The organism is Ectothiorhodospira shaposhnikovii (genome assembly GCF_016584105.1).
GTDB classification, from domain to species: domain Bacteria; phylum Pseudomonadota; class Gammaproteobacteria; order Ectothiorhodospirales; family Ectothiorhodospiraceae; genus Ectothiorhodospira; species Ectothiorhodospira shaposhnikovii.
In genome coordinates this window covers 1-109,980 of sequence record NZ_NRSM01000012.1, presented here as the reverse complement: position 1 = coordinate 109,980, position 109,980 = coordinate 1, and the positions used below count along the sequence as shown (strand labels likewise).

General features: G+C 62.8%; 103 protein-coding genes and 2 tRNA genes. 63 read left to right on the top strand and 42 right to left on the bottom strand.

The genetic code is table 11. The features are described from left to right. Positions 1-656: 656 nt before the first annotated feature. Both CKO35_RS08870 and CKO35_RS08865 read left to right on the top strand, forming a co-directional pair. Positions 657-1,259: a TetR/AcrR family transcriptional regulator gene (locus CKO35_RS08870; protein ID WP_200174851.1), complete on the top strand. Its 603-nt coding sequence runs from the start codon at positions 657-659 to the stop codon at positions 1,257-1,259. Between the two features lie 153 nt (positions 1,260-1,412). Further along, positions 1,413-2,003, top strand: a complete 591-nt coding sequence (locus tag CKO35_RS08865) for an NADPH-dependent FMN reductase (protein ID WP_200174849.1) — start codon at positions 1,413-1,415, stop codon at positions 2,001-2,003. Here CKO35_RS08865 and CKO35_RS08860 read toward each other — a convergent pair. Then, positions 1,990-2,790, bottom strand: a complete 801-nt coding sequence (locus CKO35_RS08860; RefSeq protein ID WP_200174847.1) for an inositol monophosphatase family protein — start codon at positions 2,788-2,790, stop codon at positions 1,990-1,992. The genes CKO35_RS08865 and CKO35_RS08860 overlap by 14 nt on opposite strands. 132 nt (positions 2,791-2,922) lie before the next feature. Here CKO35_RS08860 and CKO35_RS08855 point away from each other — a divergent pair, with 132 nt between their 5' ends. From CKO35_RS08855 to ybaK, 3 genes are read left to right on the top strand one after another with little or no spacing between them, the layout of a single operon-like run. Beyond that, positions 2,923-3,885 carry an ATP-binding cassette domain-containing protein gene (locus tag CKO35_RS08855; protein ID WP_200174845.1) on the top strand — a complete coding sequence of 321 codons (963 nt, stop codon included), beginning with the start codon at positions 2,923-2,925 and terminating at the stop codon, positions 3,883-3,885. Beyond that, positions 3,885-4,661, top strand: a complete 777-nt coding sequence (locus CKO35_RS08850) for an ABC transporter permease (RefSeq protein ID WP_200174843.1) — start codon at positions 3,885-3,887, stop codon at positions 4,659-4,661. The genes CKO35_RS08855 and CKO35_RS08850 overlap by 1 nt, the downstream gene beginning before the upstream one ends. Positions 4,662-4,679: 18 nt before the next feature. Beyond that, a complete protein-coding gene (gene ybaK / locus CKO35_RS08845) occupies positions 4,680-5,147 on the top strand; it encodes a Cys-tRNA(Pro) deacylase (RefSeq protein ID WP_200174841.1) in 468 nt (155 codons plus the stop codon). Between the two features lie 79 nt (positions 5,148-5,226). Here ybaK and CKO35_RS08840 read toward each other — a convergent pair whose 3' ends face one another. Further along, a complete protein-coding gene (locus tag CKO35_RS08840; RefSeq protein ID WP_200174834.1) occupies positions 5,227-5,913 on the bottom strand; it encodes a PAS domain-containing protein in 687 nt (228 codons plus the stop codon). Between the two features lie 416 nt (positions 5,914-6,329). Beyond that, on the bottom strand, positions 6,330-8,219 hold the full coding sequence (locus CKO35_RS08835) for an AMP-dependent synthetase/ligase (protein ID WP_200174832.1): 1,890 nt from the start codon (positions 8,217-8,219) through the stop codon (positions 6,330-6,332). A 261-nt stretch (positions 8,220-8,480) separates the two neighbouring features. Here CKO35_RS08835 and CKO35_RS08830 point away from each other — a divergent pair, with 261 nt between their 5' ends. Continuing rightward, entirely contained in the window at positions 8,481-12,383 is a 3,903-nt protein-coding gene (locus CKO35_RS08830; protein WP_242467109.1) for an EAL domain-containing protein, read from the top strand. 24 nt (positions 12,384-12,407) lie between these two features. Here CKO35_RS08830 and CKO35_RS08825 read toward each other — a convergent pair whose 3' ends face one another. Continuing rightward, positions 12,408-13,796: a pyridoxal phosphate-dependent decarboxylase family protein gene (locus tag CKO35_RS08825; protein WP_200174830.1), complete on the bottom strand. Its 1,389-nt coding sequence runs from the start codon at positions 13,794-13,796 to the stop codon at positions 12,408-12,410. A gap of 62 nt (positions 13,797-13,858) precedes the next feature. Between CKO35_RS08825 and CKO35_RS08820 the strand changes: the two genes are divergently transcribed. Further along, positions 13,859-15,511, top strand: coding sequence for an alpha/beta hydrolase (locus CKO35_RS08820; RefSeq protein WP_200174828.1), 1,653 nt, complete (start codon positions 13,859-13,861; stop codon positions 15,509-15,511). A gap of 10 nt (positions 15,512-15,521) precedes the next feature. On the opposite strand, the gene CKO35_RS08815 is transcribed toward CKO35_RS08820, so the two are convergent. The 6 genes from CKO35_RS08815 to CKO35_RS08790 all read right to left on the bottom strand — a co-directional run bounded on the left by CKO35_RS08815 (position 15,522) and on the right by CKO35_RS08790 (position 20,224). Next, positions 15,522-15,995, bottom strand: a complete 474-nt coding sequence (locus tag CKO35_RS08815; RefSeq protein ID WP_200174827.1) for a YaiI/YqxD family protein — start codon at positions 15,993-15,995, stop codon at positions 15,522-15,524. Between the two features lie 171 nt (positions 15,996-16,166). Next, entirely contained in the window at positions 16,167-17,705 is a 1,539-nt protein-coding gene (locus CKO35_RS08810; RefSeq protein WP_200174825.1) for an MATE family efflux transporter, read from the bottom strand. A gap of 83 nt (positions 17,706-17,788) precedes the next feature. Then, positions 17,789-18,136, bottom strand: a complete 348-nt coding sequence (locus CKO35_RS08805; protein ID WP_200174823.1) for a hypothetical protein — start codon at positions 18,134-18,136, stop codon at positions 17,789-17,791. A gap of 74 nt (positions 18,137-18,210) precedes the next feature. Further along, positions 18,211-19,533 (bottom strand): hypothetical protein, encoded by a 1,323-nt coding sequence (locus tag CKO35_RS08800; RefSeq protein WP_200174821.1) that lies wholly within the window; start codon positions 19,531-19,533, stop codon positions 18,211-18,213. Continuing rightward, complete coding sequence (locus tag CKO35_RS08795; protein WP_200174819.1) at positions 19,530-19,787, bottom strand: DUF2249 domain-containing protein; 258 nt, start codon at positions 19,785-19,787, stop codon at positions 19,530-19,532. Before CKO35_RS08795 ends, CKO35_RS08800 begins: the two co-directional genes overlap by 4 nt. Continuing rightward, positions 19,784-20,224 (bottom strand): hemerythrin domain-containing protein, encoded by a 441-nt coding sequence (locus CKO35_RS08790; protein WP_200174817.1) that lies wholly within the window; start codon positions 20,222-20,224, stop codon positions 19,784-19,786. Before CKO35_RS08790 ends, CKO35_RS08795 begins: the two co-directional genes overlap by 4 nt. Before the next feature lie 173 nt (positions 20,225-20,397). On the opposite strand from CKO35_RS08790, the gene CKO35_RS08785 reads away from it, so the two are divergent. From CKO35_RS08785 to trxA, 3 genes are read left to right on the top strand one after another with little or no spacing between them, the layout of a single operon-like run. After that, entirely contained in the window at positions 20,398-21,027 is a 630-nt protein-coding gene (locus tag CKO35_RS08785; protein WP_200174815.1) for a UbiX family flavin prenyltransferase, read from the top strand. Continuing rightward, complete coding sequence (locus tag CKO35_RS08780; protein ID WP_200174814.1) at positions 21,028-21,615, top strand: LON peptidase substrate-binding domain-containing protein; 588 nt, start codon at positions 21,028-21,030, stop codon at positions 21,613-21,615. 31 nt (positions 21,616-21,646) lie between these two features. Continuing rightward, positions 21,647-22,021 carry a thioredoxin gene (trxA, locus tag CKO35_RS08775; RefSeq protein ID WP_200174807.1) on the top strand — a complete coding sequence of 125 codons (375 nt, stop codon included), beginning with the start codon at positions 21,647-21,649 and terminating at the stop codon, positions 22,019-22,021. Between the two features lie 18 nt (positions 22,022-22,039). Here trxA and CKO35_RS08770 read toward each other — a convergent pair whose 3' ends face one another. The 4 genes from CKO35_RS08770 to thiD all read right to left on the bottom strand — a co-directional run bounded on the left by CKO35_RS08770 (position 22,040) and on the right by thiD (position 25,814). Next, a complete protein-coding gene (locus CKO35_RS08770) occupies positions 22,040-22,828 on the bottom strand; it encodes a sulfite exporter TauE/SafE family protein (RefSeq protein WP_200174805.1) in 789 nt (262 codons plus the stop codon). A 133-nt stretch (positions 22,829-22,961) separates the two neighbouring features. Further along, complete coding sequence (hemL, locus tag CKO35_RS08765) at positions 22,962-24,245, bottom strand: glutamate-1-semialdehyde 2,1-aminomutase (protein ID WP_200174803.1); 1,284 nt, start codon at positions 24,243-24,245, stop codon at positions 22,962-22,964. A 116-nt stretch (positions 24,246-24,361) separates the two neighbouring features. Then, the gene (thiE, locus tag CKO35_RS08760; RefSeq protein WP_200174801.1) at positions 24,362-24,997 is read right to left on the bottom strand and encodes a thiamine phosphate synthase; all 636 of its coding nucleotides are present in this window, start codon (positions 24,995-24,997) and stop codon (positions 24,362-24,364) included. Next, entirely contained in the window at positions 24,975-25,814 is an 840-nt protein-coding gene (gene thiD / locus CKO35_RS08755; RefSeq protein ID WP_200174800.1) for a bifunctional hydroxymethylpyrimidine kinase/phosphomethylpyrimidine kinase, read from the bottom strand. Before thiD ends, thiE begins: the two co-directional genes overlap by 23 nt. A gap of 86 nt (positions 25,815-25,900) precedes the next feature. Here thiD and CKO35_RS08750 point away from each other — a divergent pair, with 86 nt between their 5' ends. Further along, on the top strand, positions 25,901-26,065 hold the full coding sequence (locus CKO35_RS08750) for a rubredoxin (RefSeq protein WP_200174799.1): 165 nt from the start codon (positions 25,901-25,903) through the stop codon (positions 26,063-26,065). 55 nt (positions 26,066-26,120) lie between these two features. Here CKO35_RS08750 and CKO35_RS08745 read toward each other — a convergent pair whose 3' ends face one another. Beyond that, positions 26,121-26,777, bottom strand: coding sequence for a histidinol-phosphatase (locus tag CKO35_RS08745; protein ID WP_200174797.1), 657 nt, complete (start codon positions 26,775-26,777; stop codon positions 26,121-26,123). Positions 26,778-26,937: 160 nt separating this feature from the next. Between CKO35_RS08745 and CKO35_RS08740 the strand changes: the two genes are divergently transcribed. Then, positions 26,938-27,465: an RNA pyrophosphohydrolase gene (locus tag CKO35_RS08740; protein ID WP_200174795.1), complete on the top strand. Its 528-nt coding sequence runs from the start codon at positions 26,938-26,940 to the stop codon at positions 27,463-27,465. 48 nt (positions 27,466-27,513) lie between these two features. Continuing rightward, entirely contained in the window at positions 27,514-29,781 is a 2,268-nt protein-coding gene (gene ptsP / locus CKO35_RS08735) for a phosphoenolpyruvate--protein phosphotransferase (RefSeq protein ID WP_200174794.1), read from the top strand. A gap of 24 nt (positions 29,782-29,805) precedes the next feature. Here the strand turns inward: ptsP and CKO35_RS08730 are convergent, their stop codons facing one another. Further along, positions 29,806-30,297 carry a peroxiredoxin family protein gene (locus CKO35_RS08730; protein WP_242467108.1) on the bottom strand — a complete coding sequence of 164 codons (492 nt, stop codon included), beginning with the start codon at positions 30,295-30,297 and terminating at the stop codon, positions 29,806-29,808. A 164-nt stretch (positions 30,298-30,461) separates the two neighbouring features. Here CKO35_RS08730 and argC point away from each other — a divergent pair, with 164 nt between their 5' ends. The 5 genes from argC to CKO35_RS08705 all read left to right on the top strand — a co-directional run bounded on the left by argC (position 30,462) and on the right by CKO35_RS08705 (position 33,871). Next, complete coding sequence (argC, locus tag CKO35_RS08725) at positions 30,462-31,493, top strand: N-acetyl-gamma-glutamyl-phosphate reductase (RefSeq protein ID WP_200174792.1); 1,032 nt, start codon at positions 30,462-30,464, stop codon at positions 31,491-31,493. Between the two features lie 4 nt (positions 31,494-31,497). Beyond that, positions 31,498-32,256 carry a DUF6776 family protein gene (locus CKO35_RS08720; RefSeq protein WP_200174790.1) on the top strand — a complete coding sequence of 253 codons (759 nt, stop codon included), beginning with the start codon at positions 31,498-31,500 and terminating at the stop codon, positions 32,254-32,256. Next, on the top strand, positions 32,256-32,753 hold the full coding sequence (locus CKO35_RS08715) for a bactofilin family protein (RefSeq protein ID WP_200174788.1): 498 nt from the start codon (positions 32,256-32,258) through the stop codon (positions 32,751-32,753). The genes CKO35_RS08720 and CKO35_RS08715 overlap by 1 nt, the downstream gene beginning before the upstream one ends. A 79-nt stretch (positions 32,754-32,832) precedes the next feature. After that, entirely contained in the window at positions 32,833-33,195 is a 363-nt protein-coding gene (gene erpA / locus CKO35_RS08710) for an iron-sulfur cluster insertion protein ErpA (protein ID WP_200174786.1), read from the top strand. A 13-nt stretch (positions 33,196-33,208) separates the two neighbouring features. After that, positions 33,209-33,871, top strand: a complete 663-nt coding sequence (locus CKO35_RS08705) for a tetratricopeptide repeat protein (protein WP_200174785.1) — start codon at positions 33,209-33,211, stop codon at positions 33,869-33,871. Between the two features lie 10 nt (positions 33,872-33,881). Here CKO35_RS08705 and CKO35_RS08700 read toward each other — a convergent pair whose 3' ends face one another. Continuing rightward, positions 33,882-34,994 (bottom strand): anhydro-N-acetylmuramic acid kinase, encoded by a 1,113-nt coding sequence (locus CKO35_RS08700; protein WP_200174779.1) that lies wholly within the window; start codon positions 34,992-34,994, stop codon positions 33,882-33,884. A gap of 123 nt (positions 34,995-35,117) precedes the next feature. Here CKO35_RS08700 and tyrS point away from each other — a divergent pair, with 123 nt between their 5' ends. Further along, positions 35,118-36,317, top strand: coding sequence for a tyrosine--tRNA ligase (gene tyrS, locus CKO35_RS08695; RefSeq protein ID WP_200174777.1), 1,200 nt, complete (start codon positions 35,118-35,120; stop codon positions 36,315-36,317). A gap of 120 nt (positions 36,318-36,437) precedes the next feature. Here tyrS and znuA read toward each other — a convergent pair whose 3' ends face one another. Next, positions 36,438-37,406 (bottom strand): zinc ABC transporter substrate-binding protein ZnuA, encoded by a 969-nt coding sequence (gene znuA / locus CKO35_RS08690; protein ID WP_200174775.1) that lies wholly within the window; start codon positions 37,404-37,406, stop codon positions 36,438-36,440. A 232-nt stretch (positions 37,407-37,638) separates the two neighbouring features. On the opposite strand from znuA, the gene znuC reads away from it, so the two are divergent. Both znuC and znuB read left to right on the top strand, forming a co-directional pair. Then, complete coding sequence (gene znuC, locus CKO35_RS08685; RefSeq protein WP_200174768.1) at positions 37,639-38,481, top strand: zinc ABC transporter ATP-binding protein ZnuC; 843 nt, start codon at positions 37,639-37,641, stop codon at positions 38,479-38,481. Continuing rightward, complete coding sequence (znuB, locus tag CKO35_RS08680) at positions 38,474-39,286, top strand: zinc ABC transporter permease subunit ZnuB (RefSeq protein ID WP_200174766.1); 813 nt, start codon at positions 38,474-38,476, stop codon at positions 39,284-39,286. The genes znuC and znuB overlap by 8 nt, the downstream gene beginning before the upstream one ends. Positions 39,287-39,290: 4 nt before the next feature. Here znuB and CKO35_RS08675 read toward each other — a convergent pair whose 3' ends face one another. The 5 genes from CKO35_RS08675 to CKO35_RS08655 are packed head-to-tail and all read right to left on the bottom strand — an operon-like array spanning position 39,291 to position 43,185. Next, positions 39,291-39,791 carry a dihydrofolate reductase gene (locus CKO35_RS08675; RefSeq protein WP_200174763.1) on the bottom strand — a complete coding sequence of 167 codons (501 nt, stop codon included), beginning with the start codon at positions 39,789-39,791 and terminating at the stop codon, positions 39,291-39,293. After that, positions 39,788-40,621: a thymidylate synthase gene (locus CKO35_RS08670; protein ID WP_200174759.1), complete on the bottom strand. Its 834-nt coding sequence runs from the start codon at positions 40,619-40,621 to the stop codon at positions 39,788-39,790. Before CKO35_RS08670 ends, CKO35_RS08675 begins: the two co-directional genes overlap by 4 nt. Beyond that, entirely contained in the window at positions 40,614-41,411 is a 798-nt protein-coding gene (gene lgt, locus CKO35_RS08665; RefSeq protein WP_200174758.1) for a prolipoprotein diacylglyceryl transferase, read from the bottom strand. The genes CKO35_RS08670 and lgt overlap by 8 nt, the downstream gene beginning before the upstream one ends. Positions 41,412-41,431: 20 nt before the next feature. Continuing rightward, positions 41,432-42,634, bottom strand: coding sequence for a class I SAM-dependent rRNA methyltransferase (locus tag CKO35_RS08660; protein ID WP_200174757.1), 1,203 nt, complete (start codon positions 42,632-42,634; stop codon positions 41,432-41,434). A gap of 44 nt (positions 42,635-42,678) precedes the next feature. Further along, the gene (locus tag CKO35_RS08655) at positions 42,679-43,185 is read right to left on the bottom strand and encodes a protease complex subunit PrcB family protein (protein WP_200174756.1); all 507 of its coding nucleotides are present in this window, start codon (positions 43,183-43,185) and stop codon (positions 42,679-42,681) included. A 96-nt stretch (positions 43,186-43,281) separates the two neighbouring features. Between CKO35_RS08655 and CKO35_RS08650 the strand changes: the two genes are divergently transcribed. Genes CKO35_RS08650 through CKO35_RS08635 form a run of 4 tightly spaced genes read left to right on the top strand, consistent with a single transcriptional unit; the run spans position 43,282 to position 46,625 of the window. Next, positions 43,282-44,115, top strand: a complete 834-nt coding sequence (locus tag CKO35_RS08650) for a GNAT family N-acetyltransferase (RefSeq protein ID WP_338031776.1) — start codon at positions 43,282-43,284, stop codon at positions 44,113-44,115. Further along, entirely contained in the window at positions 44,090-44,860 is a 771-nt protein-coding gene (locus CKO35_RS08645) for a lysophospholipid acyltransferase family protein (RefSeq protein WP_200174755.1), read from the top strand. The genes CKO35_RS08650 and CKO35_RS08645 overlap by 26 nt, the downstream gene beginning before the upstream one ends. Further along, entirely contained in the window at positions 44,857-46,095 is a 1,239-nt protein-coding gene (locus tag CKO35_RS08640) for a glycosyltransferase family 4 protein (RefSeq protein WP_200174754.1), read from the top strand. Before CKO35_RS08645 ends, CKO35_RS08640 begins: the two co-directional genes overlap by 4 nt. Continuing rightward, complete coding sequence (locus tag CKO35_RS08635) at positions 46,086-46,625, top strand: phosphatase PAP2 family protein (RefSeq protein ID WP_200174753.1); 540 nt, start codon at positions 46,086-46,088, stop codon at positions 46,623-46,625. The genes CKO35_RS08640 and CKO35_RS08635 overlap by 10 nt, the downstream gene beginning before the upstream one ends. 12 nt (positions 46,626-46,637) lie before the next feature. On the opposite strand, the gene CKO35_RS08630 is transcribed toward CKO35_RS08635, so the two are convergent. The 3 genes from CKO35_RS08630 to apaG all read right to left on the bottom strand — a co-directional run bounded on the left by CKO35_RS08630 (position 46,638) and on the right by apaG (position 48,592). Next, positions 46,638-47,477, bottom strand: a complete 840-nt coding sequence (locus tag CKO35_RS08630) for a symmetrical bis(5'-nucleosyl)-tetraphosphatase (RefSeq protein ID WP_200174751.1) — start codon at positions 47,475-47,477, stop codon at positions 46,638-46,640. A gap of 9 nt (positions 47,478-47,486) precedes the next feature. Continuing rightward, positions 47,487-48,086: a class I SAM-dependent methyltransferase gene (locus CKO35_RS08625; RefSeq protein ID WP_200174749.1), complete on the bottom strand. Its 600-nt coding sequence runs from the start codon at positions 48,084-48,086 to the stop codon at positions 47,487-47,489. Between the two features lie 122 nt (positions 48,087-48,208). Further along, positions 48,209-48,592: a Co2+/Mg2+ efflux protein ApaG gene (gene apaG / locus CKO35_RS08620; RefSeq protein ID WP_200174747.1), complete on the bottom strand. Its 384-nt coding sequence runs from the start codon at positions 48,590-48,592 to the stop codon at positions 48,209-48,211. 93 nt (positions 48,593-48,685) lie between these two features. Between apaG and CKO35_RS08615 the strand changes: the two genes are divergently transcribed. Further along, complete coding sequence (locus CKO35_RS08615) at positions 48,686-49,114, top strand: hypothetical protein (RefSeq protein ID WP_200174740.1); 429 nt, start codon at positions 48,686-48,688, stop codon at positions 49,112-49,114. An 18-nt stretch (positions 49,115-49,132) separates the two neighbouring features. Here CKO35_RS08615 and glk read toward each other — a convergent pair whose 3' ends face one another. The 8 genes from glk to CKO35_RS08575 form a co-directional block, all read right to left on the bottom strand. Beyond that, the gene (glk, locus tag CKO35_RS08610) at positions 49,133-50,125 is read right to left on the bottom strand and encodes a glucokinase (protein WP_200174738.1); all 993 of its coding nucleotides are present in this window, start codon (positions 50,123-50,125) and stop codon (positions 49,133-49,135) included. A 135-nt stretch (positions 50,126-50,260) separates the two neighbouring features. Beyond that, positions 50,261-51,385, bottom strand: coding sequence for a transaldolase (tal, locus tag CKO35_RS08605; protein WP_200174732.1), 1,125 nt, complete (start codon positions 51,383-51,385; stop codon positions 50,261-50,263). 55 nt (positions 51,386-51,440) lie between these two features. Then, positions 51,441-52,232: a 16S rRNA (adenine(1518)-N(6)/adenine(1519)-N(6))-dimethyltransferase RsmA gene (gene rsmA / locus CKO35_RS08600; protein ID WP_200174726.1), complete on the bottom strand. Its 792-nt coding sequence runs from the start codon at positions 52,230-52,232 to the stop codon at positions 51,441-51,443. Between the two features lie 26 nt (positions 52,233-52,258). Then, complete coding sequence (locus CKO35_RS08595) at positions 52,259-52,588, bottom strand: DUF4156 domain-containing protein (RefSeq protein ID WP_200174715.1); 330 nt, start codon at positions 52,586-52,588, stop codon at positions 52,259-52,261. A 24-nt stretch (positions 52,589-52,612) separates the two neighbouring features. Further along, positions 52,613-53,614 carry a 4-hydroxythreonine-4-phosphate dehydrogenase PdxA gene (gene pdxA / locus CKO35_RS08590; RefSeq protein ID WP_200174713.1) on the bottom strand — a complete coding sequence of 334 codons (1,002 nt, stop codon included), beginning with the start codon at positions 53,612-53,614 and terminating at the stop codon, positions 52,613-52,615. Continuing rightward, a complete protein-coding gene (locus CKO35_RS08585; RefSeq protein WP_200174712.1) occupies positions 53,611-54,954 on the bottom strand; it encodes a peptidylprolyl isomerase in 1,344 nt (447 codons plus the stop codon). The genes pdxA and CKO35_RS08585 overlap by 4 nt, the downstream gene beginning before the upstream one ends. Then, positions 54,938-57,124 carry an LPS-assembly protein LptD gene (locus tag CKO35_RS08580; protein WP_200174710.1) on the bottom strand — a complete coding sequence of 729 codons (2,187 nt, stop codon included), beginning with the start codon at positions 57,122-57,124 and terminating at the stop codon, positions 54,938-54,940. The genes CKO35_RS08585 and CKO35_RS08580 overlap by 17 nt, the downstream gene beginning before the upstream one ends. A gap of 150 nt (positions 57,125-57,274) precedes the next feature. Then, the gene (locus CKO35_RS08575; RefSeq protein ID WP_200174707.1) at positions 57,275-57,928 is read right to left on the bottom strand and encodes an adenylate kinase; all 654 of its coding nucleotides are present in this window, start codon (positions 57,926-57,928) and stop codon (positions 57,275-57,277) included. Positions 57,929-58,105: 177 nt separating this feature from the next. On the opposite strand from CKO35_RS08575, the gene ppa reads away from it, so the two are divergent. From ppa to lipB, 9 genes are all read left to right on the top strand, one after another. Further along, complete coding sequence (ppa, locus tag CKO35_RS08570; RefSeq protein WP_200174705.1) at positions 58,106-58,639, top strand: inorganic diphosphatase; 534 nt, start codon at positions 58,106-58,108, stop codon at positions 58,637-58,639. Between the two features lie 115 nt (positions 58,640-58,754). Next, positions 58,755-60,608 carry a penicillin-binding protein 2 gene (gene mrdA / locus CKO35_RS08565; RefSeq protein WP_200174697.1) on the top strand — a complete coding sequence of 618 codons (1,854 nt, stop codon included), beginning with the start codon at positions 58,755-58,757 and terminating at the stop codon, positions 60,606-60,608. After that, positions 60,608-61,723, top strand: a complete 1,116-nt coding sequence (gene rodA / locus CKO35_RS08560; RefSeq protein WP_200174689.1) for a rod shape-determining protein RodA — start codon at positions 60,608-60,610, stop codon at positions 61,721-61,723. The genes mrdA and rodA overlap by 1 nt, the downstream gene beginning before the upstream one ends. After that, on the top strand, positions 61,723-62,790 hold the full coding sequence (gene mltB, locus CKO35_RS08555; protein WP_200174687.1) for a lytic murein transglycosylase B: 1,068 nt from the start codon (positions 61,723-61,725) through the stop codon (positions 62,788-62,790). The genes rodA and mltB overlap by 1 nt, the downstream gene beginning before the upstream one ends. A 14-nt stretch (positions 62,791-62,804) precedes the next feature. Then, the gene (locus CKO35_RS08550; RefSeq protein WP_200174866.1) at positions 62,805-63,653 is read left to right on the top strand and encodes a septal ring lytic transglycosylase RlpA family protein; all 849 of its coding nucleotides are present in this window, start codon (positions 62,805-62,807) and stop codon (positions 63,651-63,653) included. An 87-nt stretch (positions 63,654-63,740) separates the two neighbouring features. Then, complete coding sequence (locus CKO35_RS08545) at positions 63,741-64,910, top strand: D-alanyl-D-alanine carboxypeptidase family protein (protein WP_200174686.1); 1,170 nt, start codon at positions 63,741-63,743, stop codon at positions 64,908-64,910. A gap of 135 nt (positions 64,911-65,045) precedes the next feature. Continuing rightward, entirely contained in the window at positions 65,046-65,897 is an 852-nt protein-coding gene (locus CKO35_RS08540) for a D-amino acid aminotransferase (RefSeq protein WP_200174685.1), read from the top strand. After that, positions 65,897-66,166 carry a YbeD family protein gene (locus CKO35_RS08535; protein WP_200174683.1) on the top strand — a complete coding sequence of 90 codons (270 nt, stop codon included), beginning with the start codon at positions 65,897-65,899 and terminating at the stop codon, positions 66,164-66,166. The genes CKO35_RS08540 and CKO35_RS08535 overlap by 1 nt, the downstream gene beginning before the upstream one ends. Before the next feature lie 10 nt (positions 66,167-66,176). Continuing rightward, positions 66,177-66,806 (top strand): lipoyl(octanoyl) transferase LipB, encoded by a 630-nt coding sequence (lipB, locus tag CKO35_RS08530; protein ID WP_200174681.1) that lies wholly within the window; start codon positions 66,177-66,179, stop codon positions 66,804-66,806. Here lipB and prmC read toward each other — a convergent pair. From prmC to hemA, 3 genes are read right to left on the bottom strand one after another with little or no spacing between them, the layout of a single operon-like run. Beyond that, positions 66,793-67,644, bottom strand: coding sequence for a peptide chain release factor N(5)-glutamine methyltransferase (gene prmC, locus CKO35_RS08525; protein WP_242467106.1), 852 nt, complete (start codon positions 67,642-67,644; stop codon positions 66,793-66,795). The two genes, lipB and prmC, sit on opposite strands and share 14 nt — an antisense overlap. Positions 67,645-67,652: 8 nt before the next feature. Further along, complete coding sequence (gene prfA, locus CKO35_RS08520; protein ID WP_200174679.1) at positions 67,653-68,735, bottom strand: peptide chain release factor 1; 1,083 nt, start codon at positions 68,733-68,735, stop codon at positions 67,653-67,655. Beyond that, positions 68,732-70,006 (bottom strand): glutamyl-tRNA reductase, encoded by a 1,275-nt coding sequence (hemA, locus tag CKO35_RS08515; RefSeq protein WP_200174677.1) that lies wholly within the window; start codon positions 70,004-70,006, stop codon positions 68,732-68,734. Before hemA ends, prfA begins: the two co-directional genes overlap by 4 nt. Before the next feature lie 455 nt (positions 70,007-70,461). On the opposite strand from hemA, the gene CKO35_RS08510 reads away from it, so the two are divergent. The 25 genes from CKO35_RS08510 (at position 70,462) to CKO35_RS08395 (ending at position 104,578) form a co-directional block, all read left to right on the top strand. Next, positions 70,462-72,237: a tetratricopeptide repeat protein gene (locus tag CKO35_RS08510; protein WP_207143571.1), complete on the top strand. Its 1,776-nt coding sequence runs from the start codon at positions 70,462-70,464 to the stop codon at positions 72,235-72,237. Then, on the top strand, positions 72,234-72,833 hold the full coding sequence (gene lolB / locus CKO35_RS08505) for a lipoprotein insertase outer membrane protein LolB (RefSeq protein WP_200174675.1): 600 nt from the start codon (positions 72,234-72,236) through the stop codon (positions 72,831-72,833). Before CKO35_RS08510 ends, lolB begins: the two co-directional genes overlap by 4 nt. Further along, complete coding sequence (ispE, locus tag CKO35_RS08500) at positions 72,833-73,711, top strand: 4-(cytidine 5'-diphospho)-2-C-methyl-D-erythritol kinase (RefSeq protein ID WP_420870748.1); 879 nt, start codon at positions 72,833-72,835, stop codon at positions 73,709-73,711. Before lolB ends, ispE begins: the two co-directional genes overlap by 1 nt. A gap of 18 nt (positions 73,712-73,729) precedes the next feature. After that, positions 73,730-73,804, top strand: a tRNA-Gln gene (locus CKO35_RS08495). 228 nt (positions 73,805-74,032) lie between these two features. Beyond that, a complete protein-coding gene (locus tag CKO35_RS08490; protein WP_200174853.1) occupies positions 74,033-74,971 on the top strand; it encodes a ribose-phosphate diphosphokinase in 939 nt (312 codons plus the stop codon). Positions 74,972-75,049: 78 nt separating this feature from the next. Then, positions 75,050-75,673: a 50S ribosomal protein L25/general stress protein Ctc gene (locus CKO35_RS08485; protein ID WP_200174673.1), complete on the top strand. Its 624-nt coding sequence runs from the start codon at positions 75,050-75,052 to the stop codon at positions 75,671-75,673. Between the two features lie 43 nt (positions 75,674-75,716). After that, positions 75,717-76,298 carry an aminoacyl-tRNA hydrolase gene (pth, locus tag CKO35_RS08480; RefSeq protein WP_200174671.1) on the top strand — a complete coding sequence of 194 codons (582 nt, stop codon included), beginning with the start codon at positions 75,717-75,719 and terminating at the stop codon, positions 76,296-76,298. A 61-nt stretch (positions 76,299-76,359) separates the two neighbouring features. Beyond that, positions 76,360-77,451: a redox-regulated ATPase YchF gene (gene ychF, locus CKO35_RS08475; protein WP_200174669.1), complete on the top strand. Its 1,092-nt coding sequence runs from the start codon at positions 76,360-76,362 to the stop codon at positions 77,449-77,451. 324 nt (positions 77,452-77,775) lie between these two features. Next, positions 77,776-78,876 (top strand): Fic family protein, encoded by a 1,101-nt coding sequence (locus tag CKO35_RS08470; protein WP_242467104.1) that lies wholly within the window; start codon positions 77,776-77,778, stop codon positions 78,874-78,876. 9 nt (positions 78,877-78,885) lie between these two features. After that, positions 78,886-84,159: a DEAD/DEAH box helicase gene (locus CKO35_RS08465; RefSeq protein ID WP_200174667.1), complete on the top strand. Its 5,274-nt coding sequence runs from the start codon at positions 78,886-78,888 to the stop codon at positions 84,157-84,159. Between the two features lie 6 nt (positions 84,160-84,165). After that, positions 84,166-86,955 (top strand): helicase-related protein, encoded by a 2,790-nt coding sequence (locus tag CKO35_RS08460; protein WP_200174659.1) that lies wholly within the window; start codon positions 84,166-84,168, stop codon positions 86,953-86,955. A gap of 17 nt (positions 86,956-86,972) precedes the next feature. Next, on the top strand, positions 86,973-88,412 hold the full coding sequence (locus CKO35_RS08455; RefSeq protein WP_200174657.1) for an ATP-binding protein: 1,440 nt from the start codon (positions 86,973-86,975) through the stop codon (positions 88,410-88,412). Between the two features lie 2 nt (positions 88,413-88,414). Then, positions 88,415-92,449: an Eco57I restriction-modification methylase domain-containing protein gene (locus CKO35_RS08450; protein WP_200174655.1), complete on the top strand. Its 4,035-nt coding sequence runs from the start codon at positions 88,415-88,417 to the stop codon at positions 92,447-92,449. After that, on the top strand, positions 92,446-93,897 hold the full coding sequence (locus CKO35_RS08445) for an SMEK domain-containing protein (protein ID WP_200174648.1): 1,452 nt from the start codon (positions 92,446-92,448) through the stop codon (positions 93,895-93,897). Before CKO35_RS08450 ends, CKO35_RS08445 begins: the two co-directional genes overlap by 4 nt. Beyond that, on the top strand, positions 93,894-95,315 hold the full coding sequence (locus CKO35_RS08440) for an argonaute/piwi family protein (RefSeq protein WP_200174646.1): 1,422 nt from the start codon (positions 93,894-93,896) through the stop codon (positions 95,313-95,315). Before CKO35_RS08445 ends, CKO35_RS08440 begins: the two co-directional genes overlap by 4 nt. Positions 95,316-95,330: 15 nt before the next feature. Beyond that, positions 95,331-96,677, top strand: a complete 1,347-nt coding sequence (locus CKO35_RS08435) for an AAA family ATPase (RefSeq protein WP_200174640.1) — start codon at positions 95,331-95,333, stop codon at positions 96,675-96,677. Then, a complete protein-coding gene (locus tag CKO35_RS08430; protein WP_200174638.1) occupies positions 96,658-97,200 on the top strand; it encodes a hypothetical protein in 543 nt (180 codons plus the stop codon). The genes CKO35_RS08435 and CKO35_RS08430 overlap by 20 nt, the downstream gene beginning before the upstream one ends. Continuing rightward, positions 97,197-97,895: an RNA ligase family protein gene (locus CKO35_RS08425; protein ID WP_200174636.1), complete on the top strand. Its 699-nt coding sequence runs from the start codon at positions 97,197-97,199 to the stop codon at positions 97,893-97,895. The genes CKO35_RS08430 and CKO35_RS08425 overlap by 4 nt, the downstream gene beginning before the upstream one ends. Further along, complete coding sequence (locus tag CKO35_RS08420) at positions 97,892-98,659, top strand: HNH endonuclease (RefSeq protein WP_200174634.1); 768 nt, start codon at positions 97,892-97,894, stop codon at positions 98,657-98,659. Before CKO35_RS08425 ends, CKO35_RS08420 begins: the two co-directional genes overlap by 4 nt. Before the next feature lie 13 nt (positions 98,660-98,672). Beyond that, positions 98,673-99,074, top strand: coding sequence for a DUF262 domain-containing protein (locus CKO35_RS08415; RefSeq protein ID WP_242467103.1), 402 nt, complete (start codon positions 98,673-98,675; stop codon positions 99,072-99,074). Positions 99,075-99,395: 321 nt separating this feature from the next. Next, positions 99,396-99,472, top strand: a tRNA-Met gene (locus CKO35_RS08410). A 184-nt stretch (positions 99,473-99,656) separates the two neighbouring features. Then, complete coding sequence (locus tag CKO35_RS18205) at positions 99,657-99,791, top strand: hypothetical protein (RefSeq protein WP_255721711.1); 135 nt, start codon at positions 99,657-99,659, stop codon at positions 99,789-99,791. Then, positions 99,788-102,076, top strand: a complete 2,289-nt coding sequence (locus CKO35_RS08405) for a CheR family methyltransferase (protein WP_200174632.1) — start codon at positions 99,788-99,790, stop codon at positions 102,074-102,076. The genes CKO35_RS18205 and CKO35_RS08405 overlap by 4 nt, the downstream gene beginning before the upstream one ends. Next, positions 102,054-104,288, top strand: a complete 2,235-nt coding sequence (locus CKO35_RS08400; RefSeq protein ID WP_200174630.1) for a putative bifunctional diguanylate cyclase/phosphodiesterase — start codon at positions 102,054-102,056, stop codon at positions 104,286-104,288. Before CKO35_RS08405 ends, CKO35_RS08400 begins: the two co-directional genes overlap by 23 nt. Before the next feature lie 86 nt (positions 104,289-104,374). Continuing rightward, positions 104,375-104,578, top strand: coding sequence for a hypothetical protein (locus CKO35_RS08395; RefSeq protein WP_200174628.1), 204 nt, complete (start codon positions 104,375-104,377; stop codon positions 104,576-104,578). A 124-nt stretch (positions 104,579-104,702) separates the two neighbouring features. Here CKO35_RS08395 and CKO35_RS08390 read toward each other — a convergent pair whose 3' ends face one another. After that, positions 104,703-104,858, bottom strand: coding sequence for a DUF3309 family protein (locus CKO35_RS08390; RefSeq protein WP_200174622.1), 156 nt, complete (start codon positions 104,856-104,858; stop codon positions 104,703-104,705). A gap of 248 nt (positions 104,859-105,106) precedes the next feature. After that, positions 105,107-105,892, bottom strand: coding sequence for a Crp/Fnr family transcriptional regulator (locus CKO35_RS08385; protein ID WP_200174620.1), 786 nt, complete (start codon positions 105,890-105,892; stop codon positions 105,107-105,109). A 319-nt stretch (positions 105,893-106,211) separates the two neighbouring features. Here CKO35_RS08385 and CKO35_RS08380 point away from each other — a divergent pair, with 319 nt between their 5' ends. Together CKO35_RS08380 and CKO35_RS08375 are read left to right on the top strand one after the other, a co-directional pair. Continuing rightward, a complete protein-coding gene (locus CKO35_RS08380) occupies positions 106,212-107,309 on the top strand; it encodes a fatty acid desaturase (RefSeq protein WP_200174618.1) in 1,098 nt (365 codons plus the stop codon). A 104-nt stretch (positions 107,310-107,413) separates the two neighbouring features. Continuing rightward, complete coding sequence (locus tag CKO35_RS08375) at positions 107,414-107,845, top strand: DUF1523 family protein (RefSeq protein WP_200174616.1); 432 nt, start codon at positions 107,414-107,416, stop codon at positions 107,843-107,845. A gap of 89 nt (positions 107,846-107,934) precedes the next feature. On the opposite strand, the gene CKO35_RS18200 is transcribed toward CKO35_RS08375, so the two are convergent. From CKO35_RS18200 to CKO35_RS08365, 3 genes are read right to left on the bottom strand one after another with little or no spacing between them, the layout of a single operon-like run. After that, positions 107,935-108,063, bottom strand: coding sequence for a hypothetical protein (locus CKO35_RS18200; RefSeq protein WP_274600813.1), 129 nt, complete (start codon positions 108,061-108,063; stop codon positions 107,935-107,937). Next, positions 108,064-108,867 (bottom strand): OmpA family protein, encoded by an 804-nt coding sequence (locus CKO35_RS08370; protein WP_200174614.1) that lies wholly within the window; start codon positions 108,865-108,867, stop codon positions 108,064-108,066. Next, positions 108,864-109,277 (bottom strand): DUF4398 domain-containing protein, encoded by a 414-nt coding sequence (locus CKO35_RS08365; RefSeq protein ID WP_200174612.1) that lies wholly within the window; start codon positions 109,275-109,277, stop codon positions 108,864-108,866. Before CKO35_RS08365 ends, CKO35_RS08370 begins: the two co-directional genes overlap by 4 nt. A gap of 237 nt (positions 109,278-109,514) precedes the next feature. Here CKO35_RS08365 and CKO35_RS08360 point away from each other — a divergent pair, with 237 nt between their 5' ends. Continuing rightward, positions 109,515-109,703, top strand: a complete 189-nt coding sequence (locus CKO35_RS08360) for a hypothetical protein (RefSeq protein WP_412852788.1) — start codon at positions 109,515-109,517, stop codon at positions 109,701-109,703. Positions 109,704-109,980 lie beyond the last annotated feature (277 nt).

The following is a 109,980-nucleotide window of genomic DNA, read 5'->3' as shown; positions in this document are numbered from 1 at the left end:
AGTACATCGAGATGGAGTACAACAGCGACCGGCTCCACTCGTCCCTGGGGTACATCACCCCTCAGCAACATTTTTTAGCGGTTGCTGCTTAATCCGTGTCCGCTGCGACTTGACCAGAACAGGCTATTCCGGAATAAACCTCTGCGTGTCCGGCAAGTGACGCGGCGCTTACGTGCCTTTGTGCGTCGAGACTGAGTTGCAAGGCTGTGGTCTGCCTCCATCAAACCAGCGTCTCCCCAGGGTCCTGAAGAGACTCACACCGGCCTGACCGACATCAGCCATATGAACAGGGGTGATCCGTCCCGTCAGCTCTGTCGAAAACAGTTGCGCGCGGGGTATGACGACCATCACCTCCAAGTGGGTCGGTTGCTCAGGGGCAGGCAAGGTGATGTCGGAGCTGGCGCTGTGGCAACCGGCGAGGAATAGCAGCAAGAGCGCCAGCGAACTGACCCGGTGCATGGCGATGTTATCCCGTGTGAACAGTTGGACAGCTGAATCTCTAAAGATACCAATGGTACGCTCTAGAATTTTTTGAATCAATAGAGATTCATTTGATTTTTATTTGATTCGCCTGATTGCCTTGAGGCCCCCTCTTCGGCAGAATTTCTGTCTGATGACGCGGATGAATCGAGATGGACCCAGAATGAGACGGCGCGATGATCGTAAATAGCGTGGACGACAAACTGGCCAGCGCACTAGCGTTGGCCATAGTGCGAAGGCCGAGGGCTACTCTCCAAGAGATTGCCAAGAGCGCCGGGATTAGCAAGGCGACCCTCTACCGGATCGCACCGACACGCAAGGCCGTCATCGAGATGCTGCTCGAACGCGCGACTGGCCATCTGCAGGATGCACTGGCCAAGGCCGAGTTAGATACCTCACCGTCCATCGCCGCCTTGAGTCGCCTTACAGCAAACGTGGTGAAGGGAAGGGCGTTCTACCTGTTTTGGTATCACGCGCAGTGGGTGCGGGTCATGGATGACAAAGGTGATCCGAGCCAGCTGTACCATTCGTTTTTCAGTGATGCGCTCGAAAAATTCTTCTTGCGGGGACAGGAAGCTGGCGTGTTCCGCATCGATCTTCCTGCTCGATGGCTCGCCATGGCATATGACTCATTACTCTTTTCGGCCATCGATTCCGCGGAGGCTGGCAGAGTCGCGCCACTCGGGCTGGAGTCCTTGGTCGAGAAGACCTTGCTGGCGGGGATTGTTGCGCAGTCGCTGCCTGCCGATGTCGAACGCAGTCGAATAGCACCACGATAGCAAGGTGAAATCGTAGTATTACCGCTAGTCGGACTGCTGTGTGATGGGTCCCGCCCGGTTGAATGCCGTGGACGGCAGACTGTCACCTCAAAAGTGTAGAAATCGTCTTTGAACCATTCACTCGAACAGGATGCACGATAACGGAGGATTACCATGTCCAAGCCACGTCTGCTTGCCCTGTCCGGCAGTGCCCGCCGGGACTCCCTGAACCGCAAGGTGCTGGCCGTGATGGCGCGCGGCGCCGAGGTGGCGGGGGCCGAGGTCCGGGTGGTGAGTCTGGGCGATTATCCCTTGCCCCTCTATGACGGCGACCTGGAAGACGGCCAGGGGTTGCCCGACAATGCCGCCCGGCTGCAGCAGTTGTTCGCCGATCATGACGGCCTGCTGCTGGCCTCCCCCGAATACAACGGTTTCTTCACCCCTCTGCTCAAGAATGCCCTGGACTGGGTGTCCCGCCCCTTGCCGGATGGCTCCGGTCGGCCGGGGACGGTCCATGTGCGGGGCAAGCCCGCCGGCATCACTGCGGCATCTCCGGGCGGTCTGGGTGGCATCCGTTCCCTGCAGCATACCCGTCAGTATCTGGCCAACCTCGGGTTTCTCGTGGTCCCCGAGCAGATGGGGGTGAGTCAGGCGGACAAGGCATTCACCGACGCCGGTGAACTCCGGGACGAGGGCGTTCGCAAGGCGGTGGAAGGGGTGGGGGCCGCGGTGGCCCGTCTGGCCATGGCCGTCAGGGGGGGCTGACCAGGCTCAGCCAGGCTTGCCATTCCCGCATCAGATCGGGGCTTGCCGCGCACACCGCGGAGCGGGGGCGCAGGTCCAGGGTGTCGGATGCCGATCCCGTCAGGGTGGCAAGGCAGCCGCCGGCCTCGCTGAGGATGAGCTGTCCGGCGGCGTAGTCCCACAGGTTCTGTCGGCCGTGGACGTAGACGGCAAAGCGTCCCGCGGCCACCCAGCACCACTCCAGGGCGATGGAGCCGATGGAGCGTTGGGAGGCATAGGGTGGGGCATTGGCCAGCCGGGTGGCCAATGCCTTGGGCAGTCGCTTGAAATCCACGCCGGCCAGGGCTTCTCGCAGGGGTGGCGTGTCGTCGGGGTCCAGCTTCAGGGGGACGCCGTTGAGTTGTGCGCCGGCACCTCGCTGGGCGGAAAAGGTCTCGTTGCGGCAGGGGTCATGGATCACGCCGAAGATCGGTTGGCCGCGCTCCAGCAGGGCCAGGCTGGTGGCGTAGGCCGGCAGGCCCATTCTGAAGTTGCTGGTGCCGTCCAGCGGGTCCAGTACCCAGACCGGGCGATCCTCGGCCAGGGCCGCCTGCTGTTGGTCCGGGGACATTTCTTCCCCCAGGAATCCGGTCTCGGGGTAGTGCCGTTCCAGCCAGGACTGCAGGCCGTGCTGAATGTCCAGGTCCACCTGGGTCACCCAGGAACCGTCACTCTTGCGGGTGGCGGCGCGGGTTCGCTCCGCCAGGGTCAGGCTGACCTGGTCGCGCACGGCCTGGATGATGGATTCAGGGTCAATGGTCAGTGGCATGTCGGTAGGGTATCTCCCGGAGCGGTCGGCCTGGGCCTGCCGCTCCCGTGATGAATGCAGGCGTCAGTGTAGCCCAGACGGGTTGACGGGCTGTTAAGATAATGGCGTTTCCACTCCCGGGAGTTGGTCCGGATGCCCGCTGCCATCCAGATTACCGACCTCAGCAAGCGTTTCGGCGCCACCCAGGCCCTGGCCGGTGTGGATTTGAGCGTGCCGGAAGGCACTGTCCTCGGTCTGCTTGGCCCCAATGGCGCCGGCAAGACCACCCTGGTACGCATCCTTGCCACCCTTTTGCAGGCTGATGCCGGCGAGGTCCGGGTAGGGGGCTTTGACGTGCGCACCCAGGCCCATCAGGTGCGGGAACTTATCGGTCTTACCGGGCAGTATGCCTCGGTGGACGAGAAACTCACCGGCCGGGAAAATCTCATCCTTATCGCCCGTCTGCTGGGCTTCTCCCGCGCCGATGCCCGTGACCGCACCCGGAGCCTGCTGGAACAGTTCCATCTGCAGGACGCCGCCCATCGGGCCGCCAAGACCTATTCCGGCGGCATGCGCCGGCGCCTGGACCTGGCTGCCAGTCTGGTGGGACGTCCCCGTATCCTGTTCCTGGACGAGCCCACCACCGGCCTGGACCCCCGTGCCCGTCTGGATCTTTGGCAACTGGTGCGCGGGCTGGTGGGCGAGGGGACCACGGTGCTGCTCACCACCCAGTATCTGGATGAGGCGGATGCCCTTGCCAATGAAATCGCCATTATCGATCAGGGCCGGGTGATCGCCTCGGGCACCGCCCAGTCCCTCAAGGCCCGGGTGGGGCACAGAAACCTGGAAGTGGTGGTGCGGGAGCGGGACGACATAGCCAGGGTGGCGGAATGGGTGAGCCGGATCACCGGTCGTCCGGCGGACATCAAGGGCCATCGGGTCAGCGCGCCCGCCGCCGATCCGGAGCACTTGCCCGCCCTGGTGCGTGCCCTGGACGAGGCCGGCGTCCCGGTGGATGAACTGGCTCTGCGGGGTGCCAGCCTGGACGATGTGTTCCTTTCCCTCACCGGTCGTCGTGCCGGACCGGGCCCGGATGACGCAGAGGAGTCCGCCTGATGCGTGCCTTGCAGCAATGCCTGACCCTGGCCTGGCGCAGTCTGGTCCAGGTGCGCCACAACCCCTGGGAACTGGGTGACTATTCCATTCAGCCCATCCTGTTCCTGGTGCTGTTCCTGTTCGTGTTCGGCGGCGCGGTGGCGGGTTCCACCGAGGATTATCTGTCCTTCATCCTGCCCGGCGTCATCGTGATGAACCTGGTGTTCGTCACCGTCTATGTGGGCCACGGCCTCAATTCCGACCTGACCAAGGGCGTCTTCGATCGTCTGCGGGCCTTGCCCATCCCCCGCTGGGCACCCTTGGCGGGACGCATCCTGGCAGACATGGTCAAGCAGGTGCTGTGCATCCTGCTGCTGCTGGGTGTGGGCTTCCTGCTGGGGTTTCGCATGGAGGCGCCCTGGTGGGGATTGCCGGTGATGATCGTATTGCTGCTGGCCTTCGCCCTGTCCTTTTCCTGGGTGATGGTGCTGGTGGGTGTCATGTCCCGGGATCCGGAGCATGTCCAGCTGTTCGGATTCACGGCCCTGTTTCCCGTCACCTTCGTCAGCAACGCCTTCGTACCCCTTGAGACGCTGCCGTCGTGGTTGCAGACCCTGGTGGCCCTCAACCCGGTGACCATGCTGGTGGACAGTTGCCGGGGCCTGCTCTCCGGCGGCCCGGTACTCGGCCCCGCCCTGGGCGCCCTGGTCTGGGCCGTGATCATTACCGCCATCTTTGCCCCTTTGTCGGTGCGTGCCCTCAACCGGCGTCTGATGGGGCAGGGTGGGGCGGCCTGAGCCCGAGGGGAACGGTCTATGACACCGGGTGTCCAGCAGGTGAAAAAGGCGGGAGTCGTCCATACGGTCCATGCCTATGACCACGATCCGTCCAGCGACGCCTATGGCAAGGAGGCGGCTCAAAAGCTGGGCCTGCCGGAGGATCGGGTCTTCAAGACCCTGGTGGTGAGCCTGGACGGTAACGCACTGGCCGTGGCTGTGGTACCCGTCGCCTCCATGCTCAGCATGAAAGGCATCGCCCGCGCCGCCGGGGCCAGGAAGGCCGCCATGGCGGACAAGACCCTGGTGGAGCGTACCACCGGCTATGTCCTGGGAGGTGTCAGTCCCCTGGGGCAAAGAAAACGCCTGACAACCTATATCGACGACTCGGCCCAGGGCTTTCCCACAATGTTCGTGAGCGCCGGTCGTAGGGGGCTGCAGATCGAGTTGTCTCCCCTGGACCTGGCCCGGCTGACCCAGGCCCGGTTTGTCCCTTTGTGTCAGTAGCTGTTGCCGGTCAGAATCCCGCGGTCCCGGAAAACGAACCCCTGGCCTGTCGAGGTCCCCGCCGTCGCGGAATGGCTGTTCATGCGGTTGCCTTGAGGGTCCGCTGTCTCTTTTCTTGACTTTTGCGCCGGGATTTCTGGGGAATGCCCATCGCCTTGATTCGTGAGGCCAGGGTGGTGGCCGGAATGCCCAGCAGCTGTGCCGCGCCACCTCGGCCAAACACCTTTCCGTGACAGGCCTCCAGGGCCGCGATGATGTTTTGCCGGTCCCGTTCCCGGCGCTCTGCTTCCGTGAGTACGGGATGGGTCTTCTCCGCTTCCCCTGTGGCCCCGATGAGTTTCCCGTCAGATTCGGGCGTTTCACCCAGGGCCACCAGCAGCAGTTTCCGCTTTTGCACCGTCACGGCGCGAATGGAGCAATTCACTTCAAGCAGCACGCCATCGACCCGTCCGATCTCCAATGCTTGCGTCCCTGCCTGGTCTTCAGCCAGGGCTTCCCCCGCCATTCGGTCCAACTGTCCAGACTGGCCGGGGGCCCAGTGTGTCGGCTTCATGCCCACGATGCCCTGAATCGGCCGGCCCAGCAGGGCGCAGGCCCCATGGCTGGCATCCAGCACCCGCATGTCATCGGGTTCCAGCAACAGCATGGCCGCCGGGCTTGCGGTAAACAGCGCACGGTAGGCCGCATCGTCCGGATATCCCTGATCCGCCGGATTTTCCGGATTGGACATGATCATCCCTGGTGCGGCATGGCCAATCGTGTGCATCAGCCTGTCTTCTGATACGGGTTGTTGCTGGTAAATGCTGCTTTTTGTGTGGTTATTCATCGTGTTACGGACTCATTGTCTGATCGGGTCGCCACGGCTCCGGAGTTCCGAACACGGGAAAAGAGGCCGGAAAAGGCTGGAGCGGCTATCGGGATTGCACTGATTCCGTGCGTATCAAGGGCACTTGGGCCTGCAAATACTGGAGACACGATTCTTTCAGCACGATGTGTGCCAAGGGCGTCATTTGCCGGGGCAGGATGGGCCTGGCCGGCAGGCCCAGGCCCGGTCGAAGGGGATGGAATGCGGGGAAACGCCGGCTCTGCCGGCGTGATCAGATGACTGATGGCTGTTCTGTGGTTGCCGGGTGAAGGGCGGCGATCTTGTTTTCCGGATCGGTTTTACTGGGCAAAAAACCTTCAGTTGAGCTGGCGGTTGATGATCTCGCTGTACTTTCTTTCGATCACGTGGCGCTTTTTCTTGAAAGTGTTGGTGATTTCCTCGCCCGGGGTGAAGTCCTTGTTCAGGAAATAGATGCTGTGCAGCTTCTCATAGGGCTTGAAGCCCTTGCGAGGTTGCAGCAGCTTGTTCATTTCCCCGCGCAGGCGATCCAGAAGGTGCTTGTCCCTCAAGGCCTCATCGGTTTCACCCATGATCTGGTTGTATTTTTCCTGGACGAATTCCCTGAGTTTTTCCATGTCGGGCACGATGAGGGCGCCCAGTCCCTTCTTGTCCTGCCCCACCAGTACGGCGTCCTTGACGAAGGGGAACATGGACAGGGTGGCCTCGATGTTGGTCGGATCCACGTTCTCGCCGCTGGCGAGGACGATGATGTCCTTGGCGCGGCCGGTGATGACCAGTTCTCCGGTCAGGGTCATGCGCCCCAGGTCACCGGTGCGCAGGAAGCCGTCGGGGGTGAAGGCCTGGTCGTTGGCTTCCTCATTGTTGTAATAGCCCTTGCTGACCTGGGCGCCCCGCACCTGGATTTCACCCTCGATGCCCGGCGGCAGTGGCTGGTCTGCTTCATCGACGATGCGCAGTTCCGTTTCCCCCACCGCCGGTCCCAGGGTGCCGAAAACATGGCAGTCCAGACCCCGGCCGGCAATTCCCGGTGAACATTCGGTCATGCCGTAGGCGTTGATGATGCGGATGCCGATGGCGTCGATCCATTCGTCCAGATAGGGCGGCAGGCTACCGCCGCCGCTGATGGCGGCCTTGAGACGACCACCGAATTTTACCTGGACCAGACGGAACTTCCTGCGGGCCAGCAGGTTGGGCAGGAATAGCAGGACATTGGTCAGCGCCGCCCGGGTCTTGTCCTTGATCCGCTGCAGGACCGGCGGCCTGGTGAACACCGGCAGCTGATTGTTCAGGATGCGCTGATTGCGCCGGTAGGTGGCGGATACCCGTACCAGCAGATTGAAGATCCGGGCCTTTTTCGGGTCCTTCTTTTTCAGTTCGGTGGTGATGCGGGTGTAGAGGGCCTCCCAGACTCGCGGGACCGTGGCCACCAGGGTGGGCCGGTAGGTTTCCAGGTCCTGGGCAAAGGTCCGGACCGAGGAGTAGACCAGGCAGCTACCGCGGGCGATGCCGATGTATTCGGCGGTCCGTTCAAAGATGTGCCAGGAGGGAAGGATCGACACCCAGACATCCGTCTCGTTGAGCGCGATGAGTGGGGGCAGGGTGCGGATGTTGTGCATGATGTTGCTGTGGGTGAGCATGACCCCCTTGGGCGTGCCGGTGGTGCCCGAGGTATAGATGATGGTCAGCAGGTCTTCCGGCTGGATGTGCTCCGCCAGTCCCTTGAACCATTCGATCTCCCGGGGCTCAATGGTGCGATTCGCCAGGATCTCGGTATAGGACACCACCTTGTGGAACCAGGTATTTTTTTCCGCCCCCACCATCACGAACACGCCCCGGGGCTTGAGGCTGTGCAGCAGCTCGTGGTGGGATTCGTAGACCGCGTCCGTTTCCACGATCACGAATTCGGCGCCGGAGTGATTGATGATGTATTCGATCTCGCTGGCTGGCGTGTCGCAGCCACGGGGTACGCTCACCGCACCCAGGGATTGCAGCGCCATGTCGGTGACGATCCAGGCATAGCGGTTGTCGGACAGCAGAAACACCTTGTCGCCCCGGCGGATCCTGGCGGCCTTGAAGGCCCGTGCCAGCAGCAGCACATCCTCGAAGAGTTTTTCGTAGGTGACCTGAAATTCCTCTTCACCCACCCGATAAATGAAGGCCAGCCGGTTGTTGAATTGTTCACAGCTGTTGAGGAATGTGTGAAACAGGGTCGGGGCTTGATTCATAAATGTTTTCACTGATTAGGATGAATCCCTGGGCGGCCACCATCTGAGCCATTCCATTGATCATGGATGTGGCGATGCAGCAATTCAGCCACGGTGGGGAAAGAGGGAAATCTAAGTCAGTGTTTCATTTAAAATCAATGACACAGGCCATCCAAACCCTATCTTTTCCTGTCTTTTCCCGGTGATCTCCCTGCCAGGTATATTCCCATGTATGCTGGCGATAATCCGGACGATGCAAGCCGGAATGCACAGGTTTCATACATGCTGTCCAATGCCTGGTTCGTTCAGCCGAAGCTTGCGCTGGCCACATTGATCATCGGCGTGGTGATCTCGGTCTTTGCTGCCGATCAGGTGCGCCGTGTCATGGAACGAGATGTCCTCGCCGGCTTTGCCTTCACCAGCGATCAGCTCACCACCAAGGTCCGGGAGCGTCTCAATGCCCATGCCCTGGTCCTGCGGGGTGGCGCCGGGCTGTTCGAGTCTTCCGAGGAAGTGACCCGGGATGAGTGGCGATCCTTCATCCAGAAACTGCACGTCTCTGACATCATCTCCGATGACCAGTACTTCGGTTTTGCACCCCTGATCACCGCTGAAGCGCTGGAAGGTCATGTGGCGAGCCTGCGGGAAGGGTTTCCGCATTACTCCATTCAGCCCTCGGGGGACAGGGATGCCTATGTGCCCGTGCATTTCCTGGAACCCTTCGATGCTGCCCGGCATGCGCGGGTCCTGGGTATCGACATGCTGATGGAGCCGATCACAAGGGAGGCCCTGATGCAGGCCCGGGACAGCGGCCTGTCCACCCTGAGCGGTACCAGCCTTCTGCTGAGTGGCGTCATGGGCACTGAGCAGGCAACGATTCTGATGTTCATGCCGGTTTACCTCCAGGGGGTGCCGGTCGATTCGGAGGCGCGGCGTCGTGTCGCCCTCGTGGGCTGGACGTTCACTCCGTTTCCGATGAATGACTGGATGGGGCGGATATTGTGGGACTGGAAGCAGCTTGACGGGCGGAGTATCAGCCTGCGTCTCTACGACGGCCCCGAGGCACGTCCTGAACGGTTGTTGTTCAGCAGTCATGAATTGAGCGTTGATCATTCGGGCCGTTTTCAGCAGCAACGTTCAATCCGTTTCAATGATCGCCAGTGGCTGCTGGTGTTTGATGAACCGGATGCCGGTGCCGGCATTCGTTACGCCACGGCCTGGGCCACCCTTGCCGGGGGGGGGAGTCTTACTGGTCTGCTGGCTGCCCTGATTCTGTCCATCGCCTCTACCCGTAAACGTGCCCTGCATCTGGCGGCCCAGCTCACCGAGGCGATCAAGGCTCGGGAAGCCCAGCTTGAGGAGAGTGAATTCCGCTGGCGCTTTGCCATCGAGGGCTCCGGACTCGGGTTATGGGACTGGGACCTGGAGAGTGGGGCCGTATTCTATTCGACGCGCTGGAAAGCCATGCTCGATTGTGGGGAAGAGGACATTGGCGCAACCGTCGATGAGTGGCAAAACCGTCTTCATCCTGATGACAGGACGCGGGTCATGGTTGCCCTGCGGGCCTGTCTTGACGGCGATGCTCCCGTGTACAGTGATGAGCACCGCCTGCGGCGCAATGATGGTGGTTGGAAATGGGTGATGGAGCGGGGAATTGTGGTCAGTCGTGGGGCTAACGGCCAGCCTTTGCGCATGATCGGTACCACCAAGGACATTTCCGGGCGCAAGGCCCTGGAGGCAACCCGGGAAAAGCTACTGGATCAGATCCAGACCATTGCCGCGCGTGTTCCCGGTCTGGTGTTTGAATTCAGGTTGTATCCGGATGGCCATGTCTCTTTCCCTTATGTGAGCGAAGGTATTCGCCAGTTGCATGGCCTTGCTCCCGAAGTGGTGAGGAAAAATGCCGCGATCGCCCTCAAGGCCGTCCATTCCCGGGACCGCCGGAGATTCATTGCCTCGATCATTCGCTCGGCCAGGGATCTTTCTCCCTGGCAACATGAGTATCGGGCGCAGCTCCGGGATGGATCCATTCGCTGGCTGTTTGGTGACGCGCTTCCCCATCATGCTGAAGACGGGGCCGTCAGCTGGTATGGCGTCATTACCGATGTCACGGAACGCAAGGAGTCCGAGCTGGAGTTGCGTCGCGCCTATGCGGAGAATCGCCGTTTCCGCGAGGCCCTGGATCATGTTTCGTCCTACATCTACATGAAGGATAGTCATTACCGGTATACCTATGCCAACCGGGCAACCCTGAGGTTGTTCAGCTGTTCCATGGAGGCGTTAATGGGCGCCGAGGACAGTGATTTCCTCCCCCCCGCATCGGCGCGTCGCCTGCGGCAGATCGACCGGCGGGTGTTGCGGGGCGAGCAGACCAGGGAGGAGGTGGAGTTGGAGGACGGTCAAGGCCGCAGCAGGATTTATCTGGAGATCAAGACGCCGATTCATGACGAGACGGAGGCGCGGGCCGTGGTTGGTCTGTTGGGTATTTCCACCGATATCACTCCGCTCAAGGAGCATGAGATGCAACTGGAGCGCATCGCTCACTATGATGCGTTGACCAATCTGCCCAACCGTGTGCTGCTGGCTGATCGTCTGAATCAGGCCATGAGCCAGGCCCTGAGACGCGGTCTGCACATTGCCGTGGTATATCTGGATCTGGACGGTTTCAAGGCCGTCAATGACCGGTTTGGCCATACTGTGGGGGATCGGTTCCTGATGGCGCTTGCCGCCCGGATGAAGGAATCACTGCGGGAAGGTGATACCCTCTCGCGGCTGGGTGGAGACGAGTTCGTGGCGGTACTGCTTGACCTGCCCGATCCCGATGCCGGTTTGCCCCTGCTGTTCCGTCTGCTGGATGCCGCCTCCCGCAGTACACGGATCGAAGGTCATGTGCTGCAGGTTTCCGCCAGCCTGGGTGTGGCCTTCTATCCCCAGGATGATCCGGTCGAGGCCGATCAGCTCCTGCGTCAGGCGGATCAGGCCATGTACCAGGCCAAACTGACCGGAAAGAATCGCTTTCACAGATTCGACGCCGATCTGGATCGCAGCCTGCGAACGCGGCACGAAAGCATCGAGCGTATCCGCAGGGCACTGCAGGCCGGTGAGTTTGTCCTGTATTACCAGCCCAAGGTCAATCTGCGTACCGGTGAGATCATCGGAGCCGAGGCGCTGATCCGCTGGCAGCACCCGGAGCGGGGTTTGCTGCCTCCCTCCTATTTTCTGCCCGAGATCGAGGATCACTCCCTGGGTGTCGCCGTGGGTGAATGGGTGATCGACACCGCCCTGAGACAGATCGCCCTGTGGCAGGCGGAAGGTTTCAGGATGCCGGTGAGCGTCAACATCGGTGCCAGACAGTTGCGCCAGCCGGATTTTACCTCCGGTCTCAAGGTGTTGCTGGCCAGATATCCGGAAGTGCCACCGGACCATCTGGAGTTGGAAGTGCTGGAAACCAGCGCCCTGGGTGATCTGGTGCAGGTTTCGCGGTTGCTGGAGGAATGCCGTGCCGTCGGGGTGAACGTCGCCCTGGATGATTTCGGCACGGGCTACTCGTCACTGACGTACCTGAAACGGTTGCCGGCGGGGGTGGTCAAGGTGGACCAGAGCTTTGTGCGGGATATCCTGGAAGATCCCGATGATCTGGCCATCCTGGACGGGGTATTGGGGCTGGCCGGTGCGTTCGGGCGTAGCGTGATCGCGGAAGGGGTGGAGACACCTTGCCATGCCGACATGTTGCTGCGCATCGGCTGTGAGCTGGGGCAGGGCTATGGTATTGCCAGGCCGATGCCGGCAGAGTCCCTGCGGGACTGGGCACGGGAATGGCGGCCCAGCCCCCGCTGGGCCCGCCTGCGGCGCCTGAATCGTGAATATCTGCCGTTGCTGTATGCTCTGGTGGAACATCGTGCCTGGATTCAGGATCTTGTGGATGCCTTCAGGGCGGGCCGTCGCGAGTTGCCCGGCCCGGTCCATGATCAATGCATCTTCAGCCGCTGGATGGATGAGTCCGGTCTGCATCCGCGCCCTGGGTTCGAGGCCGTGGACCGTCTGCACCGCCAGATTCATCAGTTGGCAAAGGTGCTGTACCAATTGCATGCCCAGGGTGACATCCAGTCGGCCTGCCGCCGCCTGGGTGAACTCTCCGACCTGGGGGATGCCCTGTCCAAGGCGCTGGATGACTATCTGGATTGAGCCGGTTGGTCTGTTCCGGCCGGTTTAACCGGACAGCAGCTCACGGACCGTCTGGCGCACCATCATCACATCCTCCCGGGTGCAGTCGAATTGTCCGACCTGTACCCGGATGACGAAGCGGCCCCCGTGCCGGGTCTGGGTGAGGTAGACTCGCCCATCGTCATTGATGCGGGTGAGCAGCGCCTCGGTGGCATCATCACCGGCCTTGAGGGCGAAGCTGAACAGGGAAAGGGCAGGGGGAGTGATGATCTCCACCTCCGGCAGTGAGGCCATGGTAGCGGCCAATTCTTCCGACCAGGCAATGTGGTTGCGGATGCGTTGGCGCAGGCCTTCCAGACCGTGGGCGCGGAGGGTGAACCAGATCTTCAGGGCCCGGAAGCGGCGTCCCAGGGGGACCGTCCACTCGTTATAGTTGGTGATCTCCGACTGTCCCAGGGTTTCCAGGTAATCGGGTCGCAGGCCCAGGGTGCGGACCTGGGGGACCGGATCGGCCAGGAACTGGATGGAGCAGTCCATCTGCATGCCGAGCCATTTATGGGGGTTGAAAACGATGCTGTCGGCACCGTCGATGCCTGCCCAGAGGTGGCGAAATTCCGGGCAGATCATGGCCGATCCCGCCCAGGCGGCATCCACGTGGGTAGTCAGACCGTGGGCCTTGGCCACCGTGATGGCATCCTGGAGCCGGTCGCTGGCACCGATGCCGGTGGCCCCCACACAGAGGATGACACCGGCCGGTCGGTGACCGGCGGCCAGATCGGCCCGAATGGCGCTGTCCAGGGCCGTGGTGTCCATGGCATGGTGCGCATCGGTGGGGATCTTCACCAGATTGTCCTGGCCGATGCCGGCGATGCGGACCGCCTTGTCGATGGAGGAGTGGACCTGAGTGGAGGCATAAAGCCGCAGGCGGGGCTGTGCCGTGAGTCCCGCTGTGTTGCCGTTCCAGGCCAGGGCCCGTTCCCGCATGGTGAGTATTGCCGAGAGGGTGGCGATGGTGGCGGTATCATGGATGGTGCCGGTGAAGTGGGGCGCCAGCCCCAGGGCATCGCGCAGCCAGCCGATCATCACGGTTTCCATTTCCGTGGCGGCGGGGGAGGTCTGCCAGAGCATGGCCTGGGCGGCCATGCCGTTGGCCAGCTGTTCTGCCAGCATGGAGGCGGGTGCGGCGTTGCCGGGGAAGTAGGCGAAGAAACGGGGGTGCTGCCAGTGGGTCATGCCGTCGGGTACGATCCGGGTGAAATCCTCGAAGATCGTCTCCAGGGGCTCGGGCTGTTCCGGGGCGGCTTCGGGCAGGCGGGCGGCAATGTCGCCGGGTTGTGTCCGTGCCCGCACCGGTCGGTTGCGCAGGCTGCTATGGTATTCGTGGGTCCAGTCGGCGGCGCGCTTGGACCATTGGCGCAGGTCGTCGTGATTCATCGGGGCTCCGGGGGCCTTGTGCAGGGGATTCTAACAAGGATATTCCAGAGTAAAGGATATTTATGGCTAAGCATAAAATCCGTGATTTCATCCTGGATCTGGCCAGGGGATTCTCCGTCGTCGGGCTGTTGGTGGGTACCCTGTTCTTTGCCTTTTCCCTGACCCCCAGCCTGGTGCCCCGCCCCTTCGGCATCCAGGGGCTGATCTCCGGGCTGTCCTTTACCGCCGGCTATGCCGTAGGCTTCTTCTTTCGCTGGCTGTGGATCTATGTGGAACTGCCAGTACCCCGGCGCCGTAACGAGCTGATCCTGAAGTCACTGGCGGCCCTGGCCTGCGCGGTGGTCGTGGTCACTTTCCTGTGGCAGGCCACCGAGTGGCAGAACACCTTGCGCGGGATCATGGGCATGGAACCCATCGGCGGCATGCCCACCGTGGCCATCGGTCTGATGACCCTGCTGATATTCACCGCGCTGCTGGTGGTGGCGCGCCTGTTCAAGTACACATTTTTCTTTCTTTCCAGCCGGTTGCAGCGCTTTGTCCCCGCCCATGTCTCCCACGTGGTGGGGGTGCTGGTCGCGGCCATGTTGTTCTGGTCCCTGATCGACGGGGTGATCTTCTCCCTGGCCCTGCGGGCGGCGGACAACTCCTATCAGCAGGTGGATGCCCTGATCCAGGACGATCTGGCCCGTCCCGAGGACCCCCTCAAAACCGGCAGCAGTGCTTCCCTGATCCCCTGGGCGGAACTGGGGCGCCAGGGGCGCAACTTCATCTCCTCGGGGCCTTCCGCCGGCGAGATCGCGGACTTTACCGGTGCCCCGGCCCTGGAGCCGATTCGGGTCTACGTGGGACTGAATGCGGCGGACACGGCCCGCGAAAGGGCCAGACTGGCCCTGGAGGAACTCAAGCGGGTGGGCGGATTCGAGCGTTCCGTGTTGCTGTTGGTGACGCCCACGGGCACCGGGTGGGTGGACCCGGCGGCCCAGGATACGGTGGAGTATCTGCACCGGGGAGATATCGCCACGGTGACGGCCCAGTATTCCTACCTGCCCAGCGCCCTGTCCCTGATCGTGGAGGGGGAGTACGGGGCCGAGATGGCCCGGGCCCTGTTCGAAAAGGTGTATGGCTACTGGACCGGGCTGCCCCGGGACGCCAGGCCCGCCCTGTATCTCCACGGCCTGAGCCTGGGGGCGCTCAATTCCGACCGTTCCTTCGATGTCTACGACATCATTCAGGACCCCTTCCACGGTGCCCTTTGGAGCGGCCCCCCGTTTCGCAGCGAAACCTGGCGCAAGGCCACCCAGGAGCGCGACCCGGATTCCCCGCCCTGGCTGCCCCGGTTCCGGGACGGCGCGGTGGTGCGTTTCATGAACCAGACCGGGGGGCTGAACGACGGGGCCGGTCCCTGGGGGACGTTCCGCATTGCCTATCTCCAGTACGCCAGTGATCCGGTCACCTTCTTTGACACCCATGCCTTCTTCCGCGAGCCGGAGTGGATGCTGCAGCCCCGGGGACCGGATGTGTCGCCGGATCTGCGCTGGTATCCCATTGTCACCATGCTGCAACTGGCGGCGGACATGGCGGTGGGCTCCACGCCCCCCGGGTACGGCCACACCTTCGCGGCCGAGCACTATATCGATGCCTGGCACGCGCTGACGGAACCCGGGGGCTGGTCGGCCGAGGATCTGGAACGCCTGAAGACCCTGTTTTCCCGCTGAGGCAGAGGTCTCACCGGCCGTTGATCCAGCGATCCAGCTGGTTGGCGAAGGCCTGGCGGTCACGTTGATGCAGGGCATCCGGGCCACCCGTCTCGATGCCGCTGGCCCGCAGGGTCTCCATGAAATCGCGCATCTGCAACCGTTCCCTGATGCTCTCCGGGGTATAGCGTTCCCCGCGCGGGTTGAGGACATGGACGCCCTTGTCGATCACCTCCGCCGCCAGGGGGATGTCCGCGGTGACCACCAGATCCCCGGCCCGGGCCTGACGGACGATTTCCTGATCCGCCACGTCATAGCCATGGCCGACCTGGATGGCACGGATGAACGGTGATCGCGGCACCCTGATGTACTGGTTGGCCACCAGGGTGACCGGGATGCGGGTGCGCTGGGCGGCGCGGAACAGGATGTCCTTGATCACGGCGGGACAGGCATCCGCGTCGACCCAGATGCGTTGACTTTGGGGCTGGGGGGTATCGGCAGGCATGCGGAGAGTATACGCCGTCTGGTTCAGGAGTCGTCCTCATCGGACTACCGGCCAGTGGTTATGCACATTTCACCGTGGCCTCTATCGATCCCGCGCTTGTTTGTCAAGCTGCAGGGAGCGTCTGATGGTTGTTTTTTAAGTAATTGAAATTAAATGACTTTTAAGGTTTGGTCATTTTTTGTTCAAATTGTTAGAGCCTGTGATGGGGCCTGCAGCCGGGACGGTTTCAGACATGCTTTCCACAAAGTTATCCACAGAATCTGTGGATAGGGCGGGATCGGGGCGGCTGATGGCCCGCAGGCGCAGTCCCAGCAGCAGGGCGGCGACGGTGAGGCCCATGATGAGTCCGATCCAGTAGCCATGGACACCCAGCGCGGGGATGGCGCCACCCAGGCCCCGGGTGGCCAGCCAGTGTCCGGCGGACAGGCCCACGGCCCAGTAGGACAGCAGCGTGATCATCATCAGGACACGGGTATCCTTGTATCCCCGCAGGGCGCCGGCCATGTTCAGCTGCAGGGCATCGGAGAGCTGGAACAGCACCGCCAGGAAGATCAGTGACAGGGCCAGTGACTGCACCTGGGTATCGTGGGTGTACAGGCCGATGACGGCCTCCCCCAGCAGCAGTAGAAAGACACCGTTGGCGAGGGCCGTCACCAGGGACACCACCACGCCGTTCCAGGCCACGAATCGCGCCTGTCGGGGGCGTCCCGCCCCCAGTGCGCGGCTGACCCGGACGGTCAGGGCCATTCCCAGGGCCAGGGGCAGGACGAAAATGAAGGAGGTGATGTTCAGTGCCACCTGATGCGCGGCCACGGTGATTTCCCCCAGGCTGGCCACCAGCAGGGCGATGAGGGTAAACAGGGTGACTTCCACGAAGATGGCGATGCCGATGGGCAGGCCCACGAACAGCAGTTCACCGATCAGGGCCGGGCGCGGCGGCGTCAGTCGTGACCACAGGGCCACCGGCCTGTAGACCGGGCTGCGTCGGGTGTGGAGCAGCATCGCCAGTCCCATGGTCCAGAAGGACAGGGCCGTGGCGATACCGCAGCCCAGGGCACCCAGGGCGGGCAAGGCTTCCAGGCCCGGGGGCGCCAGGGGGCCGAGCAGCGCCGCCACGCCGCCGCCGCCATGGATCAGCAGGAAGTTGGCGGGGATGTTGACCCCCAGGCCGATGAGACCGATCCACAGGGCCGGCCGGGTATGGCTCATGCCGTCGGAAAAGGCCCTCAGGGCCAGGAACAGGGCGATGCCCGGCATGCCCAGGGCAACACCCGCGAGATAATCGCCGGAGCGGGCGGCCGCCTCCGGCGGCACGTCCATCCACCGGAAGATGGGAGGGGCCAGTTGCAGGAGCATCAGGCCCACCAGGATGCCCATGGCCAGGCTCACCCACAGGGCCTGATGGACCCGGGCACGGATTCGCCGGGAATCGCCCGCCCCCAGGCGTTCGCTGACGATGGGGGTGAGTCCCATCAGGGTCCCCAGCATGAACAGCATCATGGGCATCCACAGGCTGGCTCCGACGGAGACGGCCGCCAGGTCGGTCGCGCTCAGACGACCGGTCATCATGACATCGGCCACACCCATGCCGGCCTGGGTGAGCTGGGCTCCGCAGATGGGCAGGGCGAGCAGGACCAGTCGCCGGGTTTCCCGGCCGCTGTGCCGAAGCCATGGGGGGAACGGAGTGTTTGCCGGACGGATCAGGGACATGTCACGTGGGGGCGGCCCTCGGCCGCGAACGGGGTGCCTTTGGGGGCATGGCCGGGGCATGGAATGCCGCCCCGGTATCGGGATCATTCATCCAGGGGGATGACATGCTCCGCTTGCAGGCGGCGGCCCTGATCCGGCGCGTGGCTGAAACGGCCCGTGACCCGGACTTTGCGGCCCAGGTGGGGGGCAATCAGGGCGTCGGGCTGGATGGCCACCCGGCGCAGCTGGGTATCCTCGATCCAGTAGTGGAGGGGGTCCTCCACCCGGCGGACGGTGCCCTCGGTGGTGATCAGGCGACCGTCATGGCTGGCCGGCTGGTTCACCAGCATCATCAGCGGCACGGTCTGGGGCGGTGTCGGGGCCTCGTTGCAGGCTGACAGCAGCCACAGCAGGGGGAGGACGGTGAGGGCCTTCAGGAGAGGCATGGGCATGGGATCACTTGCGAAAACGGAAAGAGAAAAACCTGTGGTCCGTACAGGGTACCAAAAACCGGCGCTGACGGCTTTCACCCGGTCGTCGTCCGGGGGGCATTCAGGCTGGCGCGATAGCAGCGGATGCCGGTGAACAGGTTCCAGCTCAGCAGGCCGTTGGAGGCGGCAAAGAGCAGCATCGCCGGAATCAGCAGGGCGGGCCAGGCCAGGGCCGTCAGGCCGGCGACGAGGGCCGCCAGGTGCAGGCGAAGCTGGAGTCGGGTCAGTCCCAGGGGGATGACCTCGTGCATGTTGGGGACCCGCATGGCGAAGTTGCCCGAGCCCATGCGGGTCTGGTTCAGATGCAGCCAGACCAGAAAGGGCACGATCTTGTACAGCATGCCGTTGATCACCGACACGGCAAATCCGGCCACGAACAGCCAGGCCAGCACCAGTGCCCAGACACCCCACAGGCCCCGGCCCGGGAGTAACTGGATCACCACCCAGACCAGTACCGCGGCCAGCAGCGAGACCATGCCGATGTGCCAGAAGCGAACCGTGACATCCGCGTTGCGGCGGCGACGCCTGGACTGCAGCCACAGGGTGATGCCGGCAAAACCCGCCATCAGGGCCGCCAGCATGCCACTGCCGGTCATGTTGATGACCTTGGCCGTGGCCGCCGGTACCGGCAGCAGGGCCGTCAGGGTCATCACGGCCAGAATGGCAAATACCAGCGGGGCATGCAGGCGGGCCGGCAGGACGGGGTACTCCGGTGTCATCTGGAACATGGGCACCACCTGATAGGCGGCGCCGGCCACCAGCAGCGCCACCCATCCCAGCAGGCCCCAGGCCAGGTGCAGGTCGGTCATGTGCCGGGGCAGGGGCCAGCCCAGTCCCAGATGGCCTCCGGCCAGCCAACCGCCCAGGGCCGCCGTGACCAGCAGGGCGATGACCGCCAGGGTCATGGCCTGGGTGGTGGGCCCCCGCGCCTGGCTGCGGGCCAGGGCGATCAGGGCGGTGAGGGTGAACACCCCCAGGCCGCCCAGCACCAGGACGCCGCCGACGGCGATCCAGGCGGGCCGATGCAGGGCCAGGCCGATACCGAGCAGGGGTGTGCCCAGGGTCAGCAGCATGAAGCTCAGGCGGCTGGTGATGGCGCCGCGGGGGACGGGAGAGCCGGCCACCACCGGCAGCATCTGCTGCATGGCACCGAACATGACCATGGCCACATAGCCCAGGACCAGCAGATGGGCGGCGCCGATCATGCCGGGCATCCAGCGCGATACCAGCACCTGCGGGCCGAGCAGGATCATCACCCCGGCAAACAGGACGCCGAACAGGGGGGCGACCGCCATGAACTGCAGGGGTACCCACAGAGGGGGCGCGCGGTCCAGGGACAGACGGGACAGGTTGATCATGCCGGGTCCTCCGGGGCGGGCTCGCCGGCGCGCCAGATCAGGATCTCGAAGGGGACATGGACCGGCGTCCGTACCTGCCACTGGAATCCCATGTCGCGCAGGATGGGATAGAGGGGGAAGGGTTCACGCCGGTGCCGCATGCAGAGGATCTCGCCCGGCGTCAGCCCGGGGAGCCGTTCCAGCACCTGCTCCATGGGTTCCGGGGGTGGCAGGTCACGCACATCCAGGACATGAAGGGGGCGCGGGCTGTTCACGGCTCCAGGGCCTTCACCTGCGCCATCAGTTCTCCGCGCTGGGTCTGCAGGAACCGGTCGGCCATGGGATAAAGGATCTGCTCTTCCTTGACGTTATGGAGCTGGATCATGGTCATGAGGGTTTCGATGACCCCGAGGGTGGTGTTTTCGTCCCGCTGATCCTTGGCGATGCGGATTTCTTCCATGAGGGCACGCATCTGATCGTGTTCCCGCCGCATGACCTCGGTGGGACCCATGGTGCCGCCGCTGACACTCTCGATGGCCGGGAAAAGCAGGGTTTCTTCCCGTTGCAGATGGCGCTCCATGTCGTGATGGAATTCCCGGAAGCCGGCGTCGGCCGCCTCCCAGTCCCCGTCGGCAATGGCGAATTCCAGGTCCGCCAGACGGTAGTCGCACTCCCGGTGGTCGGTGGTGAAGAAGTCCTGAATGGTTTCCATGCTGGGATGCCTTGAAAATGGAGGATTGAGCGCAAACTATCAGGCGGGATCGGGGTTTGCACTTGACCATGGTCAAGGCAGGCAACCACGCTGAAATCCGCTATGATGATCAGCTTGAGACGGGCTTGACCAAATGCCGTGTCCCCACACCATCCGTTGCACAGGAGTCCATCGTGGCAGAAACTCCCGGCACCGTGGCCCTGGCCTTCACCGGGGCCTCCGGGGCCCAGTACGGCCTGCGTCTGCTGGAATGCCTGATCCGGGCCGGCGTGCGCGTCTATCTCATGGTGTCCCGTCCCGCCCAGATGGTCATCAGCATGGAGACGGATCTGTCCATGCCCGGTCGTCCCCGGGAGATCGAGCAGTTCTTTTCCGAACGGTTCAATGCGGCCCCGGGCCAGTTGCGGGTGTTTGACCGGGAGCAGTGGACAGCGCCGGTGGCCAGCGGCTCTTCCCCACCCGATGCCATGGTCATCTGCCCCTGCACCACCGCCACCCTGGCCGCCGTCTCCGGCGGTGCCAGCCGCTCCCTGATCGAGCGGGCCGCGGACGTTGCCCTCAAGGAACGTCGTCGCCTGATCCTGGTGGTGCGGGAGACACCCTTTTCCGAGATCCATCTGGAGCACATGCTGCGCCTGACCCGCATGGGCGCGGTGATCATGCCGGCCAATCCGGCCTTCTATCATCGGCCGGAAGGGGTGGATCAGCTGGTGGATTTCGTGGTGTCGCGGATTCTGGATCATCTCCATGTCCCCAACGATCTGATCCGTCGCTGGGGCGCGGAGCCTGCCGGGGAGGAATGAATGGAGCTGTCGCTGTTTCCCCTCAATACCGTACTGTTCCCCGGCGGTGTCCTGCCGCTGCGGATTTTCGAGACCCGTTACATCGACATGGTGCGTCATTGTCTGCGCACCGACGCGCCCTTCGGTGTGATACTGATCCGGGAGGGGACGGAGGTGGCCGGACCGGCCGGTCCGGCCCGAATCCACGCCGTGGGGACCTGGGGACGGATCGTCGACTGGGATCAGCGTCCCGACGGTCTGCTGGGGATTACGGTTCAGGGAGAGGCCCGTTTCCGGGTGGAACGCACCTGGGTGCGCAAGGATGGGCTGATGATGGGGGAGGTCGCCGAACTTCCCACCTCCCCCGACGTGCTGCTGCCCCCCGAATTCCTGCCCCTGTCCGAACTGCTGCAGCGCCTGTTGCAGGAACTGCCGCCCCCTTACCGTGACATGAAGGGTGCATTCGACCGGTGCGGCTGGGTGGGTGGGCGCCTGACGGAACTCATGCCATTGGATCCGGACCAAAAGCAGGCGTTGCTGGAGATGGATGACCATCTGGCCCGCCTGTTCCACCTGCGTGATGCCCTTGTCGGCCTGCATCCGGGCTGACCCACACACCCCGAAGACCAAAGGAGCGGCCATGGCCGTGATCGAAATCACCCAGGACAACCTGGATGCGGCGGTAAAGAACAACGATACCCTGATCCTGGACTTCTGGGCCCCCTGGTGTGGTCCCTGCCGGGCTTTTGCCCCCATCTTCGAGGCCGCTTCCGAGCGTCATGACAGGGTGGCGTTCGGCAAGATCAACACCGAACAGGAGCAGCAGCTGGCGGCTATGTTCCAGGTCCGGTCCATCCCGACACTGATGGTCTTCCGCGAGCAGATCATCGTGTTTGCCCAACCGGGTATGCTGACGGCCTCCCAGCTGGACGAGGTGCTGGGCAAGGTGGCGGAGCTGGACATGAATGAGGTCCGCAGCCAGGTGGAAGCCCGGTCCCGTACGGGCGAGGCGTAGTCCTGTCGTCAGATCGGTTCAGCCCAGCAGCATGCGCAGACCCAGCAGCATCAGCAGGGCCGCAAAGAAACGCCGCACCAGCGTCACCGGCAGGCGATGGGTCAGCCATGCCCCCCAGCGGGCGGTGAAATAGCTGGCCAGGGCAATGCCCGCAAAGGCCGGCCAGTACACGTAGCCGCTACTGACATCCGGCAGGGCCGGGTTGCCCCAGCCATGGATGATGAAACCGGCCGTGCCCGCCAGGGCGATGGGCAGACCCGCCGCCGACGCCGTGGCAATGGCCTGGCGCAGATGGACGTTGAACCACACCAGGAACGGCACCGTCAGGGTGCCGCCGCCGATACCCAGCAGGGCGGAAACCCCGCCGATCACCCCGCCGCCGGTGCTCAGCACCGCCGTGCCCGGCAGGGGACGTCCGGCCTTGGGCGGCAGGTTCAGCAACAGATACAGGGCCACCAGGATCTCGAACACGCCGAAGACCTGGCGCAACAGTGTTGCGCTCATGAACTCGGCCAGGGTGGCGCCCGCCAGTGCCCCCAGGACGATGCCCGGTGTCAGGCGTCTGAGCACGTCCCAGCGCACGGCCCCGTGACGGTGGTGGGCGCGGGTGGAGGCAATGGCAGTGGGAATGATGGTGGCCAGGGAAGTGCCGATGGCCAGATGGGTGATCACGCCGGGATCCATCTGCTGGCGGGTGAACAGCCAGACCAGGACCGGAACGATGATCAGTCCTCCGCCCACGCCCAGCAGGCCGGCGATGACCCCGGTGAAGGCCCCCAGGGTCAGGTAGGTGGCGATCTCTCCCATGGGGCAGATTCTCCTGTGATACGGTCAACGCAATGGGCCGCCCTTCAGGGCGGCCCATTTGGATCCGGTGCCATGGGGACGGCATGGGGCCTTCAGGCCGGTGCCTGCCCGTGCGGGACCGGGTGTCTTCGGATCAGGCCAGGGCCTTGAAGGCGTCGGCGGCGGCCTTGATGGTGGCCTCCAGATCTGCCGCGCTGTGGCTGCTGGACAGGAATCCGGCCTCGAAGGCGGAGGGTGCCAGGTAGACGCCGCGATCCAGCATCAGATGGAAGAACTTGCCGAAACGGGCTACGTCGCACTGGCCGACCTGATGGAAGTTGGTCACTTCAGGCTGGTCGGTGAAGAACAGGCCGAACATGCCGCCCACCTGGTTGGCGGTCATGGGAATGCCGGCCTTCTTCGCCTCGCCCAGGATGCCGGAGACCAGGGTCTCGGTCTTGGCGGTCAGGTCTTCATGGAAGCCCGGGGCGGAGAGGATTTCCAGGGTCTTCAGGCCCGCGGTCATGGCAATGGGGTTGCCGGACAGGGTGCCCGCCTGATAGACCGGACCCAGGGGGGAGAGGAATTCCATCACCTGACGGCGGCCGCCGAAGGCACCCACCGGCATGCCGCCACCAATGACCTTGCCCAGGGTGGTGAGGTCGGGCTTGATGCCGTAATAGGCCTGGGCGCAGCCCAGGGCGACGCGGAAGCCGGTCATCACCTCGTCGAAGATCAGCAGGGCGCCGTATTCGTCGCAGACACTGCGCAGGCCTTCCAGGAAGCCGGGGGCCGGGGGCACGCAGTTCATGTTGCCGGCCACGGGCTCGACGATGATACAGGCGATCTCGTTGCCCACCTGGGAGAACACATCCTTGACCTGCTCCAGATCGTTGTAGCTGACGGTGAGCGTGTGCTCCGCCAGGGAGACGGGAACGCCGGGGGAGTTGGGCTCGCCCAGGGTGAGGGCGCCGGAGCCGGCCTTCACCAGCAGGGAATCGCCATGGCCGTGATAGCAGCCTTCAAACTTGAGGATCTTGTCGCGGCCGGTGAAGCCGCGGGCCAGGCGGATGGCGCTCATGGTGGCCTCGGTGCCGGAGCTGGTCATGCGCACCATTTCCATGGAGGGCACCAGTTCGCAGACCCGATCGGCCAGCTGGATTTCCAGCTCGGTGGGGGCACCGAAAGACAGGCCGTTGAGGGCGGCCTCGCGCACGGCGGCAATCACCTCCGGGTGGGCGTGACCGGCGATCATCGGACCCCAGGAACCCACGTAGTCGATGTAGCGCTTGCCGTCCGCGTCGTACATGTAGGCGCCCTGGGCGCGTTCGATGAAGATCGGGTCGCCGCCCACGCCCTTGAAGGCGCGGACCGGAGAGTTCACGCCACCGGGGATGTGCTTCTGGGCTGCCTGGAAGAGATCATGGGATTTTGTCATGGGGTGTGATCTTTCGCTGTGTTGGCTGGTGAATGGGGGCTGTCGCAAATAAAGCCCTACAAGATACTCGATACCGCCCGCCTTGGAAAATCAAAGCGCTGCAAACCTTGCGTGGGTCAAAAACGGGCGCCCAGGTCGGCGGCGGCGGCACGGATATCGGGAGCGGAGAACACGCCCTGTATCACCGCCAGCATGTGGGCGCCGGCCTGGATCACTGCGTCGGCATTGTCCTGGGTGATGCCGCCGATGGCGGTAATGGGGACGGCGAGCGACTGTCGGGCTTCACGGATCAGGCTCAAGGGGGCATGGACGGCGTCGGGTTTGGTGCCGGAGGGGAACAGGGCGCCGAAGGCCACATAGTCCGCTCCCTTCGCTTCGGCCCGGTGGGCCAGTTCCAGGCGGTTATAGCAGGAGACGCCGATAATCCGTCCGGGGCCTACCAGGGCGCGTGCGGTGGCGATTTCGCCGTCATTGCCGCCGATATGGACGCCATCCGCCTCCACCCGGGCGGCCAGCGACGCATCGTCGTTGACGATGAAAAGGGCGTGATGGCGTCGGCATAGCCGGCACAGTGCCCGGGCTTCGGCCAGGCGGCGGTCATGGTCCTGTGTCTTGTCCCGATACTGGAGGATGCGGGCGCCGCCGGCCAGGGCCGCCGCGGCCTGCTCAATCAGGGTGTCGCCGGCGTCCTGGGGGGTGATCACATAGAGTCCGTGCAGCCGGGCATGTCTAGAAGTGGGCGGTGTCGTCATCGGCCGGATCTTCATTTTCGGGGTCGTCGCCGGCCCAGAACAGGCGATTGGGAATGAGTTGCCCCATGCCCAGCCGCTGGGCCCGGTCCAGGGTGTGCCAGGTATAGGTGAGGGCCTCGTGGACGGCGGAAGCCGGGTCGATGCCCTGGGCGAGCAGGGCGGCGATCGCCGCCGAGAGGGTGCAGCCGGAACCGTGATATTCACCGGGCAGGCGGTCCACCGGGTAGGTTTCCAGGCGGCGGTGGTTGCCGTAGAGCACGTTCTGCACCCGCGCGGTGTTTTCATGGGTGCCGGTGATGAGGACATATTCGCACCCCTGTTCCAGCAGGAACATGGCGCAGGCGTCCAGGGTATCGCAGCCCTGGGCCAGTACCCGGGCCTCCGGGCTGTTGGGGGTGAGCAGGGTGGTGAAGGGCAGCAGCAGGCTGTTGATGGCATCCACCATCTCCTCCGTGGCCAGGGCGGTGCCGGCCCCCGAGGCCAGCACCGGGTCCAGCACCACCGGCAGGTCCGGGTAGTCGGTGAGCAGGGTATGGATGGCCTGTACGCCCTCGACGGAGCCGATCATGCCGATCTTGACCGCGGCCACCGGCATGTCTTCCAGTACGGCCCGTGCCTGCTGGACGATGAGTTCGGCATCCAGGGGCGCGATGCCGATGACATCGGAGGTGTCCTGCACCGTGATCGTGGTGATCACAGACACGGGATGGCAGCCCATGCTGAGGATGGATTCGATGTCGGCCTGGATGCCGGCGCCCCCGGTGGGGTCGTGTCCTGCCAGGGTCATGACGACGGGAACCGGTGAAGTGGCGGTCATGGTAAGCTCTCAGTGGGTAATCCATCAGAGTGTATCACTCACTCGGGCCATGCCCGGGATATCGCACCAGTGGAGGTCGGTTTGCCGTGAAGACTTATCAATGCGTGATTTGCGGATTCGTCTATGACGAGGCCAAGGGGTTGCCGGATGATGGGATTGCACCGGGGACTTCCTGGGAAGATGTGCCTGATGACTGGGTGTGCCCTGAGTGTGGCGCGGAGAAATCGGATTTCGAGGAGATGGCGGGCTGACGAGGGAGTCCGGGGCCGCAGGCCGGCCTGTCGTCAGGCCGGCGTCAAGGGCCTCTCAGCGCAGGGAGATCTGCCGCCAGCCCCGTTCTCCGGCCGTGGCGGTGAGCTTCTCGTCACCGTCCACCACCACCGGGTTGTCCACCCGCTCCAGCAGCGGCAGGTCGTTGTGGGAGTCGCTGTAGAACCAGCTCCCCCCCATGTCCAGCGCCGGTTGCCGTGCCAGCCACTGTTCCAGACGCTTCACCTTGCCGCCCTGGAAGCAGGGTATCCCTTCCAGTTCCCCTGTATAGGCGCCGTCTCTAAATTCCGGCTCCGTGGCAAGCAGGTTGTCCACCCCCAGGGCCTCGGCGATGGGCTGGGTGACGAAGCGGTTGGTGGCAGTGATGATCACCAGGGTGTCGCCGGCCTCCCGGTGCCGGTCCAGGACCTCCGGGGCTCGGGGTGCGATCAGGGCGCGGATGCGGGTTTCCATGAACTCCTCGCGCCAGGCCAGCAGGTCTTCCAGGGCGTTGGCCGCCAGCGGCGAGAAGGAAAAGCGGCAGAATTCCAGGATGTCCAGGGTGCCGGCCTTGTAGGCCTCGAAGAACTCCAGGTTGCGGGCCTTGTAGGTATCGGCGTCCACGATGCCGCGATCCACGAGGAAACGCCCCCACTCGTAATCGCTGTCTCCCGCCAGGAGGGTGTTGTCCAGGTCGAACAGGGCAAGGCTCACCGCGTGTCTCCTCATCGTTGGCTTGTTTGAGCCCGGCATTCTACATCAGCCCGGCACGGGCAAGGCCATCATGCCGGAAGCTTGCCCTGGAGCATTTGCCGATCGGCCTCGCTTGTGGAAAAATGCAATACATGGACCAGCTTCCGAGTGACCTCGTTAAGTGATTGATTGTGATGGCTATAGGCCCAATGTCGGTATCATCCTGTGCAATCGGGATCGCCGCCTGTTCTGGGCCAAGCGCATCGGGCAGCAGGCCTGGCAGTTTCCCCAGGGGGGGATTCGTCGGGACGAGACGCCGGCGGAGGCCATGTACCGGGAACTGGCAGAGGAAACCGGTCTTGAGCCCGTCGATGTGGAAGTCATCGGTTGCACCCGGGACTGGCTGCGCTATCGTCTGCCCAAGCATCTGATACGGCGCCGATCGGGGCCGGTGTGCATCGGCCAGAAACAGGTATGGTTTCTGGTGAGACTTTTGGGTGATGACAGTCGTGTGCGTCTGGACGCCGCGCCCCATCCGGAGTTTGATTCCTGGTGCTGGGTCGATTACTGGCACCCCATGCGTGAAGTGGTGTTCTTCAAGCGCCACGTGTATCGTCAGGCACTGCGAGAACTGGCGCCGTTGCTGTTCCAGGAAAAGGATGTGCCTTCCTATCCAGCCGAGCGGCGCTACCGCCCCCGCCGGCTCTGAGCCAACCCGGGTCGCGGCGGCGGCCCCCTGTCCCGGCAATTCTTTCCCATGCTCCATGTTCTCAGACGCATCGTTCTGGAGGTAAGCGCCGCCGACAACCTGACGTCGGCTCTGGGCATTATCGTCCGAAGGGTTAGACAGGAGCTGGATATTGATGTCTGCTCCGTCTATCTGAGCGAACCCGGCGGTCAGCGGCTGTTACTGATGGCCTCCGAGGGCCTCAACCCCGACTCCGTCGGTCATGTGGAGATGTCCGCCGGCGAAGGCCTGGTGGGTCTGGTGGCGGAACGGGCAGAGCCGGTCAATCTGGAAAACGCCCCCGATCACCCTCGCTTCAAGTATTTCCCCGAGACCGGTGAGGAACGTTATCACGCCTTTCTGGGCGTGCCCATCGTGCATAACCGGCGTCTGCTGGGGGTGCTGGTGGTGCAGCAGCGGGAACGCCGGCGTTTTGATGATGAACATGTGGCCTTTCTTATCACTCTGGCAGCGCAGTTATCCGGGGCCATCAGCCATGCGGAACTGATCGGCGAGGTGGGGCGGCAGCGGGAATCCACGCCGCAGGAAAACCTGCAGATCACCGGTATTCCCGGCGCGTCCGGCGTGGCCGTGGGGCAGGGTGTGGTGGCTTATGCATTGGCCGATCTGGATTCCGTGCCTGATCGGGATGCGGAAAACGTCAATGAAGAGGAGCAGACCTTCCGCGAGGCGGTGCGGGCGGTTCAGGATGAACTCAAGGAGATCAAGCACCGCATGCAGGATGTATTGCCGTCGGAAGAACTGCTCCTGTTCGATGCCTACGTGATGATGCTGGGCAGCGACAGCCTGGTGAACGGTACGGTGGATCGCATCAGGGCCGGGAGCTGGGCCCCTTCGGCGCTCAGGGACACCGTGCGGGAGAGCGCCCGGGCCTTCGAGGACATGGATGATCCCTATCTGAGCGAAAGGGCGACCGATGTCAGGGATATTGCCCGGCGCATCCTCATGCGTCTGCAGTCCCATGTCCGTCGTCCGGAAGACTTTCCCGAGCGTACCATCCTGCTGGGGGAGGATGTGACTGCCACGCAGTTGGCGGAGGTCCCGACGGATCGCCTGGCCGGAGTGGTTTCATCCAAGGGGACCGGCTCTTCCCATGTGGCGATACTGGCCCGGGCCATGGGGATCCCGGCGGTGATGGGGGTATCGGATCTGCCGGTGGGGCGCCTGGAAGGCCGTCAGATCGTGGTTGATGGTTACCGGGGCAGCCTCTATATTCAGCCCAGCCCCGAACTGCTGGAACAGTTCAAGCACCTGCAGGAAGAGGAGCAGGAACTGGCGGAAGGTTTGCGGACCCTGGCCCAGGAACCGGCCATCACCCTGGATGGCCACGAGGTTCCGGTGTATGCCAACAGCGGCCTGCTGGCGGATATCGCCCCTTCCATTCAGTCGGGTGCCGATGGCATCGGTCTCTATCGTACCGAAGTCCCCTTCATGATCCGGGAGCGCTTTCCCGGGGAGGACGAGCAGACGGAGATATACCGGGAGGCATTGATGTCCTTCAATCCCCGTCCGGTGACTCTCCGTACCCTGGACGTGGGAGGGGACAAGTCCTTGCCCTATTTCCCCGTGGTGGAGGACAACCCTTTCCTGGGCTGGCGCGGCATCCGCATCACTCTGGATCACCCGGAAATCTTCCTGACGCAGTTGCGCGCCATGCTGCGCGCCAGCCAGGGTCTTTGCAATCTGCACATCCTGTTCCCCATGATCAGTTCCCTGAGCGAACTCAAGGGTGCCATGCAGTTGCTGCAGCGGGCCCGGGATGAGCTTCTGGACGAGCATTACGTGATCCCGGTGCCGCGGGTGGGGGTGATGGTGGAGGTGCCCTCGGCGGTCTACCTGGCGGAGGCAATGGCACGGAGAGTGGATTTTCTTTCCGTGGGTACCAACGACCTGATTCAGTACCTGCTGGCGGTGGATCGCAACAATGCGCGGGTGGCGGACCTTTACAACGCCCTGCATCCGGCGGTGCTGCACGCCCTGAGCCACGCGGCCCGGGGGGCACACCAGGCCGGCAAGCCCATCAGTGTCTGCGGCGAGATGGCCGCCGATCCTGCCTCGGTGATCCTGCTGCTGGGGATGGAGATCGATTCGCTCAGTGTGAACGTGGCCTCCCTGTCACGGGTGAAGTGGGTGATCCGGAGCTTTTCCCGGGAGCGGGCCCGGGAACTGCTCAATCAGTGCATGACCATGGAGGAGCCGGCGGCGATCCGGGCTCTGCTCAACAATGCCCTGGTGCAGGCCGGGCTCGGGGGGCTGGTGCGGGCCGGCAAGACCTGAGCTTTTGGCCTTTGCCGCCGGTGCTTACAGCCACCGGGAGAGATGGCGTTCCACTTGCTGCCAGTCCATCTCCCCCACCTTCTGGTAGACGATGCGCCCGTTGGGCGCGATCAGGAATGAGGTGGGGGTCAGGCGCACGTCGCCGAAGGCCGCGGCCACCTCGCCGGTGGCATCCAGCCCCACGGTGTAGTTGATGCCCCTTCTTCGGGCCATTTCCGCCACCTGTTCCGGCGGGTCGTAGGCCATGGCCACGCCGATCACCTTCAGGCCCCGCTCATGGTAACGGTCGTGGAGTTCCCGCAGATGGGGGATTTCCTGCACGCAGCTGACGCAGGTGGTGGCCCAGAACGTGATCAGTACCGGCCGGCCTTCCAGCGAGGCCAGGTCCACCCGGGATTGATCCAGGGTCGGCACCACCACCCTGGGCATGGGACGCAGGCCTTCCGGCGCCAGCCACAGGGCCAGCAGCCCTCCGAGCAGCACCATCACGAAGGCGCCTATCAGCAGATCTCTCATTTTCATCTTCATCGGGGGCGTTTCCGTGTTGCGAAGGGCAGGGTCGTATCTTACACGGCCATGTTCGATCTTAAACCGGTGGTCATGGGCATGTATGATGAGTCCCCTGATCGGGGGTATCATGCCCCGTATAGAATGTTTCACAGCTGACCGGAGATGAACGGGTGATAAGGGCAGGCATTGTCGGGGCCACCGGGTATACGGGTGTTGAATTATTGCGGCTGTTGCTGGCCCACCCGCAGGTGGAGCCGGCGATGATCACTTCGCGGGGCAACGCCGGTGAACCGCTGGAATCCCTGTTTCCGAACCTGCGCGGGCAGGGGGCACTGGTGTTCCAGGAGCCTGATGTCGGCGCTCTGTGCGATTGCGACGTGGTCTTCTTCGCCACGCCCCACGGAGTGGCCCATGCCATGGCCGGTGAGCTTTTGTCCAGGGGGACCCGTGTCATCGATCTTTCCGCCGATTTCCGTATCAAGGATCCGGAACTTTGGAGTCGGTGGTATGGCCAGCCTCACGGAGCCCCCGAACTGCTTGATGAAGCGGTTTACGGACTTCCGGAAATCCATCGCGCGCAGATCGCCGAGGCTCGCCTGATTGCGGTCCCGGGTTGTTATCCCACGGCTATCACCCTGGGATTTCTGCCCTTGCTGGAGCAGGCGCTGGTGGATCCCGCCCGTCTGGTAGCCGATGCCAAGTCGGGCGTCAGCGGTGCCGGCCGCAAGGCCCAGACCGGCTCGCTGCTGTGTGAGGCTTCTGAAAACTTCAAGGCCTATGCAGTGCCGGGGCACCGGCACCTGCCGGAGATCCTGCAGACGCTCTCCGGTGTGGCCGGGTTACGGCCGGGTTTGACCTTTGTGCCCCATCTGGTGCCGATGATCCGTGGCATCCTGGCCAGCCTCTATGCCACGCTGACCCGTACCGATGCGGATCTGCAGGCGCTTTACGAAGCGCGCTATGCCGGGGAGCCCTTTGTGGACGTGCTGCCCGCGGGTGGTCATCCTGAGACCCGGAGTGTCCGCGGCACCAATCTGTGCCGCCTGGCGGTGCATCGACCCGGCGGTGGCGATACGGTCGTTGTGTTGTCCGCCATCGACAATCTGGTGAAAGGGGCATCCGGCCAGGCGGTTCAGAACATGAATCTCATGTTTGGATTGCCGGAGACGCTCGGTCTGGAATCCATCGCCGTGCTGCCCTGAAGCCATGGTCAGGCGGCGGGTTCATGCCGGCTATTACCACGCCGGGCAGCGGCGCCCCTGGTGGGTGTTGCTGACGGCGGTGCTGCTGTTGTTGGTTGCCCTGTCGCTTTCGTCGTGGCAGGCCTATCGGCTGGGTCATGAACGTGGCTTGCTGTATGGACAGCAGGGCCCGGATCTGCAGGTTGCCGAGCTGACACCCCGGTACAAGGACCTTGAAGCCGCACACCGCCAGCTCAGGCAGCGACACGCCGTCCTGGAAAGGGAACTCATGATCGAGCGCGAGGCTTCGGCGCAGGTTCGCGAGTCGATCCATGAGATGGAGCAGCGTATCTATCACCTGACGGAAGAACTGGATTTTTACAGGAACATCATTTCTCCCGAAGACCTGGACCGCGGGCTGCATATCCAGAGGGTCCGGCTGGAGCCGGACCCGGATAATCACGGCCATTACTTCTATCAGGTGGTACTGACCCAGGTGCAGGGCAGTCAGGTGGTGGAGGGCGTCCTTCGGTTTGAACTGGAAGGACGTGATGCCGGCGAGCAGGTGCGCGTTGATCATGCCGTCATCTCGCCGGATCAGGCCCAGGGCAGTGGTTTTTCCTTTCGATACTTTCAGGTGCTTGATGGGCGTCTGGTGTTGCCTGAACGGCTGTTGCCTGAACGGTTGATCATTCGGGCCGAGCCCAGTGGCAGTGGGCTGCGCGTCACGGAGCAGTCCATGCCCTGGCAATCCCTTTTCAATCTCGGTGGAGGCAATCCCTGATGTGGTCCCGTCGCAAGAAACTCAAGCCCGCCCGGGTGGATACCGTCGTGGGGCGAAATACCGTCATCACCGGTGATGTCAGATTTTCCGGAGGCCTGCACCTGGAGGGTACGGTCCGCGGTAACCTGCTGGCTGAAGATACATCCCAGGACTCCATCCTGGTGCTTAACCAGGGGGCCTTGGTGGAGGGCGATGTCAGGGTCCCGCGGGTAATCATCAATGGTGCTGTGGAGGGCGACGTCTATGCCTCGGTTCATGTGGAGCTGGCCCCCCATGCCCGGATTCGCGGCAATCTGAATTACACTCTGATGGAAATGGCCGTTGGAGCCGAAGTCAACGGCAGTCTGGTCAGGCAGTCCGAAGATCCCTTGCGTCTGGAGCATCTGGACGTGCCCACAGACAAGGGGCGCAGTGATCCGGAAAGGAAGAAGGGTTTGCGCCAGAGCGGACCTGGGCCCGAGGCGGCCTTGCCGGAGTCGACAACCAAGGATTCTTGACCGTTTCCGTAAGCCAATGATAGCGTAGCGGAATCGCCCACCCCGGGCTCCAGACAGCGACCATGGAGAAGCAGACAAGATGAGCGCAACCCAAACCAGTACCGATGCCATGCCCAGCCCGCTGGTATTCACCGATTCTGCGGCGGCCAAGGTGAAGGCCCTGATCGACGAGGAAAATAATCCCGAGCTGAAACTGAGGGTTTTTGTCAGCGGTGGCGGCTGTTCCGGATTTCAGTACGGTTTCACCTTCGATGAGGAGGTGAATGAAGGTGATACCACCGTGGAGAAGGGGGGTGTGACCCTGCTCATCGATCCCATGAGCTTCCAGTACCTGATGGGGGCCGAAATCGACTACACGGAGAGCCTGGAAGGGGCTCAGTTCGTGATTCGCAACCCCAATGCCACCACCACCTGTGGTTGCGGGTCTTCATTCTCCGTCTGACGGGCGTGTCGGCATGAATCTCCCCCGGTTGCTTGCCCTGATCCGTTTCGGCTGGTATCGCATGATGGCCCAGTTGGGTCATGACACCGGCCGTTTCAATGTCGGTTACATGTACGCCAGAGGCCAGGGGGTCCGGCAGGATGATGCCGAGGCGGTCCGCTGGTACCAGATGGCGGCCGGGAACGGAGACCTCAATGCCCAGACCAACCTGGCGCTCATGTATGTCCAGGGACGGGGCGTGGACAAGGATGAGGTCCAGGCCCTGCGCTGGTACCGGCAGGCGGCGGAACAGGGCAGTACCCGTGCCCAGTGCAATCTGGCCTATCTGTACCTGCACGGCATCGGCACGGATCCGGACGAGGCCCGGGCCGCCCACTGGTATCGGGTGGCGGCGGACCTGGAAAACCCCGCGGCCCAGTCCGACCTTGGGGTGCTGTATGCCAATGGCCGGGGTGTTCCCCGGGATCTGGTTCAGGCCTACATGTGGACGCAACTGGCCGCATTTCAGGGCCATGCCCAGGCCGAGGAGAACCTAGGGCAGTACGCCGCCGACATGTCACCGGAACAGATCGAGACGGCCCGCCGGCTGGCCCGGGACTGGGATGCCGAGGCCTCCTCGGCCCAGGCCCGGTCGATGGCGGCGGGGCCGGTGGCCGAGCCTGCCCGGGAGGGCTGATCCGTTGCCGTCACGGGGCATGAATGCCCCCCAGCATCACGTTTCTGGATGCCCCGGTCACTGCGGGCAGGTTTCCCGTCCTGCCCTGCATTCTCTCCCTGGCCAGCCAGGCAAAGGCCATGGCCTCCACCCAGTCCGGATTCAGGCCATGGTGGCCGGACGATTCCACGATGCAAGGTTCCAGCAACGCCCGCAGACGTGACATCAGGGCGCCGTTGTGGGCGCCACCGCCGCAGACGATCACCCTCCCGATCCCGGGTGCATGAGTCTCCATGGCTTGCGCGATGCTCACGGCCGTGAATTCCAGCAGGGTTCGTTGCACATTCACGGCCGACATATCCGGGCAGGCCGCCAGATGAGCCTGCAGCCAGGCCGGACTGAAGTACTCCGTCCCGGTGCTTTTGGGTGGCGGCATGGCCAGGTAGGGGTCTGCCAGGCACCGCGCCAGCAGCGCCTCCATCACCTCTCCCTCCATGGCCCATCGTCCGTCCTCATCGTGGTGCACGGGGTGATGGCGGCGGATCCAGTGATCCATCAGGGTATTGGCGGGTCCGGTGTCAAAGCCCTGAACGGGGCTGTGGGCCGCGGCGGGCAGGGTGGTGATGTTGGCGATGCCGCCCAGGTTGAGAACCACCCTGTTCTCCCCTGAATGATGCAGCATGGCCCGATGAAAGGCCGGTACCAAAGGCGCACCCTGGCCGCCGACGGCCATGTCGGCGGTACGAAAATCTGCCACCACGGTGAGTCCGGTGGCCTGGGCGATCCGGGCCGGACTGCCGATCTGCAGGGTGAAGGGCGGATTCGCGTCCGGTCGGTGACGGACCGTCTGTCCGTGGCTGCCGATGGCCGTGATGGTGGCGGCGGGTACCTGCGCCTGTGCCAGCAGGGTGAGTGCCGCTTCGGCCATCAGGTCGCCGGTCATGGCGTCAAGCCGCCCGAATTCATCCAGGTCACCGCGCCAGTCCGGAGCCGCCAACCGTTTCAAGTCCGTGCGCAATGATTCCGGGAAGGGATGTGCAATGCCTGTCAGGCAATGGAGGCCGTTTGCGTCAAATTCAACCAGGACCGCGTCCACGGCATCCATGCTGGTGCCGGATATCAAGCCGATATAACGTTCAGGCATATTGTGCTCTCGCGCAGTGTGTTCAAGCATGTGGCCGTGTGCCCGGCCTCTTCTTTGGTTATCATCGCCTTCCATTCCGATGTTAAATCGTTGTCCTTAAAACACATATCCAAGAGAAAGGAAATGACCGAAGTTTCAGATCAGATTGAGCTTATTCGTCGTGGCTGTCACGAACTTCTGCTGGAAGATGAACTGCGGGAAAAGCTCAAGGCAGGCCGTCCCCTGAAGATCAAGGCCGGTTTTGATCCCACCGCGCCGGATCTGCATCTGGGTCATACGGTGCTGCTGAACAAGCTGCGTCAGTTTCAGGATCTGGGGCATGAGGCCATCTTTCTGATCGGCGACTTTACCGGCATGATCGGCGATCCCAGCGGCAAGAACAGCACACGCCCCCCGCTGACTCCGGAGCAGGTGGCCGAGAACGCCCGGACCTACCAGGAACAGATCTTCAAGATCCTGGATCCCGAACGTACCCGGGTCACCTTCAATTCCAGCTGGATGGGCAAGCTGACTGCCGCCGACATGATTCAATTGGCGGCCCGTCATACGGTGGCCCGCATGCTGGAGCGGGACGATTTCCACAAGCGTTACAACGCGGGTCAGCCCATTGCCATCCATGAATTCCTCTACCCGCTGATCCAGGGGTATGACTCGGTACAGCTGCAGTCCGACGTGGAGCTGGGGGGCACCGACCAGAAGTTCAATCTTCTCATGGGCCGTGAACTGCAGAAGCAGTACGGGCAGTCTCCCCAGGTGGTGCTGACCATGCCCATTCTGGAAGGGCTGGATGGCGTGCAGAAGATGTCCAAGTCCCTGGGGAACTATATCGGGATCACCGAGGCGCCCGAGGAAATGTTCGGCAAGATCATGTCCGTGTCCGACGAACTCATGTGGCGTTATTTCGAATTGCTGTCTTTCCGGCCCATGTCGGAGATCGAGGGTTTCCGTGGTTCGGTGGCCGAAGGTGCCAATCCCCGTGACATCAAGTTCCTGCTGGGTGAGGAACTGGTGGGCCGATTCCATGATTCTGCCGCTGCGGAACGGGCCAGACAGGCCTTTATCGAACGTTTCCAGAAAGGCGCGATGCCTGAAGATATGGAGTCCGTCAGGGTGCAGGCGCCGGATGGCGCCCTGCCGCTGGTGAATCTTCTCAAGGAGGCCGGTCTGGTATCCAGCACTTCCGAGGCGATGCGCATGATTCGCCAGGGTGCGGTGCGAATCGATGGCGAGAAGGTGGAAGATGCGTCCTTGCAGGTGCAGGCGGGCGGCGAGGCAGTCTATCAGGTGGGCAAGCGACGTTTTGCGCGGATATCCTTGACCTGAACCTTGCCATGGGATGAGGCGATCAGCCGGACACGGAGCAGAAACAGGCATAAAGGGTGACAGGCCCGCATCGGCGAGATGGGAAAGCCGATGCGGGCTTCTTCCCTGATGGTGCCTTACTTAGTTTTCCAGACAGCCCACCAGGCTGTCGCCCAGGTTTTCCAGCAAGCGGTAATAGCTTTCCACGCCTGTCGGCAGATCGGCGCCGAGCGGGTCCAGTATTCCCGTGCGAGCCCCGGTACCTTCAACCAGGGTATCCACGATGGCGGGCTTGAACTGGGGTTCGCTGAATACACAAATGGCATCGGAATCCTGAATCCGCTGACGAAGCGCCTGGATCCGGCGTGCGCCCGCCGGACGGGAAGGGTCTATGGTTACCGAACCTGCCGGCGTCAGTCCGTAGTGTTTTTCAAAGTATTGATAGGCATCGTGAAATACGATGAAGGGCCGCCCCTGGATCGGTGCCAACCGGGTCTGGAGCCGGGTATCCAGTTCACTCAGTTGTGCCAGGATGCGGTCCCTGTTTTCCCTGTAACGAACGCCGTTGTCGGGATCCTGTTCCGTCAGCACGGCGGCCACGTGGCGGACAATGCGGGCCGCGTTCTCGGGAGAGAGCCATACATGACTGTCGATGTCATGATGGTGGTGGTCATGAGCATGATCGTGGCTGTGGCTGTGATCGTGATCGTGGCTATGGCTGTGACCGTGGTCATGATCGTGCCGATCCCAGATGCCTCCCTCGCGCAGTTCATGGCGCACCAGATCGGCTTCCTTGAGCAACGTGACTGTTCTGACCGAGTCCGGCAGCCTCGACAGCGGACGTGTCAGGAAGCTTTCCATATCCCGGCCAACCCAGATCACCACCTGGGCGGACTGCAGGTGGCGCATGTCAGAAGGCCGGAGTGCATAGTCATGGGGGGAGGCGCCACCGGGCACCAGGAGCACGGGTTCGGACACACCCTCCATGACGCCACTGACCAGATTATGGATGGGTGGTATGCTGACAACCACCCGTGGTGCCGCCTGCAACGATAGCGGCAGAGTCAGAACCAGGGCTGCCACGCCCGCAAGCAATCGTTTGCTGCGCATGATTGAGTGTGCTCCTTGATTGAACGGGTTATGTAATACTATAACAATGTGCTGCCTGTGCCAGCCCCAGGTCCGGGAAACGCGGTGCAGGATCTGCGGCCTGATGGCTTTTACTGTTTCTCATTTGCATTTTCGTGTCCAGTGGCTATAGTGGCCTCCACCGGCGCGCATTGAGCGAAGGCAGTTGTGTCCGGTCTCGATTCAATGCGCCTTTTCACCTGACCGCATCGCTATGTTGACGCTGCCCGCCTTGTTCAGATCACGTCCTGATACGTTCCCTTCCCATGGACCCTTGTTGGCCGCGGAGCGCGTGGCCATGGTCGTGGGTGATCGGCGTATTCTGGACGGCGTGGACATGCAGGTGGAGCCGGGACAGATTGTCACCCTTATCGGTCCCAATGGCGCCGGCAAGACCACGTTGCTCAAGGTGTTGCTGGGGCTGGTGTCACCCACTGGCGGCCAGGTCCTGCGCCAGCCGGGGTTGCGTATCGGCTACATGCCCCAGCGCATCCAGGTGGATGAGATCCTGCCCATCACCGTGCGTCGCTTCCTTGGGCTGGGGGGGCGTTTTCCCAAGGACCGGCTGGCCCGGGTGCTGGCGGAAGTGGGCTGCGCCCATCTGCTGGAGCAGCCTGTGCAGTCGGTGTCCGGTGGGGAAATGCAGCGCATCCTGCTGGCCCGCGCCCTGCTGCGGGAACCCCGACTCCTGGTGCTGGATGAGCCCGCCCAGGGGGTTGACGTGGCCGGACAGGGGGAGGTGTTCCAGCTCATCGCCCGCCTGCGCGACCGCTACGGCTGCGGGGTGCTGATGGTGTCCCACGAGTTGCACCTGGTCATGGCCGCCGCCGATTCGGTGATCTGCCTGAATCAGCATGTGTGCTGTACCGGCAAGCCGGACGTGGTGAGCCGCGATCCCGCCTATCTCAAACTGTTCGGCAAGACCATGCCGGCGGGCATGGCCCTGTACACCCATCATCACGATCACCGCCATGATCTGCACGGCGACGTGGTGGAGTTTGACGGGCCGCCCGGGCGCGGCTGTCCCGGGGCGGAGGCCCATCGGCACCATGGATGATTTCATTGTCCGGGCCTTGCTCGGCGGCATGGCCGTGGCCCTGGTGGCGGGGCCGCTGGGTTCCTTCGTGGTCTGGCGCCGGATGGCTTATTTCGGCGATACCCTGGCCCATTCCGCCCTGTTGGGGGTCGCCCTGGGTTTTCTCATCGGTCTGAACGTGAATCTGACCGTGGTCATCCTCTGTGTGACCCTGGCCCTGGTGCTCATGCTGCTGCAGCGACAGCGGCGGCTGGCCACGGACACCCTGCTGGGCATCCTGGCCCATAGCAGTCTGTCCCTGGGGCTGGTGGCGGTGGCCTTTCTGGAGGGGGTCAGGGTCGATCTGATGGCCTATCTGTTCGGCGACATCCTGGCCGTGTCCAATGAGGATCTGACATGGATCTTCATCGGTGGTGTGGTGGCCCTGGGTATGCTGATGGCCCTGTGGCGCCCCCTGCTGGCGATCACGGTGCATGAGGATCTGGCCCGGGTGGAAGGGGTGAGGGTGAGCCTGGTGAGCATGGGTTTCATGCTGCTGATGGCCCTGGTCATTGCCGTGGCCATGAAGGTGGTGGGTATTTTGCTGATCACCTCGTTGATGATCATTCCCGCGGCGGCGGCCCGGCGGCTGTCGTCCACGCCGGAGCAGATGGCCTTGTTTGCAGCCCTGATCGGTTGTCTGGCCGTGGCCGGCGGTTTATGGGGGTCCCTGACCTGGGATACCCCCGCCGGACCTTCCATCGTGGTGGCGGCGGCGTTGCTGTTTGCCGTGATCTTCAGTCTGCCGGGGGCTGCCCTGCTGCGCCGGTTGCGTACGCCGTCCTAGCCGGTCAGGAGCGGCGCTCCAGGGTCAGGAAGGTGTAGGGATAGGGGTTTTTGTCATCGGCATCATGGGCTTCCCGGGCCACCTCCCGCCAGGTCTCGTTGAGCTGGGGCAGGAAGGTGTCCCCCTCGAAGGCATGCTCGATCACCGTCAGGTGCATCCGCCGGCACAACGGCAAAAGATGCCGGAACAGGTCCGCCCCGCCGATGACGAAGATCTCCTCCGCCGCCCCGGCGGCCGCCAGGGCCTGGTCCAGGTCGTGGACCACCGTGCAGCCGGGGGCCTGGAAATCCGGATCCCTCGTCATCACCAGACTGCGTCGGCCCGGCAGCGGGCGACCAATGGACTCGAAGGTCTTGCGCCCCATGAGCATGCAGCCGCCCATGGTCAGACGCTTGAAGTGGGCAAGATCCGCCGGCAGATGCCAGGGCAGGCGGTTGTCGGCGCCGATGAGCCGGTTGCGGTCCATGGCGACCACGGCGGTGAGCAGCGGTTGGGAATCGGTCATACGGACACCGGGGCCTTGATGTGGGGATGGGCCTGGTAATCCAGCAGGGTGAAGTCCTCGTAACGGAAGTCGAACAGGGATTTCACCGCCGGATTGAGCACCATCCGGGGCAGGGGATAGGGTTCGCGGGCCAGCTGCTCACGGGCCTGATCCAGGTGGTTCAGATACAGATGCACGTCACCGAAGGTATGGATGAACTCCCCCGGTTCCAGGTCCGTGACCTGGGCCACCATGAGGGTGAGCAGGGCGTAGGAGGCGATGTTGAACGGCACTCCCAGGAAGACGTCGGCGCTGCGCTGATAGAGCTGGCAGGACAACCGCCCGTCGGCCACGTAAAACTGGAACAGACAGTGGCAGGGGGCCAGGGCCATGCGTCCGGCACGGGCATTGTCCTGGGGGGAGACACCCTCGTCCGGCAGGTCGGCCACGTTCCAGGCACTGACGATCAGGCGCCGGGAGTCGGGCCGGGTCCGGATCTGTTCCACCACCTGACTGATCTGGTCCACGTGACCGCCGCCGGGCAGGGGCCAGGACCGCCATTGCCGGCCGTAGACCGGCCCGAGATCGCCGTCCGCCGTGGCCCATTCATCCCAGATGCGCACCCCGTTGGCCTGCAGATAGGCGGTGGAGGTGTCACCTTTGAGGAACCAGAGCAGCTCGTGGATGATGGACTTCAGGTGCAGCTTCTTGGTGGTCACCAGGGGGAAGCCCCGGGCCAGGTCGAAGCGCATCTGGTGACCGAACAGGGAACGGGTGCCGGTACCGGTGCGGTCGGATTTCTCCGTGCCCTGTTCCAGCAGTTGTTGCAGGAGCTGAAGATAACTATGCATGACGTGCCTTCTCCCGCCGCCAGGCCCAGGCCAGCAGGATGACGCCGGCCAGGATCATGGGCAGGGTGAGGAGTTGACCCAGGGTGAGCCAGCCGAAGGCCAGATAACCGATGTGGGCGTCGGGTAGGCGCCAGAATTCCACCAGGAAGCGGAACACCCCGTAACCCACCAGGAACAGGCCGGACACCGCCCCCACCGGTCGCCAGCGCCGGGAGAAGAACCACAGGATCAGGAACAGGGCCAGTCCCTCCAGGGCCGCCTGGTAGAGCTGGGTGGGGTGACGGGGCAGCAGGTCCGTGGCCGGGAAGATCATGCCCCAGGGCAGGTCCGTGGGTTTGCCCCAGAGCTCGCCGTTGATCCAGTTGCCGATGCGTCCGGCCCCCAGGCCGATGGGGATGAGGGGGGCCACGAAGTCGGTGAGTTGCAAAAAGCGGCAACCCAGCTTGCGGGCATAGAGCCAGCAGGTGACCAGCACCCCGATCAGACCACCGTGGAAGCTCATGCCGCCTTCCCAGAGCCGTATGAGCATCAGCGGATCACCGGCCAGGGCATCCAGGTTGTAGAACAGGACATAACCCAGTCGCCCCCCCACGATCACGCCGATGACGCCGTAGAAGAGCAGGTCGGAGACCTGTTCCCGGTTCAGGGGGCTCCAGGGCTGGCCGGCCCGCAGCCAGCCCAGGGCCCAGAAGGCGGCAAAGCCCAGCAGGTACATGAGGCCGTACCAGTGGATCTGCAGGGGACCCAGGCTCAGGGCCACGGGATCGATGAAGGGATGTGTGGGAGTCATCGGTGGATTCTAACCTACGGCTATTGTCCGATGCAGCGGCAGAGGATCGCCTTGAGATAGGCCGTCTCCGGCATGGCTGGATGGATGGGGTGATCACTGGCCTGACCACCGCGGGACAGGATCTGCATCTGTCGGTCCACATGACGGGCGGCGGCATGAACCTGTTTTTCCAGGGCATCGGCCGCCATGTGCTGGGAGCAGGAACAGGTGATGAGAAAGCCGTCCCGGGCCAGGACCTGCAGGGCCATCTGGTTGATGCGCCGGTAGGCGGCGGTCCCTTCCTTGAGGTCCTTGCGGCGTTTGATGAAGGCCGGCGGGTCGACGATGATCAGATCGAAACGGGCCCGTTCCTCCCGCAGTTGGCGCAGCACCTCGAAGGCATCCCCCGCCAGGGCCTGCACCCGGTCATCCACCCGGTTCAGGCGGGCATTGGCTTCCACCTGGGCGACGGCATCGGCGGAGGCGTCCACGCAGGTGACCTGCTCTGCCCCGTGTATGGCCGCCTGGATGCCCCAGCCCCCCGCGTAACTGAACAGGTCCAGCACCCGAGCCCCGGTGGAGAGGCGCCGCAGCCAGGCCCGGTTGTCCCGCTGGTCGTAGAACCAGCCGGTCTTCTGGCCCGCCAGCAGGGGGACCTGGAAGCGGGCGCCGTTTTCGGTGATCTCCACCGTCTCCGGGATGGGGCCTGTGGCGGGCTGCACGTAGAGGTCCAGGCCTTCCAGGCTGCGCACCGGGCTGTCGTTGCGCCAGAGCACGGCGCTCGGGCGCAGGACCTTCTCGAAGGCGCTCAGCAGGGCATCCTGCAGGCGGTCCATGCCGGCGGTGGTGATCTGGGCCACCAGTACGTCTCCGTAGCGGTCCACCACCAGACCCGGCAGGCCATCGCTCTCGCCGTGAACCAGTCGGTAGAAGGGTTCCTCGAACAAACGCTCCCGCAGGGACAGGGCCACCTTGAGGCGGTGGACCAGCAGGGAGGGGCCGAAGGGGTGATCCGCGTCTCGGGTCACCAGGCGGGCACAGATGAGGGAATTGGGGTTGGCGTAGCCCGTGCCCAGGGTGCGCCCCCGGCTGTCCTGGATGGTCACCGGCTGGCCCGGTTCCAGGGAGCGGATGGGGGTGGCCTCCACGTCCACTTCATTGCTGAAGATCCAGGCGTGGCCGGCCAGCAGGCGCCGTTCTTCGTTTTTTTTCAGGCGCAGGGGGACGTAGTCGAGGGTTTCCATGGGGACTCCGGCAAAACGCCCATTATAGCCGTTGTCCGCGGACTTCACTTCGACGGGGCGTGCATGGGATTGCCGTCCTGGTCCTCGACGCGAACCGGCCGGTCTTGTGTTCGCTCCATGCCCAGCAGCAGGCAGGGACTGCTCAGGGCCTGGGCGGTGATGGCATCCGGGGGTGGTTCATGGCGGATGACACGGATGACCATCGTTTCCCCTTCCAGGCGGGCATGGTCCCCGGCCAGTTCCAGGTGATAGCCCAGGGTGGGCTGCAGCCCCTGATGAACCAGGATGAACCGTTCCCGGGCCGGATCGGGCGGCGAGCCGACAAGTCCGAGGCCGGTCTCTGACAGCAGCCGTTCCAGGCCGGCAGAGGTATCGGCAATCCGGACGCGCGGGGTGGGCTCGTCATGGCCGCAATGGGAGCCGGATGCCAACACCCGAAGGGTGGCGACATCCGTCTGCCCCTGGATGCATGGGGTGCGGCAGCCGGTTGCCGTGGCCAGGAACGGCAGGAGCAGGAAGGTCATCAGGCAGGTTCTTGAGGCAAAGGCCATCCGCGAGTCTCTCCTGTGGGTGCATGTCCTGTTTGGGTCATGGAATCGTCACCGTCTCTTCACGTCTCTGAAAGGCGGTCCACCTAGCATGGCCTCATGACGATGGAGAACCTCAAGGCCATGCAGACTGCCGACACGCTCGTGACCGATGACTGGAATGTACCACGCCCGGGTCTGAGCGTGTCCCTGGCGACCAGCGATGATGATGTGCTGGCGTCCCAGCGTCTGCGTTATCAGGTCTTTGCCCGGGAGATGGGGGCCACCCTGCCCGAGGCGGCGGCCCGTCTGGGTCTGGACCGGGATCGCTATGACCGCTACTGCCATCACCTGCTGGTCCGTGACGGCCTGACCGGGGCCGTGGTGGCCTCTACCCGCATCCTCAAGGACACCGAGGCACGCCTTGCCGGCGGCTTTTACTCCCAGGATGAGTTCGAACTGGACGGACTGGATCGCCTGCCAGGACGGATCATGGAAATCGGCCGTACCTGTGTTCATCCCGATTATCGCAGCGGTACGGCCATCGCCGTGCTCTGGTCCGGCCTGGGGCGGTTCATGACCACCCATCGCATCGCCTATCTGATCGGCTGCGCCAGTATCGGGCTTGAAGATGGCGGCTATCAGGCCCACGCCATCATGGAGCGGCTCAGGGGCCGTCATTCGATGCCGGAAACCCTGCAGGTGAGACCTCGCCTGTCGTTGCCCGGCCCCATGACGGGATGCCATGGGGCCGTGAGCATGCCGCCCCTGCTCAAGGCCTATCTGCGGCTGGGGGCGCGTGTCGGTGGCGAACCCTGCTGGGATCCGGACTTCAATGTGGCCGACGTGTTCATTTTTCTGGACGCAGGGCTTGTGCCGGCCCGCTACCAGCGGCATTTTCTGCGGACATCCTTAACCGCGGAATCTCATGAAAACCTTCAGATGCATTTATAGGCTGATCCCCTTGGTACTCCACCTGTTCATTGCCGTGATCCTGACCCTGCTGCTGGGGCGGCCCAATGAGGCCGGTATGCCCGATCAGCGGTTCCGGCGCGCCATCCAGTGGTGGTACAGGATTTTCTGTCGCCTGTTCGGGGTCCGTATCCATGTGCGTGGTCAACCCTCCCAGGGGCCGGTGCTGTCCGTTTCCAATCACGTCTCCTGGCTGGACGTCCCGGTACTCGGGGCGTATGCCCCGGTGGGTTTTCTGTCGAAGTCGGAGGTGCGGCGCTGGCCCCTGATCGGCTGGCTGTCCGGGCGCAACGGCACTCTCTTCATCCATCGCGGCGTCAACGGCGCTGCTTCCCAGGTGTCCGATCAGATGGCCGGGCATCTGAGGCGCGGTCACTCGGTGCACCTGTTTCCCGAAGGGACGACCACGTTGGGCAGGGAGGTGCGGCGCTTCCATCCCCGGCTGTTCCAGGCTGCCCAGAGCGCAGGCTGTCCGGTACAGCCGGTGTCCATCCGCTACCTGCCTCCCGCGGATCATGCCGCGGCCTTCGTGGATAACCAGAATTTCCTCACCCATGCCCTGCGTCTGCTGGCCATGCCGCGGGTCGATGTGGCGCTCAGTTTCATGCCGCCGATCCCTGTCGACGGCACGGATCGGCGCGGCTTGTCCCGGGCGGCCGAAGAGGCCGTCAGGGAGGCGTTCCATGACAGCCTTCCGCCACCCCTTGAAGGAGATTCCCCCTCATGAACGCCGTCGGGCGCGCCTCATCCCTGAACTGGGAGCGGATTTTCACCCAGGGGTCCCAGACCCATTCCGATGAAGATGAGGCGCCCCGGCTTCGTATTGCCGTGGTGACCGAGACCTATCCTCCGGAAATCAACGGCGTTGCCCATACCCTGCATCACATGGTCCAGGGCATGCTGGCACGAGGGCATCAGGTTCATCTCATCCGGCCCCGCCAGCACCGGCATGATGTCGGGGGCGGGCAGGGGGCGCTGCGGGAGCAGGCCACGGCCGGCCTTCCCGTGCCCGGCTACAAGGGACTGCATTTCGGCCTGCCTGCCCGCGGCGCGATCCTGGGTGTCTGGCAGGAGGAGCCGCCGGATGTGATCTATGTGGCCACGGAAGGCCCCCTGGGAGGTTCGGCGGTAGCCGCCGCCCGGCATCTGAACATCCCTGTGATCAGCGGTTTTCATACCAATTTTCACAGCTACAGCCGCTATTACGGGGTGGGATTTCTGGAGCCCGCCATCGGTCATTTCCTCCGCCGCTTCCACAACCGCACCCAGTGCACCCTGGTGCCCACTGAGTCATTGCGTGCCCAGCTTACGGCCCAGGGATACCTGAACTGCAGGGTATTGGCCCGGGGGGTGGATACGGCACTTTTCAATCCCGCCCGCCGTGACCCGGCGCTGCGCCGGGAGTGGGGGCTGGAGGAGGGGGATCCGGCAGTGATCCATGTGGGGCGCCTGGCGGCGGAGAAGAATCTGTCCCTGGCGGTGGAGGCCTTTCGGGCCATGCAGTCCCACCAGCCCCGGGCGCGTTTCATCCTGGTGGGTGACGGCCCCGAGGCCGGGGAGCTGGGGCGCCTGCATCCGGACCTGATCCTGGTGGGTTCCCGGACCGGGGAAGACCTGGCCCGGCACTATGCCAGCGGCGACATCTTTCTGTTTCCCTCCATATCCGACACCTTCGGCAATGTGGTTCTGGAGGCCATGGCCTCGGGGCTGGCGGTGGTGGCCTTCGATTATGCGGCACCGCGGGAGCATCTGCGCCACGGTGAGAGCGGACTGTTGCCGCCCCTGAATGACCGGGACCGGTTCGTCAGCCTGGCACGGGAGCTGATCACCGATCCCGCACGGATCCGGGGCCTGGGCCAACAGGCCCGGTCAGTGGCCGAGTCGGTGGACTGGCGCTGTATCCATGATCGGCTGGAAGCGCTGTTTTTCGAGTGTGCTCAAGAGAGGTCAACATGGGACTGATGCAACGAGTGACCGAGGCGGAGATTCCGGTATGCCTGGCCTTCAACCGCATGGGACACCGGTGGCTCATCAACCGGGTGTTTGCCGGGGTCAGCCGGCTGGGTGACGGGGTTTTCTGGTACACCCTGATGCTCTGCCTGCCCCTGATCCACGGCATGCAGGCCCTGCATGTGAGTCTGCACATGGCCCTGGTGGGGCTTTTGTGCCTGCCCATCTACAAGTTCCTGAAGGCGACCACGGGGCGGGACAGACCGTTCCGGCGCAGCGCCGACATCAACCTGAACGTGGCTCCGCTGGACCGGTTCAGCTTTCCCTCCGGACACACCCTGCATGCGGTGGCCTTTACCGTGGTGCTGCTGGCCTGGTTGCCGGTCTGGGCCTGGCTGGTGCTGCCCTTCACCCTGATGGTGGCCATGTCCCGGCTGGTGCTGGGGCTGCATTATCCCACCGACGTGCTGGCCGGCGCCGCCATCGGTGCCTCGGTGGCTCTGGTCAGTTTGTGGTGGATAGGGGGCGCGGTGCCCCTGTAATGATCCGGTGGATCAGGCGACCGGCGACGGCGTCCGGTGGCCTTGGCAGGCCTGCTGGACGATCTCCGGTATGGGGGTGTCCAGACGGGCCAGGGTCATACGGCCACCCCAGACGCAGCCCGTGTCCAGGGTGAGGACCTGCTGTTCGTAACGGCAACCGATGGTGGACCAGTGGCCCACCACCAGCTTCAGGTCGGCGCTGGCCCGGCCAGGCACCTGAAACCAGGGCAACAGGCCGGGAGGTTGGGTGCCTGGTGAGCCCTTGTGATCCATGTCCAGCCTGCCGTCCCGGGTGCAGTAGCGCAGACGGGTGAAACAGTTGGTGATGAAGCGCAGGCGGGACCAGCCGGACAGGGCCGGATCCCACCGGTCGGGCTGGTCACCGTACATCCGTTGCAGCAGGGTGCGGTAGTCGGGGCCGCGCAGTGCCCGGTGCAGTTCATCCGCACAGGCCAGGGCCGTGGCCAGGTCCCACTGGGGGGGCAGGCCGGCATGGACCATGGTCCAGCCCGCTGTGAAATCATGGTGCAGGGCCGGTTGCCGACGCAGCCATTCCATGAGTGCGTCCCGGTCGGGGCTGTCCAGGATGGGCTGGACGGTATCCCGGCGCCGGGGTTTGTGCAGACCGGCGTGGATGGCCAGCAGATGCAGATCGTGGTTGCCCAGCACCGTCACCGCCGCCTCCCCCAGGGACTGCACGAACCGCAGGCAACCCAGGGAATCCGGCCCCCGGTTGACCAGATCCCCCACCAGCCACAGCCGGTCCCGGGCCGGGTCGAAACGTACCCGGTCCAGGAGCCGTTTCAGCGGGTCAAGACAGCCCTGCAGGTCGCCGACGGCATACAGTGCCATGCAGCGGGGTCAGGCCTTCTTTTCCAGCAGGATGTGGCGGAACCAGCCACGCAGCATGGCCGGACTGTCTTCCAGCAGGGTCAGGTCGGTGCGCTTTTTCATCAGGTTCTCGAACACCACGTCGGTGCGGGTGGCCAGGAACTGGGATACCAGACCCAGCAGGCGGCGGAAGGGGGCGCTTTCACCGGGCTTGAGGAACTTGTCCAGGATCAGGATCCGGCCGCCGGGCTTGAGCACTCGGGTGGCTTCGGTCAGTGCCTTGCCGGCATTGGGGACGACGGCCAGGATGTTGTGCATGACCACCACATCGAACTGGGCATCCTCGTAGGGCAGGGCCATGGCGTTGCCTTCGTGCAGCTCGATGCCCAGGTTCAGGGACTGGGCGCGTTCGGTCGCCTTCTTGAGCATGGCCGGGGTCAGGTCCACGCCGGTGTAATGGGCGCCCTGGGGCAGGAAGGGAAAATCCAGCCCGGTGCCCACGCCCACCAGCAGGATGGATCGACCTTCCACGTTGCCCAGACGTTCCAGGCTGTGCTGTCTGACGCCTGCTGAAGGCTTTTCAATCAGTCGGTCATAGATGGGTGCCCAGAGGGTGTAAGGGATGCGCATGAGGTTAGCCCGTGGTTGTGGATGAGTCTTGTATCGTTATTTTCCGGTGCTCACGATTGTAGTCAGTGACCATGCCCCTGTCTAAAGTAGGGGTTTGCAGGCTTGATCCAGGTCGGATTTATTCAGTGCAGCACCCTGGGCACGGACAGGGTGAACGTGGGAATGACGGCCTCGAACCGGGTGCCATCGTCGGCGACCATCTGGTAGGTGCCGCGCATGGTCCCCACCGGGGTTTCGATCATGGCACCGCTGGTGTACTGAAAGCCCTGGCCAGGATCGATGTGGGGCTGTTCACCCACCACGCCTTCGCCCCGCACTTCCTGCACCTTGCCGTTGGAGTCATGGATGATCCAGTGACGACTGATGAGTCTGGCCCCCTGGTTGCCCAGGTTTTGGAGGGTGACCGTGTAGGCAAACACGAAGCGGCCGTGCATGGGGTCGGACTGGGATTCCACGTAACTGCAGTTGACCTCGACCTTGACGTGCTGGTCTCTGCTTTCCGGCATGGGGGTCTCCGGTGGCTTGTGCAAGACGTATGGAAAGGCTGTTCATCATGCAGGATTCCCGGGGGAAGTTGTAGTATGCCGTGATTGCATCTGATGGCATGGATTGTGCTAATTATTTTCAGGAGGTTTGAGCACAAGGGGTATGACATGGCTGGAAGGGAGTGGTTGCTTAACATCAATGCTGTACGAGCGGCGCAACGGTGTGCGCGTCTCATTGAGCAGGAATTCTCCCTAAGGATGCCGGTGGGGCGGGCTGATTTTCTGGCCCAGGCCGTGGCAATGGCGCAACGCAGCAGTGGTTCCGAACTTCGGGAGGCGGTGAAAGCGCTTGAACGGATCATTGCTCATGCACCCGAGGATCGGGATCAGGATGTGGTGGCGCAAGCTGACGAGGAGACCTTGGTCTACCGGGGCAAGGTCTTTCCCCGTTACCAGGATGGCAAGGTGTTTTCCGGAATCTATCGGGGCGCCCCGGTTTACGTGGACGCAGAGTCTGCGCACCTTAATGGTGCTGATGTTTGATCGCTGCCCCGGGATGGCTCAGGGTGCCTTGTCCGCTGCCAGCCGGGCGGCCCCCAGCAGGCCGGCCGTCGTGTCGGTGATCACCTTGACGGGCATCCGCGCCATGAGTGAGGTCATGGGAGGTTTGTCGAGAAATGCTTCCATGAAGCCGCCGTTGGCCAGCAGGGGCAGGATGCGGGGCGCTATCCCGCCGGCGATGTAGACACCTCCGAAGGGCAGGGTGGACAGTGCCAGATCTCCGGTCTGCCCGCCATAGATGCGGCAGAACAGTGACAGGGCCTCCACCGCCAGGGGGTCGGCCCCGGTCAGTGCCAGTCGGGTGAGTTCGGGGGCAGGGTCCGCCTGCTCCATGGCTTTGGCCAGGGTGGGATCGACGGCATGTCCTTCGGACATGAGAAATCGGGCGATACGGCCCAGTCCCCGCCCGCTCAGCAGGTGTTCCCGGGTGCACCGCCCTTCCTGGCGGTGGATTGCCGCCCACAGACGTGCCTGCTGGCCGTCCGCCGGCGCCAGTCCACTGTGACCCGCCTCGGTGGGAAGCACCAGGCGTGACTGGCCCGGACAGACGATGCAGACTCCCAGGCCGGTACCCGCGCCCACCACCAGGCGAACACCCTTCGGGTCCGTTTCCCCCGCCTGCAGCACATGCAGGCTGTCAGCGGGCAGGTCATCCAGGCTGTGGCCTGTGCCCTCGAAATCATTGACCAGGGTGACCCTTCGAATGCCCAGCTCCCGGGCCAGTTCATGGGAGTCCAGTTGCCAGGGCAGGTTGGTGAGGTGTGCCTGCCATCGATCATCGTGCCGGGTCACCGGACCTGCCAGGGCAAATGCGGCGGCGGCAGGTCCGGGGTTTCCATGGTCGTCCAGGAATTCCCTGACCATGGGGACCAGATGGGGGTAGTCGGCGCTGGAGAAACGCCGGATTTCTCCGGGTATCAGTTGACCGTCCTCCACCCTGGCCAGCATGAGCAGGGTCTTGGTTCCCCCGATGTCTCCCGCCAGTACGTCCACGATCGTCTCCTTGGGGATGCTGTGAACCAGTTATGAATCAGTCAGTCCCGTATGAACCAGTCATGCCCGCGCAAGCGGAAATCCGGAGCCCATGCCCAGACAACCCTGGAGAAGCACCATCCAGTCTACGGCTCCTCAGGCCATCAGACGGCTGCGCTTCTCTTCCAGCCCCTGAATCAGGTGGGCAAAGGCTTCGGCAAAGGTCTGAACGCCCTCGGCTTCCAGACGGTCGGTGACGCTTTCCAGGTCGATGCCCAGGTCGGGCAGCCCCTGAATCAGGGCGCGGGCCTGTTCCTGTCCTTCGGTCAGGGTCAGGGCCGGGTTGCCGTGATCCCTGAAGGCATCATAGGTGGCCGGCGGCAGGGTATTCACCGTGTCGGGGCCGATCAGCGAGTCCACATAGAGGACATCGCTGTAGGCGGGGTTCTTGGTGCCGGTACTGGCCCACAGCAGCCGCTGGGGTTGGGCGCCGGCCCGGGCCAGCCGTTGCCAGCGCTCGCTGTCGCGGACCTGCTGGAAGTGGGCATGGGCCAGTCTGGCATTGGCGATGGCCAGCAGACCCTGCATGTGTTCCACCGGACGGCCCTCGCGGATGCGCTCTTCCAGCAGGGCGTCCAGGGCCGTGTCCACCCGGCTGACGAAGAAGCTGGCCACGGAGGCGATGGAGCTCACCGGCTCGCCCCGGTCCAGGCGGGTTTCCAGGCCCTTGAGGAAGGCCTCCAGCACCGCCTGATAGCGGGTGACGGAGAACAGCAGGGTGACGTTGACGTTGATGCCGGCGGCGGTCAGCTGCTCGATGGCGGCCAGGCCGGGCAGGGTGCCGGGCACCTTGATCATGAGGTTGGCCCGATCCACCTGGGCGGCCAGTTCCAGGGCCTCGCGCACGGTGCCCTCGGTGTCGAAGGCCAGTTCCGGGGAGACTTCCAGGCTGACGAAACCGTCACGTCCGTCGGTGTCGTGATAGGTCTGGGCAAAGGCGTCGGCGGCCGCCCGAAGATCGCGGATGGCGAGCTGGTAGAACAGGGCCTGGGTGGTCAGGTCCGGAGACCGGGTCAGGCAGTCCCGGATCGCGGTATCGTAGAGATCGCTGCCGGTGATGGCCTTGTCGAAAATGGCGGGGTTGGAGGTCAGACCGCCCAGACCGTCCTCCCGGATCAGGCGATCCAGCCCCCCGGAGGCCATGAGGTCACTGCGGATGTAATCGTACCAGACGCTCTGGCCCAGTTCTCTCAAGCGAAGCAGCGGATTGTGTTCTGCCATTGTATCCTCGCCGATGGCGGATAAAGATGCATTGTAACCCCTCAGGGGGGCCGGCTTAAGTGCGGCTGGCGGCCACTTCGTTGGCCAGGCGGACGAATTCCTCCACCGACAGGGTCTCCGGGCGCCGGGCGGGATCGATGTCCGCCGCCGTCATGGCGGCGGGTTCCGCCAGCCCCTGCAGGGCATTGCGCAGGGTCTTGCGTCGACGGGTGAAGCCCTGGTGGACCAGGGCGGCAAACAGGGCCTCGTCCCGGGCGGGGCAGGGCAGGGTCTCCCAGGGCACCAGCCTGACCACGGCGGAATCCACCCGCGGCGGCGGGCGGAAGGCTCCCGGGCCGACATGGAACAGGGATTCGGCCCGGCAGCGATACTGCACCATGATCCCCAGGCGCCCGTATTCGGATGTGCCTGGACGGGCGGTCAGCCGATCCACGACTTCCTTTTGCAGCAGGAAATGCATGTCCTGGATGCCATCGGCCCATTTCAGCAGGTGAAAGATCAGGGGGGTGGAGATGTTGTAGGGCAGGTTGCCGATCACCCGCAGCTTGCGGCCGGCGGGCACCGGCACCGTGCCGAAATCGAACTTCAGGGCATCGGCGGCATGCACGACGAGTTCACCGGCATCGGCATACTCCGTTTGCAGACGGGGAATCAGGTCCCGGTCCAGTTCCACCACATGCAGTTGCCGGCAGCGCGTCAGCACGGGCCGGGTGATGGCGCCCATGCCGGGACCGATCTCCAGCAGGCTCTGTCCCGGCTGGGGATCGATGGCCCCGACGATGCGCCCGATGATGCCGGGGTCATGGAGGAAGTGCTGGCCGAAACGCTTTCTGGGGGCGTGTTCCACTGGGGTGGGGATCTCCGGAGGGCCTGTCAGCGGATGCAGCGATAGACGTCATAGCCCCGTCGCCCTTCCCGCAGGGGGCCACGGGGGACCAGGGTGTCGCCACCCATCTCGGCGGCGGCATTGCGGGCGGCATGGTCCACTTCCTGGGCCAGCTTTTCCGGGGGGCGCTTGATGATGCCGACCTTTTCAGCGACGCTGGCCGAAGTGCTGCCGACGCGTTCGCAGTTGGTCACATCCTGGGCATCCAGGATGCGGACCCGTTCACCGCCGGGGGTGAGCTTGACGAAGGTACAGCCGCCCAGCAGCAGGGTCAGAGTCAGCAGGGACAGGGTGCCGATGCGCATGGCTCGGGACATGGGAAGATTCCTCGGGACGGATGGTCAGGATGATCTTTGTTCGGCCAGGTGGATGGCCAGGGACAGGGCCTCCACGAAACTGCCGACCTCGGCCCGGCCGGTACCGGCCAGTTCCAGGGCGGTGCCATGGTCCACCGAGGTGCGGATGATGGGCAACCCCAGGGTGATGTTCACGGCCCGACCGAAGCCGGCATGCTTGAGAACCGGCAGCCCCTGGTCATGATACATGGCCAGCACCGCGTCTGCCTCGCGCAGATAGCGCTCGGTGAACAGGGTGTCGGCGGGCAGGGGGCCGCGCAGGTCCATGCCCTCGGCGCGCAGTTGTTCCAGCACCGGGGTGATGACCCGGATCTCCTCGTCCCCCAGATGGCCGCCCTCGCCCGCGTGGGGGTTGAGGCCGCAGACCAGGATGCGGGGTCTGGGCAAGCCGAAACGCTCCCGAAGATCCTGGTGCAGCACCCGCAGCACGCTCAGGAGTCGTACCGGGGTGATCTCGGCGGCCACCCTGGACAGGGGCAGATGGGTGGTGGCCAGAGCCACCCTCAGGCTGCCGGCGGCCAGCATCATCACCGGCATGGGGGCGCGGCAGCGCTCGGCCAGATATTCCGTGTGCCCGGTGAATGGAATGCCCGCAGTGTTGATGACCCCCTTGTGCACTGGTCCGGTGACCAGGGCGTCAAAGGTGCCGGTCATGCAGCCGTCGGCGGCCCGGCGCAGGGTCTGCAGCACATAGTCCCCGTTGGCCGGATCCAGATGGCCGGCCTTGACGGGATGGGCAACGAAGCAGTCACTGACGATGCTCAGGCAGCCTGGAAGGTCGGGCCGGGCGGGGCTGTCCGGGTTCAGGGGGGACAGGGTGAGGGGCAGGCCCAGGGCCGCCGCCCGTTCCTGCAGCACCACGGGGTCGCCGATCACGACCCGCTGGGCCGGACAGGGCTGCTGGGCCAGCATGGCCACCAGATCCGGGCCGATGCCCGCCGGTTCTCCCGGGGTGATGGCAATGCGGGGGATGGGGTGGGGCATCATCGTTCCGGTGGTGCAATGGGGGCGGTCGGGCCACCCAGGGCCAGCCTGTCCAGGCGCAGTTCCACGAAGGACTCGTCCCGCAGTCGGCGCAGCCACAGTTCCAGTTCATCGTCACGCTTGCGATCCCGGATGATTTCCCTGGCCTGGGCGCGCATCAGCTCCCGGGAGCCATCATGGTCCCGTCGCTCCAGCACCTCAAGGATGTGCCAGCCGAACGGGGAGCGGAAGGGTTCGCTGACCCGCCCCGGGGGCTGGCGGTCCATGATGTCCTCGAACTGGGGCACCAGATCACCGGGATCGGTCCAGCCCAGTTCACCGCCCCGCAGGGCGCTGCCCCGGTCGTCGGAGTGGGCGCGGGCCAGTTCGGCGAAGTCCGCACCGTCCTGGATGCGGCTGCGCAGGCTGGACAGGCGCTCCAGGGCTTCTTCGCTGCTCAGCACCTCGGTGGGGGTGATGAGGATGTGGCGTACCCGGGTCTGACGGATCTGGCTGCGTGTCCCGCCACGCCGTTCCGCCAGCTTGATGATGTGGAAGCCGGACGGGGAGCGGATCACCTCGCTGACCTCGCCTTCCCGCATCAGGACCACATGACGGGCGAACAGGGTGGGCACCTGGGATGCGTTGCGCCAGCCCAGGTCGCCGCCGTCCAGGGCGTGCTGACCGGCGGATTCCCGCAGGGCCAGGGCGGTGAAGTCGGCTCCACCGGCGGCTTCCTCGCGGATCTTCAGGGCCTGTTCCCGGGCCGCCTGGATCCTGTCGGGGGTTGCCCCCTCGGGGATGGAAACCAGCAGATGCAGCAGGCGATATTCCACGTCCCTGTCGATGGCACCGCTTTCACTGGCGATGAGGTCGTCGATTTCCTGTTCACTGATCTGGATGCGGCTGTCCACTTGGCGACGGCGGAGCTGGTTGATGGCCAGTTCATCGCGGATCTGCTCCCGGAAGGCAGGAAAATCCATGCCGTCGGCCACCAGCCGGTCACGGAATTCGGCCAGGGTCATGCGGTTTTCCCGGGCGATGTTTTCCATTGCGTTGTTCAGGGTGATGTCGTCGATGCGGATGCCGATGCGGCGTGCCTCCTGCAGCTGAAGGCGCTCCAGGATCAGGCGGTCCAGAACCGGGCGGACCAGCACCTCCCGGGGCGGGGCCTGGCCGTCGCGGGCGGCCAGTTGCTGCCCGATCTCATCCATGCGCTGCAGCAGTTCGCTTTGCATGATGACGTCTTCTTCCACTACGGCGATGATTCGGTCCATCAGCCGCCCGTCTTCCGGCGCCTGGGCACCGACGCCGGTGGCCCAGGCCAGGACCAGGAGGATCAGCAGTCTAGTAATCAGTTTCATAACCCAGCACGCCCTCGCTCAGCAGATCACCCAGGCCGGTGCCCAGGCTGCCGAGTCCCTTGAGGATAAGTTGAAAATAGATTCCGTCATTGTACTCTCCCGTGGCGCCGTCGTTGAGGAACCGGCGGGAAACGATGCGGAAGGCCCAGCAGCAACTCTTGTATTCCAGGCCCGCCAGGACTTCCAGGTCGCGGTCATCCTCCAGACTGTAGGCCCAGCGTCCCACCGCATCCCAGTGCCGGGACAGTGGCCAGGCAAAGGAAAGGTCCACCTGCTCCAGCAGTTCCTCCCGGTAGCGGTGCCCCAGGTTGATCACACGACGACCATCTACCCGGTATTGAAGGTGAGTGGAGGAACGTTCAATTTGTTCCCTGCGCGGATCCCACTGGGCGCCGGCACGGGCTGTCCAGCGATCACCGAGGCGGGCGCCCAGCTCGCCGACCAGGGAGGAACTGCCTTGGCTTTCCGTTGCTGTACCTTGACCTCGCAACTGAACCCGTCTGTCATCAAAGTACTGGATTTGCCCAAGACTGGCGCGCATGAACTCCGATCCGGTGTCGCTGCTGATGACTCGGGTGGTGAGGGCCACGGTGACCTGGTTTGCATCCGCGATCCGGTCCGGGCCGCTGAAACGGTGGTCCCTGAACATCTGGTCGAAGCTGAAGTCGAACATCGCGGTATCGAACAGGGGAATGTCGTCCTGATCTCGATAGGGCGTATAGAGATAGTAAAGGCGGGGCTCCAGGGTCTGGATATTGCCGCCCTTTAGGGGGCGGTCCAGAAACAGCCCGCTGTCAAGGCTCATGATGGGGACCTCGCGGCTGAGTGAGCCGGGAACCCCCGCAGCCTGGTCTTCAAGATCGTAGTGAGTGAACCGGTATTTCAGGGTGGGGGTCAGGAACCAGGCTGTTCCCATGAAAGGTTTGCTCACTTCGGACAGCAGGTCGGTGCGACGGGCGGTCACCGTGCCATCCCGCTCGAAAGCGACCCATTCGGCGCGCATGCCGTAGTTGACGCCCCCGGCCTGCAGAGGCCATCGGCCCTGGTATAGCAGCTGGGGGAGTCGCTTGTAGGGGCGGCTGGTGCTTGACAGTGTCTCGTCAACCGTCTGGAAGTCCTGGACCCTTCCCAGCAGACTCCAGGTGGATTGTCTGTATACAAGATCGGCCCGTCGTTCCAGGTGGGTGATGCTGGTATCGTCCAGGGAGTCACCCAGGTCACGAAAATACCGCGGGTCGGAGACGTCGCTGCCTGACACGTTAAAGTGCAGCCGGGGGCTGATGCGCCATTCATGGTCCCAGGCCACCAGGGTCCGGTCATCGCCGTAACTCGTGTCGTTGGGGAGGTGATCCAGATGGAGCCGACCCCGGTTGCTGGGGTTCAGATAGCGAAATTCCGACATCAGCATGGCGCCCCGGGTATCCATGAGCCTCAATCCCAGGGTGGCATCCCGGTGGGGGGCCAGATTCAGATAGAACGGGATCGTCAGATCGACGCCGGTATTGTCCGAGGTGCCGAAACTGGGGGGCAGCAGGCCGGATTTCCGGCGGTCGTCGATGGGAAAGGTGATCCAGGGTGTATAGAGCAGGGGCACGCCCTGGAACCGCAGCAGTACATTCCGGGCGCTGCCCTGGCCGCTTTCCTGATTCAGCTGGACATGGCTTGCACTGAGCAGCCAGTGATCATGGCCTGGGTCGCAGGTGGTGTAGGTGGCTCCCTCCAGATACAGCCTCTCATGGCCACGGGGCTCCAATGCCCTGGCTTCACCCCGGGCACGACGGGGATCATAGCGATAGCGGGCGTTTTCGAAACGGCCGGTTTCCGAATCCAGATGCAGAAACCCCCTGGGACTCTCCAGAAACAGCCCCGTGTCGGTCTGGAAGCGGACATTGCCCTCGGTTTCCAGGAAGGACCGCGCTTCTTCATAAATGATGCGATCCGCCTGCAGGATACGGCCCTGGTCATAGAGTTCGACACTGCCCTCAAGACGGGACGCCCCCTCCCGATCGATGAAGGCCTGGTCGGCAAAGAAGCGGGCCTGACTGTCCCGGGGGAACGGGTAGTCCAGCGACTGCGGCTGGTAGCGGCACAGGGAAAGGTCGCCGGCTTGGGCCGTGGTGACGCAGCAGATGATCAGAAGGCACTGGTGCAGGGCGTTGCGAGGATTCATGGGCGGATATGCGCCGCACCCAAACTGGATGCTCCCCGTGGCGAGATGCCTGGGTGAATCGGACCGGAAACCATGTGAATGATGAGGATAGGCATCAAGAGTGAGGGCGGCCCCGGGACATGCGCAATGTCCAGGGGCCGAATGGGGAACTTACTGACGCGTGGACTCAAGCACCGCGGAGACTGCCTTGTAGATGGACTCGATCTCACCCTCACCCTTCACCGTCTGCAGCAGGCTGCGTTCACTGTAATACTGCACCAGGGGACGGGTCTGGTCTTCGTAGACCTTGAGGCGCTTGCCGATGGTTTCCTCGTTGTCGTCCGCACGGTGGGTGAGTTCACCACCGCAGACATCGCACACGCCTTCTTTCCGGGAGGGGTTGGTGTGGCGGTTGAACACGGCGCCGCAGGAGCCGCAGGTCTGGCGGCCGGTGAGGCGCTGCATCAGGTTGTCGAAGTCCACGTCGATGAGCAGGGCCACGTCCAGCGGTTTGCCCAGTTCCTTGAGCAGGTCATCCAGGGCCCCGGCCTGGGCCAGGTTGCGGGGGAAGCCGTCCAGGATATACCCCTGCTGGGTATCCGGCATCGCCAGACGTTCACGGATCATGCCCAGGACGATATCATCGGTCACCAGCTGGCCTGCGTCCATGGCGGCCTTGGCCTGCTGGCCCAGGGGCGTTCCGGCGGAAACGGCAGCGCGCAGGAGATCCCCGGTGGAGATCTGAGGCACCTTGTAACGCTCCATGATCAGCTTGGACTGGGTTCCCTTGCCGGATCCCGGTGCGCCCAGAAGCACGATACGCATGGCATTTCCTCTTTAGATATAGGCGTGTATTGCATGGGTTATAAAGACATTAGGCGGAAACTTATACCTGCTCAAGTGTGCGGCACGCAAGCACCCCCCGCGCGAGATGTCTTTTCGCCGGCCGGGTTGCCGTTATAATGCCGCCTCCTGATTCACAACTCCCTTGGGCCTGATCCAATGAACATCGACAAGATCTCCGCAGGCAAAGACCTGCCCAATGACATCAACGTGATCATCGAGATTCCTGCTTACGCCTCGCCGGTCAAGTACGAGGTGGACAAGGACAGCGGTGCCCTGCTGGTGGATCGCTTCATGGCCAGCCCCATGTTTTACCCCTGCAACTACGGTTTCGTGCCCCACACCCTGTCCGATGACGGGGATCCGGTGGATGTGCTGGTCATGACTCCCTTCCCGGTGGTCAGCGGCAGCGTGATCCGTTGCCGTCCCGTGGGCATGCTGAAGATGACCGACGAGGCGGGCGAGGATGCCAAGCTGCTGGCGGTGCCCGTGTCCAAGCTGTCCCGGGAATATGACCACATCCAGGGTCCTGGTGATGTCCCTGCGTTGCTGCTGGACCAGATCAAGCACTTCTTCGAGCATTACAAGGAACTGGAACCCGGCAAGTGGGTGAAGGTCGAAGGCTGGGTCGGCGTTGACGAGGCCAGGGCGGAGATCGAGAATTCCGTGAAGCGTTATCAGGCCCAGGCCTGATCATGGCGTTGGGGAGTCAGATGGTCTCCCCAACTCTTTACCCGCAGTTTCAGGCACGCCGGCCCCCCGCAACCCCCTCCTGCCCGTGTGGCCATGAGTCTTCCGGATCAAGGGCATGTCGTCGCGTCAACCCATCAAGAATCAACATCAAGAGCAGCGCCTGTTCCTGGCCCGGATCATCACCCTGGGCGTCATCATCGTTCTGCTGTTCGGTCTTGTCGGGGTGCGGCTGACACAGTTGCAGGTGGTCAACCATTCCCATTTTTCCACCCTGTCCCAGAACAATCGGGTGCGGCTGGAGGCCCTGCCTCCTCCCAGGGGGCTGATTTATGACCGTAACGGGGTATTGCTGGCGGAGAACCGACCGGCCTATCAGCTGGAGGTGATTCTGGAGCAGGTGGACAACCTGCAGGATACCCTTGACCGCCTGTCGACGCTGCTGGATCTGGATGCCTCCGAAATCGACCGTTTTCGTCGCTCCCTGCGGGGCAAGCGCCCCTTCCAGGCGGTACCGCTCAAGCTCAATCTCACCGATGAGGAACTGGCCAATTTTGCCGTCAACCGGCACCTGTTCCCCGGGGTGGATGTGCAGGCCCGGGTGGCGCGCCACTACCCCCATGGCGAGGCCCTGGCCCATGTCATCGGCTATGTGGGGCGCATCGACGAACGGGAACTGGCGCGCATCGATTCCCGTCGCTACGCCGGCACCACCCATATCGGCAAGCTGGGAGTGGAACGCTATTACGAGGATCAACTGCATGGTCAGGTAGGGCATCAGAAGGTGGAGGTGAATGCCCAGGGTCGAATTCTTCGGGTACTGGAGCGGGAGCCACCTGTGCCGGGGCGTGACCTGGTGCTGAGCCTGGATGTGCGTCTGCAGGCTGTGGCCCAGGAGGCCCTGGACGGCATGGCCGGCGCCATCGTCGCCATGGACCCCCGCAACGGTGAGGTTCTGGCCATGGTCAGCATGCCTACCTTCGATCCGAATCTGTTCGTGCACGGGATTCCGGTCCGCACTTTCCAGGATTTGCGCAATAACCGGCGCCAGCCCCTGTTCAACCGTGCCCTCTCCGGCCAGTACCCGCCCGGTTCCACCCTGAAGATGCTGGTGGGTCTGGCGGGGCTTGAGCATGGGGTGATCCGGGCGGATCGCATGATGTTCGCCGCCGGCTATTACACCCTGCCCAACGACACTCGGCGCTATCGGGACTGGCGCCGGCACGGTCATGGCTGGGTGGACCTGGACAAGGCCATCACCCAGTCATCCGACGTGTATTTCTACGACATGTCCTACCGGCTGGGGATCGATCGCATGTCGGAGTTTCTGGGGCGTTTCGGGGTGGGGGAGGCCACGGGTATCGACAGTACGGGAGAACGCCGAGGTCTGTTGCCCAGCCGGGAATGGAAGCGAGGTGCCCATGGCATGCCCTGGTTCCCGGGCGAGACCCTGATCACCTCCATCGGTCAAGGTTACATGCTGGCCACACCCATGCAGCTGGCTTCCATCAGCAGTACCCTGGCCATGCGGGGGCAGCGGGTACGTCCCCATCTGTTGCGCGGTGTGCTGGGCGAGGACGGCGAGGAGCTGCATGTGGCCGAACCGGAATTCCCGCCGCCGGTACAGGTGTCCCGTTCGGAGCATTGGGACCAGGTCCTGATTCCGATGGAGCACGTCATGCACCGACCCAACGGTACGGCGTACCAGTCCGCGGGACGGGATGCCCTCTACCGCATTGCCGGCAAGACCGGGACGTCACAGGTGTTCGGGTTGGCGGATGACGAGGAATATGACGAGGCATCGGTGGCCAAACATCTGAGGGATCATGCCTTGTTCATCGGCTTTGCCCCGGCGGATGATCCCCGGATTGCGGTGGCGGTGCTGGTGGAGAATGGCGGCAGCGGCGGTCGGGTGGCGGCGCCGGTGGCCCGCAAGGTGATGGACTATTTCATGCTGGAGATAACCCCCTGATGCTGAACGGCACCGCGGAAGAGCACGGGTTGGGGCGCGCCATTGTCCGTGCCCTGCATCTGGACCTCTTGTTGTTGGGTGGGGTGGCGTTGTTGCTGGCGATGGGCTTTGTGGTCCTCTACAGCGCCAGTGGGGAAAATCTGGATACCCTGTATCGCCAGGGGGTGCGGGTGGGCATTGCCTTCACCATATTGATGGTGATGGCCCAGATCCCGGCGCATCACCTGCGTCAATGGTCGCCGTGGGTGTATGCCGCCGGGATCCTGCTGTTGCTGGGCGTGATGCTCTTCGGTGAGGTGGGCAAGGGGGCGCAACGGTGGCTGGATCTGGGCGTGGTGCGTTTCCAGCCCTCCGAATTCATGAAGATCGCCGTGCCCATGACGGTGGCCTGGTATTTTGCCGACCGTCCCCTGCCGCCCCGCTTTCTGGAAGTGGTGGCGGCCGGTCTGCTGGTCATGGTGCCGGCAGTGCTCATCGCCAAGCAGCCGGATCTGGGCACCGCGTTGCTGGTGGCGGGTTCCGGTCTGGTGATCATTTTTCTGGCCGGGGTGCGTTGGCGCATCCTCATGGGACTGGGCGCCCTGGCCCTGGTGGCGGCGCCGGTATTGTGGCATTTCATGCAGGATTATCAGCGACGGCGGGTGCTCACGTTGCTGAACCCGGAGAGCGATCCCCTCGGGGCCGGTTACCACATCATCCAGTCCAAGATCGCCATCGGTTCCGGCGGACTCTACGGCAAGGGCTGGCTCAACGGTACCCAGTCCCAGCTTGAGTTCCTGCCGGAGCGTTCCACCGACTTCATCTTTGCCGTCTATGCCGAGGAGTTCGGACTGATGGGCGTACTGTTGCTGCTGTCCCTTTACCTGTTGGTGATCCTGCGTGGGCTGACCATTGCCCTGCGGGCCCAGGATACCTACTCGCGCCTGCTGGCCGGCAGTCTGAGCTTCACCTTTTTCGTCTATGTGTTCGTCAATATGGGCATGGTGTCGGGATTGTTGCCGGTGGTTGGGGTGCCCTTGCCCCTGTTCAGTTACGGCGGTACGTCCATGGTGACCCTGATGGCGGCTTTCGGTATTCTCATGTCCATCAACTCCCATCGCAGACTACTTGCCTGATGACTTCCCTGAGCGCTTCTTCAGTGCCTTTCCACCGTCGCATATCCTTCCTGCTGTTGATAGGGTTGCTGCTGGGTATCTGCGGCCAGGCCGGGGCCAACCCGCTCGGTCTGGTGGCCGGCGATCCGCCTTACCTTGAGCGTGATGACGTCCGGGAGTTCATCCGCACCCTGGCCGCGGAAGATGGTTTCGATGCCCTAGAACTGGAGCGCCTGTTTGCCGAAGCCACGCCGCAGCAGCGGGTCCTGGATCTGATTTCCACCCCGGCGGAGGCCCGGCCCTGGAAGGATTACCGCCCGATCTTCCTCACCGAGCAGCGGATCCGCGCCGGAGAGCGGTTCTGGCAGGAACACGAGGCGACCATCCTGCGTGCCCAGGAGGCCTTCCAGGTCAATGCGGAGATCATTGTCGCCATCATCGGCGTGGAAACCTTCTACGGACGCCATCAAGGTACCTTCCCGGTGCTGGATGCCCTGGTGACCCTGGGTTTTGACTACCCGCCCCGGGCGAATTTCTTCCGCTCCGAACTACGCCACTACCTTCATCTGGTGCGGGAGGAAAGGCTGGACCTGCGCGGTACGCTGGGTTCCTATGCGGGGGCCATGGGCCGGGGGCAGTTCATCTCTTCCAGTTATCGTGAGTATGCCGTGGACTTCAGCGGCGACGGTCGCCGCGATCTGCTCAATTCCTGGCCCGATGCCATCGGCAGCGTGGCCAATTACTTCCGCCGCCATCACTGGGCCATGGGGGAGCCCGTGGTGGTGCGGGCCCGGGTGGAGGGGGATGCCTACAAGTCCCTGGTCGGGGGCGGTTACCAGGCCCGGTATGGTCTCGATGAACTGGCCCGTCATGGCATCGTGCCGGAAGGGCGTGTGGCGCCGGATGCCCGCTTTTCGGTGATCGAACTGCAGGCGGAGGAGGGGACCCAGGTCTGGCTGGGTTACGGGAATTTCTACGTCATCACCCGCTACAACCGCAGCCCCCTCTATGCCATGGCGGTGTATGAGCTGGCCCGGGAGATCCGCAAGGCCCGGGAACAGGCCCTGGCGGATGGTGGGATGCGGTGATCCGGCACGACGCCATGCGTCTCCTGCCGCTTCTCCTGCTGTCGTTGATCCTGGCTGCCTGCAGCGGCAGCCGTGGTCCAGCTCCTGTTTCCGGCTACATACCTGAAGATCGGGATGGTGCCCCCCATCCCGGCCAGATCCCCGACCTTTCCCGGATTCCCGAGCCGGTGCCCCGGGCCGAGCCCCCGAGCCGTTACGGCAATCCGGAGTCCTATGTGGTGTTCGGACGGCGCTACACCACCCTGAGCAGCGCGGAGGGGTATCGTGAGCGCGGCGTGGCCTCCTGGTACGGGACCAAGTTCCATGGCCGGCGCACCTCCAGTGGCGAGCCCTACGACATGTTCGCCATGACGGCGGCCCATACATCATTGCCCCTGCCCACCTATGTGCGGGTAACCAACCTGGAAAACGGCCGCAGCGTGGTGGTACGGGTGAATGACCGGGGCCCGTTCGTGGACAATCGCATCATCGACCTTTCCTATGCGGCGGCCCATCGCATCGGCATGCTGGATCGGGGCACGGCGCGGGTGGAGGTCAAGGCCCTGATTCCCGGACAGTCCGGGCCGGATGTCATCCAGGCAGGGTGGGTGGAGCCGACATCACCCGCCGGGCCGTCCGAATCCGGCCTGGCCGGGCCCGTGTTTCTGCAGGTGGGCGCCTTTTCCAGCCGCGTGAATGCGGAGCAGTTGCGCGATCGCCTGCATGCCCGGTTGGAGCAGGTGGCCGTCCTGGAGACTCGCCAGGCCGACACCACCCTTTACCGGGTGCGCATCGGCCCCCTTACGGATGTACGCAGCAAGCGGGATACGGTCCGGATCCTTCAATCCATGGGGCTTGGCGACTATCGGGTCGTCTCCGATTGAACCCCTTTGCATCCGGGGTGTCCCTGGTGTGTTACCCTTTTCCGTACGAAGATCAAATCCGTCGGTTTTACAGCCCCTGAAGATGCCATGATGCCAAGAATCGTCGTCAGCGTTCTGTTGCTTGCCCTCCTGTTGCCCGGACTGGCCGCCGCCAACCTGCGTGTTTCCCCTCCCTCGGATCTGACTGCCCGCAACTACGTGGTGCTGGATGCGGTCAGTGGCATGGTGCTTGCTGAGCGTGCGTCCAATGAGCGGGTGGAACCCGCCAGTCTCACCAAAATCATGACCGCCTATATCGTCTTCAAGGAGCTGCAGGACGGCCGGCTGGCCTTGAATGAACGGGTGGACGTGAGTGAGCGGGCCTGGCGTACCGGCATGCGGGGCGCATCGCGCATGTTCATCGAGGTGAATACCCAGGTAGGGGTGGAGGAGCTGATCCGGGGCATGATCGTGCAGTCCGGCAACGATGCCTGCGTCGCCCTGGCGGAGCGCATCGCCGGCACGGAAGGGGCTTTCGTGGACATGATGAATGCCCAGGCCCGCGCCCTGGGGATGTACGATACCCAGTTCCAGAACAGCCATGGCCTGCCCAGTGAAACACCCCAGTACACCACCGCCCAAGACATTGCCGTGCTGATGCAGGCCCTGATCCGGAATTTCCCCGAATACTATCCCTATTATTCCGAGCGCAGCTTCGCCTTCAACGGTATTTCCCAGTCCAACCGCAACATCCTGTTGTGGCGCGATGATTCCGTGGATGGGGGCAAAACCGGGTGGACCAGCAGCGCCGGTTATAACCTGGTGTCTTCCGCCCAGCGGGACGGCATGCGCCTGGTGGCCGCCGTCATGGGTATCCAGGCCGGTGATCACGAACAGGGTGGACGTATTCGCGCCAATGAGTCCCAGGCCCTGTTCAACTGGGGCTTCAGGCAGTTCGAGGGCCACAAACTTTATGACGGCGGGCGGACCCTGACTGAAGCCCGGGTCTACAAGGGGGAACAGAACAAGGTTCCGCTGGGACTGGTGCAGGATCTTTACGTAACCATTCCCAGAGGCAGTTATGAGCGTCTCCAGGCCGAGATTTCCCTGGGCAGCAAGCTGGAGGCCCCCATCGAGCAGGGACGTGCCCATGGTGAACTGCGCATCATGCTGGATGGCGAGCCTCTGCGGGTGCTGCCTCTGGTGGCGTTGCAGGGCGTCGAGGAGGGTGGCTTGTTCCGGCGCCTGATCGACGGTGCCTTGATGTGGATTCGTTAAGAATGTTCTGAGCAAGTCTTTTACGCGCAAGCGGAAAATCCAGTGACCGCATGGACATTCCGCCACTCCCGCCATGGCGGGAGTGGCGGTGGCGTACTTGTTCAGTGTTCCCCTAACCTTCGGGTGGTTCAAGACATGATCATCTATCTCAATGGCGAGTTCGTTCCGGAAACCCAGGCCCGGGTGTCCGTGTTCGACCGGGGTTTTCTTTTCGGTGATGGGATCTATGAGGTGATCCCGGTCTTCGGTGGCCATCCGCTGCGCCTTGCGGAACACCTGGAGCGCCTGGAGCGCAGCCTGGCCGAGGTGCGCATCGTGAATCCCCTTGATCGGTCGGGCTGGAAGGCGTTGTTCACGGCCCTGCTGGAGAAAAACCCGGGCGGGGACCGCAGTCTCTATGTCCAGGTGACCCGGGGCGAGGCTCGCCGTGATCATGCGTTCCCGACCGGCGTCCGGCCCACGGTCTTTGCCATGGTCAACCCCATTGCACCCCGGAATCCGGCAATGCTGGAGCAGGGGGTGGCGGCGGTGGTGATGGACGACCATCGCTGGTCCCGCTGCGACATCAAGGCCATCACCCTGCTGCCCAACGTGCTGGCCCGTCAGGAGGCGCTGGATGCCGGGGCGACGGAAGCCATCCTGATCCGTCATGGACTGGCAACGGAAGGGGCTGCCAGCAACCTGTTCGTGGTGGGAGACGGGGTTATCGTCACCCCGCCCAAGGACCGGTCCCTTCTGCCCGGCATCACCCGGGATCTGGTGGTGGAACTGGCCCAGGAGGCCGGGTTGCCATTGATGGAATCAGCCATTCCCGAGCAGTCCCTGCGGGTGGCCGAGGAGATATGGCTGACCAGTTCCACCCGGGAGATCCTGCCTGTCACCCGTCTGGATGGCCGGCCGGTGGGGACGGGAGTCCCCGGCCCGGTCTGGCGGCGGGTTCATGATCTGTATCAGGATTACAAGTTGCGGTTGCGGGAGGGCGCGTGATGCAAACGCCTGAAGGGATGGGATTGCAGTTCCCTTGCCAGTTCCCGGTGAAGGTTTTTGGGGCTTCGGTACCGGAACTGGGAGAACGGGTGCGGGCCATCGTCGTCAAGCACGTGCCGGATATCCGGGAATCGGATATCTCCATGCGCGCCTCCAAGGGTGGGCGCTATCAGGCCATTACCATCCGTGTGCATGCCCAAAGCCAGGCGCAGATGGATGCCCTGTATCTTGAGCTCAATGCCTGCGAGCTGGTCCAGATGACCCTCTGAGTCAGCTCTGATGTCCGCCATACTGGTTCGCCGTCTGGGGCGTCGGGACTACGAGTCCACCTGGCGGCAGATGCAGGTCTTCACCGATACCCGGGATGACGCCACCGCCGACGAATTCTGGCAGGTGGAGCATCCTCCGGTATTCACCCTGGGGCTCAACGGCAAGCCGGAGCACGTGCTCGATCCCGGGGACATTCCGGTGATTCCGGTGGACCGGGGAGGGCAGGTGACCTACCACGGACCTGGTCAGGTGGTGATCTACACCCTGCTGGATCTGCGGCGCTCGGGTCTGGGGGTGAGGGCCCTGGTGAACGCGCTGGAGTCGGCGGTGATCGATTATCTGGCGACCCGGGGCATCACCGCCCGGGCCAGGCCGGATGCGCCGGGGGTCTACGTGGATGGGGCCAAGATTGCCGCCCTGGGGCTGCGGGTCAGACGGGGAGGCAGTTATCACGGTCTGGCCTTCAATCTCGATCCTGACCTGTCCGCCTTTGACCGCATCAATCCCTGCGGCTACCGGGGCCTGGCGACCACCTCGCTGGCGGCGCTGGGCGTGCGGACGGACTGGGGGCTGGCGGCACAGGGGCTGACGGACGCCTTGTCACAGCGTTTGCAAAGACCGGTGGTTATCGCCCCATGATACCCAGTGTCACCCGGTCCCTGCCTGCCAGATCCCGCACTGTGTCCACTTCGGTAAACCCCCGCTGCTCCAGCAGCGCCCGCACGGCCTCGCCTTGATCCATTCCATGTTCCAGCAGTAATGCGCCGCCTGGTCCGAGATGCCCGGGGGCCTGCTCGATGATCCGGCGGATGTCCGTCAGCCCGTCCGGCCCGGAAGCCAGGGCAGAGAGAGGTTCAAAGCGCAGGTCACCCTGTACCAGATGGGGGTCTGCTTCGGCGATATAGGGCGGGTTGGAGACGATGAGGTCGAACTGCTCACCGGCCAGTGGCTCGAACCAGCTGCCCTGTCGGCATTCCACCTGTGCTTCCAGACCGAGCCGCGCCACGTTTTCCCGTGCCACTGCCAGTGCTTCGGGCGAGCGATCAACGGCAACGATGCGGCATTGGGGGCGCTCCACGGCCAGGGCCAGGGCAATGGCGCCCGTGCCCGTGCCCAGGTCCGCCAGCCGGACCGGCAGGTCTTCGGGTAGCCGCGACAGGGTCGCCTCCACCAGGGTTTCGGTATCGGGGCGGGGGATCAGCACCCCGGGGCGGACCGTGAGGTTCAGGGACCAGAATTCCCGGCAGCCCAGCAGGTAGCTGACCGGCTCGCCCTCGCCGCGGCGTCGTATCAGGGCCCTGAAGCCTGCCAGGGCGTCCGGGTCTTCCAGGATGTCATCACCATGGGCATAAAGCCAGCCGCGGTCCTTGCCCAGGACATGGGCCAGCAGCAGCTCGGCTTCCAGGCGGGGGGCGTCCCCTTGGGCCAGGGCGGATCTTGCCTCGACCAGCAGGGCCTTGAGGGTAACGGCGGGCAAGGCTGGCTTCAGTCCGCCAGGGCGGCCAGCTGTTCCGCCTGATGCTCGTTCACCAGCGGATTGATGACCGGATCCAGATCCCCGGCCATGATGGCCTCCAGCTTGTAGAGGGTCAGATTGATGCGATGGTCCGTGACCCGCCCCTGGGGGAAGTTGTAGGTGCGGATGCGCTCGGAGCGATCCCCGCTGCCCACCAGACTCTTGCGGGTGGCGCTCTGTTCCTGGAAGCGGCGGGTTTCTTCCATTTCGATCAGTTTGGCGGCCAACAGGCTCATGGCCCGCGCCTTGTTCTTGTGCTGGGAGCGCTCGTCCTGGCATTCCACCACCAGGCCGGTGGGCAGGTGGGTGAGACGCACGGCGGAATCGGTACGGTTGACGTGCTGGCCGCCGGCGCCGCTGGCCCGGTAGGTGTCGATGCGCAGGTCCGCCGGGTTGATCTCGGGGATTTCCATTTCGTCCGGCTCCGGCATCACGGCGACGGTGGCAGCGGAGGTGTGAATGCGGCCCTGGGATTCGGTCTCGGGAACCCGCTGTACCCGGTGGGCGCCGGACTCGAACTTGAGCCGGGAATAGACCCCGCGCCCGATGATGCGAACGATCACCTCCCGGTAACCGCCGTGTTCGCCCTCGCTTTCGGAGAGCGGCTCCACCTGCCAGCCACGACTCTCCGCATAGCGGCTGTACATGCGAAACAGGTCGCCGGCGAAGATGGCGGCCTCGTCCCCGCCGGTGCCGGCGCGGATTTCCAGGAAGGTGTTATTTTCGTCGTGGGGATCTTTCGGGATCAGGTGCCGCTGCAGGTCAAGTTCCAGGGCCTGCAGCCGGGACGATACCGCCGGGATCTCTTCCTCGGCCATGGCTCGCAGGTCCGGGTCCGGGTCCCGGGCCATCTGGCGGGCGGCTTCCAGTTCATCCAGGGCGGCGGCATAGTCCTTCCAGCTCTGGACCACCGGCTCCAGCTGGCTGTATTCCATGGAATAGCGGCGAAAACGGTCCTGATCCCCGATGACCTGCGGGTCAGCCAGCAGGCCACTGAGTTCCTCGAAACGATCCGCGATATCTTCAAGTTTGCGGCGAATGGAGTCTTTCACGAATGAATCTTGTCGGTGTGACTCGGCAGCTTGAAGAGGGCGTGGGCCGCATCCACCAGTTCCAGGCGGCCTTCGCGGGCGGCCTCATTCATGGTGTGACAGGGGTCATGCAGCAGTTTGTTGGTGAGGGTGTGGGCCAGAAAGGACAGGGCCTCTTCCGGTGACTTGCCGGCGGCCACCATCTGGTTGGCCTTTTCCAGCACTTCCATTTGCAGGCCATGGGCCTTGTCGCGGAAGGCGCAGATGGTGCTCACCGCGCTCTGGGCCTGCAACCAGCCCATGAAGGTACTGACCTGGGATTCAATGATCTCCTCCGCCTGGCGCGCCGCTTCGCGGCGGGACTGGAGGTTTTCCTGGATGACCTCTTCCAGGTCGTCCACGGTGTAGAGGAAGACGTTGTCCAGGTTGCCCACCTCGGGTTCGATGTCCCGGGGCACGGCGATGTCCACCATGAACATGGGGCGGCGCTTGCGGGCCTTGAGGGCACGCTCCACGGCGCCCTTGCCCAGGATCGGCAGGGGGCTGGCGGTGGAGGAAATGAGGATGTCGGCCTCCGCCAGACGGGCGGGGATCTCGGACAGGGTGATGACCTCGGCGTCGAACTCACTGGCCAGAACCTTGGCCCGTTCCACCGTACGGTTGGCGACGATGATGCGGCCGATCTGATTGCTGTGCAGATGTCGGGCTGCCAGTTCGATGGTTTCACCGGCGCCGATCATGAGGGCGGTGAGGGGCTTCATGTCGCCCCAGATCTGCTTGGCCAGGGAGACGGCGGCAAAGGCCACCGAGACCGGGCTGGAGCCGATGGCGGTGGAGGTGCGTACGTTCTTGGCCACCGAGAAGGCGTGCTGGAACAGGCGGCCCAGCTGGCGGCCCAGGGTGCCGGCGGCACCGGCGCTCTGATAGGAACCCTTGAGCTGACCCAGGATCTGGGGTTCGCCCAGCACCAGGGAGTCCAGGCCGCAGGCCACGCGCAGCAGGTGCTTGACCGTGTCGGCCTCTGAGTGACGGTAGATGTAAGGCTGGATTTCCCCTGGCTTGAGGCGGTGGAAGTCCGCCATCCAGTGCAGTACCCGGTCCATTGGCTGGTGGGCCTCGGAACGGAAGTAGATCTCCGTCCGGTTGCAGGTGGACAGGATTGCCGCCTCGTCCACCGGAGTGGAGCGGGTCAGGCCGGTGAGGGCCTCGTCCATGCGGTCCGGGGAGAACACGACCCGTTCGCGAATTCCCACCGGGGCGGATTTATGATTGACTCCGAGAGTAAAAAGCATCGCACGTGAGGACCTGTGGAATAGCGTATTCTGCGCCAGCATTGAAGTCATGACAAGATGTCCCGGATTTTCAACCCTTTGAGTCCGCTCGGAAAACCGACCTGCCCGAAAATTGACCCTTCGCGGCGGGAACTTATCGGCCGTTGCGGGGTGCTAAGGAACATGGAAAGAAGGTGCATGCGTGTATCGCCATGCGTCGTTTTCCGTTCCGTTTTCCTGGCCCGATTCTGCCGTCGACCGTATCAGATTCGCCCCAATTTGGTGGATTGCCGCCCGATCGTCCATGTCCCGCATCAATAGCTTGCGATTTCGCGGTCGGCGGGTCTTGACTTGCCGGCCGATCCGGTTGACACGGTGTCGATCTGGGGGTGTCCAGTCTAGTTTACACTGTCCGGCGATTTTGGCACGCCCCGAGGGGCGCTCATTTTTCAAGCAAATGGGTTTATAGTCTTTCCATGCTGCCCGATCAAAGATCCGTTTTCCCCTGGTTTTCTCCGTGCCGTCCGGCAACCCGTCTGACGGCGGTGTTGTTGTGCGGACTCCTGGCCGCCTGTGCGGGCCTGCCCCGGGACGGGCAGGGTCTCGACGAGCCCTGGCAACCCCTTGCCGAAGGTCACTTGTTGCCGTTGGAGACGCAGGAGAACGGTGTCGCCGACCTGCTCTATGAATTGCTTGTGGGTGAGATTGCCGGGCATCAGGGGGAGCTACAGGTATCCGTCGAGCACTATCTGCGGGCAGCCCAGCGTACACGCAACCCCGAAGTGGCCGAGCGGGCAACCCGCATCGCCCTGTTTGCCGGTGATCCGGTCGCGGCCCTGCCGGGTGCCGAGCGTTGGCTGGCACTGGACCCGGCGAATCTGGAAGCCCGCCAGATACTGGCTGCCCTGCTGGTGAATGAAGGCCGTCCGGAAGAGGCCGCACCCCATCTGCTCTCCGTGCTTGAGCGCATGGAGGCCGTGGAGGGTGATGGCTATGGTCTGTTGGTGAACATGCTGGCCCGAAGCCAGAATGGTCACGCGGCGGTGGCGGCGCTCACTCTCGTGGCGGAAGCCCGCGAGGACGAGGCCCTGGCCTATCTGGCGGTTGCCAGCCTGGCCCTGCAGCAGGATCTTCCCCAGACGGGCGTGGCCGCGGCCGAAAAGGCATTGACTCTGGATGATGACCTGCGGGAGGCACATGTGCTGCGTGCCCGGGCCCTGGGGCAGGCCGGTAAGCAGGATGCCTCGCTTCGGGCCATGGATGACCTGGTGGCCCGTTACCCGGGTGATGTGGATCTGCGCATCACTTATGCCCGTCTGCTGTTGCAATCGGAGCGCTACGAGGAGGCCCGTCAACAGTTCGAGCGGGTGGCCCGGGAACGGCCGGGGGATGCCGATCTGCTCTATACCCTGGGGCTGCTCAACATTGAGGTGGAACAGTACGAGGATGCCCGGCGCTATCTGGAGCGGGTGCTGCAGACCGGGCGCCGTGTTCAGGAGGCCCGCTATTACCTGGGGCGGATTGCCGAAACCGGTGATGATCCGGAGCAGGCCATCGGTTTCTATGAGCAGGTCACCCGTGGCGAGCATCGCGATGAGTCCATCATGCGCGCTGCCCTGCTCAGGGGCGAGCTGGGGCAGGTGGAACGGGCCCGCGCTCAACTGTCTGCATTGCGGGATCGCCTGGATGAGCCGGGCGAGCGGGTGCGGGTCTATCTGGCCGAGGCCAGCCTGCTCAGGGATGTCCGCGATTACGAGGCGGGCATGGATCTCCTTGATCGGGGTCTGAGGGAGTATCCCGCCAATCCGGGGCTGCTGTATTCCCGGGCGCTCATGGCGGAGCGGCTGGATCGCATCGACCAGGTGGAGGCGGATCTGACCATGATCCTGGATCAGGATCCGGACAACCCGGCTGCCCTCAATGCGCTGGGCTACACCCTGGCGGATCGCACCGATCGCCACGAGGAGGCCTACGGCTATATCCGTCGTGCCTATGCGCAGCGTCCGGATGATGCGGCAGTCATTGACAGCATGGGCTGGGTCCTCTACCGCCTGGGTCGCCTGGATGAGGCGGAAGTCTATCTGCGGCGGGCGCATGGCATGATGGAGGACGGCGAGATCGCCAGCAATCTGGCGGCCCTGCTCTGGGAGCGGGGGGAGAGGGAGGAGGCCCTGGACATCCTGCGCAAGGCCTTGGAGCGGGACCCGAAGCATGAACGCCTGCTCAGGCTCAAGGAGCGTCTGGATCCATGAGGGCATTCTGGTTTGTCTGTCTGGTGAGCCTGCTGCTTACCGCCTGTGCCGTGCGTCCGCCTGCGCCGGTGGATGACCGGGAACAGGCCTGGCGGGAGCGCGTGCAGTTGCTCTCCTTGCAGAATGATTGGACCTTGAGCGGCCGGATTGCGCTGTTTCTGGGGGACGAACAATGGAACGCCCATCTGCGCTGGCGCCAGCGGGGGGATGATTACGACATCCAGCTGTTCGGGCCCTTCGGGCGTCATGCCGCCACGCTGGAGGGCAATGCCGCCGGCGTGACCCTGCGCAATGCGGAAGGGGATGTGTACCACGACCGGGACGTGGACCTTCTGGTATATCAGGCCCTGGGCTGGCAGTTGCCGGTCAGTGGATTGCGCTACTGGGTGCTGGGCATACCTTCCGGCGATCGGCTCGAAGGGCGAACCCTGGATCAGGCGGGCAGGCCGCAGCGGTTGCTGCAGGCCGGCTGGGACGTGGGGTACGATCGCTACGCCGAGGCCGTCGGCCCGGCGCCCCTGCCTGATCGCATGAGGCTGGAATTCGACGACATACGCGTTCGCCTGGTGGTGGACGACTGGCAAATGACACCATGATGCAACAAGACCCTTGCATGGGCTGGCCCGCCCCCGCCAAGCTCAACCTGTTCCTGCATATCACCGGTCGTCGTCCCGACGGCTATCACGAATTGCAGTCCGTGTTTCAGTTCCTTTCCCATGGGGATACCCTGGATTTCCGCCTGCTGGACGAGGACCGGGTGTGCGCCGAGCACGCCCTGGACGGGGTGGCTCATGACGATGATCTGACCGTGCGGGCCGCCCGGGCCCTCAAGGCCGTCACCGGCCATCCCAGCGGCGTGGCCATCCGGGTCCACAAGCGCCTGCCCATGGGAGGCGGGCTGGGAGGCGGCAGCTCCGATGCGGCCACGGTGCTGGTGGCTCTCAATGCCCTCTGGGAAACCGGGCTGGACGATGATGCCCTTGCCGACATGGGCCTGAAGCTGGGTGCGGACGTGCCGGTGTTCGTGCGCGGCCATGCCGCCTGGGCGGAAGGGGTTGGGGAGCGGCTGGCGCCGGTGTCGCCGCCGGAGCCCTGGTATCTGGTGGTGCATCCCGGCGTGATGGTGCCCACCGGGGCGATCTTTACCGATCCTGGATTGACACGGGACTGTCCACCCATCAAAATAGCGGACTTTCTTGCAGGACGAGCAGGCAACGTATGTGAGCCGGTCGTCTGTCGGCGCTTTCCGGAGGTGGCAAAAGCCCTGGAATGGCTGCAACGACAGGGTGTGACGGCGCGCATGACGGGTACCGGCAGCTGTGTGTTCGGCATCTTCGAGACGGAAGAAGCCGCCCGCGCCGCCCGTGACTGTCTGCCGGGCGGATGGGCGGGGTTTGTGGCTCATGGTTGCAACCAGTCTCCGCTACATCGACGCAGGGCGCTGCTTCAGGCTGCCACTGCCGTGCAGGAATAAACGAGTCACACGATTTATTGGGCCGTCGCCAAGTGGTAAGGCACCGGGTTTTGATCCCGGCATTCGCAGGTTCGAATCCTGCCGGCCCAGCCATTCTTCAGACGTTGCCTGCCATCGCCAGGCCAGCGCCGCCACCGGTTCATCGTCCCCGTGACGGTCACCGGCTGGCGGCGTTTACGCTATGGCGCGGGCCGGTGCGTCCTTTCGCCGGCAGGGTGGCCCGCGTCAGCCCCGCTGGCGCAGCCCTGTCATCCGCTCTGCTCGCAACCGGACATTGTTGGAATCATGCTGCCCAGGTCCACAGTGGTGGAAAAATCCAAGATGATGGTCTTCGCGGGGAATGCCACTCCCCAATTGGCACAAAGTGTCGTCAACCACCTGAACCTGCCGCTGGGCAAGGCCGTCGTCGGCCGCTTCAGCGATGGTGAAGTGCAGGTGGAAATCCTGGAGAACGTGCGTGGTCGGGACGTCTTCATCGTCCAGTCCACCGGCGCGCCCACCAACGACAATCTGATGGAATTGCTGATCATGGTGGACGCCCTGCGCCGGGCCTCTGCCGGTCGCATCACCACCGTCATTCCCTATTTCGGTTATTCCCGCCAGGATCGCCGGGTGCGTTCCGCCCGCGTGCCCATCTCCGCCAAGGTGGTGGCCAACATGCTTGAGGCCGTCGGCGCCGACCGGGTGCTCACGGTGGATGTGCATGCCGATCAGGTGCAGGGCTTCTTCAACGTGCCGGTGGACAACGTCTATGCCTCGCCGGTGCTGCTGGGCCACATCTGGCGCCAGAAGATCCCCAACCTGCTGGTGGTGTCTCCCGACGTCGGCGGCGTGGTTCGCGCCCGCGCCCTGGCCAAGCGCCTGGATGACGCGGAACTGGCCATCATCGACAAGCGGCGTCCCAAGCCCAACGAGTCCCAGGTGATGCACATCATCGGGGATGTGGAAGACAAGACCTGCATCATCATCGACGATCTGGTGGACACCGCCGGCACCCTGTGCCAGGCCGCCAAGGCCCTCAAGGACCACGGGGCATCCAAGGTCATGGCCTATGCCACCCATCCGGTGCTCTCCGGTCCCGCCATCGAAAACATCAACAACTCCCAGCTCGACGAGCTGGTGGTTACCGACACCCTGCCGCTGCGTCCCGAGGCCAAGGCCTGTGGCCGCATCAAGCAGCTCAGTGTTGCCGGCATGCTGGCGGAAACCATCCGTCGCATCAACCGCGAGGAATCGGTCAGCTCCCTGTTCATCGACTGATGAACAGGCACGGGTTGATCGCCACTGCCTCTCCTGGTCGCGGGAGAGGCTTTTTGTTTGTATGACTGGAGAACCGACATGAGTGTCAATTTTGAACTGCAAGCCGAACCGCGCGCGGACCAGGGCAAGGGTGCGAGCCGCCGCCTGCGTCGCGCCGGCAAGCTGCCCGCCATCGTCTACGGTGCCGACAAGGCGCCCGAAGCCATCACCCTGGACCACAACGCCGTGTGGTTGAGCCTGGCCCATGAAGCCTTCTACTCCCACATCCTGACCCTGAAGATCGACGGCAGATCCGAGCGGGTCATCCTGCGCGACCTGCAGCGTCATCCGGTCAAGCAGATGGTCCTGCACATGGATCTGCAGCGCGTCACCGAAGACCAGGCCCTGAAGGTGCATGTGCCCCTGCACTTCATCAACGAAGACATCTGCGTGGGTGTGAAGACCGGTGGCGGCATGATCAGCCACCAGGCGGTGGAAGTGGAAGTGGAGTGCCTGCCCAAGAATCTGCCCGAGTTCATCGAGGTGGACGTGGCCGAGATGAATGTGGGCGACTCCCTGCATCTGTCCCAGATCCAGCTGCCGGAAGGCGTGAGCATCGTGGCCCTGGCCCAGGGTCCGGATCATGATCTGCCGGTGGTCAGCGTGCTGAAGACCCGTGGCGGTAGCGCTGCCGAGGAGTCCGAGGGTGAAGGCGAGGCATAAGCCGCCTTCTTTTCCGACCGCAAGAAAAGGATGACACCTGCCAGTGGCTGACAAAGACACCGTTCAGGTCATCGCGGGGCTGGGAAATCCCGGCCCCGACTACGCCATGACCCGGCACAACGCCGGGTTCTGGTTCGTGGATGAGCTGGCCCGCCGTCATGGCGGCCAGTTTCGCCTGGAGAACAAGTTTGCCGGCGAAACGGCGCGCATCCGCATCGAGGGGCAGGAAATCTGGCTGATCAAGCCCCAGACCTACATGAATCACAGCGGGCAGCCCATCCGGTTGCTGACCCAGTTCTACAAGCTTCCCATCACCTCCGTGCTGGTGGCCCACGACGAGATCGACCTGCCTCCGGGCACGGCCCGTCTCAAGCGCGGGGGTGGTCATGGCGGGCACAACGGCCTGCGGGACATCATGGCCCAACAGGGGCAGGACTTCATGCGCCTGCGGCTGGGGGTAGGCCATCCCGGGCGTCGCGAGCAGGTGGTCGGGTTCGTGCTCAACCGTCCCTCCCGCGAGGAAGAGCCCCTGATCATGGACGCCGTTGATCGTGCCGCCGACCTCATGCCCCTGCTGTTGTCCGAGGGACTGCAGAAGGCCATGAACCGACTGCACTCGGCGTGATTGACCCGGTTTGTCTCTTCTTCCATCCTGATTTTCCACCTGATCCCACCCGGACCCTCCCATGAGCTTGAAATGCGGCATCGTCGGCCTGCCCAATGTGGGCAAATCCACCCTCTTCAATGCCCTCACCAAGGCGGGCATTCAGGCGGAAAACTACCCCTTCTGCACCATTGACCCCAATGTGGGTGTGGTGCCGGTGCCTGATCCCCGGCTCAAGGTCCTGGCCGGGATCGTCTCCCCGGAGCGGGTGTTGCCCACCACCGTGGAATTTGTGGACATCGCCGGCCTGGTGGCCGGTGCCTCCAAGGGCGAAGGCCTGGGTAACCAGTTCCTGGCCCACATCCGCGAGACCGATGCCGTCGCCCACGTGGTGCGCTGTTTTGAAAATGACGACGTGATTCACGTCGCCGGCAAGGTGGACCCCCTGTCCGACATCGAGGTCATTCATACCGAGCTGGCCCTGGCGGACCTGGAGACCGTGGAAAAGGCCCTGACCCGGCTTGCCCGCAACGCCAAGTCCGGCAACAAGGATGCCATCACCCGCAAGCAGGTGGCCGAGAAGGTACAGGCGGTGCTGGCCGAGGGCCGTCCCGCCCGCAGTGCCGAGCTGGATGATGACGAGCGCCTGCTGCTACGGGAATTGCAGCTCATCACCGCCAAGCCCACCATGTACATTGCCAACGTCAATGAGGATGGTTTCGAGAATAATCCGCTGCTGGATCGGGTGCGGGAACACGCTGCCACGGAACAGGCCCAGGTCGTGCCCGTCTGTGCCGCCATGGAGGCGGAGATCGCCCAGCTGGACGAGGCCGACAAGGCCGAATTCCTGGGTGAGATGGGTCTGGAAGAGGCCGGGCTGGACCGGGTGATCCGGGCCGCCTACGAACTGCTGGGTCTGCAGACCTTCTTCACCGCCGGGGTCAAGGAAGTCCGTGCCTGGACCGTCAAGCGTGGCGCCACCGCGCCCCGGGCGGCCGGCGCCATCCACACGGACTTCGAGAAGGGCTTCATCCGTGCCGAAGTCATCGGCTATGACGACTACGTCAACTGCAAGGGCGAGCAGGGTGCCAAGGATGCCGGCAAATGGCGTCTGGAGGGCAAGGAGTACATCATGAAGGAAGGGGATGTGGTGCACTTCCGGTTCAACGTCTGACGATTTTTTTGGAACTCAGGAGCGTTTGGTAGCGCTTACGCCATGCGCGACATGAACCTGGGCCGGGTGTACGACGCCGCATTGCTGGCGGACGACCTTTTCAACCTGGGCCAATGAAAACGGATATCGGCCCGATGCAATTGAGCGGCAGCTTGCCCACGTGCCGTTCCCTTGCCGTTTGCCTTTTCCCCAGGTTGGGCCTGGGATGGGGTAAACAATGGAGTAAATGGGGTAGTTAAACACTGTTAATGAGGTATTTCTAGAGACAATACCCCATTTAAAGGCTATGATTACCCCATTTAGACAGTCTGGGCTTACATTTCCATGCACTCACTCACACCCGAGTACCTTGTCGCGCTTCGCTTCGATGGCACTCAGGCCGCCACGTTGCGCACACTGGGCGAGTACCAGGGCAAGCAGCAACTCTACGCCGCACAGTCGCCCGAAGCCCTCAAGGGGCTACGCCAGATCGCGGTGGTGGAGTCCACCGAGTCATCCAACCGGCTGGAAGGTGTTGTCGTAGCGCCCTCACGGCTGAAGCCTCTGGTCATCCGCAACGCAACGCCAAAGAACCGTTCCGAGCAGGAGATCGCCGGCTACCGTGATGCCCTGGCGCTGATCCACGAGTCTGCCGCGCACATGCCCTTCAGCGAGGGCGTAGTGCTGCAACTGCATACCCTGCTGTACCGCTACATGCCGCAGGCGGGCGGACGCTGGAAGGCCACCAATAACGACATCGTCGAGCGTCACCCGGATGGCACGTCGCGCCTGCGCTTCCAGCCGGTGCCTCCGCATCTCACGCCGATGGCCATGGCCGATCTGACCCAGCATTACGCTACTGCACTGGATCAGCACTTGGCCGACCCACTGGTGCTGGTGCCACTGGCGATGCTCGACTTCCTGTGCATCCACCCGTTCCCCGATGGCAACGGCCGCATGTCCCGCTTGCTGACCTTGCTGCTGCTCTACCACTTCGACTATGCCGTGGGCCGCTACATCAGTCTGGAACGCATCTTCGAGGACACCAAGGAAGGCTATTACGAGACGCTGGAAGCCAGCTCGCAGGGCTGGCATCAAGGGCAGCACAACGTCAGACCCTGGCTCGACTACTTCTGGGGTGCCTTGCTACGGGCCTACCGCGAGTTCGAAGAGCGTGTCGGCACCATCGGGCGGGGGCGTGGCAGCAAAGGGGACCGAGTGCGTGCGGAAGTCCTGGGTCGTACTTTGCCGTTTTCGATTTCCGAGGTTGAAGAAGCTTGCCCTGGTGTGAGTCGGGACATGGTGCGATTGGTGCTGCGGGCGATGAAATCAGAGGGGTTGATCGAGTCAACGGGCAAGGGGCGAGGGGCGAAATGGAAGCGCATCACCGCAGGTACCTCCGGTAGCACAGCGGTTCTGGCGATTGGCCACAAGATGGATCAGTGAGGGCTCTCCATGGATAACGTTTTCCAATTCCGCGACCAGCTCATCGAACGATACGGCAGCTTTTCCCGTAGCTTTGTTCGCATCGCTGCGCCTGATATCCAAGCCGAGGTCGAACATCAATATGCGCAAGGCCGCTATTGGCCTGAGCCGCTGGTGCAGATCAACCCGAATTACCAACGCCAGGGCACGGTCCAGAAACTGGTGGCGCAGGGGATCTTGCATGCTGCCTGCGCAGAGATCTTCCAGGTCGGGAAGTCTGAAGGCTCGCCAGAGCCCCTGCATCTTTACAAGCACCAGATGGAAGCCTTGGCCAAAGGCCAGGAACGCCAAAGCTATGTGGTCACGACCGGAACGGGGTCGGGGAAGTCCCTGTCCTTTTTCATCCCGATCATCGACCGCATTCTCAAGGCCAAGCAATCCGATGGCAAAGCACGTACCAGGGCCATTGTCATCTATCCGATGAATGCTCTGGCCAACAGCCAGTTGGAAGAACTCGACAAGTTTCTGCATGGCTATACGCCAGAGCTTCGTCCCTTCACCGTCAAGCGCTACACCGGTCAGGAAAGCAAGGCGGAACGCAGTGCCATCGCGGATGACCCGCCCGATATCCTGCTCACCAACTTCATGATGCTGGAGTACATCCTCACGCGCTTCGACGAAGTGGATCGGCGCGTGGTGGAGCACTGCGAGGGGCTTGAGTTCCTGGTGCTGGATGAGTTGCATACCTATCGTGGCCGTCAGGGGGCGGACATTGCCTTGCTGGTGCGGCGTCTGCGCGAGCGCTTGAAAGCCGCGCAACTGGTCTGCATCGGCACGTCGGCCACCATGTCCAGCACAGGTAGCCAAGCCGACCGCAACCGCGTGGTGGCCGACGTAGCCAGCAAACTTTTTGGCACTCAGATCAGCGAGCATGACGTCATCGGCGAAACCTTGGAGCGGGTCACCAACCCGCTCAAGGACGTCAACGCCATCTGTACAGAACTACCGGCGGCCATTACGCGAAAGCAGGATATCTGGGCTGACTTCGACGCTTTTCGCAATGATCCGTTATCCATCTGGGTGGAATTGAACCTGGGTATCGAACTACCTGCCGACGAGCCTCCCAGGCGGGCGAGGCCCATGGTATTGGAAGAGGCCAGCCGCCGTCTCGCCGAAGACGCGGGTTGCCAGCCTGAAGCCGCTCGCACCGCCCTGCAGCGCTTTCTAGTGGCTGCCCATGATGTGCGCACGCCCCAAGGCAGGCCGCCTTTCGCGTTCAAGCTGCACCAGTTCATCAGCGGTCCCGGCAAGGTACTCACCACGCTAGAGGCGCGAGGTAAGCGCCATGTCACGCTCGATGCTCAGCGTTTCGCGCCGGGGCGACAGCAAGAGAATGTGCTGCTTTACCCGACTCACTTCTGCCGCGATTGCGGCCAGGAATACCTACCTGTCTGGCACGCACAGCAACCGGTTAGCTTCAGCTCACGTGAAATCGACGATATCGCGGCAGAAGACGACGCCAGCTATGGCTTCCTGTGTCCTCTGGTGCCCGGGCAGCAATATGGTGGCCTGCTCGAAGACCTACCTGAAACCTGGATCGACCTCAGCCGTAGCGAACCCAAAATCAAGCCAGCCTACAAGAATGCCGTTCCCTATATGGTCACGGTCGATGCCAAAGGGCAAACGGGCTCGGGGGCGGTGTTCTGGTTCATTCCGGGAAAGTTCCGCTTCTGCCTGAACTGCGGCACGACACACGAAGCCCATGGCAAGGATGCCAACCGCCTCTCCAGCCTGTCCGGCGAAGGCCGCTCTTCGGCCACTACCATGATTGCCCTGGCGGCCTTGCAGCAATTGTTCGCACTTTCCGAACCTGCGCCAGGGCAGCCTGACCCACGCAAGTTGCTTGGGTTTACCGACAACCGCCAGGATGCCGCTCTGCAGGCGGGACATTTCAACGACTTCATTTTCCTGCTGACGCTGCGTGCCGGCTTGATCGGCGCACTGCAGGGCAGCGGCGGCCAACTCGATGAAGAACACTTGGCCGAAAGCGTATTCAAGGCCCTTGGCTTTCAAGGGGTCGATGAAGCGACCTTGGTGGAGTATCTGCGCACCCCCAAGCTCATGGGACTGGCCCGACAAGAAGCGCAACGCACATTGCGCTTCATCATCGCCTACCGGTTACTGCGTGATCTGCGGCGTGGCTGGCGTTTCAATAATCCGAATCTGGATCAGCTTGGTCTGTTGCAGATTCGGTACCGAGACCTGGATGCCTTTTGCGCTGACGCCAGTATCTTTGCTGCAAACAGCACCTTGACCAAATTGACGGCAGTGCAACGGACAGTTCTGTTCGAACTACTGTTCGACGCCTTGCGCCGCCATCTGTGCCTGGAAAGTCGTTACCTCGACCCGGTTGAGCAGGACAAGGCACGCACCAGCGCCCACACCTACCTGAATGAACGTTGGGCCTTCGCTCCCGACGAGAAGCTCGATACTGGCCGCTATCTCATCCTCGGCAAGCGCCCGGAGTACAGGGGCAAGCCGCGCACCGACTTGGTGACAGGTGGTCCACGCTCCCGTCTGCTGCGACAAATAAAGACGGCCGCCTTCTGGCGCAACAGCGCATGCGCCAGCGAGGTCGTGCAGTGGAAAGATGTCGAGTGGGCTAAGCTGATCGAAGCGCTGCTGGAGTCCGCCAAGGACTATGGTTATGTGCAGCGCCAACCTATCGACGCCCAGCTCGCAGGTTGGCGCCTGAACGCGGCTGCCCTGGACTGGTGCCTGATTGCCGATCAGCCGCAAACTGATGGCAATCGAATCAACCAGTATTTCCGCACGCTGTATCTCGGCATTGCCGACCTGCTGCGTCAGCCCTCGCATCCGCTGTTCGACTTCGAGGCCCAGGAACACACAGCCCAGGTGGATGCGCCACGCCGGCAACTGCTGGAGCAGCGTTTTCGCTACACCGAAAAAGACAGGCAGGATTGGGCGCAGAACCCGGCCCACGAAGCGCCGTTGGAACGTCTGCCGGTGATGTTCTGCTCCCCCACGATGGAGCTTGGCGTGGATATCTCCGCACTCAACACCGTGTACCTGCGCAATGTGCCGCCGACCCCCGCCAACTACGCTCAGCGCAGCGGCCGTGCGGGTCGCTCGGGTCAGCAGGCGTTGGTCATCACCTACTGCGCGGCACTCAGTCCGCATGACCAGTGGTTCTTCCACAATGCCGAGCAAATGGTGCATGGCGTAGTGCGTGCGCCAACCCTCGACCTGAGCAATCGCGATCTCATCGACAGCCATCTGCAAGCGGTCTGGCTGGCCAGCACCCAGGTGCCGCTGGACGACAGCATTGCGCCCATGCTGGATCTTGACCAGCCCGGAAAACCACTGAAACAGCCCTTGCACGAGGCGCTCCGGGCGCAGGCTGTCCAGCAGCGGGCCTTGGCCAGTGCCGACCGGGTCATCGACCAGCTTGCTGGCGAGCTTGAAGGCAGCGCCTGGTTCACGCCTGACTATGTGCGCCAGGTCATCGATAACGCGGCGCAAGCGTTCTCTGGGGCGCTGGAGCGCTGGCGCGTGTTGTTCGATGCCACCCGCCAACAGATGGATATGGCTGATCGCATCGTCAAGAGCCATACCGCCTCGCACACGGAACGCCAAAATGCCCAGCGCCGTTACGGTGACGCCGCGCGCCAGTACGCCGTGTTGCTCAAGTCCGGCAACGGCCAGAACAACGACTTCTACACCTATCGCTACCTGGCCAGCCAGGGCTTCCTGCCCGGCTACAACTTCCCGCGCCTGCCGCTGATGGCCTGGATTCCCGCCCGTGGCGGCCAAGCCGTCACGGGCAAGGATGACGAAGGCAGCATGGTCAGCCGGCCACGTTTCCTGGCCCTGTCCGAATTCGGCCCTCGCAGCCTCATCTATCATCAGGGCCGCATGTACCGCGTGGTGCGCGCCAAGCTCAACGTCGGCAATACCGACCACATTTCCGGCAACAGCCAATTGGCAACTATTGCCTCTCTGGTGTGCAGCCAGTGTGGTTACGGCCATCTCGGCGAGCCGGGCGGCGAACAGCCGCTGGTCAATCGCTGCGAGAACTGCGACGCCTTGCTCACCGAGCACGATTGGGTACGCGAGCTCTACCGCATCGAAACCGTGGAGACCGTGGCCACCGAGCGCATTTCCATCAACGACGAGGAACGTCAGCGCCAGGGTTTCGAGTTGCAAACCACCTACCGCTTCCTGCCAGGCCCCGACGGCCGTATCCAGCAACAGAAGGCCACGATACAACAAGGCGAGGACGTGCTTGGCGAACTCACCTACGCGCCCGCCGCGCAAATCTGGCGCATCAACCGCGGCTGGCGCAGGCGCAAGGACAAGGAGCGACTGGGCTTCTACATCAACCCCATCACAGGCACCTGGAGCAAGCAGGACGCACCGGATGCGGAAGACGACAAGGGTGGCGACGATACTTTGCTGGAAAAGGTACCCAACCAGCGCATCGTTCCCTTTGTGGAAGATCATCGCAATCTGTTGATCTTCGCTCCCGTACATGCCTTGTCTCTGGAGGCCATGGCCACGCTGCAGGCTGCGCTCAAGCGCGGCATCGAAATGACCTTCCAGATCGAGGAATCCGAACTGGTGGTCGAGCCACTGCCGAAGTCCGACGAGCGCCGTGCCTTGCTGTTTTACGAAGCGGCGGAGGGCGGTGCGGGTGTGCTCACACGCCTGGCAAACAATCGCGACGACCTTGCCCTCGTAGCCAGCAATGCCCTGCAACTGATTCACTATCGCAAACCGCAGAGCGGCATTTGGACGCTGTACGATCTGCCGTCGCTGGAACAGACCGATGCGCTTGGCAATCATCAGTGCGAAGCCGGCTGCTACCAATGCCTGCTGTCCTATTTCAACCAACCGGACCACGAACACATCAACCGCCGCAATGCGGATGCGCTCAGGCTGCTGGTCGCGCTGGCCAATGCCCAGGTACGGCCTGTGGCATGCAGCCCGGCCACCGTTGCCGCAACGACCTTGGCAGACGAGCCACTCGACGCCTGGATGTCCGCGCTCCGCCGGGCTGGGGCAGTACAACCTGATGCGGTCAACATACCCGTCAACAATGGCGCTGCCATCGCCGCAGCCCAATACAAGGCATCTCGTGCTCTGGTGTTTCTGTCCGCGGTGGATGAGCAGACCACCAGCGTATTGCAGGACAAAGGCTGGCAGGTGCTCGATTTTTCGGACGCTTCACGTTGGTCACAACAATTCGCCGCGCACGCCGATGTGTTCGGTTCCAAGGAATAAGGACGTATGACGATCCTCGAACACGACTTTCTGCCCGGCAACCTGGTGCGCGCCCGTGGCCGCGAATGGGTGGTGCAGAGCGACTCCCATCGAGACTGGTTGCGCTTGCGCCCATTGAGCGGTGCCGATGATGAAAGCATCGCCCTGATCCCCGAGCTGGAACTGCATCCCGTCGAACCTGCCACCTTCGACTGGCCCGATCCCGCGTGCGCCGGCAACCACGCCGCCGCGCTGTTGCTACGCGATGCCTTGCGCATGACCCTGCGCGCCGGCGCCGGCCCGTTCCGCTCCTTTGGCAATATCGCCGTGGAGCCTCGCGGCTACCAGCTTGTGCCGTTGCTGATGGCACTGCGCCTGTCCACTGTGCGCCTGCTGATCGCTGATGACGTAGGCATCGGCAAGACCATCGAAGCCGGCCTGATCGCACGCGAGCTCATGGATCGCGGCGAAATCGCCCGCCTCGCTATCCTCTGCCCGCCGCACCTTGTCGAACAATGGCAAAGTGAGTTGGAAACTCGCTTCAATCTTCAGACCGTGGCATTGACTTCGGCCTCAGCCTCCCGCATCGAACGTGATCTACCACATGGTGTGCGCCTGTTCGACCATCATCCCGTAGTGATCGTCAGCCTGGACTACATCAAGAGCGAACGCCACCGCGAACAGTTTCTCGCCACTGCACCCGAATGCATCATCGTCGACGAGGCCCACACCTGCGCCAGCAGTGGCGCAGGCAAGCAATTGCGCTTCGAGTTGCTGCAACGCCTTGCCCGCGACACGCAGCGACACCTGATCCTGCTGACCGCCACCCCTCACTCTGGTGACGAAACCGCCTTCTACAACTTGCTGTCGCTGCTCGATCCACGTTTTGCCGCATTACAAGGTCGCATGACAGCCTCTGACCCGCTGCGTCAGGAGCTGGCCCGCCACTTCGTCCAGCGCCGTCGCAAGGACATCGTTGAATGGCAGGCCGAGACCCATGACGGACGAGGTTTTCCCCGCCGCATGAAAACCGAGCTTACCTATCAGCTCAGCGGCGAATGGGGCGCGTTCTTCGACGCCGTGCAGGACTACTGCCGCGAACTGGCTGAAACTATTGAGCAGCAAGAACAGCAAGGCGGCGCGCGCCTCATTTGGTACGCCACCCTGGCATTGTTGCGCTGCGTGGCATCGTCGCCCGCAGCCGCCGTCAAGGCGTTGACCACACGGCTGGAAGGCACTGTGCCGGATGAGGCGCTTCTCGGCGATGAGCGCCTGCACGATGGCGAGGCCGATGACCTCTCCGGCAGTGATCTGGAGCCGCCTGCCCAGGTGCAGGACGCTGCGCCGCGCCTGCAAGCCTTGATCGAAGACGCGCAACGTCTTTCCGGCAAGGCCGGTGATCCGAAGCTGGCCGCGCTCATCCGGCATATTGACCTCCTGGTGAAGGAGGGCTACCACCCGGTGGTGTTCTGTCGCTACATCGCCACCGCCCATTACGTGGCCGAACACCTCAAGGCCGCTTTTCCCAAGGTCACCGTCGATGCTGTCACCGGCGAACTCACCCCCGAAGAACGCCGCGAGCGCGTGGACGACATGGAGGATGCCGAGCAACGCATCCTGGTCGCCACCGACTGCCTCTCTGAAGGCATCAACCTGCAACACCTGTTCACCGCCGTCGTCCACTACGACCTGGCTTGGAACCCCACTCGCCACGAACAGCGCGAAGGCCGCGTCGATCGCTTTGGCCAGCAAGCCGATGAAGTGCGCTGCACCATGCTCTACGGGCAAGACAACCCGGTGGATGGCTTCGTGCTCAACGTCATCCTCCGCAAAGGCGAGGCCATCCAGAAGGAACTCGGCGTGTTGGTTCCAATGCCCGAGGACGAAGCCCGCATCAACCAGGCCCTGGTCAAGGCGGCTCTGATGAAACGCAGCGACAGTCGCACCGCATCGCTGCAGGTCGCATTCGACTTCGGTGAGCCGGAGCAATTGCTCGCTCCACTGCAAGGCCAATGGCGTGATGCGCTGGAAAAAGCCAAGGCCAACCGCACCGTCTTTGCCCAGCGCCGTATCAAGCCCGACGAAGTGCTGCCCGAATGGCACAAGCAGCAGCAGGCCCTGGGCACCCAGGCCGATGTGCAGCGCTTCCTGCAAAGCGCCAGCGTGCGCTTGGGGTCGCCACTGGAAATCGGCCGCAAGCAAGCCGCCCGTTTCCTGCCGCAACACCTGCCCGAAGCCCTGCGCCAACGCCTAGTCGACGAAGGCATCGACAAACCCCAACCCATCGACTTGGACGAACTGCACCGCAGCCATCCGCTGGTTGGCCTGCTGGCCCAGCACCTATTGGAAGACGCACTTGGCGGCGAACGTCCGCTGGCCGCCCGTTGCGCCGCCACGCTGACCAATGATGTGGAAGTCGTCACCACCCTCTACCTGCTGCGCCTGCGCCACCAGCTCAGCTACGTGCGCCGCCGCGAGCCTTTCCAGATGATGGCCGAGGAAACCGTGGCTCTGGCCGTGCAAGGCCGCAACACGCCGCAATGGCTGGCCGACGACAGTGCCAGCCGTCTGCTCGAATGCACCCCCAGCGGCAACTTGCCGCCCGAGGCCGTGCAGCGTGAAGTGCGCGTCGCGCTGGATTATCTGGCCGCTCATCCACAGCAGTTGCAGGCACTGGCCGAGCAACGCGCCGCAGCGCTGCTGGCCGACCATCAGCACGTGCGCGAAGCCGCCCGGGACATTGGTCAGTATAGCGTCAGCCCCTGCCTGCCCGTCGATGTGATGGGTGTGTACGTATTGTTGCCGGACGCCCTCTGATGACGCACGAGCTGCCCATGACAGAGACCGAAACCACCGAGCTCAAAAAGTCTCTGGCCGAACTGAAACAGGGGCTGGTTTCTCTGGCCGCCATGCTCAACAAGCACGGCCAGGCCGAGTTGTGGTTCGGCATTGCACCCAACGGCAAAGCCGTGGGCCTGGAGATCAATGAAAAGACCTTGCGTGATGTCTCCCAAGCCATTGCCGCGCATATCGAACCCGCCATCTATCCACAAATCACCCAACAGCGCATCGAAGGAAAGCAGTGCCTGCGCATCAAGGCCGAGGGCTGGCAGCAGCCTTATCTGGCCTATGGTCGTGCTTACATGCGGGTGGCGGATGAAGACAAAAAACTCAGCGCCAGCGAACTGAAGAACCTCATACTGCAAAGCAACCAGGATGCGCTGCGTTGGGAAAACGAACCCAGCGGCTTGACGTTGGAAAAACTGAACCCCGAAAAAATCAGCCGCTTCCTTGCACGAGCCGACCTGCCGCCAGACAGCACCGCCAACGCCCTGGAAAAGCTCGACCTGTTGCGCCAGGGTGCGCCCATCAACGCCGCCAAGCTGTTCTTTGCCGACGCGCCCATACAGTTGCGCTGCGCAGTATTTGCCACCACCACCAGCTCCACCATCATCGACCGTCACGATTTCGACGGCGACATCCTCGAGCTGATCGAAGAAGCCGAAAAATACGCCCTGAAAAACATCCACATCGGCATGAGGCTGGAAGGCTTGCGCCGTGTGGACGTACCCGAAATCTCCCTCAAGGCCATCCGTGAATCGCTGGTCAATGCCTTCTGCCACCGCGACTGGCGCGATCCGGATTTCGTCCAGGTTGCCGTGTTCAAAGATCGCCTGGAAATCCGCAGCCCCGGCAGCCTCTACGGCAACCTGACTTTTGACGAGATACGCCAGGGCAACGTCTCCCGCCGTCGCAACCCGAAAATCGCTGAACTGCTGCGCCGCATTCATCTGGTGGAAGCCTGGGGCCGGGGGGTGCCGCTGATTCTGGAAAACGCACCGGATGCCAGCTTCGTCGAAATCGGCGGGCTGTTCATTACCCGTTTTGTGCGGCCATCGGCCGCAGAGGCTGCGGTGGAAGCTGACGCAAGGACTGGCACAAACACGGGTACAGAAACGCCTGCCACTACCCCAAAGCCTAGCCTGAAGAATGGTCTAAAGCCTGGCTTAGAGACTGGGCCAGAAACCAGCCCGAAGACTGGTCTGAAACATCCCGATAACGCCAAAGAAACACCAAGAAAACACCAGGAAACCCTGCTCCGGCACCTGCGGCAGCACCCGACGGCCAGTGTGCCGGAACTGATGCAAGTCACCGGCCTGAGCGCCAATGGCGTCAAGTACCACCTGAACCTGCTCAAACGCGCCGGCAAGCTGCGCCGCCACGGCCCCACCAAAGGCGGCTACTGGGAAGTGATCACCGAGGCCGACGAATAAACATGAAACGTATCCGCAAAACCCAGGCCACGCTCAACCTGCCCACCCTCAAGCTCGAAGGTGGCCTGTTCCTGCCCGACCAACTGGAAAAAGCCGCCCAGGGCCGCGCCAGCGCCCAGAGCGAGGCCGACTACGGCACCCCCAAAGGCGTCAAGCTCAAGGACGAATACAGCCGCGCTTTCCAGATCGCCTGCGCCCAATGGCAGCACTTTGCCGCGCAGACGGAACGCACCGACATCAATGCCACGCAGCTCACCTCCGCCTTTGTCCACGAGCTGCTGCGCGACGCCTTTGGCTACGCCACCTTGCAAGCCACGGCAGCACAGCAAGTGGGTGAACTGCGTTACCCGGTCAGCCTCATGGCTGATACCTTGCCCATCCTGGTGGCTCCACACACCCAGGGCTTGGACGAGGCCGATGCACAGTTTGCCGTGCAAGGCAGCGGCAGCCGCAAGAAAGCGCCGTTCCAGGCCATGCAGGAACTGCTCAACGCCAGCGAAACGCTGCAATGGGGCATCGTCAGCAACGGCAGACAACTGCGCCTGCTGCGCGACGCGGCCAGCCTCACCCGCCCCAGCTTTCTCGAAGTCGATCTGGCCGACCTGCTGGGTGGTCAGCGCTATGCCGAATTCGCCAACGTCTGGCGCCTGCTACATGCAAGCCGGGCACCGCATTCACCCCCCTCTCCCCTTGCGGGAGAGGGGCCGGGGGAGAGGGGGCGCCCTGCCTGCATCTGGGAACAATGGCGCAGCGAAGGCCAACAGGAAGGCACTCGCGTGCGCGACGGCCTGCGCGACGGCGTCGAGCAGGCCCTGCTGACCTTCGGTGCAGGCTTCCTGCAACACCCCGCCAACCACGCCCTGCGTGCTGCCCTGAACGACGGCGCGCTCAGCAAGGACGACTATTTCCAGCAACTGCTGCGCCTGATCTACCGGCTCATATTCGTCTTCAACGTGGAAGAGCGCGGCGTGCTGCACCCGCAGGACGACAGCACCGAAGCGCTGGCCGCCCGCCGCGCCTATGCCGAGGGCTACGCCCTGACCCGCCTGCGCGAACTCTGCCTCAAGCGCCGTGCCCGAACCCGCCATGACGACCAGTGGCAAGCCATTCGCATCGTATTTCGCGGCCTGGCGCGGGGCGAGCCGTGCCTGGCGCTGCCCGCCCTGGGCGGCCTGTTCGCGCCCGACCAATGCCCCGATCTGGATACCGCCAGCCTGGACAACGCCCACCTGCTCACCGCCCTGCAACACCTGCGCTGGGCGGTGGTCGCGCATGGCAAGGGCAGCAGCCTCACCCCGGTGGACTACCGCAACATGGGGCCCGAAGAACTGGGCAGCGTCTATGAAAGCCTGCTGGAACTGGTGCCCGCCATCGACCTGCCCGCGCGCACGTTTGACTTCGTCGGCCGCACCGAGGAAGGCAGCACCGCCGGCAACGCCCGCAAACTCACCGGCAGCTACTACACCCCCGACAGCCTGGTGCAGGAGCTGATCAAAAGCGCGCTTGATCCCGTCATCGAACAGCGCCTGGCCGCCAACCCCGGAAACCCCACCGCAGCGCTGCTGGCCATCCGCGTCATCGACCCGGCCTGCGGCAGCGGCCACTTCCTGCTGGCTGCCGCCCGCCGTCTGGCGGAAAAACTGGCCCAGTTGCGCAGCCTCGAAGGCGGGCAGGAAGGCGCCATCCAGCCGCAGGACTACCGCCACGCCCTGCGCGAAGTGGTGGCCCGCTGCATCTATGGCGTGGACCGCAACCCCATGGCCATTGAACTGGCGCGCATGGCCTTGTGGCTGGAAGGCTACGAAGAAGGCCGCCCGCTGGGCTTCCTCGACCACCACCTGCAAGTGGGCGACGCCTTGCTGGGCCTAACCGACCTGCACGTGCTGGAACAAGGCATCGCCAAGGACGCCTTCAAACCTCTCAGCGGCGACGACCGGGAAGTGTGCAGGGAACTGGCTAAAGCCAACGCCGCCGGCCTCAAGCAGATCGCCAAAGACCTGCAAGGCCACCAAATGCTGCTGGGCGTGGACAACCGCACCGGCCTGGAAGCCCTGCGCGCCATCGAAACCCTGCCCGCCGACACCCCCGAAGAGGTGGCCGACAAGGAACACGCCTGGCGCCGCCTTCTGGAGGAGTCCGCCCACAGCCCGCTTGCCCACGCCGCCGATGCGCTGGTGGGTGCCTACCTGCTGCCCAAGGTGGAGGACACGGCAGAAACCGTGCCCACCAGCATCACCCTGCATGCATTACTGACCGATCCGCAACGCGCCCAGGCCGAGCACGCCGCCCCCATCGCCGCCGCACGCGCCGCCTGCGAACAGGCCCACGTGTTCCACTGGCCGCTCGCCTTTCCGCAGGTGTTCGCGCAAGGCGGCTTCGACTGCGTGCTGGGCAATCCGCCGTGGGAGCATGTGGAGCTGAAAGAGGAAGAATTCTTCGCTACCCGAAATCCGCTGGTTGCAGAGGCCAAGAACAAAGCCGAGCGCTCACAACGTATCCAATGGCTCAGCGAAGGCATGCTGGCTCGTCATCTCTATCCCGAACAGGTGCATGAAACCCACGAGGACGAAGCCGAAAAACGCCTTTACAAGGAATTCATCACCGCCCGACGCACGTTTGAGGCCGCAAGCGCCTTTGCACACGCCGACAAGGAAGACGGGGGCCGCTACCCACTGACTGGCGTAGGGCGCGTTAACACCTACGCGCTGTTTGCCGAAACCATCCTGCAAATCCATGCCGACAGCGGTCGCGCCGGTTTCATCGTGCCCACCGGCATCGCCACGGACGACAGCACCAAGGCGTATTTCGGCCACATCACCCAGAACCGGCGGTTGGTCAGCCTGTACGACATCGAGAATCGCGAAGCGGTATTCCCCTCCGTACACCGCAGCTACAAGTTCTGCCTGCTCACCCTAGGCGCGGCAGAACGGGCCGAGTTCGTCTGTTTTGCCACCCAAGTCAGCCAACTAGCCGACCCGCGCCGCCGCTTCACCCTCACACCCGACGAATTCCGCCTCATCAACCCCAACACGCTCACCAGCCCGGTTTTTCGCAGCGAGCGCGATGCGGAACTGACCAAGAAGCTCTACCGTGCCGCGCCGGTGCTGATAGACGAAAACCGGCCAGATGGCAACCCGTGGGGCATTCGTTTCTTGCAAGGCACGCACAACATGTCCAACGACAGTCACCTGTTCAAGGACGAGCCAGCCGCCGAACATCTGCCGCTCTACGAGGCCAAGCTCATCCACCAGTTCGATCACCGCTGGGCGACCTACACGGCGGACGGTAACAGTCGCGATGTCACGCTGCCCGAAAAATCCAACCCGGATTTCACCGTCACCCCGCGCTACTGGGTCAGTCGCGCCGAGGTGGAAGAACGTCTATGCAAACGCGACCGCGATGGCCGCGTCATCTGGCAATGGGAGCGGGATTGGTTGATGGGCTGGCGGGATATTTGCCGTGCAACCGATGAGCGAACGGTGATTGCGTCGGTGGTGCCGAGGGGGGGTGTTGGGCACACTATGCCGCTGTTCCTGACCGATACCGATACACGCCAAATCGCCGCGCTCTTGGGTAACTTGGGGGCACTCGTGCTGGATTTCTGCGCCCGGGTCAAAGTCGGTGGCACCCACCTCACATACGGCTACCTCAAACAATTTCCAGTGCTGCCGCCCCGCCGCTACACCGAAGCCGACCTCGCCTTCATCGTCCCGCGCGTGCTGGAGCTGACCTACACCGCCCACGATCTCTCTGACTGGGCACAGGATTTGGGCTACGACGGCGAACCCTTCCCCTTCGACCCCGACCGCCGCGCCACCCTGCGCGCCGAACTCGATGCCTACTACGCCAACCTCTACGGCCTCAACCGCGACGAACTCCGCTACATCCTCGACCCCGCCGACGTCATGGGCGCCGACTACCCCAGCGAAACCTTCCGTGTGCTCAAGAACAAGGAACAGAAGGAGTTCGGCGAATACCGTACTCAACGGCTGATCCTGGCAGCTTGGGACAAGCTGGAACGCGGAGAACTCAGATGAAGATCCTTGATCTGCAGAACGAATTCCGCGAACTGATCGCGCAACTCCGGCATGAAATCGAAGCCGCCAGCGCGATGGGGCAGTTTGATGCGCATAAGATTTCCGAGAACCTCATGTGCGGCCTTCTGCGCGAGTTGTGTGGCTGGACTGACTTGCGGAATCTGAACCGCGAGCAAGCGAATTTTCCCGGAATTGATCTCGCAGACGATACGCGCCGAGTGGCGGTGCAGGTAACGGCCACCGCAGACATCGGCAAGGTCAAATACACGCTGGAGCAATTTCTCAGTCGTGATTTGCACCAGCGTTACGACCGATTGATTGTCTATGTACTCACCGCCAAGCAAGGCAGCTACTCGCAAGCGGCCGTTGATTCGGTGTGCGAGAGCAAGCACAAGTTTTCAGCTGGCGATGATGTTTGGGACTACAAGGATCTGTGCAGCCTGGCAGCCGATGCTGAACCACACAAGCTGCAAGCTGCGCTCAACCATTTGAAAGTCTATCTGCGCGGAGTGCCTGTTGGTTTGGCGGACGAGGACATTGATCCACCTTTGACGCCATCGGAATCGTTGACGGCCAACCTCGTGGAACTCTATTTTCCAAGCAAACTCTTCATTGCTCGATTGAGTGAGGATCTGTTGGAAAAGCATGGCAAAAGAAGGCCAGGCTTGTGGCGAACCACCATCAGAGAGTTCAACCAAGAGAATGGACTCGCGGTTCCGTCTGCCTACGTTATCCACAGCGGCAACCTGGTGACGTTCTTCAATCTGATCGAGCGGAACAATCCCTATCAGCACTTGTATGAGCAAGGCACAGCGGAAGAACACAACACTGGTGATTACTTCACGATCGACGATGACCACGAGCGCGTCTTCAAGTCGCTACTGAGATTTTCCCTGCAGCATCGCCTGTTCAAGGAACGTGTGCGGTGGGAAAACGAAATTGGTGAGTTCATATTCCTGCCTTTGGAAGATGGCTTTAATCAAAGAGAGGTGGTCTGGCAAGGAGAGAAAAAAGCCAAGCGCAATGTCTTTTCAAGGCAATTCAACAAAAGAGACCCTTCAAAGGTTTTTCTGCAAAAGCATCTCTCGTTTGCTGCAGATTTCATGCGTCTGGATGGTCATTGGTTCATGGCCATAACCCCCAGTTGGTTCTTTAGCTATGGAGCCAATTTCGAGCAGTCTGGTTTCAGTTACAACAACCTCAGCTGGATCAAGCGCCAGGAAAATAACCAGCAGGTGATGAATCATTTTCGATTTATATCTACCTGGCTGTCCTCAATTGACGACGAGGATCTTTTCTCAGAAAAAGGGACAACGGACTCCTTTCTCTCATTTGGGAATCCACTTATGCTGAATGGTGCCCCCTCTCTGGAGGAGTCTGGCTGGAAAGCCCTGCCTAAGATCAATGAAGAAGATTCTGCGCAGCCTAGAAGGATGTTTGGTTCATGAAACTGGTGCATGTCAACGAGCCAAGGCTTGAGTTCTTTGAGGGTTCACATGTTTGTCCTAGGCGCGGGATTGCAGCCTATGGAGTGTACGATAAAGGATCTCTCACCCGGAGAACTCGAATCCTAATCGGAGCCATCGGCACTAGCAAAGACCTCGAAGACTTTTCGATTCTGATCGAGCGAATGAAGTCTCCTATATCGGCTGACGTGGATGAACACAAGAGCAATCTTTTTCCAGACTTCTGTGGATTCAATGAGCGGGTTGGGTTTCATGCGGAGCTTGCGTTCAACCAAGATTTAGGTCGCCCATTGAGGCAATTGGATATCGAGAAAGTTACAAAAATAAATAATCGAACGCAGCGTATAGAAGCAGCCCTCGACCTGTACTATGAGGAGATCAAATTCCTCGCACAGAACAGGCCCGTCGATGTGATCGTTTGCGTGCTTTCCAAATCTGTTTACGATGCAGTCAGCAAAGATTCGGCGATGGAAGGCGACGAAAAGCTGGAAGAGAGCATCGAGGTTCAATCAGAGTTGAATTTCCGGCGGGCCTTGAAGGCGAAGGCCATGCACTTGGGCAAGCCGCTTCAATTGGTGCGTGCGGATTCGCTGGCATCCGGCGCAAAGGGTCAGCAGGATGACGCAACCAAGGCTTGGAATCTCGCGACCGCGCTGTATTACAAGGCTGGCGCGACCAACCCATGGCGCCTTGAAAAGGCTGAAGGCAACACACTTTCTTGTGCCCTGGGTATCGCGTTCTACCGAAGCAGAGACAAGAAGACGCTTAATACCAGCTTGGCTCAGGTTTTCGATGAATTGGGTAATGGATTGATTTTGCGGGGCACGCCTGTGCATCTCGACAAAGGAGATAGAGTCCCAAAGCTATCAGAGGAGCAGGCATATACCTTGTTCAAGGCTGCGCTTGAGGAGTATCGCAATGCGATGCGAACGTACCCTGGCAGGGTCGTTGTTCACAAGACATCAAATTTCTCTGACCTGGAGATTTCAGGTCTCATGAGTGCGGCCTCGGACTTGCGTATCGATACAGTTGATTTTGTAACGGTGATGGATTCGCGACTTCGACTCTTCAGGACTGGAGCATATCCTCCTTATCGAGGTACATCCCTAGTCCTTGATGACCAGCGCCAGTTGCTCTATACCCGAGGCTCAATCTGGTACTACAGGACCTATCCTGGGATGTACATTCCTCAGCCACTTGAGTTGCGCGTGATCCGCTCGGAGCAAAGCCCCGCTTTTCTGGCTAGGGAAATCCTTGGACTGACAAAAATGAACTGGAACAACACCCAGCTTGATGGAAAGTACCCCATCACGCTTAGTTGCGCCAGAAAGGTGGGGGAGATCATGAAGTATTTGGATGAACATGATCGGCCACAAATTCGCTATGGCTACTACATGTAATCTGCGGGACAGAGCATGCTTACTCATCTTAAACTGGAGAACTTCAAGATCTGGCGCACCACGGGGCCTGTGCGACTTGCTCCGATTACTCTGCTGTTGGGTACCAATTCATCAGGCAAATCCAGTCTGATCCAAAGCCTGCTGCTCATCCGTCAGACCGTCAGAGGCGATGATCCGAGTCTCGATCTCAATCTTGGCGATCCTGATGCTGGCGATTCCGTCACACTCGGCCAGTTCAAGGATGTGCTGTGTCGCCACGGCGCAGCAACGGAAAGCACGGCGTCCAATCAGGTAGGTATCGAGTTTCGCTGGAGCGAAACGGGAAATGCCGCTGAATCGGCGATCTTCTCGGCACGCTACCGTAAAGGCCAATCCGGCAGCGCTGAACTGGAGTTCCTGCGCTTGGGCAAAGACGATCAAGGCTTCAGCGTGCAACGCCGTAAACCCGGGATTTATCGCCTCACGCTGGGCAATCAAATCAAACCTTTGGGGCAAAGTGTGGATTTTCGTCCGCAGCGTTCGTTTGCATTTTCACCCTCTACGCTCAACAAACTGGGTGCGCAGGGTGAGGTGATTCGCTCGGTTGGTCCGGCGCTGCTTAACGAGCTGGGTCGCATCATCTATCTTGGCCCCGTGCGCCGCTTGGCCCAGCGTGACTATGTATGGGCAGGGCGTATGCCCGCCCATATCGGCGACGACGGCGCCAAAGCCGTGGACGCGTTGATTGCCAGCGGTGTGGCGCGCCAGCAGGCCAAGAGGCGCCGTCGAACCTTGCCCGCGGAAGCTTATCTTTTCGAGCAAACGGTTCATTGGCTGAAAGAGATGAATCTGGCGCACGGTCTTTCCATCCGCGCCCTTGGCAGTTCGGCGCGCCACGAGCTACTGGTGGAGACCGATGGCCAGGCCAGCAACCTCAAGGACGTTGGAGTCGGTGTATCGCAGGTTCTTCCCGTGATTGTGGCCGCCCTGTTTGCCCAGCCCGGCCATATCGTGATCGTCGAAGAGCCGGAAAGCCATCTACACCCTCTGGCACAGAGCAAGCTGGCTGAGTTGCTGGCGCAGGTAAGCAAGGAGCGCAACGTCCAGTTCATTGTCGAGACGCATTCAGAGCATTTGTTCCGCCGTATGCAGACCTTGATTGCCCGCGAGGAAGTGTCTGTTGCTGACGCCGCCATGTATTTCGTTGAACGTGAAGGCAAAAATGCCGATCTTCTGCCGTTGAAGGTTGATGATCTTGGGCGGGTAAAGAACTGGCCCATGCATTTTTTTGGAGACACCTTGGGGGAAACCCGCGAGCAAACGGCACTTGCCATCAAACGAGCGAAAGAGCTGAGAGCGAAAGATGCCGATGTTCCTGATTGATACCAACGTGATGCTCGCCGCCAGTGCGATCTCCGAGCTGTCCAACGTCGCTACACGCGCCATGCCGCGCGAGATTGAATTGCGTGAGTCGGTCTACGAGTGGCTGGTGCAGTTCGATCAGTCGGACGACCATATGGTCCTGGATGACGCCGGGTTGGTGCTGGCGGAGTACGAGCGCAACATGCCGTACAACTGGCAGGAACAGGAGTACGGGCTGCAGGTGTTGCAGAGCAAGCGAGATCGGATGCAGGTCGATGACGTGCCAATCGAAACGTTCGAAGGCAATGGAGAGCATGTCGCCGTACTGGAGGCTGAGCACGTGGCTATCGTCACCGACCGAGAAGATCGCAAGTGGGTCGCTTGCGCATTGGCTGCGGTGGCTTTGTTCGATGAATCACCCCCTATCGTTTACGGTGCAGAGACAGACTGGCATATTGCAAGAACACAATTGGAGGCGCTCGGAATTAGCTTTCTGCCCTTGCTGCCTCCTGCGTGGTATCAGGACAGGGTTGGGCGCCCATGACGGCGGACTTCTTCCGTTTCCCTACCACTCCGCACCTCGCGTGGCTGGCCAACGACGGCATGCCTCGCGATGACAAGGTTTTGTCACCCGCTGAAGCGCAGGCGCTGTTGTCAGTGGATGTGGTCGTAGAGGAAAAGCTCGACGGTGCGAACATCGGCCTGTCTCTATCACCCAATGGGACCGTGCGTGCTCAGAATCGCGGCCAGTATCTGGGCGAGCCCTATGTAGGTCAGTTTGCGCGTTTTCCCGCTTGGCTGGCGCAGCACGAATCCAGCTTGCGTGCGGTGCTTCGTCCTGAGTTGATGCTGTTCGGCGAATGGTGCGCCGCACGCCATTCACTAAATTACGACACGCTGCCCGACTGGTTTCTGTTGTTCGACGTCTATGACCGCAGCAGTAGGCGTTTCTGGAACACATCTCGACGCAACGCGCTGGCCTCAGAAGCCGGATTGTTCACCGTGCCGCGGGTATCGAGTGGCCGCACCACTGTGGCGGCGCTGAAGCAATTGGTTATGGATACAGCCAGTCACTATCGCGCCGAGCTGCCGCTGGAAGGCGTGGTGGTACGGCGCGAATCAGCCGACTGGTGCGAGGCGCGTGCCAAGCTGGTGCGCCCGGATTTCGCCCAAGCGATCGACACCCATTGGCGCAAGCGCGCCATCGAGTGGAACCGGGTAGATTGGACGCGGACATGAATCCTCTGCAACGCACCATCATCGAAAAAGCCGGCCACGACAATGGCTTCGAGCACGTGCTGTCATCTGCTAGCGATGCGATCATACTGGCTTCTGCTCGTCATCAAAGCCAGGCGGCGGTGACAGCATTGGTCGGAAGCTTCGAGGTGCGCTTTCAACCTGCCACGCCCGCGCTGCTGCCGGAGTTGCTGCGCAGCTTCCAACCTTGGGCCGGAGCCGATGACGTGTTTTTTGTGCCGACTCTGCCAGATTTGGCGGCTCTCTTGCGCCGCACGGCCAGCCTGTCGCAAGCCTTGCCGAATCAGGCAGTGCGCGACTACCACACGGCCGTGGTGCAAGCTGTCGAGATGATGTCTGCCGAAGCCCGGGGCACGGAAGTCGAACGCCTGGTGCGTCAGCGCGTGGGGCAGGCGCGTTACCGCGATGCCTTGCTGACCTACTGGGGCGGTTCCTGCGCAGTGACTGGCGTCGCGGTGACTGAAGCCCTGCGTGCCAGCCATGCCAAACCCTGGGCCGAATGTGCCGACGATGCCGAGCGGTTGGATGCCTTCAACGGCTTTCTGCTGGTGGCCAATCTCGATGCGCTGTTCGATCGCCTTCTGATCAGCTTCGACGATGCCGGGCATCTGCTGACCAGCACCCGCCTGTCCCAAAGCGATCTGCCTGGGCTTGGCATTCATTCGGGAATGACGTTGCGCTGGCTGGCCAGCGAGCACCGGCATTATTTACAGTGGCACCGCGAGCGTTTCCTGCTCGGTGCCTGATCGAAGAAAAAACATGGCCAAGGCCGAAGCAAGCGTTGAAGAACTGGTATCAATGATCGAGCGGGGCGAACTGCGCTTGCCAGAGATGCAGCGCCAGTATGTTTGGCGCTCCACGCGAGTGCGCGATCTGCTGGATTCGCTGTATCGCGGCTACCCATCGGGCGCAATCCTGCTTTGGGAAACGGATGAAGCTGTGCCGCTGCAGGATTTCGCGGTCAGCCAGAGCACGAATCCCTACCAGAGCATGCGGCTTCTGCTGGATGGTCAGCAGCGCTTGACGAAGATGGACTGGAACAACGATGCGCTCTACGACCCAGTTCCGGTCACGATTCGGTATTCACAACGGCTGGCAAGAACCATTGCGAATGTCCCTACACTGCCAGGAAATGCTTACGCATACCGGTTGTTTATGTGAAGTACTGGTGCCCACAGTAGACCGATACGATCTCGGTACGATTGTGGCCAAGCTCCTTGCTGATGCGCTCGCGAGCTTCGGTGTCGAGCAATCATTGTGGCATTGTCAGCGGTTGGCATTGCGGTCCGCCTACCGCTGGAGCTCCAACCCGTCAAGGCTTCATAGCGACTTTGAGCATACTGATGACGTGGTCCATGTACCCATTTGCGGGCCGGAAATTCTGGACTCCCGCTTTCGCGGGAGTGACGGCAGGAGATTCACCAAATGTTGTCTCCGCGCTTGACAACGATCCTGGGTCCGCGCAAAATAGCGCGCTTTCAAGGCTACGTAGCTCAGCTGGTCAGAGCATCGCACTCATAATGCGGGGGTCGGTGGTTCAAATCCACCCGTAGCCACCATCCAGATTTCCGGCCGTGTCCGGTGAATCAAAAAAACCGCGTATGACGCGGTTTTTTTGTGTCCATGGTTCCATCTATCCCCACGCTGGCCTAGTATGCTGCGGGGATAGATGCAGGGACATATCAGAGGGCAGGGGACAGCAGCCCCGCCCGGGTATCCCCGCAGTCCACCAGGGAGGAACCCATGGCCGCATCCAGCAAGCTCACCGCCACCCAGGCTCGCCGGGCCGGATCGGAGTCGGGGGTGTTCAATCTGCAGGACGGGGGCGGGCCGTCCGGAGGCATGCCCTTCGATATCGACAGGACTCCCTCCCCGTGACTTCACCCGAGAATCCCTTGCCGCCTCATGACTCAGGCTCCCCGGTGGACAGTACGCTGCAGGGGCCGCCCCGTGAAGCCCTGGCCGCCACGCATACGCCCCCTCCCATCGTCGGTGTCGGTGCCTCGGCCGGGGGATTGGAAGCCCTGGAGGGACTGACGCTGGCCCAGATTCCCGAAGAGGCTCAATACCCGGACATGCCGCGCAGCGTCATTGATGCCGGCCTGGCCGACATGGTGATGCCGGTTCACGGCATGGGCGAGCGGATCCGCGACTATCTGGTTCGCAAACAACAGATCGGGACCCGGCGGACCGGCACCGGGGACATGGATCAGCGCCATGCCCTGGAAAAGATCGTGGTATTGCTGCGGGCCCGTACCGGCCATGACTTTGCCGATTACAAAACCAATACCTTGTATCGCCGTATCGAGCGGCGCATGAGCCTGCACCAGCTGGACAGGCTCTCCAACTACGTTCGCTTCCTGCGCGACAATCCCCAGGAACTGGATCTGCTGTTCAAGGAGTTGCTGATCGGCGTGACCAGCTTCTTTCGCGATCCGATGGCCTGGGAGAGTCTGCAAAAACAGGTGCTCGCCCCCCTGATCCGGTCCGCGCCATCCCGGGGGTGCGTCCTGCGGGCCTGGGTGGCCGGCTGCTCCACCGGTGAGGAGGCCTATTCGCTGGCCATCGCCTTCCGGGAGGTGCTGGAAGAAAGTGCGCCCGTTGGTCGCGTCACCCTGCAGATCTTTGCCACCGATCTCAGCGAACATGCCATCGAGCGGGCGCGTCAGGGGCTGTATCCAGCCAGTATCGTCGCCGATGTCTCGCCGGTACGCCTGCAGCATTTCTTTCAGGAAGAGGCCGGCGGCTATCGCGTCAATCGCGCCGTTCGGGAGACGGTGGTTTTTGCCACCCAGAATCTCATCATGGACCCGCCCTTCACCAAGCTGAACCTGGTCATCTGCCGCAATCTGCTTATCTATCTGAATACGACGCTCCAGCATAAGCTGCTGCCGCTGTTCCACTACAGCTTGTTGCCGGGCGGCGTTCTTTTCCTGGGCAATGCGGAAAGTGTCGGTGGGGGCAACGAATTGTTCACCGCGCTGGATGCCCGCGCCCATCTGTTTCGTCGCGCCGAGGCCCGCGTCCGGGTGGCCGACCTGGATTTTCATGCCCGCCCGCCTGAACCGGAGGTGGAGACCCTGGCCCAATGGGCCGGCGGGGCCCCCACCGGCAGCCTGCAATCCCTGGCGGAACAGGTGCTGCTCAGGGAGTTTGCACCGCCTGCGCTGCTGGTGAACGCGGACGGCGACATCCTTTACATCTTCGGTCGCACGGGTGACTATCTGGAGCCGGCCACCGGACGGGCCAACTGGAACATCCATGTGATGGCTCGGGATGGGTTGCGACAGGAACTGGCCTTACTGCTGCCCCGGGCCATGAGGGAAAAAAAGGTTTTCAGCCAACCGGGCATCGGCGTCGGCAGTGCTGAGCGCATGCAACTCATCGATCTGACGGTCTATCCCATCGAGGAGCCTCAGGTCCTGAGCGGCATGTTGATGATCGTGTTTCAGGTCGTGTCGCCCCAGCCGGCCCCCTTGCCGGAGCCGCGGGACCCGAAGGAACACAAGAATACCCGCATTCAGGAAATGGAGCTGGCGCTGCAGCAGACCCGGGAAGAGCTGCGCATGACCCGGGAATACATGCAGACTTCCCAGGAGGAGCTTCGCTCGGCCAACGAGGAACTCCAGTCCACCAACGAGGAACTGACCACCTCCAAGGAAGAGATGCAATCACTCAATGAAGAATTGCAGACGGTGAATGTGGAGCTCCAGTCCAAGGTGGAAGAACTCACCCTGGCCAACAGCGACATGAAAAACCTGCTCGACAGTACCGACATCGCCACGGTCTTTCTGACCAAGGACCTGCGTATTCGACGCTTCACCGCTCCGGCACGGCGGATCTTCAAGCTCATTGCCACCGATGTCGGACGTCCCCTGAGTGATATCGTCACCGAACTGGAATACCCGGACCTGCAGCATGATGCCCTGGAAGTCCTGCAATCCCTCTCCCACTCCATAGAGGAGATTCCCACCCGGGACGAGCGCTGGTATCAGGTCAAGATCATGCCCTATCGCAGCCTGGATGACGTCATCGACGGCGTGGTCGTCACATTCACGGACATCACCAAGGCCAAAGCCCTGGAAAATCGTTTACGCAGTCTTCAATCGACGCCGGAAGAATCCGGCAGGGAGTCAGGCAATGAGCGGGCAAGACGAGGATGATGAGGCCCGCAGACTGAGACGGCGGGCGGAGGAGAAGCTGCGGGAACGGGTATCCGATGCTGCTGATCCGGCCGCGGAGTCCAACGCCTTGGCCTTGCTGCACGAGCTGCAGGTGCATCAACTGGAACTGGAGATGCAGAACGAGACCTTGCAGCAGGCCCGCATTGAGGCGGAGGCGGCGAGGGACTTGTTCACGCAGCTCTACGACCATGCCCCCATGGCCTATTTCAACCTGGATTCATTGGGGAGGCTGCATCGCACCAACCTGGCGGGAGCCAGGCTGCTGGACACCACTCGGAGCGAACTCACGGGGCGGCGCCTGGCCACCTTTGTGAGCGAGGAGGACCGCCCTCGGCTGGCGGATCTGCTCTATAAGGTGTTTGCCGGTCAGGCCTCGGAACATGCGGAATTGCCGGTCACGACCATGGCTGGTGTTTCGCGCATCCTGCGGGTGGAGGCCTGTGCCGGTCAGGCGGGGCCGGATACCTGTCTGCTGGCAGCCGTGGACATCACTGATCTGGCGGAGTCCCACCAGGCATTGATGGTCGCCGCTTCGGTCTACGAGACGCTGGACGAGGCGGTCATGATCGCCGATGCCGGGCAGCGTATCATCCTCGTCAATCCCGCCTTTGTCCGCCTGACCGGATTTGATGTCAACGAGGTTCTGGATCAATGCATCGGGCTGATCCGTGCCTACCGTGAATCCCCTGCCTTTGAAGAGCAACTGCGTCGGAGTCTCCACACCACCGGTCGTTGGCAGGGGGAAATCCTGCATCGCCACCGGTCGGGGGAGCATTATATGGCCTGGGTCTCCATGCACCTGCTGCGGGACGACCGGGGTGTTCCGATGCGCTACATCAGCGTATTCAGGGACATCACCGAACAGCGCCGGGCCGAAGAGGCCATCTGGCGCCAGGCCAACTATGACCCGCTCACCGAATTGCCCAATCGTCTGCTGTTTCTGGATCGCCTGCGCCATGGCATCCGCCAGGCCCAGCGGCGGGGGCAGGTCCTGGCCTTGCTGTTTATCGACCTGGACAAATTCAAGGAGATCAATGACCGGCTGGGGCACGATGCCGGCGATACCGTTCTGAAGGAGGCAGCCCGTCGCATCAGTCGGTATGTGCGCACCAGCGATACCACGGCACGGCTCAGTGGTGATGAGTTCACGGTGATCATGGGAGGGCTGGAGAGCGGCGGCGCGGGCGTGGATGAAGTGGGCGCAAAGATCCTCAAGGCCCTGGACCAGCCCTTCGAGGTAGCGGGCACTCGTGTCGCGCTATCGGCCAGCATCGGCACCGCCTTCTGCCCCGGGGATGCCACGGATCCCGCCAGCCTCATCAAGTGTGCCGATCGGGCCATGTACGTGGCCAAGCAGGCCGGTGGACAGCGAATGGCGCATTTTTCGCTGCAACTGGACGCCACGTTGCAGGAGCGCGAAGCGCTGATCAGAGAGTTGCCCGATGCCCTTGAGCGGGGCCAGTTCAGACTGTGCTTCCAGCCCATTGTGGCGCTGGATACCCGGCTGGTCGTCATGTTTGAAGCTCTGTTGCGCTGGGAACACCCGCGGCGGGGGTTGCTCAATCCGGATCAGTTCCTGGCCCTGGCGGATACCGCGGGCCTGCTGGGACGAATTGATGAATGGGTTTTTCAGCAGTCCCTGAATGCCCTGGAGCAGCTGAACGCTCGCCGTGGCGAACAGGAATTGCCGCTTAAAATCGCCATCAACGAATCGTCCCCCGATGGCACCGAAGGGGTATCCGTGGAGACCTGGAGACAGCATCTGTCCCAGTCCGCGGTATCGCCCGGGAGCGTCATCATCGAAGTGACCGAGCATCTGCTTCAGGAGCCGGATGGCCGGGTGGATGAATGGATCAACGAGGTGCATGCCAGCGGCCTGAAGATCGCCCTGAGCCAGTTCGGCATCAGCAAAGCCGGGATACCCTGTCTGCAACGCTACCCCTTCGATCTGCTCAAGATCGACCGGGGTTTCGTGCACAACATGCCTCACGACATGGCCGACCGCGCCATTGTCCACAGCATCATCGACATGGCCCACAGGATGGGGCTGAAGGTGGTGGCGGAGGGCGTGGAAACCGACTGGCAGCATGAACTGCTGCGCGCCGCGCATTGTGACTATGCCCAGGGATACCTGTTCGGCAAACCCCTGCCCGTCGGCCGGATTCTGGCCGAGATGACGCCATCGGGGTAGGACCGGGTATCGGATGCCCGCCTTGAGTGAGCGGCGCCTTGCGTGGATACTACCTGTCCATTGGTTATGGAGCGCGCAAATTGATCATGAAGAGATACGGCATCCGCGTTACCCTGCCCGAGGGAGACACCCTGTCCGCCGGCCATCTACTGGGGGAGAACTGGGAGCAGTTCCGGTGGTTCGACAGCGCCCGGGAGCGGGATCGCATGTTCGAGGAGATGCGCCGGCCGCCGCCGTATTACCGGCGCGGCGATGTGGCAACTCAGGTGCTGGAGAAGGTGGAACGCTGAGCAAATCACGGCCTGAGAGCCCATGGTGATGCCGGAACAGGAACTCGGGCCTGTCCCGGCGGCGATTTCAGCCAGCTGCCGTTAACCGCTTCCAGCGGCCCGGCGAGGCTACGGCAGGGGCTCGTTACCTTCCCACCAGCAGCAGCACCAGCAGTATCAGCACCACGGCCCCGACCACACCGCTGGGGCCGTAGCCCCAGGCTCTGGCGTGCGGCCAGACCGGGATGACGCCGATGAGGATCAGGATCAGGACGATCAATAAAATGGTTGTCAGGCTCATGGTCGGACACTCCGCACAGGGATTGAAACCCCATGATGCCTCCGGTGGACGCGCGTGCTCTGTGCGTCAGCGTACCGATCGTCCCGTGGATGCTGGTGCGGGCACCCTCGCTCCCGCGAAGCCGGGAGTCCAGGATTTCCAGTCCGTGACTGGATTCCCGCCTTCGCGGGAATGACGAATTCGGAATACTTCCGACGGATTCAGGACACCTCCGATGGGTTCAGGCACACCCCCGCCGGAGGGCGGTGTCAGCGGGCGCCGTCCCTGACGGTACCGGTGGGACTTCCCGTCTTACCGCGTTTGGCGGATGTTCCCTGGAGTACCAGTCGATCACACTCGCGCTTGACCACGGCGTAGCATTCGCAACTGCGTGCTTCCAGGCCCGCGCGGTCGAGTACAGTGATGTGGCCGCGATGGTATTTGATAAGCCCCGCCCTCTGCAGTTTGCCGGCGGCCTCCGTGACCCCTTCGCGCCTGACCCCGAGCATGTTGGCGATCAGTTCCTGGGTCATGACGAGGTGGTTTGATGGCAATCGGTCGAGGGACAGGAGCAGCCAGCGGCACAACTGCTGGTCCAGGGTGTGGTGGCGGTTACAGACCGCGGTCTGGGCCATCTGGGTGAGCAATGCCTGGGCATAGCGCAGCAGCAGATCGTGCAGTACCCCCTGGCGGCGGCCGCCCACGCGGCGAAAGGCGTCCTTGAGGCGCCGGGCGCCGAGCCGATAGGCCTGTCCGGCGCTTTGCACCACCGCCTGGCTGGGGGTGGTCTCTCCCCCCATGAACAACGCCACCCCGACCACGCCGTCCTTGCCCACCACCGCGATTTCGGCCGAGGCGCCATCCTCCATTACATAGAGCAGGGAGACGATGGCGTCCACGGGGAAATAGACATACTCCATCTGCACGCCGGGTTCGTAGATGATCTGCCCGAGCGGTAGTGCAACGAGTTCCAGGCCGGGGAGCAGTTGCCGGTAGTCCTCATCCGGCAGCATGGCGAGAAGCTGGTTGACTCTGGGATTCGGTACGCTATGCATGAGGAAAATTCCTTTCGCCGATCATGTTTGCTTTTTTGCCAGTATAACCAGACTTTGGCAGGAAAAAATGCCAACTCCTGACTGATGCCGATTTCGTGATGCACCCTCAATGGGCCGGCGTAGACGACCGTGGGGTTGCAGCGGCATCCCACGCAGTGTGGGGCACCGAACATACAGCGAGAACGCCTGGGTCCAATATGGACAGGGAGGGCTTCCGCTGCGGGTAATCTCCGGTGAAAAGCCTTGCGTCAGAAACCGGCGCGTCGGCGATGGGTCTCGAAGCCCGGGTCGGGTGCCGAATCCCTTTTGGAGTCCAGTCATGAACCCGAAACTACCTCATTCCAAAACCCTCGTCGACACCCGAGCGTTACAGCATGAACTGGCCGCTTATCGTGCGCCGAGCCTCTCACGCGGCCTTTTTGAGCTGATGATCACGGTGATCCCGTTCGGCCTCCTCTGGTTCCTGACCTGGGCCAGCGTGAGTGCAGGCTACTGGATCGGTCTGTTGCTGGTCGTGCCCACCGCCGGATTTCTCGTGCGCCTGTTCATGATCCAGCATGACTGCGGGCACGGGGCGTTTTTCCCCTCCCGCCGCGTCAATGACTGGGTGGGGCGGATCATTGGTGTACTGACACTGACGCCCTATGATTTTTGGCGTTACACGCACGCACTGCATCACAAGCACTCCGGCAATCTGGAACGCGCGCATGCGGGTAGCATCGATACCTTGAGTGTGCGCGGATACCAGGCGTTGTCGCGGGCGCAGCGCCTGCGCTACCGCCTGTACCGGCACCCACTGGTCCTGTTCGGTCTGGGGCCGATTTATCTGTTCATGTTCTATAACCGCGTACCCGTGGGTTTCATGCGCGCGGGGTGGATGCCCTGGGTGAGTACCATGGGCACCAATGCGGCCATCGTGATTCTTGTCGCCGCAATGACCTCGCTGGTGGGGGCGGGAACATTCCTTATCGTGCATTTGCCGATTGCGATCCTCGCCGGAACCATCGGTGTCTGGCTGTTCTATATCCAGCACCAGTTTGAACATACGCGCTGGGCGCATGATGATGAATGGGCCTTTCACGAAACTGCCCTGTACGGAAGTTCCTACTACGACCTGCCCGCTCCCTTGCGTTGGATCACTGCGAATATCGGTCTGCACCACGTCCATCATCTTGTCAGTCGCATTCCGTTTTACCGGCTGCCGGAGGTGCTTGAGGATTATCCGTGGCTTCGGGAGATCAGTCGTATCACGCCGCGACAGAGCCTTCGGTACGCCCGGCTCGCCCTGTGGGACGAGGAACGGCAGCGCCTTGTCCCCTTTGTGCGGGTGGCTCCGGGTTTTGAGCCCGTGACTGGATCGGATGTCGTGTCGGTACGCCGCCGCACAGATGAGCGGGGTGTCAACCAGGCATCCTGACTCTCCGGGCGGGGTCGCTGTAATCCCGTTCCGGTGAAAAGGTTGTCTTCCAGGTTTGGAAGTTGCCTCAACCGGTTAGCGTATCCAATGAATCCGAGCGTGCCATGAAGAACAAGATTGTCCTCACCCTGACTTTCATCTTGATTGTCGTCCTGTTAGTGATCTGGTTCCTCTGGGGGCCGAATTCCTGGGAGGTGCAGATTTCCGGTACCACCGGTGATGGACAGGCAATTCAGTACCGCATTGAAACGGTCTATGCGGGAACCTCCAAGACCCTGATCTTCCGTAATGAGGATACCGGTTTTTTGCCGCCGTATTTTAAATTCGACTCGGCGGACCTCCAAGCGCTTGCGAGCCGGATCAAGGAGCAATGCCCGGAGGTACCGGTCGTCATCAATGGATACAGTTTGCGCATCCCGTTTCTGGACATGTTTCCCAACGCCACATCGATTGATGCCCCTGAGCGCTGCACGCAGGCAACCACCCGCTCCCCGAGCGGCGCGGCCCCCGAAATGCTGGAACCGGGGTCGGACTAAGTAGGCAAGCGGATTTACCTGACGGTGGCCTTCCAGGGTGTGCTGCCCCTTGCAAGGGGCAGCATCCGGTTTTGTCGAGGAGAGGAGGGTTACCGAAGTCCGAAGAATCCAAGGATGAACACGACGATGACGACGGCGCCGACGATGTAGATGATCTGATGCATGAGATTTTCCTCTGTGTAAATGGGTCCAGCGCAGGACTGCGTGAACCCGTTCATTCAGCTGTCACGGCCTCCAGCGTCGGAGATGATGATCTCGACGCGGCGGTTCTGTTGACGGCCCGAGACGGTATTGTTCTCGGCCACCGGATAGTCCTGGCCCCTGCCAGCTGCATGCAGGCGGTTGGCGTCCACACCCTGGCGAACCAGATACCGCTTCACCGAATCCGCACGCTGCTGCGATAGGCGGGCGTTTGTAGTGGCGCTGCCCACGCTGTCGGTGTGGCCCTCGATGATCGCGGTGCGTTCCGGATGCTCCCGCAGAAACACCGCGAGTTGGTCGAGGTTGCGCACCGCGCCGTCCCGCAATTCCGAACGACCCGTGGCAAAGAGCAGGTCACCCAGGGTCAGGACCAGGCCCCGATCCGTGGGTTTGGCGTTCATCGCTTCGATCTGTCGCTGCAGTTCGGCGGTTTCACGCCGCGCGAGGTCCACCTCGCGGGTACGGGAATCCAGACGTGCGCTGGCACCCTTTTCGCTCAGTGCCGCGCGCTGATCTTCCAGCAGGCGGGTTTGTGCCCAGGTCCTGGCGATGTCGACCTTGCGATCGGCGATCAGCACCTGGTGTCTGGCCATTTCCCCATCCGCCTGGGGTTTCTCGGCTGCCCGCACCGCGAGTTCCGCATCCTTCAGCTCCACCGGTGCCCGGCTGGCCAGTTGCGGATCCGCCTGCAGTTGCATCAGTTTGGCGCGGGCGTTGTCGGCACCCGGCGGCACGGTCATCGGCGCCGCGCAAGCCGCAAGGAGCAGGCCGGCGGCAGTGACCGTGCCCAGCCGGGAAAGCGTGAAAGATGGCGTTTTCATGGGCGTTCTCCCGATCCGCGTTGCATTTCCTGTTTCAGAACATCAATGCTCATTTCCATCTCTTCGTTGATCGCCCTGGCCTTCATCAGCCTGGCTTTGGCGGATGCGAGTTCCGCATTCACGCGGGACTGTTCGGCAAGACGCTCGGCTCGGGTCATGTCCTCGTCCTGCACGGCCCTTCGGGCTGCCGCGAGGTTCTCTCGGGCCTCATTCAGTTCGATGGACGCATAATCCGCGACACGTGCCTGCTCGGCGCTAGTGATGGCGGTCTCGGCGGCTTGCAAAGCGTGAGTGGGGGCCGGCGGCGTGGATGCGCAGGCAACCAGCATGAGTAAGCCCGTCGTGGCAGCCGTCAGGCGCAAAGATGGAATGGCTCGGCTTGGAGTGGACTTGATGGGGATCTGATTCATGCGTGTCCTCCTTATGGACATCACCGGTGCTTGGCGGCACCTGGCTTCGGGTAAGTTTCGCCGTTGCCGGGCGTGGAGTCGGTGCGCTGGCGTACGAAACGGGCATGGCCGGATGCCCTGCCACCGGGCTGTGTTCGATAGCAGACAGACGGAGGAACCGGGACACCATAGCCTCGGCACTGGTGAACAGGCCGACTTCCGGATCTGGAAGTTGCCGCAACCAGGAGAGAGATGATGATGAAGTTCTCAACAGTGATAGGCACCGCGTTGGTTCTGGGGTTACTGCTCGCCCCGCTATCCGGCTGCGACAAGGGACCGGCCCAGAGGGCCGGAGAGAATGTCGATGACGCCGTCGAAAAAGCGGGGGACTCCCTCGAAAGGGCGGGGGATCGCATTCAGGATGCGGGTCGTGACGCCCGTGACTGATCGGCTGTTTGCTCATGTCGAAAGTGTCACCGGGAAAGTATGTTGTCGCAATGACCGGGTTCCGGATGGAGGTGCCGCGGATTCAGGTTTGTTCGCCAGCGAACAGAGTTTCCAAGGCTTTTTGTTTACCATGGGTTATGGCGACTGAATGATCCCGAGATTTACCAGCCATACTGCCTCCGTAATAGGATTATGTGGGTCCGCCGATGGGGTCATCAGACGGGGAATCGGGGTCTTTTATCCAGCGTTGAGGCGCTTTGCGGCGCGCGCGTAGGCG

Excerpts from the sequence above, each read along its gene's own strand:
- CKO35_RS08870 (WP_200174851.1), top strand. The coding sequence starts at position 657 with ATGATCGTAAATAGCGTGGACGACAAACTGGCCAGCGCACTAGCGTTG.
- CKO35_RS08865 (WP_200174849.1), top strand. The coding sequence starts at position 1,413 with ATGTCCAAGCCACGTCTGCTTGCCCTGTCCGGCAGTGCCCGCCGGGAC.
- CKO35_RS08860 (WP_200174847.1), bottom strand. The coding sequence starts at position 2,790 with ATGCCACTGACCATTGACCCTGAATCCATCATCCAGGCCGTGCGCGAC.
- CKO35_RS08855 (WP_200174845.1), top strand. The coding sequence starts at position 2,923 with ATGCCCGCTGCCATCCAGATTACCGACCTCAGCAAGCGTTTCGGCGCC.
- CKO35_RS08850 (WP_200174843.1), top strand. The coding sequence starts at position 3,885 with ATGCGTGCCTTGCAGCAATGCCTGACCCTGGCCTGGCGCAGTCTGGTC.
- ybaK (WP_200174841.1), top strand. The coding sequence starts at position 4,680 with ATGACACCGGGTGTCCAGCAGGTGAAAAAGGCGGGAGTCGTCCATACG.
- CKO35_RS08840 (WP_200174834.1), bottom strand. The coding sequence starts at position 5,913 with ATGCACACGATTGGCCATGCCGCACCAGGGATGATCATGTCCAATCCG.
- CKO35_RS08835 (WP_200174832.1), bottom strand. The coding sequence starts at position 8,219 with ATGAATCAAGCCCCGACCCTGTTTCACACATTCCTCAACAGCTGTGAA.
- CKO35_RS08830 (WP_242467109.1), top strand. The coding sequence starts at position 8,481 with ATGCTGTCCAATGCCTGGTTCGTTCAGCCGAAGCTTGCGCTGGCCACA.
- CKO35_RS08825 (WP_200174830.1), bottom strand. The coding sequence starts at position 13,796 with ATGAATCACGACGACCTGCGCCAATGGTCCAAGCGCGCCGCCGACTGG.
- CKO35_RS08820 (WP_200174828.1), top strand. The coding sequence starts at position 13,859 with ATGGCTAAGCATAAAATCCGTGATTTCATCCTGGATCTGGCCAGGGGA.
- CKO35_RS08815 (WP_200174827.1), bottom strand. The coding sequence starts at position 15,995 with ATGCCTGCCGATACCCCCCAGCCCCAAAGTCAACGCATCTGGGTCGAC.
- CKO35_RS08810 (WP_200174825.1), bottom strand. The coding sequence starts at position 17,705 with ATGTCCCTGATCCGTCCGGCAAACACTCCGTTCCCCCCATGGCTTCGG.
- CKO35_RS08805 (WP_200174823.1), bottom strand. The coding sequence starts at position 18,136 with ATGCCCATGCCTCTCCTGAAGGCCCTCACCGTCCTCCCCCTGCTGTGG.
- CKO35_RS08800 (WP_200174821.1), bottom strand. The coding sequence starts at position 19,533 with ATGATCAACCTGTCCCGTCTGTCCCTGGACCGCGCGCCCCCTCTGTGG.
- CKO35_RS08790 (WP_200174817.1), bottom strand. The coding sequence starts at position 20,224 with ATGGAAACCATTCAGGACTTCTTCACCACCGACCACCGGGAGTGCGAC.
- CKO35_RS08780 (WP_200174814.1), top strand. The coding sequence starts at position 21,028 with ATGGAGCTGTCGCTGTTTCCCCTCAATACCGTACTGTTCCCCGGCGGT.
- trxA (WP_200174807.1), top strand. The coding sequence starts at position 21,647 with ATGGCCGTGATCGAAATCACCCAGGACAACCTGGATGCGGCGGTAAAG.
- CKO35_RS08770 (WP_200174805.1), bottom strand. The coding sequence starts at position 22,828 with ATGGGAGAGATCGCCACCTACCTGACCCTGGGGGCCTTCACCGGGGTC.
- hemL (WP_200174803.1), bottom strand. The coding sequence starts at position 24,245 with ATGACAAAATCCCATGATCTCTTCCAGGCAGCCCAGAAGCACATCCCC.
- thiE (WP_200174801.1), bottom strand. The coding sequence starts at position 24,997 with ATGACGACACCGCCCACTTCTAGACATGCCCGGCTGCACGGACTCTAT.
- thiD (WP_200174800.1), bottom strand. The coding sequence starts at position 25,814 with ATGACCGCCACTTCACCGGTTCCCGTCGTCATGACCCTGGCAGGACAC.
- ptsP (WP_200174794.1), top strand. The coding sequence starts at position 27,514 with ATGCTCCATGTTCTCAGACGCATCGTTCTGGAGGTAAGCGCCGCCGAC.
- CKO35_RS08730 (WP_242467108.1), bottom strand. The coding sequence starts at position 30,297 with ATGAGAGATCTGCTGATAGGCGCCTTCGTGATGGTGCTGCTCGGAGGG.
- CKO35_RS08720 (WP_200174790.1), top strand. The coding sequence starts at position 31,498 with ATGGTCAGGCGGCGGGTTCATGCCGGCTATTACCACGCCGGGCAGCGG.
- CKO35_RS08715 (WP_200174788.1), top strand. The coding sequence starts at position 32,256 with ATGTGGTCCCGTCGCAAGAAACTCAAGCCCGCCCGGGTGGATACCGTC.
- erpA (WP_200174786.1), top strand. The coding sequence starts at position 32,833 with ATGAGCGCAACCCAAACCAGTACCGATGCCATGCCCAGCCCGCTGGTA.
- CKO35_RS08705 (WP_200174785.1), top strand. The coding sequence starts at position 33,209 with ATGAATCTCCCCCGGTTGCTTGCCCTGATCCGTTTCGGCTGGTATCGC.
- CKO35_RS08700 (WP_200174779.1), bottom strand. The coding sequence starts at position 34,994 with ATGCCTGAACGTTATATCGGCTTGATATCCGGCACCAGCATGGATGCC.
- tyrS (WP_200174777.1), top strand. The coding sequence starts at position 35,118 with ATGACCGAAGTTTCAGATCAGATTGAGCTTATTCGTCGTGGCTGTCAC.
- znuA (WP_200174775.1), bottom strand. The coding sequence starts at position 37,406 with ATGCGCAGCAAACGATTGCTTGCGGGCGTGGCAGCCCTGGTTCTGACT.
- znuC (WP_200174768.1), top strand. The coding sequence starts at position 37,639 with ATGTTGACGCTGCCCGCCTTGTTCAGATCACGTCCTGATACGTTCCCT.
- znuB (WP_200174766.1), top strand. The coding sequence starts at position 38,474 with ATGGATGATTTCATTGTCCGGGCCTTGCTCGGCGGCATGGCCGTGGCC.
- CKO35_RS08675 (WP_200174763.1), bottom strand. The coding sequence starts at position 39,791 with ATGACCGATTCCCAACCGCTGCTCACCGCCGTGGTCGCCATGGACCGC.
- CKO35_RS08670 (WP_200174759.1), bottom strand. The coding sequence starts at position 40,621 with ATGCATAGTTATCTTCAGCTCCTGCAACAACTGCTGGAACAGGGCACG.
- lgt (WP_200174758.1), bottom strand. The coding sequence starts at position 41,411 with ATGACTCCCACACATCCCTTCATCGATCCCGTGGCCCTGAGCCTGGGT.
- CKO35_RS08660 (WP_200174757.1), bottom strand. The coding sequence starts at position 42,634 with ATGGAAACCCTCGACTACGTCCCCCTGCGCCTGAAAAAAAACGAAGAA.
- CKO35_RS08655 (WP_200174756.1), bottom strand. The coding sequence starts at position 43,185 with ATGGCCTTTGCCTCAAGAACCTGCCTGATGACCTTCCTGCTCCTGCCG.
- CKO35_RS08650 (WP_338031776.1), top strand. The coding sequence starts at position 43,282 with ATGACGATGGAGAACCTCAAGGCCATGCAGACTGCCGACACGCTCGTG.
- CKO35_RS08645 (WP_200174755.1), top strand. The coding sequence starts at position 44,090 with ATGAAAACCTTCAGATGCATTTATAGGCTGATCCCCTTGGTACTCCAC.
- CKO35_RS08640 (WP_200174754.1), top strand. The coding sequence starts at position 44,857 with ATGAACGCCGTCGGGCGCGCCTCATCCCTGAACTGGGAGCGGATTTTC.
- CKO35_RS08635 (WP_200174753.1), top strand. The coding sequence starts at position 46,086 with ATGGGACTGATGCAACGAGTGACCGAGGCGGAGATTCCGGTATGCCTG.
- CKO35_RS08630 (WP_200174751.1), bottom strand. The coding sequence starts at position 47,477 with ATGGCACTGTATGCCGTCGGCGACCTGCAGGGCTGTCTTGACCCGCTG.
- CKO35_RS08625 (WP_200174749.1), bottom strand. The coding sequence starts at position 48,086 with ATGCGCATCCCTTACACCCTCTGGGCACCCATCTATGACCGACTGATT.
- apaG (WP_200174747.1), bottom strand. The coding sequence starts at position 48,592 with ATGCCGGAAAGCAGAGACCAGCACGTCAAGGTCGAGGTCAACTGCAGT.
- CKO35_RS08615 (WP_200174740.1), top strand. The coding sequence starts at position 48,686 with ATGGCATGGATTGTGCTAATTATTTTCAGGAGGTTTGAGCACAAGGGG.
- tal (WP_200174732.1), bottom strand. The coding sequence starts at position 51,385 with ATGGCAGAACACAATCCGCTGCTTCGCTTGAGAGAACTGGGCCAGAGC.
- CKO35_RS08595 (WP_200174715.1), bottom strand. The coding sequence starts at position 52,588 with ATGTCCCGAGCCATGCGCATCGGCACCCTGTCCCTGCTGACTCTGACC.
- pdxA (WP_200174713.1), bottom strand. The coding sequence starts at position 53,614 with ATGATGCCCCACCCCATCCCCCGCATTGCCATCACCCCGGGAGAACCG.
- CKO35_RS08585 (WP_200174712.1), bottom strand. The coding sequence starts at position 54,954 with ATGAAACTGATTACTAGACTGCTGATCCTCCTGGTCCTGGCCTGGGCC.
- CKO35_RS08580 (WP_200174710.1), bottom strand. The coding sequence starts at position 57,124 with ATGAATCCTCGCAACGCCCTGCACCAGTGCCTTCTGATCATCTGCTGC.
- CKO35_RS08575 (WP_200174707.1), bottom strand. The coding sequence starts at position 57,928 with ATGCGTATCGTGCTTCTGGGCGCACCGGGATCCGGCAAGGGAACCCAG.
- ppa (WP_200174705.1), top strand. The coding sequence starts at position 58,106 with ATGAACATCGACAAGATCTCCGCAGGCAAAGACCTGCCCAATGACATC.
- mrdA (WP_200174697.1), top strand. The coding sequence starts at position 58,755 with ATGTCGTCGCGTCAACCCATCAAGAATCAACATCAAGAGCAGCGCCTG.
- rodA (WP_200174689.1), top strand. The coding sequence starts at position 60,608 with ATGCTGAACGGCACCGCGGAAGAGCACGGGTTGGGGCGCGCCATTGTC.
- mltB (WP_200174687.1), top strand. The coding sequence starts at position 61,723 with ATGACTTCCCTGAGCGCTTCTTCAGTGCCTTTCCACCGTCGCATATCC.
- CKO35_RS08550 (WP_200174866.1), top strand. The coding sequence starts at position 62,805 with ATGCGTCTCCTGCCGCTTCTCCTGCTGTCGTTGATCCTGGCTGCCTGC.
- CKO35_RS08545 (WP_200174686.1), top strand. The coding sequence starts at position 63,741 with ATGATGCCAAGAATCGTCGTCAGCGTTCTGTTGCTTGCCCTCCTGTTG.
- CKO35_RS08540 (WP_200174685.1), top strand. The coding sequence starts at position 65,046 with ATGATCATCTATCTCAATGGCGAGTTCGTTCCGGAAACCCAGGCCCGG.
- CKO35_RS08535 (WP_200174683.1), top strand. The coding sequence starts at position 65,897 with ATGCAAACGCCTGAAGGGATGGGATTGCAGTTCCCTTGCCAGTTCCCG.
- lipB (WP_200174681.1), top strand. The coding sequence starts at position 66,177 with ATGTCCGCCATACTGGTTCGCCGTCTGGGGCGTCGGGACTACGAGTCC.
- hemA (WP_200174677.1), bottom strand. The coding sequence starts at position 70,006 with ATGCTTTTTACTCTCGGAGTCAATCATAAATCCGCCCCGGTGGGAATT.
- CKO35_RS08510 (WP_207143571.1), top strand. The coding sequence starts at position 70,462 with ATGCTGCCCGATCAAAGATCCGTTTTCCCCTGGTTTTCTCCGTGCCGT.
- lolB (WP_200174675.1), top strand. The coding sequence starts at position 72,234 with ATGAGGGCATTCTGGTTTGTCTGTCTGGTGAGCCTGCTGCTTACCGCC.
- ispE (WP_420870748.1), top strand. The coding sequence starts at position 72,833 with ATGCAACAAGACCCTTGCATGGGCTGGCCCGCCCCCGCCAAGCTCAAC.
- CKO35_RS08490 (WP_200174853.1), top strand. The coding sequence starts at position 74,033 with ATGATGGTCTTCGCGGGGAATGCCACTCCCCAATTGGCACAAAGTGTC.
- CKO35_RS08485 (WP_200174673.1), top strand. The coding sequence starts at position 75,050 with ATGAGTGTCAATTTTGAACTGCAAGCCGAACCGCGCGCGGACCAGGGC.
- ychF (WP_200174669.1), top strand. The coding sequence starts at position 76,360 with ATGAGCTTGAAATGCGGCATCGTCGGCCTGCCCAATGTGGGCAAATCC.
- CKO35_RS08470 (WP_242467104.1), top strand. The coding sequence starts at position 77,776 with ATGCACTCACTCACACCCGAGTACCTTGTCGCGCTTCGCTTCGATGGC.
- CKO35_RS08465 (WP_200174667.1), top strand. The coding sequence starts at position 78,886 with ATGGATAACGTTTTCCAATTCCGCGACCAGCTCATCGAACGATACGGC.
- CKO35_RS08460 (WP_200174659.1), top strand. The coding sequence starts at position 84,166 with ATGACGATCCTCGAACACGACTTTCTGCCCGGCAACCTGGTGCGCGCC.
- CKO35_RS08455 (WP_200174657.1), top strand. The coding sequence starts at position 86,973 with ATGACAGAGACCGAAACCACCGAGCTCAAAAAGTCTCTGGCCGAACTG.
- CKO35_RS08450 (WP_200174655.1), top strand. The coding sequence starts at position 88,415 with ATGAAACGTATCCGCAAAACCCAGGCCACGCTCAACCTGCCCACCCTC.
- CKO35_RS08445 (WP_200174648.1), top strand. The coding sequence starts at position 92,446 with ATGAAGATCCTTGATCTGCAGAACGAATTCCGCGAACTGATCGCGCAA.
- CKO35_RS08440 (WP_200174646.1), top strand. The coding sequence starts at position 93,894 with ATGAAACTGGTGCATGTCAACGAGCCAAGGCTTGAGTTCTTTGAGGGT.
- CKO35_RS08435 (WP_200174640.1), top strand. The coding sequence starts at position 95,331 with ATGCTTACTCATCTTAAACTGGAGAACTTCAAGATCTGGCGCACCACG.
- CKO35_RS08430 (WP_200174638.1), top strand. The coding sequence starts at position 96,658 with ATGCCGATGTTCCTGATTGATACCAACGTGATGCTCGCCGCCAGTGCG.
- CKO35_RS08425 (WP_200174636.1), top strand. The coding sequence starts at position 97,197 with ATGACGGCGGACTTCTTCCGTTTCCCTACCACTCCGCACCTCGCGTGG.
- CKO35_RS08420 (WP_200174634.1), top strand. The coding sequence starts at position 97,892 with ATGAATCCTCTGCAACGCACCATCATCGAAAAAGCCGGCCACGACAAT.
- CKO35_RS08415 (WP_242467103.1), top strand. The coding sequence starts at position 98,673 with ATGGCCAAGGCCGAAGCAAGCGTTGAAGAACTGGTATCAATGATCGAG.
- CKO35_RS18205 (WP_255721711.1), top strand. The coding sequence starts at position 99,657 with ATGGCCGCATCCAGCAAGCTCACCGCCACCCAGGCTCGCCGGGCCGGA.
- CKO35_RS08400 (WP_200174630.1), top strand. The coding sequence starts at position 102,054 with ATGAGCGGGCAAGACGAGGATGATGAGGCCCGCAGACTGAGACGGCGG.
- CKO35_RS08395 (WP_200174628.1), top strand. The coding sequence starts at position 104,375 with ATGAAGAGATACGGCATCCGCGTTACCCTGCCCGAGGGAGACACCCTG.
- CKO35_RS08390 (WP_200174622.1), bottom strand. The coding sequence starts at position 104,858 with ATGAGCCTGACAACCATTTTATTGATCGTCCTGATCCTGATCCTCATC.
- CKO35_RS08385 (WP_200174620.1), bottom strand. The coding sequence starts at position 105,892 with ATGCATAGCGTACCGAATCCCAGAGTCAACCAGCTTCTCGCCATGCTG.
- CKO35_RS08380 (WP_200174618.1), top strand. The coding sequence starts at position 106,212 with ATGAACCCGAAACTACCTCATTCCAAAACCCTCGTCGACACCCGAGCG.
- CKO35_RS08375 (WP_200174616.1), top strand. The coding sequence starts at position 107,414 with ATGAAGAACAAGATTGTCCTCACCCTGACTTTCATCTTGATTGTCGTC.
- CKO35_RS18200 (WP_274600813.1), bottom strand. The coding sequence starts at position 108,063 with ATGAACGGGTTCACGCAGTCCTGCGCTGGACCCATTTACACAGAGGAA.
- CKO35_RS08370 (WP_200174614.1), bottom strand. The coding sequence starts at position 108,867 with ATGAAAACGCCATCTTTCACGCTTTCCCGGCTGGGCACGGTCACTGCC.
- CKO35_RS08365 (WP_200174612.1), bottom strand. The coding sequence starts at position 109,277 with ATGAATCAGATCCCCATCAAGTCCACTCCAAGCCGAGCCATTCCATCT.
- CKO35_RS08360 (WP_412852788.1), top strand. The coding sequence starts at position 109,515 with ATGAAGTTCTCAACAGTGATAGGCACCGCGTTGGTTCTGGGGTTACTG.